Genomic DNA, 115,343 nt, shown 5'->3' with positions numbered 1-115,343 from the left:
ACGGAGCAAGAAGAATGGTAGCTGTCTCGATGGTCTCTTTGTCAACAGCACCGTCGTTCTGCTTTGCGATAGCGATCAGCTTGTTTGTGTATTCCATAAATCCGGACACTACGGTATTCAGGCTGAAGGCCTCAAGTCTGCTGGTGATATCGTATACCATCTTATGACGGGTCTTCTCCATCTCTTTGGTAGCCGGGATATCTTTCTCAATGCTGTCAAGAGCCAGATTCCAGAAACGTTTCAGGAATCTGGATACACCATCGATTCCTCTGTCATCCCATTCTGCATCCAGTTCCGGCGGTCCTACGAACAGCTCATACATACGTAAGGAATCACATCCGTAATCATTTACAAGATCATCCGGTGAAATAACATTTCCTTTGGATTTACTCATCTTGATTCCGTTTTTACCTGTAATCATACCCTGGTTGAACAGCTTGACAAACGGCTCATCGAAATCAATCGCTCCGATATCATACAGGAACTTGGTGTAGAATCTGGAGTACAGAAGGTGAAGAACCGCATGCTCTACACCACCGATATACATATCTACCGGCAGATATTTGTCCGCTTTCTCTTTGGAAACCAGTTCTTTATTATTCTTATTATCTACATAACGGAGGAAATACCAGGAAGATCCTGCCCACTGAGGCATGGTGTTTGTCTCACGTTTTGCAGGAGCACCACAGCATGGGCATGTGGTATTCACCCACTCGTCAATAGCTGCAAGAGGTGACTCTCCGGTTCCTGTAGGCTGATAGCTCTCTACCTCCGGAAGTCTTAACGGAAGCTGATCCTCCGGTACCGGTACCGCACCGCATTTCGGGCAGTGTACGATCGGGATCGGCTCACCCCAATAACGCTGACGGGAGAATACCCAGTCTCTCAGTTTGTAATTGACAGTCTTACGTCCGATACCCAGCTTCTCGATGATATGCGGTGCTTCCTTCTTCAGTACGGAAGATTCCATTCCGTTCCACTCACCGGAGTTGATCATGGTTCCGGCAGCCTCTGTGTAAGCTTCTGTCATATCCTGGATTTCTTTACCGTCTTTTGCGATAACCTGGATGATCGGAATATCGAATTTCTTTGCGAACTCAAAGTCACGGTCATCATGAGCAGGTACACACATGATAGCACCTGTACCATAATCAGCAAGTACATAGTCAGAAAGCCAGATTGGAAGCTTCTCGCCGTTCAGCGGATTGATCGCATAAGTACCTGTGAACACACCGGTCTTCTCTTTATCCTGAAGACGGTCTACATTGGATTTCATGGAAGCATCAAAGATATATTTCTCTACAGCCTCTCTTGTCTCGTCTGTTGCAAGAGATTTCGCAAGAGCATGCTCCGGTGCAAGTACCATGAATGTTGCTCCGTGAAGAGTATCCGGTCTTGTTGTATAGACGGTGATCTTCTCATCTCTTCCTTCAACCGGGAAATCTACCTCTGCACCGTAGGATTTACCGATCCAGTCTGTCTGCATCTTCTTAACTTTTTCCGGCCAGTCCAGTTTGTCCAGGTCATTTAAAAGTCTGTCTGCATATTTTGTGATGCGGAGCATCCACTGACGAAGGTTCTTCTTGGTAACCGGTGTACCGCAACGCTCACAGCATCCGTTTACAACCTCTTCGTTTGCAAGACCTGTTTTACAGGAAGGACACCAGTTGATTGGGAACTCCTTCTCATATGCAAGGCCTTCTTTGAACATTTTTACAAAGATCCACTGTGTCCATTTATAGAAATCAGGGTCTGTTGTATTTACTTCCATATCCCAGTCATAGATTGCTGCGATATCGTTGATCTGACGTTTGATGTTCTTGATGTTTGCTGCTGTGGATACTGCCGGATGAACGCCCATCTTGATGGCATAGTTCTCAGCCGGAAGTCCAAAAGCGTCCCATCCCATCGGATGGATCAGGTAATAACCCTGAAGCATTTTATAACGGCTCCATACATCAGAGATAACATAACCTCTCCAGTGTCCTACGTGAAGACCGTTTCCGGACGGATACGGGAACATATCCAGGCAGTAATATTTCGGTTTCTTGCCGTCATTGACATTTACCGGCTTCTTTTCCCAGTTTGTGCGCCATTTCGCTTCGATGGCTCTATGGTTATAAGGTGCAGCCATTTTTTTATTCCTCCTGACAAATTACTCAGTATTAATACTTTAATGCTTTCACACACTGCTTTTAATTTTAACTACTTATGATGTATTTGTCAAACAGAAATCCAAAAACAGCTCTTTTCCATCAAAATACGCATAATCCGGCAGATTTGGCCCTGTTTTGTTGACGCTTCTTTTTCCACATGATATAATTTTTTTCATGTATTTTCCTATATTATACATACCACACATATTTTAGGAGGGAACACGTAAATGAAATCTTTTTATTCCTGGTACCGGAAGCATATTACCGGTGCGATCTTCACAGGACTGATTCTGGGTATCCTCACAGGACTTTTCCTGGCCGGACGGTTTGAACCCGTCCTCACTGTAACCAGCCTGATCGGAAGTATCTACATGAACGCCCTGAACATGATGATCTTTCCGATGGTCTTCTGCTCCATTGTCATTGGAATCTGTTCCATCGGAAATGCACATACTACCGGTAAGATCACAGCTGCATCCATGATCTATTTCCTCTGCACAACGGCACTTGCCAGCCTGTGTGGACTGATCATCCCTCGCCTTATTCACCTCGGTGAAGGCGTAAAATTCGAGATGGCAACCTCAGATATCCAGGCTACTAAGATGAGCAGCATCCTGGACACACTGAAAAACCTGATCCCGTCCAACCCCATCGCTGCATTTGCCAACGGAAACATGCCTTCAGGTTCTGGTGTTTGCCCTAATCATTGGTTTCACACTGATCGCAGTCGGTGAAAAAGGAACTCCATTCCTGAATCTGATCGATTCCGTTAATGAAGTATGTCTGAAAATCATCACAACCATCATGTACTTTACACCCATCGGTGTTTTCTGTACCATCGTACCAGTTGTGGAAGCCAACGGAACTGAAACGATCATTTCCCTTGCAACACAGCTTGCTCATTCTGTATGTGGCATTCTTTGGCTTCGCTATTGTAGTGTACCGGTCTCTCTGTAAAGCTGATCGGCAAACAAAGCCCGCTGAAATTCCTGAAAGCGATCCTGCCAGCAGCACTGAACGCCTTCGGAACCTGCTCAAGCTCCGCAACCATTCCATTAAGCAAGCAGTGTATGGAAGAAGAAATGGGCGTATCCAACCAGATCACCAGCATCGCCATTCCTCTTGGTGCTACCGTTAATATGGATGCTGTATCTATCCTGATGTCCTTTATGATCATGTTCTTTGCAAACGCCTGCGGAATCCATGTAAGTATTCCTCTTATGATCATTATCCTTCTTGCAAACGTACTGCTTTCCGTTGGTACTCCAGGTGTTCCCGGTGGTGCTATCGCATCTTTCGCAGCACTGGCAACTATGGCCGGACTTCCTGCCGGAGTTCTTGGTGTTTATATCAGCATCAATACCCTCTGTGATATGGGCGCCACCTGTGTCAATGTTATCGGTGACATGGCATGTTGCTCTGCACTGAAAAATGTTATCAAGATTGAGGAAGAAGCATAAACAAATCTTTCTGAAGTGTTATTTAAACAGAATGCAAATTACTTTACATAAAATATTTTATGTAAAGTAGCAGTAGCAAAAGCCGTAAGATATATGTTTAAGAAACTTTTACATATACTTACGGCTTTTCTGCTTATCAACTGTTCACATCCTGTATTCTTTATACTGTTTAACGTAAATGATGTAACACAGAAATTTATATTTCATTTTGCTGACTTTATTTTTTCAGAACACGATAATTTTCTTCTCTGTCGTAATCCTTATGGACCCCATCGTCCTCATATAAGGTATACTCCGCACCTTCATATCCGAGAAGCTGCATATTTTTTGTATCCAGAGCTGCCACACATTCCGCTGCTTCTGCAACCGGAATACATTTTCCCTTCCGGATAAACAACGGAATCTCATTCAGTGCCACCTCTACATAATGAATACCCTTTTCAAGGATCTCCTCTGCAATGGTTCCGCCCGGAAGGAATTTCACAAACTTCATCTCCTCCGGAAGATATACATAACGGCCCCTTGCGTTCTGTTCATAAACCGGAGCGATCATGATCTCATTTCCAAGAAGCAGCTGGTCTTCCACATGTACAGCAATCTTATCCTCCGGATAAACAAAGCCCAACGGCCGGAAATACATATCGTCGTTCAGAGCCGCCTTCATATATTCACTGTAAAGATATGGAATAAGACGATATCTTACACCGATCACATGACGGAAATCTTCCACATTTTCAAACTGGTAGCATTCCTGCTCTCTGGTACCGATTGCTGTATGATCACGCATCAGCGGTGTGAATACTCCAAGTGCCAGGAAACGAAGCAGCAGTTCTCTTGTTGTATCAGCGCTAAATCCACCCAGATCTGCTCCTGCATACAGGAAACCACACATATTCAGAGATGGCATCATCTTCAGGTTCAAAAGGATATGAGCCCACCAGGATTTATTATCGCCGGTCCAGATCCCACCATAACGATGCATACCAATATAGGATGATCTGGAGAACATCAGAAAACGTTTTTCCGGATCGATCCGTTCAAAAGCCTCACCTGCTGCTCTGGTCATATTGTAGCCAAACAGGTTATGGACTTTGTCATGGCGGATCTTTCTGCCATCCACATTATGGTAAAATCTCCGATAATCTTCCGGATTGTTTGCAACATTGCGAAGTGCACTCTGCATCTTCCAGATATGGATCTTTCCCTCCGTATCTTTTGCAAATTCCCCGGCAAGCTCTTTAACCTCTTTCATTCCCTCTGTGGAATAGAAGATCGCCGGCTCGTTCATATCATTCCAGAAACCATCGATTCCTTTTTCGATCAGGAAACGGTATTTATCACCGAACCACTTTCTGGCATCTTTGTTCAGCACATCCGGAAAATGGGTATCTCCCGGCCATACAGCAGCCACAAAATCACTGCCGTCCTCTCTCTGGCAGAAATAACGGTTTTTAACACCCTCCTCATAAACATCGTATCCCGGCTCTACCTTGACACCGGCATCAATGATAGGAATCAGACGGATATCCTGATCCTTCAGTTCCTTCACAAACTCCGGAAAATCCTGAAAATTCTCTTCGTTTAATGTAAAGTCCTTATAAGACTGCATATAATCGATATCCATATAGATCATATCAATAGGAATATGATTTTCACGATACCCGGCTGCAACCTTCCTGAAATCTTCTTTTGTAGTATAGCCCCATCTGCTCTGTCCAAAGCCAAAGGCAAATTTCGGCGGGATATAGCTTCTTCCGATCACATGACGGAACTGCTTTACAATATCATAGGGACTCTCTCCCTCGATCACATAAAGCTTCAGGTCTGCATTTTCGCAGGTTACCTTCATGGTATCCATTCTGGTATAGCCAATGTCAAAGGTGATCGCTGCCGGATAGTCAAAAAACATTCCAAAGGTTTCTTTTCCGGACACAATGATAAGATTATGTGCACCGTACAGGGAATGTTTATCCTCTGTATGCTCCGGATCATCGGTACAGTTACTGGTGTAAATGAATCCTCTCTTATTGATACCGCGGTTGGATTCTCCCAATCCGTAGACGATATCCTCTTCATCCATGATATAAGTAAAAGAAAATCCATCTTCTGCACAGATTTCTCCATATCCTGGCTTTCCTTCTGCTGTCTCAATGTTTTCTGTCAGTGCCTCAGTCTCAAAGGGCTCTCCATATACATATTTTTTTATCATTTTTCCCTCTCCTGTTACAGATTTTTGTAAAGAACAAATGCCTCATAAGGTTTCAGGACCACTTTCTTCCCAAAATCCTTTCTTCCAAGATTGGTGATCAGGCATTCTGCATTTTTCTGAAATTCTTCCGGGATTTCCATTTCTGCCACATGCTCACTGAAATTGCAGACTGTAAGAAGCTTCTCTCCCTCAAGGGTTCTGGTATATGCAAAAATCTGATCATGATCTCTATAAAGTGCCTCAAATGCACCGTAAACGATCACCGGTTTTTCTTTTCTTAAACGGATCAGCTTCTGATAATAATGGAAAATGGAATCCGGATCCGAAAGCTGCTGCTTCGCATTGATCTCCTTATAATTGGAGTTTACCCTGATCCATGGCGTTCCCTCCGTAAAGCCGGCCTGATGAGAATCCTCCCACTGCATTGGTGTTCTGGCATTGTCACGTCCTCTCAGCATCAGGCACTTCATCATATATTCCGGTGTATAAATACCTGCTTCTGTATATTCATGGAAATACTGAATACTCTCGATATCACGATAATCCTTAAGCTCTGTAAAATAAGCATTGGTCATTCCAAGCTCTTCTCCCTGATAAACATAAGGAGTTCCCTGCATCATATGAAGACAGGTTGCCAGCATCTTGGCTGAAGTTTCCCTGTATGCAGGATTATCATTTCCAAATCTGGAAACACTTCTTGGCTGGTCATGATTTCCAAGAAACAGACTGTTCCATGCTTTTCCCGCAAGCTCTTCCTGCCATTTGATCATAACCTTTTTAAATTCCTGGAAATTGTATTTCTCGGTAGTCCATTTACCATGGTCTGATCCCTGATCCTCTACATGCTCAAACTGAAACACCATGTTCAGCTCATTTCTGTCCTCACCTGCATATTTCTGTGCCTCTTCGATAGTCACACCGGAGGTTTCTCCAACTGTCATCACATCGTATCGGGATAAAACCTCTCTGTTCATTTCCTGAAGAAACTCATGGATCCTCGGACCATGGACGCAGTAAGGACCAAAATCACCGTATAATCCTCCATTCATTTCTCCATCCGGATATGACTGATCCTTGGAGATCATGCTGATCACGTCCATTCGGAAACCGTCGATTCCTTTTTCACACCAGAAATTCATCATATCGTAAACTTCCTGACGAACCTTTTCATTTTCCCAGTTCAGATCCGGCTGCTTTCTGGAAAACAGGTGAAGATAATACATCTCTGTCTGAGGATCATATTCCCATGCAGGGCCTCCGAACGCACTTCCCCAGTTATTCGGTTCTTTTCCATTCACCGGCTCTCTCCAGATATAGTAATCCCTGTAAGGATTATCTTTGGATTTCCTACTTTCAATAAACCAGTTGTGTTCATCGGAAGTATGGTTTACGACCAGATCCATGAGGATCTTAATGCCCCGTTTATGCGCTTCTTCAAGAAGCTTTTCATAATCCTCCATGGTTCCATATTCTTTATAGATCCTGCGGTAATCGGAAATATCATAGCCATTGTCATCCTGCGGGGATTCCAGCATGGGTGAGATCCAGAGAACATTTACTCCCAGCTCCTTCAGATAGTTCAGTTTTTCTATAATTCCGGGAATATCACCAATTCCGTCTCCGTTGCTGTCCTTAAAACTTCTCGGATAAATCTGATATACCACGCTTTCTTTCCACCAGTTTTTTTTCATGGTAAATTGCCTCCTTTTTCTGTTGATTCTGAAATCAGCATATCCTATCCACCCTTTAAAATCAACAAGTTTCTCGTGAAACTTAAATTACTGCCAAACTTTTCTGTTTTTTTTATGCAGTTTTAACAATAAAGCACTACTGGCCCCTAAAAATAATTTCCAACCGTATTTCGATGATGTGCCAGGAAAAGTCATCACAACATAAAAAAAGAGATCCTGCTACTCTTTTACAGAATCTCTCTTTACAAGCCAGACAGGGCTTTTTACATTTTTTTTGGCAGGTTCCTTTCCCTCTGCCATAAGAAGCAGCTTCCGTAAGGCAAGAACTGCTTTCTGATGAACATCCTGATGAATGGTGGTCAGCTTTGGCCTGACGATCTGCGCATAAAAATTATCATCAAAGCCGGTAATGGAAATCTGATCCGGAATCCGGATTCCCCTGTCTGTAAAAAAATTGATGGCCTCCACAGCTGTGTAATCCGAAGAAAATGCCAGAGCCTTTGTCTCCAGAAAATGAGGCAGTAGCTCTTCATATTTTTTCAGTCTGCGCCGGGGTTCCTGGGGAACCACCACATAGCGGGAGCGGCTGCAGAAGCCGCCATTTTTTTCCATAGCCTGTTTGAATCCAAGCCATCTGGCATAATCACTGTCCTGCTCTGTTTCCGCAACAAAAAGTGCCCGGTGGTATCCACAGGAATGCAGATATTCCCCGATCTGATATCCGCCGGAATAATCATCCACTCCTACATTCTGAAAGCTATATCCACCCTTCGGATAGGCATCGATCAATACCATTTTTTTATTCAGCTTTCTGGAAAGCTGATGATACTGTTCTTCATTATACCCTATAATGATAAGACCCTCTACATTCCAACGGGATGCCATATCTACCACATTATCGATCCGTTCACCGCCAATGAGCATAATATAATAGCCTCTGTTTTCTGCTTCGACCTGCAGCGTTCCGGTGATCTCTCCCACAAAAGAATCCTGCAGAGACTGCATACCATGAATGAAGGAAAAACCAAGAACCACTCCAATGATCCTTGAGCCGTGTCCGGATAGCATCACAGATCCCATGTGGGGAACATAATTCTGCTCCTTCAGGATCGCCGTGATCCGGTCAATGGTGCTCTGTGAAACCCGTTTTGTATTTCCATTGATCACATTGGATACGGTTGTACGACTGACACCTGCCATATCCGCGATATCCTGCAGCCTTATCATTTCATTGAATACTGCATCAGCTCATAATGAAGCTCACAGCCCTCATAGATTTCTGCCGGAAGTAATGCTCTGGCAACTACTTTCAGTTCCTCCTCCGGCTGATCCACACGCTTCAAATGTGCATAATCTCCGTCAATCTGTTCCACAATATAATCACATACTAACATTTTTTGTCCTCTCTCTTTTCTTTTTTGCTCATACTTCAATAACCTGTATAAGCGCAATTCGTTTCTCTGACTGCTTATTCACGAACGCATCTAAAAACAGGCTACAGCAAATGCTGCAGCCTGTCAACTCTTTATTCTGCCCTCAAAAAATATCTCTGTTTATTCGTCAGCACCGTCAACCTTGCTTGCGCGTGCCGCGATCTCTTTCTCCTGGATATCATTAGGAGCCTGCTCATAGCGTGCAAATTCATAGGAGAAATCTCCGCTTCCACCGGTCATGGAACGAAGGACAGTGGAATAACCATAGATTTCAAGAAGCGGAACATCTGCCTCAATGATGGTATTTCCTTCGTGGTCCGGATTCATTCCGAGAACACGACCACGTCTCTTGTTCAGATCTCCCATAACATCACCGGTATATTTATCCGGAACTGTAACCTTCATGGAGATGATCGGCTCAAGAAGTACAGGAGAAGCCTCCATAAAGCCCTTCTTGAAGGCAAGGATCGTTGCCATCTTAAATGCCATCTCAGAAGAATCTACCGGATGATAAGATCCATCATAAAGGGTTGCTTTCACACCAACTACCGGATATGCAGCCAGAGGGCCTTTCAGAACGCATTCCTGAAGACCTTTTTCAACTGCAGGGAAGTAGTTCTTCGGAACTGCACCACCTACAACTACCTGCTCAAATACATAAGGTGTCTCCAGATCGCCAGATGGCTCAAAGCGCATCTTAACGTGGCCATACTGTCCGTGTCCGCCGGACTGTTTCTTATGTTTGCCTTCTACATCTGAATTCTTACGGAGTGTTTCACGGAACGGAACCTTCGGTTTGGAAAGCTCCACATCCACTTTATAGCGCTCCTTCAGCTTGCTGACAACGATATCAAGATGCTGATCACCCATACCGTAGATCAGGCTCTGACGGTTTGCACTGTCATTGACAACCTTCAGTGTTCTGTCCTCTGTCATCATCTTGGCAAGGGACTGTGCGATCTTATCCTCGTCGCCCTTTTTCACTGCCTTAAATCTCTTATATGTATATGGTGTGGAAAGTATAGCCTTTGGATAAAGGATCGGATTCGCCTTGGTTGCAAGGCTGTCACCGGTCTGTACACTGCCAAGCTTGGCAATGGCACCGATATCCCCTGCAAAAAGCTCCGGAACTTCAATCGGTTTGGAACCTTCCATGACATAAAGCTTGTTTACACGCTCCTCTGTTCCTTTCTCTACATTAAGAAGTGTATCATCGGATTTCAGCACACCGGAGCATACCTTGATCAGAGAATATTTACCAAGGAACGGATCCGCGATGGTCTTAAATACATAGGCGGATTTTGCCTTGGCAAAGTCATAATTGGCCTCAAAGATCTCGTTAGTCTTCTGTGCGATACCATTGCAGGAACGTCCGCTTGGGCTTGGGAAGTAACCGCAGATATCATCCAGAAGGTTAGATACACCGCGAAGGTTCACCGGTGATCCCATGCATACCGGAACAATACTTCCATCCTGTACATTGGTTGCAATAGCGGCTGAAACCTCTGCTACGGAGAAGGTATCTCCCTCAAAATAACGGTCCATAAACTCTTCACTTGTCTCTGCAACAGACTCCATCAGAGTTTCATGATATTTCTCAAGATATTCGGTCAGATAGTCCGGAACCGGGCATTCTTCTTTACCGGCCTTGTCAATGTATCTTCTTCCGGCCTGTTTCACAACATTGACATAACCTACAAACTTACCGTCTTCACGGATCGGGAAATGAAGAGGAGCGATCCTCTTGCCATACAGCTCTGTCAGCTCTTCCACGACCTCACGATAGCTGACATCATCCACGTCCATATCGGTAACAAAGATCATTCGCGGAAGTTTATATTTCTCGCAGAGATTCCATGCCTTCTGTGTTCCAACCTGAACACCGGCCTTACCGGAAACAACGATGATCGCTGCATCTGCTGCACTGACGGCTTCCTCAACTTCTCCCACAAAATCGAAATATCCGGGAGTATCCAGTACATTTACCTTCATCTTATCCCATGGTACCGGAATCAAAGAAGTTGTGATGGAAAAATGTCTCTTTATTTCTTCCTTGTCATAATCGCTGACAGTATTGCCATCCTCAACACGTCCGAGTCTGTTTGTCATACCTGCCAGATAAGCCATTGCCTCAGCCAGTGTTGTTTTACCTGCGCCACCATGACCTAATAGGACTACATTTCTGATTCGGTCTGTTCTGAAAACGTCCATATGTAATACCTCCCTGTTTGTCTTACTTAATATGTTCACATTTTACTAAATTTCCATGCAAATTTCAAGTATTTTATTCAATTTTGACAACTTTTTTTCAGAAAGTTTTTAGTTATACCGTCAATTCGTTGTAGTACATGGCGAAAGTATCTGATTTTTACATAAAAAAATCCCGAAAGAATCCGGATATGTTTTCTCAGCATTTTGCAAAATCAGGTATTCTTTCAGGATTTTTTCTATTTTTCTGTATCTTCTATATCTTTTAAGAGAAAAGCCTGTACATTCTGTCCCCCCTGTCAGAATGTACGGTTTACATATTTTTTCACGGCATCCACGGAACGGTTCAGTACCAGATCTTCCGGAAAATCCAGTTTTGTCAGAAGGGCTCTGGCAAGGTCAAATTCTCCGATCAGAAGATCAAAATGGGCATCGCTGTCCATAACCACAGGTACCTGATATTTTTTGCAGTAATTCAGCATAATGGTATCGTTCTCTACCGCATTCTCACGGGTACAGTCCGGGTCCATGGAGTGATTATTAAGCTCCAGAACTTTACCATATTCTTTTGCCCCCTGTACAAGCGCCTCATAGTCGATATCGTATCTTCCGTCATCCGGATGTCCGATGATATTGACATACGGATTTTTCATAACATTAAGATAGGCTTCTGTATTCTCCTGTCTGCTGCCCGGTTTGATACATGGCACATGAAGGCTTGCAATGACCACGTCCAGCTTTTCCAGGGTTTTCTGAGCCAGATCCACCGTTCCTGCAGCATCCAGGATATTTACCTCTGATCCCAGAAGCAGCTGGATTCCGTACATTTCACGGGGCACTACTTTTATATTCTGAAAATAGAACTTGTGGCAGGTTCCGGGCATCTTCGGTGCATGTTCTGTGATTCCCAGAAGCTCAAGCCCCTTATCGGAAGCTGCTTTCGCCATCTCGCGAAGCGTACAGTATGCATGTCCGCTGGCTACAGTATGTGTGTGCAGATCCATTACTGACTGATATTTCATAATAAATTCTCCTCTGTACCCTACATTATTTTTTCTTATTATACGTCCGAAATCCCTGATTTCTCAAGTCTTTTTATATTACTGTCCAATTATTTTTACTGTTCATTGGTAATATTCCCGTTTCGGGCTACGACAACCGAATTCGGGCAAAATATACCGCAAAATGGAACGTGCAGATTGTGGGAATGCTTTTTCAAACACGTTCTAACATTTGTTGACATTTTTCGTACTTTCTTTTACAATATAGTCGTGATTTACACTATTAAAGAATAAAAGTAAAATGTAACCGGAAAGGACTCTGAAGTACTATGAAAACCATAGGTTTTATCGGCCTTGGGCTGATCGGCGGCTCCATTGCCAGAACCATACGAAAATTTCACCCGGATTATCGCCTGCTTGCCTTTGACAAAGACAGAGACGCTCTGGCAGAGGCAGTCAGTTTAAATGTGATCGACGGGATCTGCGATATTGAAGATGAGCGATTATACAACTGCGATTATCTTTTTCTCTGTGCCCCTGTAGAATTCAATGTGGAGTACATGGAAAAGATCAAGGATTCTCTTGGAGAAAACTGCATTCTCACCGATGTGGGAAGTGTAAAAAGTATCATCCACGAAAAGGTAACCGAACTTGGACTCGAGGGAAAATTTATCGGCGGCCATCCAATGGCAGGCTCCGAGCGCAGCGGTTTTTCCAATTCCAGTGATCATCTCCTGGAAAATGCTTACTATATCGTTACTCCCGGAGGAGAAGTTGCTCTGGATCGGATTTCCGATTTTACGGAACTGGTTTCCTCTCTTGGTGCGATCCCTCTTGTTCTCACTGCGGAAGAACATGATTTCATCACGGCAGGAGTCAGCCACCTCCCTCATATCGTGGCTTCCGCTCTTGTCAATCTTGTAAACCTTCTAGACAACGATGCCCAGTATATGAAAATGATCGCAGCCGGTGGTTTCCGTGATATCACACGTATCGCTTCTTCTTCACCAGTTATGTGGGAGCAAATCTGCCTGGAAAACCAGAAAAATATTTCCACAGTTCTGGACGAATTTATCCGTATGCTGATCCAGATCCGCTGTTCCATTGATAACAGAGAAGCCGACAATATTTTTGACATGTTCGCAAGTTCCAAGGATTACCGTGATTCCATTGACATTGTAGATAACAGCCTGATCCCCCGCTCCTATGTTCTTTACATTGATGTGGCAGATGAGGCCGGTGCCATTGCAACTATCGCAACCATTCTTGCAACAGAAAAGGTCAGCATCAAAAATATCGGCATCATCCACAACCGTGAATTTGAAGATGGCGTTCTGAAGATCGAATTTTATACAGATGCAGCCCTGGAGCAGGCCAAAGTGCTTCTTACCAAACGTAATTACAAAATCTGTGAACGCTGATATATATAAATGAGGTATTTATTATGGAAATCAAAAAAGCAAAAAAATTATCCGGTTCTCTTTCTATTCCCGGAGATAAATCCATTTCTCACAGAGCTGTTATGTTCGGCTCTCTCGCAGAAGGCACTACCAGGATCTCAAACTTTCTGGAAGGTGCCGACTGCCTCTCCACCATTTCCTGTTTCCGGAAAATGGGCATTAACATAGAAAATACCAAAGGCGAGATCCTGGTTCACGGAAAAGGCCTCCACGGTCTCAGCACTCCAGCAGAGACTCTTGATGTAGGCAACAGCGGTACTACCACCCGCCTCATCTCCGGAATCTTGGCAGGACAGGATTTTGTATCAGAGCTTACCGGCGATGCTTCCATCCAGAAACGCCCCATGAAACGGATCATGACTCCGCTTTCCCAGATGGGGGCAGATATCATCAGCCTTGGCGGAAACGGATGTGCACCGCTTAAGATCTCCGGAAAAAAACTCCATGCCATCCACTACAATTCTCCGGTAGCGTCTGCCCAGGTAAAATCCTGTGTACTCCTTGCCGGAATGTATTCGGACGGCATTACCTGTGTAACAGAGCCGGTTCTCTCCAGAAATCACACGGAGATCATGCTGAATTACTTTGGCGCTGATGTAACATCAGAAGGAACAACTGCATTCATCAAGCCAGATCCTTCTCTTTACGGACGTGAGATCCTGGTTCCGGGCGATATCTCTTCCGCTGCTTATTTTATCGCAGCTGGCCTTCTTGTTCCCAACAGCGAGATCCTTCTGAAAAATGTGGGGATCAACCCGACCCGTGACGGTATCCTCCGTGTATGCAAAGCCATGGGGGCAGATATCACCCTTCTCAACGAAACCACAGAAGGTGAGCCTACTGCTGATCTTCTGATCCGCTCCTCCGCTCTTCACGGAACCACAGTAGAAGGTGCCATCATTCCTACTCTGATCGATGAACTTCCGATGATCGCTGTTATGGCAGCTTTTGCAGAAGGAACCACTGTTATCCGGGATGCACAGGAACTCCGTGTCAAAGAATCCGACCGTATTCAGGTTATGACCGAAAATCTCCGGAAAATGGGCGCAGATATCCAGGCAACGGAAGACGGCATGATCATCCATGGCGGAAAACCTCTCCACGGTGCAGAGATCGATTCTCATCTGGATCACCGTGTAGCCATGTCCTTCGCAGTAGCAGGCCTTCTCTCAGAAGGAACACTTTCCATCAAAAATGGTGAATGTGTCAACATCTCCTATCCGGAATTCTATTCCGATCTTTACAGTCTGGCAGAATAATTATCAGATATACAGACAGAGAGCATTTTTATGCATAATTCATTGCATCTGTTCTATCAGATAGCAGTGCATGAAAATGCTCTCTGTTTTTTTGTATTTTTTTATATTTCGTATATTTTTTATTTATTAGTGGTATCATAATTCCAAAATAAAATCATTTTTTTGATAAACTTTATCTATTTTCCCACTTTCCAAATTCCTACTATTATGGTATTATTTATTCGGAAAATAAAATATTTCCAGAGAGGAGCAACGATTATGAAAATTTTGTTTTATGACACTAAGAGCTACGATAGAGAATTTTTTGAGAAGCTGCTTCCGTCCTATCCAGGTATTGAGATTAAATTCATTGAAGCAAATATCCATGAGGAAACTGCAGCTCTTGCCCACGGCTACGACGCTATCTGTGCATTTGTAAATGCAGATCTTGGCGCACCGGTCATCGAAGAACTTCACCGACAAGGTGTAAAACTGATCCTAATGCGCTGTGCAGGATACAACAACGTTGATCTGGAAACTGCTGCCAGATACGAAATCCAGGTGGCACGTGTTCCAGGTTATTCTCCGGAAGCAGTTGCCGAACACGCCATGGCACTTGCCCTTACCGCCAACCGCCACACCCATAAAGCATATATCAAATGCCGTGAAAACAACTTTGCACTGAACGGTCTCATGGGCGTAAACTTTTATCAGAAAACTGCCGGTATCATCGGTACCGGAAAAATCGGCCAGGCAATGGCAAAAATCTGCCGTGGCTTCGGTATGAAAGTAATCGCTTATGATCTTTTCCCAAATAAAAATCTTGACTTTCTGGAATATGTTTCACTGGACGAACTTCTTGCCACCAGCGATCTGATCAGTCTGCACTGCCCGATGACTCCGGAAACAGAGCATCTGATCAACTCCGAAACCATCGCCAAAATGAAAGATGGCGTGATCCTTGTAAATACTTCCAGAGGTGGACTGATCAAAACGGACGACCTGATCGCAGGTATCCGTGATCATAAATTCTTTGCCGTTGGTCTGGATGTTTATGAAGAAGAATCCGCCTATGTATATGAAGATATGTCAAGCAGCATTCTTCCTACTTCCACGATCCAACGTCTTCTGTCCTTCCCGAATGTTACAATGACTTCCCATCAGGGATTTTTCACAGTAGAAGCACTGACAAATATTGCTGAAACAACCCTGGAAAATGCAAAAGCGTTTATGGATGGGGATGAAATGAAAAATCTGGTTCACTGATTTCCAGAACCTTTATAGAAAAAATGTCCCGGACCATTGCACTTAACGATGATCCGGGACATTTTTGTCAACTCTTAAATGTACACCTGTATTTCCTAATAAATTTCCTCAAAAGATTTTCCATCATCTTCTGTATAATATACACGCTTTCCATCCTGTGTATAGATTAATTTCTGTTTTCCCTCAGGATCCAGACTGCACTGCTGGTAAGTAACACCTTCTTCTACCGGAAGCATACTATCTGCATTCTCATAATTCTCGGGAGTTAAATTCGACGGCGCATGGCCATACTCATAAATATACTGGGCAACATCATTTTTGTCCGTATACGTTCCTTTTTCATCCATTTTGTTTTCTGCAGCGTGATCTGTACTTTCTGTGCTGTCTTTCTCTGAAGAATCCTGCGCCTGCTCCATCTCCTCTTCATCCATCGCAGTCATTTCATCATCACTGTCCTCATCCATGGCTTTTAATTCATCGTCTGTCAACGGCTCCATATCATTCTCAAAAGCAGCTTCATCATACGTCTGCTTCTCCTTACAGCCACCCAGCATCAGAATCGCAGCACCAGTCAGTGCCAAAAGAAATAATTTAAACTTTCTCATGAATCAATCTCCTTTCATGGCATATCGTTCTCTCAAAAGTGTAATTTCTCTTTTCCATCCCTCATCATCATTTGGCGTCTCCAGTATAAAAGGAACTCCCTTAAGTGCCGGATGACACACCACCTCTACAAGCGCATCCAGACCGATTTCTCCTTCGCCGATCTTTGCGTGACGGTCTTTATGACTTCCCAGTCCATTCATGCTGTCATTAAGATGAACCGCTTTCAGTCTGGTAAGTCCGATCACCTGGTCAAATTCTGTCAGTACTCCATCCAGATCATGTACAATGTCATAGCCTCCATCCCAGATGTGACAGGTATCCAGGCAGACCCCCAGTTTGTCTTTTCTCTCCACGCGGTCAATGATCTCTTTCAGTTCCTGAAACGTTGATCCCACTTCTGATCCCTTGCCGGACATAGTTTCCAGAAGAACTGTGGTACTTTGTTCTTCTGTAAGAACATCATTGAGAATTTCTGCAATTTTTGCAATTCCAGCTTCTATTCCCTGCCCTACATGGCTTCCGGGATGAAAATTATAATAATTCCCCGGTGTATACTCCATGCGTTTCAGATCATCTGCCATAATCTCTCTGGCAAAATCCCTCAGATTTTCTTTTGCCGCACAGGCATTCATTGTATATGGCGCATGAGCTACGATCTTACCGAAATGATGCTCTCTGGCAAGTTCCAGAAACTTTTCCACATCTGCCGGATCAATCTCTTTCGCCTTACCGCCTCTTGGATTTCTGGTAAAAAATGCGAACGTATTTCCTCCGTTTTTTACCATCTGACGTCCCATGGCTGCATAGCCTTTGGATGAACTTGTATGATTTCCGATATATAATACCATTTTTTTCTGATCTCCCTGTATTTTTTATTTACAGCAGCTTAAAGCCACAATTGTGTTGCCTTGTCCATTATAGCAAAAACTCTTTTTTCTGCAAAGTCCGGTATTCATTCTTTACATTACTTCCAATTCTTCCTATAATAAATGTATCTTTACATATGAAGGAGAAAAAGTATGGCAAATGATAATCGAAAGCCGCCGCACAGACATGATCCGGAACTGGCACGAAAAGAAGCACTCCAGGCCAGACAGACACATACACATCGTTCCGGTCAGAAAGAAAGCGGCCATCGCCAAACCACTTCGCGGGTAAACAAACGTCCGTCCACACACAGTTCTGCCACATCCCGCAGAAAAAACATCAAAAAAAATTCCAGATATCAGCAGGTACGACGTCAGAAAATGATGCTTGCGGGAGGAGGATTTCTGATCTTGCTTCTTGTAATTATCTTCTCTGCCCGCTCCTGTATTTCTTCCAGAAAAGCCGCCGAAGCTGCTGCCATCCAAAAAGCACAGGAAGCCGCCCAGGCGAAAAAATCCGAAGAAACCGCAAAAGCAGCTCAGAAAGATCCTGTTTCACTGACCATCAGTGTTGTAGGCGACTGCACCCTTGGTACAGACGAAACCTTTGATTATGACACAAGTCTGAACGCCTATTATGACAGCAACGGAAAAGATTACTTTTTCCAGAATGTAAAAAGTATTTTTTCAGCTGATGATCTGACCATCGCCAATTTTGAGGGAACACTTACGGATTCGGATACCCGTGAAGATAAAACATTTGCATTTAAAGCACCTGCCGAATATGCACAGATCCTAACCAGTGGTTCCATAGAAGCCGTAAATACTGCCAACAATCACAGTCATGATTACGGAGAGCAGAGTTACACGGACACACTGACTGCTCTGGATAACGCAGGGATCATCCATTTTGGCTATGATGATACTGCAGTTATGGACATCAAGGGCGTTAAAGTCGGACTTGTGGGAATTTATGAACTGAAAGACCATCTTGGCCGTGAACAACAGCTGAAAGATAATATTGCCAAAGTCAAAGCAGACGGCGCAGAGCTTGTTATTGTAATCTTCCACTGGGGCAATGAGAGCGAAACTGTTCCGGATACCAATCAGATGACTCTCGGACGTCTGGCCATTGATGAAGGTGCGGACCTGGTATGCGGGCATCATCCACATGTACTTCAGGGAATTGAAACTTACAAGGGCAAAAATATCGTTTACAGTCTTGGAAATTTCTGCTTTGGCGGAAACAGCTCGCCAAGCGATATGGATACCATGATTTTTCAGCAGACCTTTACCATCACCTCCGACGGTGTACAGGCAGATAATGTAACAAATATCATTCCCTGCTCCATTTCTTCTGCAGACGGTTATAACAACTATCAGCCAACCCCTGCTACCGGCGATGAAGCCACCAGAATCAAATCCAAGATTGATGAACGCAGCGCAGCGATTCCAACAGCAGATTCTACAGCCAAATCCTCTGGCGATACAGGCAGTTCTGATACTGTTTCTGCAGATGACGCATCCGGAAGCACTGATACTTCCGATGAATCTGAATCGGATACAGACTCTGATTTTTCAGATGAATCGGATGGTTCGGATTACGATACTTCAGAAGATTATGATACCTCGGACGAAGAAGATTACAGTTCCGATGAAGAGGCAGATTTTTCAGATAACAGCGATGAATAGATAAAATAAAATCCTGACAGATATTGCATGATCCATGCAAAAATCTGTCAGGATTTTTATATGAAAGATAATTGTAATCTTGTTACTCGATCATCATGGCATCACCAAAACTGAAGAAACGGTATCTCTCCTTCACCGCCTCCTCATAGGCAGCCATAATATGCTCTTTTCCTGCAAGGGCAGAAACCAGCATCAGCAGCGTGGACTCCGGAAGATGGAAATTGGTGATCAGTCCATCGATTGCTTTGAATTTATAGCCTGGATAGATAAAGATCTCTGTCCAGCCACTTCCGGCTTTTACGATTCCGTCTTCTCCGGTTGCGGATTCCAGAGTACGACAGCTGGTAGTTCCCACGGAAATCACTCTTCCACCGTTTTTCTTTGTATCATTGATCAGTTTTGCCTGATCTTCTTCCACAATGTAAAATTCCGAATGCATATGATGTTTCTCCACATCATCCACTTTTACCGGTCGGAACGTTCCAAGGCCTACATGTAAAGTTACATGGGCAATATTCACACCCATTTCTTTTACCTTCTCAAGAAGTTCCGGTGTGAAATGCAGTCCTGCAGTCGGTGCGGCAGCAGATCCTTCATTTTTGGCATACACGGTCTGATAACGGTTTTTGTCTTTCAGCTTGTGGGTAATATATGGCGGCAGCGGCATTTCTCCCAGCTGATCCAGAATTTCCTCAAAAATTCCCTCATAATGGAACTGGATCAGGCGGTTTCCCTCATCTACAATATCGATGATCTCACCTTTTAAAATGCCATCGCCAAAAGTAATTTTGGCACCCGGACGTGCCTTTTTGCCGGGCTTTACAAGACACTCCCAGATATCATTCTCACGGCGTTTCAGAAGCAGGATCTCGATCAGTGCTCCTGTCTCCTCCTTATGTCCGTAAAGACGTGCCGGAATAACTTTGGTGTCATTGATCACAAGGCAGTCTCCCTTATGCAGGTAATCCAGTATATCGGTAAAATGACGATGCTCGATACTTCCGTCTTTCAGGGACAGATGCATCAGTCTGGAAGAACTTCTGTCCTCCAGCGGGTCCTGAGCAATCAGTTCCTGCGGCAGGTCATAATAAAAATCTGATGTTTTCATAATTATTTTTCCACTTCCTCTTTCCATTGTTTGCGAAGCCTGCGGACCTCGTTCCACTCTTTGTTTGTAAGATCGGCCTTTGGCAGCAGATCCGGTCTCCATTTGGCAGTACGGATAATAGACTGCTCTCTTCTCCATTTATCCACATTTGCATGATGTCCGGAAAGCAACACCTCCGGAACTTTTTTTCCATGCCATTCTTCCGGTCGGCTGTACTGGGGATATTCCAGAAGATTTCCGGAAAAAGATTCCGTCTCTCCGGATTCCTGATTATTCAGAACTCCTGGTACCATTCTGGAAATGGAATCCATCATAACCATAGCCGGAAGTTCCCCACCAGTAAGTACATAATCACCGATAGAAACATAATCCGTCACAATTTCTTCCAGAACACGCTCATCAATTCCCTCATAATGACCGCAGAGAAAAACCAGGTCTTCTTCCAGTGCGAACTCTTTCGCCATATTCTGGTTGAAAGTTTTTCCCTGAGGAGTAAGAAAGATCACACGTGGTTTTCTTCCGATGCGCTCTACAATGGATTCATAGGACAGATATACCGGTTCTGCCTGCATCAGCATTCCGGCACCGCCGCCATATGGATAATCATCTACCTTCTGGTGCTTGTTGAAGGCAAAATCCCGGATATTGATCGCTTCCAGTGATAACAGTCCCTTTGTAATCGCACGGCCTGTAATACTTGTGTTCATTCCGTTCTCGATCATTTCCGGAAACAGTGTAAGTACATGATAATTCATTTAAACAAGCCCTTTCATCAAATGCACAGTCATGGTATTTTTTTCCACGTCTACATCAAGAACACAGTCATGGATCGCCGGAAGCAGAACTTCCTCTCCATCCACACGATCTACGATATAAACATCATTGGCACCAGTCTCCATCACATCGCGGAGTACTCCGAATTTCTCCCCATTCTCCAGAAGTACATCCATTCCGATCAGATCTGCCACATAATATTCATCCTCGCCAAGCTCCTGTGCTTCCTCACGCGGAATCCAGAGATCACGGCCTTTATACATTTCAATATCATTGATATTATCAACGCCTTCAAACTTCAGGATCGCAAGATTCTTAAAGAATTTTACATTCTGAATATTCAGTCTGCGAAGTTCTTTTCCTGTATCCAGAAGCACATATTCAATATCAAGAAAACGCTCTGCATCATCCGTTGTTGGAAAAACCTTTACTTCACCACGGACACCATGCGTTGTTGTGATAACTCCTACTTTTAATAAATCTTCCATTTTTGCTCCCTTTCAGAGTAAAAACAGGAGCCATGGAATCCACAGCTCCTGTCTCATTTTTCATTGCAGAATATCTACAATCACTTTTTTGCTGCTTTTTGAAGAAGCCGCTTTCACAACAGTACGGATTGCCTTGGCAATTCTTCCCTGTCTTCCAATGACCTTACCCATATCGGCCGGTCCGACTTTCAGTTCAACAACAATCGCGTCGTCTTTCTCAGTCTCAGTAACGACTACCTCATCCGGATTTTCAACAAGAGATTTTGCAATTACTTCTACAAGTTGTTTCATTACATACCTCCTTGCTCTGCCCTTACGGGGCCCACAGATCTTAAATCTGTCAGGTATTATTTCTCGATTCCGGCAAGTTTAAGAAGCTTAGCAACTACTTCTGTAGGCTGAGCACCAGCTGCAAGCCATTTCTTAGCTGCCTCTTCGTCGATTTTGTATACGCTTGGGCCAAGGTTCGGATCATATGTTCCGATCTCTGCGATACATCTTCCGTCACGTTTGCAGCGGGAATCTGCTACTACGATTCTATAGAAAGGTGCTTTCTTCTGTCCCATTCTTCTTAATCTGATCTTAACTGCCATTTTTGTTTTCCTCCAATTATCTTTCTAAAAATTTATTGTTGTTTATTAAAAGGGAAGCTTAAAGCCGCCTCTTTTTCCCATATTCATCTTGCCGCCTGTTAAGCCCGGCATCTGTTTCATCATCTTCTTGCTCTGCTCAAACTGCTTCACAAGACGGTTTACTTCTGTGACATCCACGCCTGCACCTCTGGCGATGCGGTTCTTACGGGATATGTTCAGAATGTTCGGATTGCTTCTCTCCTGAGGTGTCATGGAAAGGATGATGGACTTGGTGCGATCCATAGCTTTCTCATCGATCATGCCCTCGATATCTTTCATCTTGCCGCCCATTCCAGGAAGCATGTTCAGGATACTGGAAATACCACCCATTTTGTTCATCTGTTCCATGCTGGTAAGATAGTCATTAAAGTCGAAGTCCATTTTCTTCAGCTTCTTCTGCATCTCCTGGGCCTGTTCCTGATCCACAGATGCTTCCACCTTCTCGATCAGGCTCATCACATCGCCCATACCAAGGATTCTGGAAGCCATACGTTCCGGATAAAACTGTTCCAGGTCCGAAAGCTTCTCTCCCATACCAACATAGAAGATCGGTTTGCCGGTTACGGCTTTAATGGAAAGTGCAGCTCCACCTCGTGTATCACCGTCCATCTTGGTCAGGATCACGCCGTCAATGCCGACTTTATCAGAAAAGTTCTGCGCTACATTCACCGCATCCTGTCCTGTCATGGCATCAACTACAAGCACTGTCGCATCCACATTCACATTTGCCTTGATATTCTCAAGCTCCTGCATCATATCTTCATCAATATGAAGACGTCCTGCGGTATCGATCAGTACAACATTCTGCTGATTGGATTTCGCATGCTCGATAGCTGCTTTTGCAATGTCCACGGGATTCTGCTTGTCTCCCATGGAAAAGACCTCGACGCCCTGCTTCTCACCATTCACCTGCAGCTGTGTGATCGCTGCGGGACGGTAAACATCACAGGCCACAAGCAGTGGTCTCTTTCCTTTGGATTTCAGTTTGCCTGCCAGCTTGGCAACCGTTGTTGTCTTACCTGCACCCTGGAGGCCGACCATCATAAGAACGGTAAGATCCATTCCCGGTTTGATCGGAAGTTCTGTTGTCTCACTTCCCATCAGATTGACCAGCTCGTCATTTACGATCTTGATCACCATCTGTCCCGGATTCAGACCATTCATAACATCCTGTCCGATAGCCTTTTCCTGAACAGATTTCGTAAACTGCTTAACGACCTTAAAGTTAACATCCGCTTCCAGAAGTGCCATCTTAACTTCTTTCAGCGCAACCTTGACATCAGCCTCTGTAAGACGGCCTTTGCCTTTCAGCTTTTTAAATACATTCTGCAGTTTATCTGTTAAACTCTCAAATGCCATTGATCATAACTCCTCTAATATCACATTGGAAATCGCCGCAATATCTTCGGCGTGGTACTTGTCAGCCAGTTCATGGATCTTCATAACCTGACTGCGGATGTTCAGGAATTTCTCGACCAGATGGAGTTTCTCTTCGTATTCTTCCAACGTCCGATTGCACCGTCTGATCATATCATGTACACCCTGTCTGCTGATGCCAAGTTCCTCAGCAACTTCACTTAAGGAATAATCCTCAAATACCACACTGGTGTACACCTGCCGCTGCCTCTCTGTCAGAAGCTCTCCATAAAAATCAAATAAAAAAGTCTGCTCTACAAATTTCTCCATCTGTAATCACCTTGGCTATCATACACGATTCCGGCATGCCTGTCAAGGGTTTTTGCTTTACAAATTTATTTTTTCCAAAATTTCACAGAAAAAAGGCCGGGAAAGCGCTTTTCTGCTGAGTTTTGCAGGCTTTTCCGACCTTTATTTATTTTATTTTCTTCCTATTATATAGTTATATAGGCCAATCTGAATTCGATCAAAACATTTCTTTCGTCATTTTATCGATTTCCTGATCTACTGCCTCATAAACACCTGGGATGCAGGAAAAATTCAGGCCATGGGTGGTACATGGAATAAAATGAAGTTTACCACAGTCTCTGCAAAGCTGATCGGTTGCTTCTTCAATCATTTCCTGATTCCAGTCAAAACGATCTACTTTACCATTATCGATACCGCCCATAAATGTGATATCTTTTCCATATTCTTTGATCAGTTTTGGAAGATCATTGACTGACATACATCCCTGCCATACATCAATTCCCATCTCGATCATTGTTGGAACCAGTGTTGCACTGTAACTGTCATTGTGATGAATGATCAGTTCTACCCCGTGATCATGGTAATAGCCATAAATACGTTTGTAGGAATCCATAAAGAATTCACGGAACATGTCCACACTGATAAATGTAGATTTCTGTGTTCCCCAGTCATCATGATGGAATACAACATCCGGTTTCATATAGGTACAGATCTGCTCTGCCCATTTCAGTTCCCACTCTGTAATATATTCGATCAGTTCATGCATGGCTTCCGGTTCTTCGTAAAAATTCATCATAGTATTCTGAATTTCACAGAGATAATGGCACATCTCAAAAACTCCCGGTGCGATCAGTGTGGCAACCATTGTTTCATTCCTATCAATTCCGGCAATGGTCTCCTGGCATGCTTTCCAGTCTTCTGCTGTGTAATTGATATCCGGTGCTTTTACATATTTTTTCCATTCTGTGATATCCGGGCATACCAGATGTTCGGGATCATGAAGTGGAAACGCTCCTGGCGTTCCTGCCGGCCAGGAATTATAATATCCCCAGCCACATTTTACTGTTGGTGCACCAGGTCCTTCCGGCATCATCGGATACTGCTGCTGATAGGGAGTATTCAGAACAAAGGTCAGTCCCTCATACTGTTTTACAAAACGATCCGGATTTCCTCCACGGATTACTTCCATCATATTCTGTCTTTTTGTTAACATAAAAACACCTCCGCTACGTTATTATGCAGGAAAGCCTTTTTTCCGCACTTGTTTTGCTACACCCCAATATAAAAGGCTTATTTCTGCACTTGTTTTTTCTTTATGATTCTATTATACTGAAAATCAGAAGAATCACAATTCCACATAATATGGTGATTATTTCTATTTTTTCCTATAAAATATAGGAAGGAGGATTTTCTTTGAAACTCAGTGCAAAAATCATCTGTTATCACTTACAGAAATCATTTTCCATACATACATCCAGGCTGGATACATTTCCCACGCTTTCCTGCCCTTCCTGTTTTGAAAAAAGCATGCCTCTTCAGGATGGACGTGTTTACCTCATCACAGATCCGGATTTTCAGCCAACTTTTCATCATCCCAAAAATATCCTGTTCCTGATGATCGGAAAAGCTTATCAGAATTACGAATTATCCCAGCCAAATATGTGTATCATCCCTGAAGACCTTCCTGTTAACACTGTTTTTAATAAACTTCAGGATATTTTTATCCTTTATGACCAGTGGAATCAGTCTCTGATGGATTCCCGTCTTCGAAACGCTTCTATTCAGGAGCTTCTGGATCTTACCACTTCCATCATTCCAAATCCAATGATGCTGATCGGCATGGATTTTACCATCATTGCTTCCAGAGGCTGGGACCTGGGTGATCTCTCCAATTCCGTTCTGGGTTCCAGCGAAAATACCTGGGATATTGTGGACAGTCTGAAGCAGGACCCTCATTACGAGGAAGCATTTTATAAAACTGGTTATTTTTATTATCCGGGAAATGGCCTTACGGTTCCTTCTCTCTGTGTAAACATTTCCAACAATGACAAGGCCGTATACAGACTGATGTTTTCCGGAGGTGAAGTTCCTCTGGATGACACCTTTGGTTTCGTCCTGGAGTACCTTTCCCAAATGGTATCTCATGCACTTTCCACAGGTATCATGCACAACCGGGATAAAGCTTTTCCTCTGCATCAGATTTTTATATCCATCCTGACAGACCCTGGAGCTGATTATGTAAAAGTCAGCCAGCAGCTGACAAATGTGGGGTGGCTTTCTTCCCATATGTATCAATGCATCCTGATCCAGACCGGGCTGATCGATCAGAAAAATCTGACCCTCAATGCCATCTGCAATTATCTGGAAAATACGATCCCGGCAAGCTGCGCTACCGAATATAAAGGGAATGCTGTGCTTTTTATCAATCTGGATCTCTGTACTATGACCGTCCAAGAAATTTCCGATAAGATTGAAGGCTTTATCAAAAGTAGCATGCTGAAGCGCCGGATACAGCAGGAAGATGCTCGGGCATTTCAATTTCCACCGTCAATACACACAGGCTTCTGTCACTTTACAGGTTGGCAAACGCAAAAACCCCGCAGAAAGTATCCACTATTTTAACTCCATCGCTCTGCCCTACATCCTGGAACAGGCTACCAGAAAACTTCCTGCTTACATGATCTGCCACGAAAAGCTTCTGTCACTAAAATACAAAGATGAGGCAAAACAATCTCATCTCTATGACACACTGCGTTGTTTTCTGGAACACAACCAGAACATTGCCCATACTGCCAGCGCTTTATTTATCCACAGAACTACTCTTCTTTACCGTCTGGATAAGATCAAAGCATTTCTGGATTCGGATCTTACAGACAGAGATGAAATCCTTTATCTGCTGCTTTCTTTTCATCTGATGGATATGGAAGAAGAAAATCAGAACACAAACGCATAAAAAAAACGGGAAATCTCATGCATACCATAATATGCTTCCTGATTTCCCGTTTTTTCTATGTAAAGCGGATATTCTCTTTTATAATTCTTCCTTTTTTTCTTCGTTCAGAATTGAAGTACAGTGTGGGCATCTTGTAGCCTCGATGTCGATCTCACTTCTGCAGAACGGACATACCTTCGTAGTTGGTGCAGGCTCTTCCTCTTTTTTTGCTCCGATGGAAGTGATCTTGTTTACCGCCTTCAGAAGACAGAAAAGAATAAATGCCATGATCACACCAATAGCCATGTCCATGACATTTCCCCGCAATGCAAAGGCTTTGAATTCCTCCAGAAACTTTTTCATTTGTGATTCCTCCCTCTTTTTTCGGAAATCCTCTGATTCTTATCTGTTTTGGATTTTCCGCTGTTTTTCAGGAAAATTATAGCACCGGCATTTTTTAATTTCCATAGATATTCCAGACAAAATCTCACATCTTATAAAAGAATACGTTCTTCCTGTCCGGCACATTTTTTTTAATGTTTCCCCAATTGCCAGAATGCCACCGCACTGGCTGCAGCCACATTCAATGAATCTACTCCATGGGCCATGGGAATGCATACCGTATAGTCACAGTCCGCAATGGTCTCTGAGGCAAGTCCATCTCCTTCCGTCCCAAGAACAACCGCCAGTTTTTCTTCCGCCATCAGATGGGGATCGTCAATATCAAAAGAATCCTCCTTCAGTGCCATGGCTGCGGTCTTAAATCCCATTGCCTTCAGCAGCCGGATGCCTTCGGTCTTCCACTCTGTCTTTTCATCAAAAAACGTCCATGGAATCTGAAATACAGTTCCCATGCTGACACGGATCGCACGGCGGTACAGGGGATTGCTGCATCCTGGCGTTAACAGCACCGCATCCATTCCAAGAGCCGCCGCAGAACGAAAAATCGCGCCGATATTAGTAGGATTTACCACATTTTCCAGAACCGCGATCCTGCGGGCATTTTTGCAGATCTCATCAATCCCCGGAAGTGCCGGCCGGTGCATGGCACAGAGCATTCCTCTTGTCAGCTTAAAACCGGTCAGCTGTGTCAGAACATCAAATTCTGCTGTATAAACCGGAATGTCTCCACATCGCCGGATCAGCTCCTTTGCTTCTCCCTCAATATTTTTATGTTCCACCAGAAAAGAAATCGGCTTACATCCGGAATCCAACGCCCGCTCAATAACTTTCGGGCTCTCCGCGATAAAGATTCCCTTCTCAGGCTCTGCCCGGTTCAAAAGCTGTATCTCGGAGATCCTGGCATATACATCCAACTCCGGTGCGTTAAAATCTGTGATTTCTATGATATTTGACATGATTGTTTTCTCCTGTTCTGTCTTCCTGTTTCTATCTGTTTATTGTAGCAGAATATCTTTACAAAAGAAAGCCAGGTGTTATTTAACTCCACCTGGCTTTGCTATTACATATAAAACAGTTTGTTTCTTTTTCAGATCCGTACTTCCATCCACCGGATCATATCCCCGATCACTTCGTCTTTACAGTATTCATTCAAAATCTCATGGAAAAGTCCGCCGTAGATCTTCATCTGTTTATCTTTTGATCCTGCTTCTTTAAAGAAATCATAGGTATCCTGTACACTTACCAGACCGTCTTTCTCACCGTGTGTCATAAGAACCGGATAATGAAACTCTGCTTTTTTCTCCTTGAACCAGTCAAGTCCGTCACAGATCGCATAGCATAAGCCTGCTGTAAAAGACTGTTTATTATATGGATCTTTTCCGTACCAGTCTACCACTTCCTGTACAGAGCATACACCGGAGCCCAGCTGATTGGTAAGACGTGTATGTACATCCATTCCTCCCGGCACTCCACGGATCAGATTTCCGTTATCTGCAGTCAGTGCACCGCTGGTAATGATTCCCCGGAGCTTTTTGTCCGGATATTTGGCTCCATACAGAGAAACGGTAAATCCTCCCATGCTGTGTCCGAGAAGGAACACCGGAATATCCGGATTTTCTTCAATGGCCATATCCACCACTACATTGGTATCATCCAGAAGTTCATTAAAATCCGAATAAAAAGTCTCCTCACCTTCGGATCGTCCATGTCCTCTGTGATCAAAACGGTAGGTACCGATTCCTACTTCATGAAGCTTCTCCGCAAAATAATCGTACCTGCCCTGATGCTCACAGAGACCGTGAACGATCACGATCACAGCCTTATTATCTGCTGCCGTTTCCTTTTTCAGATACAGTTTCGTTCCGTCAAACGATGTGATCATACTCTCACCCATAGTAAAAACCTCCTTTTTCCTGCTGTAAGATACGCATCCCCATTATACGTCTCACGCTGTCTTATAGATTTATCATACCATGAAATCTGTATTTTGATAACCCCTGATTCCAATTATCAGCAATTATATATTTTTTATGGTAAATAGTAATAAATAAAGCATTGACACATTCTGTTCTCTGAACTATAATTGTTTTGTACAGCGAGGTACCTTTTTAAGGCATCTCGTTTTTTTGTTATATACAATTATTTATTTAAGGAGGAATCTATTATGACACCAATGAATAACGCTGATTATCTTACCCGGCTGGAACATGCTGACGAACTGGAAGCTTTAAAAGCAGCAAAAAAAGCTTCCGGGCTGACTTACGAACAATTAGCCGAACTCATAGGAGTCAATAAAGTATGGCTCGCTTCTGTATTTGAAGGACAGCAGTATGTTCCGGAAGAATATACCCTGAAACTTGCAGAAGCGCTTAAAATCAGTCCATCCGCTACTGCATTTCTCAACAGCCATCCGTATAAAGGAAATACTGATCCGATTCTTTACCGGCTTCATGAAGTCATTGATACTTACGGTCCCGCTATCAAAGATATCATTCATGAACAGGGCGGAAACGCCATCATGAGTGCCATTGATTTCGGTCTGGATGTAGATGTGACCGAAGACGCGGAAGGAAATCACCGTGTTATCATTAAATTCGATGGTAAACTTCTTCCTTATGCTAAAAAGGGAAAATATCCGTGGTAGGAACAAAAACGCCAGTTTCGAGTTAATTTGAAACTGGCGTTTTTTTGCAAATCTTTATTCTACTTCTTCCGGCTCCATGCTGAGCACATGACCTTCCTGATTTTCGATATCGTATTTCTGTCCGTACTCCTTGAAGTACTGATAATATTCCACACTGTTGGTCGGATAAATCTTGGAATCATGGATATGAAGATCCGAACCGGTTTCTCCACTCTTCATAAGCGCAACCATAGCACTTGCACAGTGCGTTGCGATACGGCCAAAACTGTTCAGGATATCACTGAACACCGTTCCTTCTTCCAGTCCGCATTTGCCCTGACTCAGGCGCTCTGCGTGGCGCATTTTCAGCATATCACAAAGTCCTGTGATCACAGCTCCCAGAGGTGCTACTCTCTGTGCCATTTCCTTATCATCTTTCATAAAAGCATTGCAGGTTATGTTGATATCCTCACGGACCGCTTCCATAACAACATTCAGCTCATCCCAGGCTTCCTGAGAAAAATTCGTGTGATTATCATGCATCTCGCTGGACATATGTGCAATATAAGAAGCATGATCACCAATACGCTCAAAGTCATTGATCGTATGCAGATACAGAGAAGTCTGTCTTGTCTGTGCAGAATTCATCTCTCTCTTGGTCAGCTGGATCAGATATTCTCCAAGACGACTTTCATACTTGTCGATCAGATCCTCTTTTCGCTGAACCTTATCGTATTTATCCTGCTGATAGTCATTCAGAAGATTCATAGCTCTGTTGACATTTTTGCGGAGTTTCTTGGACATTCCGTTCATTACACGGTGGCACTGTGCGATGGCAAGGGCCGGGTAATTCAGAAGACGCTCCTCCAGAAGATCAAAGTCCGCCTCATCTTCCAAGTCCTCTTTGTTATCCTTCACAAGCCAGCATACCAGCTTCTCGATCTTTGGAATGAACGGGAACAGCACGATAACTGTTGCCAGACGGAAGACTGTGTTCAGAAGGGCGATCGCTACCGGTGTCATCGTCATATCCATAAATGTAAAATGTACAAATGCATTCACTGTGTAGAAGATCACAGACCACATGATAAGACCAAACAGATCATTGATCAGATACACAAGAGCAGTTCTCTTACCGTTCTTATTTGCACCAATCGCAGAAATAAGGACCGGACATGCAGCACCGACACCAATACCAAGAACGATTGGAAACGCACTTGCAAATGTCAGGATTCCGGTTACAGACAGCGCCTGAAGTACACCGACTGTTGCAGATGCGCTCTGCAGTACCGCGGTAAATGCAATACCAACCAGGATACCTGCGATCGGATTGGAAAACATAGTCAGCATCTTGATAAATACCGGGCTCTCACGCAGTGGGGATACCGCACCACTCATCATCTGCATACCTGTCATCAGGATTGCAAAACCAAGCATGATATTTCCTACATTCTTATGTAAGGTTCGCTTACAGAACATGCGGAAAATAATGCCAACAACTGCCACAACAGCTGAAATTGTTGCTGTGGAAAGAATACTTGCGATACCATTGGATCCTTCGATATAAGAAAGACATAAGATCCAGCCGGTGATACTGGTTCCGATATTCGCTCCCATGATGATACCGATCGCCTGTTTCAGCTTCATCATACCGGAGTTTACAAAACCGATTACCATAACTGTCGTCGCGGAAGACGACTGGATCACACTGGTAACACCAGTGCCAAGTGCGACACCCTTCAGTGGAGTATTGGTCATCTTATAGAGAAACGCTTCGAGCTTATTTCCAGCTGCCAGCTTCAGACCATCGCCCATTAAGGACATTCCAAACAAAAATAATGATACTCCACACAACAAAGATAAGATCATTGAAAAAATTGCCATAATTTTCTCCTTTGTCATACTCGCTTCCTGTCAGCATCTGCCAGGAGCCGTGTTATCCCGAAAATGTAATTTTACATTTCCTTAATCTGGATTTTTCTTATTTTTAACATTTTCCCATTTATTATGCCACATCGCTTCCCATATTACAACAACTGATTTATTTCAAAAATAAAAAAAATTTGAAGACTGTCCTTTGATTTTCAAAAGTCAGCCTTCAATCTGAGTATTTTTGAGTAATTATTCACAAAATTTATGCCATATAGAAAAAACAGCTCCACGATATTTGTTCCATATCGCAAAGCTGTTTTTATTATTTTTGAGAATTATTTTGTTGTGTCTGCTTTCGCATCGGCAATAACTGAGAAGTAGCAAAGATCATCTAATGCAACTTTGAGTGTTTTATTCTCTTTATCAACACTGATCGGATCTACAACTGACCACTCATTTTTCTCTGCGTTATAGCATAACAACTGAATGTTCTCCATGTCATCTGTGATGCTTGGGATAGAAATTTCAACCTCATATTTGCCATCTGCATTCTTTTCAGCTCTGGTAGCATCAAGAACTTTAAACTGTGTAAAGCCTGTAACGAAATCTTTTCCGTCAAGTTTCTCGATTACTTCCTCAAGTTTTGCTTTCAGAGTTTCATCTTTCTCATCTGTTGCAAGAGCCTTCAGAACATCGATGAATTCAGGCATATCCATTTTGCCTTCTCCAACTTTCTGGAATGCTTCTGCAATTGTCGGATACTTCTGCTGAAGATCCTTAACTCCTTCTGTATCTTCGATCTTCTGAATGATCTCATAGATCTGAGACTGCTCCTGGCTTACCGTAACATCCTTAGTACGACTTCCGTCTGCGCTGACACAAAAAGCACATCCTACACTGAGAACTGCTGCTAACGCAAGTGCCATGAATTTCTTTGCAATTTTCATAATGCACCTCTCCTTTTGAGTGAAATATTTAGATAATAGCACTTTCTGTACTATCAATCTCTTAGATATAATAATAAATCAAACTGAAAAAAATATCAATCATTTTTCTCATAAAACATGGAAATAATCATTTCTGTCAATGCATCTTCATCAATATGATATTCATCAAAATTCTCTCCTTCAGTTCCCTGTCCCGGAACTGTCTGAGTATCGGAAATACCATTCTGTGAAGCAACGAGAAGTTTTGCAAAAACATCATTTCCCATACTGGTTACTGTATAATCTTTAATACTGCTGTAAAGATCAGCAACGAATCCGGCATTTTGACTCGCCTCATCCTGGCATTTTTTCAACAGAGCCTGAATATAAGTTTTCTGACGTTCCTGTCTTACAAGTGCACTCTGACTCTTTTTTGTATCACGATAGTGTACAAACTGCTCTGCATTTTCACCTGTCAATGTTACGGTTGAACCTTCTTTAAAATCCGGATTCACATCCTCAAGACTGCTATCTGGTACTGTAATCTCCACACCACCTACAAAATCTGTCAGAGCCGCAATTCCGTCCATATTCATAGAACAGTATCCCTGGATCGGGACACCATCCAGCATATTGGAAACTGCTGTTTTCATAAGCTCACAGCTTTTCTGTTTTCCATCGCCATACGCATACTGGATATTAATATGATCGGTAGTCATACCAAGACTTTTTCCACTTGGATTGAATACTTCAATTTTTGTCATGGAATCTCTTGGAATAAACAGAACTTTCAGTTGCTCTGTTGCTCTGTCCATGGAAACCAGAAAAATGGAATCCGCCTGACCGGCATCTTTCTGAGATTCATATGTATCAACATTTTCTCTGGTATCAATTCCCATAAACAGGTAGTTACTCAAATGGTCATTATATTTGTAAGTGCTTCCCTGATACTCTATGGTATCTGCGTCATTCTGTGTCTGACTTCGTTCTGCCTGACCGGAAACTTTCATTTCGGATTCTGTTTTTGTCTGTTTCCAAAGATAATATACGCCGACAAAAACAGCTGCCAGAATAATTATTATGATCAGCACAGTCAGATATATTTTTCTCTGATGTGCAGTGTTTCTTCCTGAATTCTTCATTTCCTATCCTTCAGTCTTATTCCATGGATATCCATAAAACAAATTCTTCGCCTGTATCTTAATTTTTGCTGATATAATTTAATTCTTCCAGTTTTTGGAGGATTGCCTCAGCCATTGCCTGCTGTGCTTCCTTTGTGGATGCAGGCTGTGGTGTCACAGATGCCAGGCTGATATAATGTTCTCCCCATTTCTGACTGAGCACCTGATCCAAAGCATCTGATGTCACAGTGCCATCCATTGGTCTGGTTCCCACTACAAGGAATTCTTCCTTATCCTGGAATGTATTCAAAATATTCTCCTGCTGCTCTGCAAGTTCGGCCGGGTCATGATTCCAGCCACCATAATATCCCATAAAAATAACCGGGATACAGTCCAAATCATTTCTGGTTGTCTCTTCTTCTGTCAGGTCACGGATTCCAGTTTCTGTTACATTCAGCTGTGCACCATTAGCAGCCTGCTGATGTTTGGTGATATATCCCTGGATCGTATCGTCACTTACTCCCGCCATTTTCATCATGGAAAGAGTTCCACCACCCTGAAGCGTTTTATTGATCACGGTAAGGTTGCTGTATCCATTCTCTGTGAGAAGTTTCTGAAGTACTGCCATATAGGAATAGGTATTTGATTCCTCTCCATTGATCAGATCATCTCCCCAGCACACAATACCTGAAATTTCTTTTTTTGTGTCTGCGGTATCAGCTGCTGTTTCATCCGTGCTGTCTGTACTATCCGCAGATTCTGTTGTATCAGAATCAGTTGCTGCATTTGCTTTTTTGTCATCTGCCTTATCGCTGCTGTCTGCTGAATCCGCATCGGACTTAGCATCTACACTGTCAGAAGACTTTGAACTATCATCTGCCGCCCCGTCTTCTTTCTCCAGCTGTGAAGCGTGTTCTTTTACAGCCTCATAATCTTCAATGCCCTTCTGCTCACTTCCGGCAAGCTTTTCCAGACGATGTGCTTCCGCTTTTTCAGATTCACGGCTCATCATAAAAATAGAGCCAAGAACTCCGATCAGCAAAATACAGATGATTGCCAACAGTATATTAAGTTTTTTACTGTTTCTTTTATTTCCGTTCACTTTTTCCCAGCTTTCTTTTTTATTTATTCTCTTCTTCCGCCCGACGGTAATATTCTCCATAATGTTTGTAATAGGAGGAATAATATTTATCCGCTTTCGTGTCGATCTTATTCATAACTGCACCAAGAATCTGACAGCCGCTTCTTTCAAGCTGTGAAAGTGCTCTCTGTGCATCTTTATATCTGACATTTCCCGGCTCGATCAGGAAAACAGCACCATCACAATATCTTCCGATCACTGCCGCATCAACAACAGTTCCAATTGGCGGAGTGTCGATCAATATGTAACTGTAATATTCACGGACCTTCTTCAGAAAAACCTGAAAGACATTTTCACTGAGTAAGCCTGACGGGTTCGGTGCAGAAGGACCACCAAAAATGATATCCATATTCTCAAAATTGGTTTCATAAATAATATCATTGATATTTGCCTGTCCACTTAAGAACTGAGAAAGACCCCGTACCTCTTCTTCAACCCCGAGACGGCCTACATAAGCGGTTTTACGGATATCCGCATCCAGAAGAAGTACCTTCTTTCCGATACTTCCAAGTTCCTGTGCAAGACTTAAAACAACATCACTCTTTCCCTCATTTGGAAAACAGCTTGTGATCAGAATTGTCTTTATGCTCTGGCCGGACAGCTGAATATTCGTACGCAGCGTTTTGATCGCTTCGTTATAGTAATAATTATTTTTACGTTTATCTGTTAACGTGATTTTCTTCATTGTTCAGATTCCTCCATTTGCTTTAGCGATGACTTTTTTTCTTATTCTTTTTACTTTTTACATTTACAAAGTCTTTTCTGTCAGGAACCTTTGCAAGTACGGAAATTCCCAGATATTTCTCAATATCCTCTTCTGTCTTGATCGTATCATCCATTATCGTAAGAACTACAACAATCGCCGCACATGCTACAAATCCGAGAAGGAAACCGATTTCTGCATTTTTCTTCACGCTTGGTGATGTTCTGATCGTAGCAATCTTACCAACCTCGATGATCTTAGGCGGAACAACTTCCATTTTGTCTCCGATAAAGGAAGATGAAACATTGGCAACTTCATCTACGATTTCCTTTGCAAGAGCGGAATCCGCATTATTTACTGTGATCTCCAGAATACGAGTATCTGTTGGATTGTTAATGGAAATCGTCTTTCTCAGATCTTCTGCTGTCATATCCAGTTTCAGATTCTCGATAACCTGTTCCAGAACCGGTGTACTGGTAATCAGTACCGTATAATCGCTGGTCAGGCTAGCTCCCAGCTGCAGATCCGCCAGAGAAGTCAATGTAGTTTCCTTGGAAAGTACCAACATACTGGATGTGGAACTATAAATTGGTGTCATCATAAACTGCGTATATGCTCCGGCACCACATCCACCGATCAACGCTACCATCAGAATCAGCAGGATTTTTCTCTTCAGAGCCTGAAGAATCTCTCTTAAATCAATTTCCACTTCATCATCATTGACATCTGATGCAACTACCGCAGGTATTTTACTGTTTTCTAATTTACCGTCCAAATTGTTCACCATTGTAATTTCCTTTTCCTTCTTTAATAATGTAATACTTCGTTACTGACAATTCTTCACAGTAACATATTTTTTGATAAACCGAATATATTCTACCGTAGGATGCCCCAAAAGTCAATTGCATGATCCGATTTTCACGTCAGATTTTCGTGTTTGAAAGAAATTCGATCAGACGGGACTAATAAAATATTCCATAAAATATAAAGCTCTATGAATATGTTCAAACACCATGGTCTGTTGTCTGAAATTCATTTTATCAAAGCATAAATTGCGTTTATTTATCACAAATAAAAAATATTACCCCGAAATTGTATGTGATTAGTCAAGCGGATATTCGCAATCCGCTTCGCTACTTGCTCATAACCAAATAACTGCTCCGCAGTTTATCAGGAAGAGCTTGTACTCCTCCTGATACAAGCAAGTCCCCACCCACTGCTTATTGCTTTTCGCAACCCCGCAGGGGACTTACTTGATTTGGTTAAAGTTTTCTGTCGTCTTTTTCCTTGTGGATACTTCTGACAAATTCTTTAATTTTTCTGAGCCAGCCCGGTGTCCTCTCAGGATTCTTACTTCTATTGTTCATCTCCTCTTTATGGATATACTCCATAAATGCCTCAAGATCATTGACATACCTGCCATTATGATTTCTTGAAGTTAATAGTACTGCCGGCGTGCATTCTGTTCCAGGTACTAATTGTTCTATTTCATCAAATAATTCTTTAAAACGATCACCGGGAACCATAAATATGTAATTGAATTTTGTTTGGTCAGAATATACAATATCAAATTCTATTCCTCCGATATCCGTACAAAATTCATTTTCCTGCTTTTCTATAACAGCAGATATCATTCCAGCTATACGCTCATACTGGGCTTTAAAAAACGGTTTATCTATTTTATAACTCCATTTTATTTTTGGATTGAACCTGGTTTCAATTTCCGGATTGTATTCATATGAAATTGAATCTTCTGTAAGGATCAGTTTATCAGTAAAAGCATCCTGCACAGGTCCAAAACCAGATGAACTTTCTATTATAATCTGAATAATATCTTTCATAATTCCTCCAGTTGATTATTGTTATACAACTCAAGTCCAGCGGATATTCGCGATTGAAGCAAGGAGACTTCCCTGATTCGGTTGACTACTTCTGATATAAATATTATCTATGATCAGATTTTTATTTCAAATCCTCGTGTTTTGAAGGAATTTCAATCAAACCGAACTGATAAAACATTCCATAAAGATAGGAAACTCCACGAATATCCCCCAACGCCTTAGGCCGTGGCACCATCGGTTTACCCGCTGTCTTTTCAAACGCTTTCATCACAGAACTCCACGCCAGGCTTTTACTGTTTTTTCGCCTGTCAATCCATAATTCTTTCGTCAGCTCGCCATTTCTCCCCTTCTTCAACTGATAGGTAAACGGGAGCCCGGAAACTGTCTGAAATTCATATCCCTGAAAAGCAAGAATACACTCCCAGAGATGTTCCGGGTCGTGGTATTTCTGTAAGTCTTTTATTGCCTGTTGCTGTTGCTGATATTGTTGTAAGTCTGTGTATTGCATAAATGTTATTGTCCTTTGAGTTGGTATAATGTTGTTTTCTACTAATTATAGCAAATCTCTTAAATAATTCAATCTCTTTACAACGGTGATAAAATATAGTGCAAGAGCTGATAAAATGCTATACCATAAAACATTAACTTTGTTATACACCCTGTGTCAGAATAAACATATTATCTAGTAGCTTTTTTTACGATATTTATTTTTTCCTCCCAAGACTGCAATGTCCGTAAAGACGTCATATTTCATAAGATCGTCTTGCGTTACTATTATTTCCCTTAGACAGTCTTCGAGACAATCTTTCATGCACGGCTCAGACACAATCGCCTCATATAATTTACCAATCGTTAAATTAAAATACCAATATGTCCACTCATTTTTATTATTTATCAACTGTGCTTCTGGTTTCAATTTCACTGCATTTATTACATTAACCTCTCTTAAAATTCTTCGTTCTTTATTTCGATTATAATCTCCTACCCACATTACCTTACCTGCAATACAATCCTGATAAAATCCTGTTCTCCTAACATAAATAAGGTAATATCTATCCGTACTATCAATAATATTTTTCGGTACAGTTCCGCTTTCGGCTAAAATTCTATTAAAGTTATCATCAAAATTCTTATCTGTTTTATAAAAATAATCCTGGTATTCTATCTTATACAGATCACATAATTTTTTCGCCGTTTCCTCTGTGACAATTGCATTTTCTTTTTCTATCCTTTCTAAATTTCTTACTGAATAGCCTATTTCATTTGCTACGTATTCCTTGGATAATTTAAAGCATTCTCTCAAAATCCTAAGATCTGATTTACATTGAAATCTGATTTTATATTTCATTTTTAATTACATTCCTTCAATTGTCTTTCATCCAGCGCTAAATGTTAACTGTATTATAACAATTTTCATATTATTCCTCAACGACACGTTTCCATTAGTCTCAAGAGCCTTGAACCCCTTATATTTACTGTATTTTTGGACATTTCAAATTTCTCACCGTGTGACCATTTTTTATCATTTCTTTCGGTAAGTGCTTCAAAACATGGCGTAGTGCAACATAACAGTTTTTCTGTTATGATATCTACATCATTGTTTGAGGCACTTACACACGTTTCTCGATCACTTTCATTTCCCCGCCACAGATATCGCACTTTTCTTCTGGAGGAATGATGTATTCCTCAATCTCTTCCGGAAAGCCTGCCAGCATCTCTGCACGTACACCCGGCTGACGTGCTGTACGTTTATACAATCTTACTGCAATCTTTGCCTTCGACAGGTTTAGCGTAAGCGCAAAATATTGCTACGTTACTCATGAATTACGCTTGCACCAAAATGATAGATGCAATCCTTATAACATTCCTTTATTTTTGTAATAATCATACAAACAACCCGATCATTCTTATTGCAACCTACACAATGATTTAGTCATCTCTTATGATGTCTACACAATGGAATATTAGCAGTTTTCGACCGTTACTCAACGACACGCAGATAAATGCAGTTATCAGTATTAACGCCCTACTGCACAAAACATGATTTTCACAGTAAAATGCAGCGCATATTTATGCAAAAAGGCGTATATTTGTATGTATATTCAACTCCACCATAGGCCATCAGACCACGACTGATTTTGCCCCGTAGACATTTTTAGGGGACAGTAATTACAATAAAATTGCAATCCACATTCGGAATATCAAACTTCATTTCTATAACTTCGAATACACCCCATCCACCCCCAAAGGAGGCCACATGGTTCTCTGGCGACGCCTGCGGGGGCCGCCGGGCGGTATTCAACCCGAAGAGGTTGCGTCACTGGCGCTTCCTCTTTTGCTGATTTCTCAGCATCTATATAAGAGGCATTTCTGCCGCTTATTAACTTTTTGATCCAGATCTTTTCTGAAAGCTTTGCTGGCATTTGCAGGCCAGGTTTCTGGAGCCGTTCAGAAAGCGGTTGATCTGGTGGCCGTTCTGGCAGATGAACAATTTGCTCTGTTTTTTTCCGGGTGAACCGCAGATTGAGCAGTATTTTTCTGTTCCATCGGCGCGTAGTTCCAAAACAAGAATTCCTTCTGCCCAGGCTTTATATTTCAGATAATTTCGTATCTTTGTGCTCAGATGAAGCGGGGAATCATTGCCGCTTCTGTACATGGTCATACGGGAAAAATCCTCATCATATTCCGGAAGCACAATAATTCCTGCCTGGTTCTCTTTGCAAAAATCCAGAATTTCTCTGCTTACCTGATGTGCATAATGCTCGTTCAGGTGTTTATAACGCATGTAATATTTTTTATTTGGCTGATCCACGTTGTCTTTATCCGTAAAAACTTTGGATGCTTCTATTTTTTTCAGCAATGTTTTGCAGTGATAACGATATGCATTTCCTCCGTGACAGTTTTTCACACTGACTGGTCTGGACCGTTCATCCAGCACACTGCATACCGCAAAACTATCCGTATTTGTAAAACGCACACCACATACTCTGCAGCCTTCTTTCATCCGTTCTTTTGCAGTCCTGGCATCCGAATTTTCCTGCTTCACAGGAACATGCAACATCAGCCATTTTCCCTCGTGAACCAGAGTCGGTGAAAGTAACGCCGAATTTGCCGGAAAAGAGCGTCCTGTAAGTCCGCATTCCGTCCAGATCCATTTCTTTCCATTCCAGAGTTTCAAAACTACAGAAGTGGATGTAAGATCTCTGTACATTCCTTTAAAAAAAGTAATATTCGCTTCAATCTTCTGTGTAAAACATCCGGAAGCAGCCGCTGTTTTTACTGCCATAGCCGCCTTATTCATTGCGGACCGTCGAAAGTAAACCGGAAGTTTTCCCCCTGGTGGAAGATATTCAGGAACTCTTCCATCTTTTCCAGGAACCGTTAATTTCTCCAGCTGTCCCTGGATCGTAAGAAGATTTTCTGTCCAGAGTTCATTTCTGTCCTTTAAAAGCTCATAATAAAAAGCAACTGCCTCACAATATAACTTCTCTGTTTCCGCAAGTATCTGCTTTTCAGAACAGAAAAGCCGCATGCGCCATGTCCTGATACTGTATCCTGTCTTCATGGAATCACTTTCTGCTGTTATTGTTCGCTTAATATTTTCATAAGCGAAAAAGCAGCGAAATCTCTTATATTAAGCGGCTTTTCCAGTTATGTCAGTTCTATATCTGACCACTTATTGACTACTTTAAAAAAATAGAAAATACGTAGAAACATTGATTTTACAAGGATTTGAGTAAAAGAAAAGTGACCACTATTCGTGACCACTAATAAGATTTTGGATGTATGATCAAAGATTTTTTTGGCATAAATTGTTGAAAATAGTTGTAGAAATCGTCATTTTTAGCTCATAAAGCGTCATTTGCACGCCTTGACAAAGGAAAATGACGATGGTATCATTACAAAAGGCTGTAGAAATATGTCTTTTTAGTCTGTGACTTATGAAGATATTTTACGACACCATTTCTCCCGGGCAGTATCTAAACTCCCTGCTGCATCCGTCTGGTAAATTATTCTTTCAAATGTTATACTGTTAACACAGTGTTATTTCCACTATAATAAACATCAAAAAATCCACCCCAAAAAAGGAAACACATATGCAGAGAATTATTACCTATACCATCTTATCCGGAGATTCCGAAACTTCCGTTCTTTCTTTTCTCAGAAAAAATGGTTTTTCCAAACATATATTGACAACTATGAAGCGTGCAGAGCATGCGATCCTGCTGAACGGGCATCCAGCTTTTGGCAGGACGGTTCTGAAAGAGGGGGATGTTCTTCGGATCCTTGTCCCGGAAGAAAACGGAGCAGCTGATAACGGATCGGCTGCTTCCATCATCCCGGTGCAGCTGCCGCTGGATATCCTGTATGAGGATGAAGATATCCTTGTCCTGAACAAACCTGCTGATATGCCTGTGCATCCTTCTGCCGGGAACTACGAGAATACTCTTGCCAACGGAGTGGCCTGGTATTATAAACAGCAGGGGGAAAATTTTGTCTACCGCTGTATCAACCGGTTGGACCGGGATACTACCGGAGTTCTTGTCCTGGCAAAAAATCCCTTAAGTGGCGCACTTCTGTCTGCTCAGATGAAACAGCGCCAGATCCGCCGCACTTACCTGGCTCTTACAGATGGAATTCCACCGGAAAGAGGAACCGTTTCCGCGCCCATTGCACGAATGGATGACTCCGTTATCACCAGAGAAGTAAACTGGGAGCATGGAGAAACTGCGGTAACTCATTATGAACGCCTTGCTGTCAGTAACGGCTATTCTCTTGTGGAACTTCATCTGGACACGGGACGTACACATCAGATCCGTGTCCATATGAAATACATCGGCTGTCCTCTCCCCGGAGATTTCCTTTATCATCCGGTTTTTGACCGGATCAGCCGGCAGGCGCTCCACTCTTTTCAGTTGGAATTCTGCCACCCCATCACAAAAAAAACTCTACGTTTTCTGGCCCCTGTACCGGAAGATTTCCAGAAAGCATTTGCAGAAAAAAGCCTGTAAAAATAAACAAACACAAAAAAACAGCTGCCTTATGTGCATTACATTCCCTGCACACAGACAGCTGTTTCGCCATTTCTGTTAATTATTTATTTTTCTCATAAATCACAAGCAGTCCTTTAAGCAGAAGATCCTCATCCAGGATAATCTCTTTTTTACAGTGAGAAACGATCTTCTTTGCAAGGCCGCCAGTTGCGATCACGGTTGCCTTTTCTCCCAGTTCCTCTTCCACACGGTCAACAATTCCGTCAATAGCCGCCGCATTGCTGTAGAGTACACCGCTCTTCATGCACTCGATGGTATTTTTTCCAAGTACATGTTTCGGTGCGTCAATACTGATCCCGCTGAGCTGGGATGCTCTGGCTGTCAGTGCGTCCAGAGATACACCTACGCCTGGCATGATCATACCACCGATATACTGTTTCTTATCATTGACAACGGAGACGGTGGTTGCAGTTCCCATATCGATCACAATAAAAGGGACCGGATACTCGTTCAGACCAGCTACCGCATTTGCCACAAGGTCCGCTCCAAGCTGTCCCGGATTATCCATCATGATATTCAGGCCTGTTTTTACTCCAGGTCCCAGTACCATAACCTCTTTTTTCAGGATTTTTTCTGCCGCCAGCTTGGCAATATTGGTGATCTGCGGAACAACGGATGAAATAATACAACCTTCAATATCTGTTTTTTTGATGTGATAAATATCCAGCACTGTCTTGAGATCAACGGCATATTCCAGTTCTGTCTTGGTCCGCACAGTGGAAAGCCGCTCAATAAAGTATGTTTTTTTGTCATCAATACATCCGACAACAATGTTTGTGTTTCCAATATCAATTGCTAAAATCATAATTTTCTTTTCCCGTCTTTTTATAAAATAATGAAACGTTTTATGCCTTTGCTTTCTCACGGCTAATCTGTGTGGAAGGGATCAGATGTGCTTTGGAAAGAGCGGCTCCTACTGCACCGGTGATCACGGTGGAGGAAACCATCTCACATACAGCATTGATTCCTACCATCAGGCAGCAGCCGATGATAATGTTATGGCCACCCATCAGATTTTTAACATATTCAGTATTTCCGAACAGTCCTACAAGTGCTGCCATAAAGAACAGCGTATTCAGAAATGCGGAAAAAAATCCGGTCACAGCACAGGCTACATAAGTATTGCTGACTTTACGCATACCTCTGAAGATGTATCCCAGGCAGATACCATCGAGAAGTCGTGGTACAAATCGCTGGATAAAAGCAAATACCGGATTGATACCAAAAAGCACAACTCCCATCGCACTGGAGCCCCCCACTCCGATACACTGCAGAAAGCTGGTGAGGCCGAAGATCGCACCTGCTACGGCTCCTCCTACAGGACCGAGAACTACTGCACTGATCGCTACCGGGATCACGTTAAAGGAAATAGCCAGTGGTCCGATATTCAGATATCCCAGTGGTGTGTAAGCCATAAGCAGTAAAATTGCTGCCATCAGGCCAAGTAACGTAAGCTGCGCTGTTGTAAATCTGTTGTTGTTTTTCATTTTTTCTTCCTCCTTGTTACCGTTCCGTCTCAGAAATCTTCCGGGACACAGCATATCCCGGTATTTTCTTTACGGATACAATACGGTGATGGAAAGCGGTCCGGATTTTTCTCTCCTTCAGAATCCGCTTTACTCATTTAAAAACCTGATCATCTGAATTTTTGATCTGGTTATTTCGTGGTATTCCTGCACGTAATAAGTGCAAGAATTTTATCCAGGATTTTAAGGGCTGCATCCTCCTTACTCATAAGAGGGAGTGACACTTCCTCATCCTGTGTAATCAGGGTCAGAACATTGGTATCGCCCTGGAATCCGGCACCTTCAACCTTTAAGTTGTTCGCTGCTACCATATCCAGATTTTTCTTTTCAAGTTTTGCCCTGGAATTACCAATCATATCTTTTGTTTCCATGGAAAAGCCGCAGAGGAACTGTCCGGTTCTCTTGTGCAGGCCCAGATATTTCAGAATGTCATCTGTCCTCTCAAGCTCTATGGAAATCTGATCATCTTTCTTTTTGACTTTATCTTCACAGACCTGCTTCGGACGGTAATCCGCCACTGCTGCTGCTTTTATGATAATGTCCTGCTGATCACTTAAGTCTGTTACTGCCTCAAACATATCTCTGGCCGTTGTCACAGGAATCACATTTACAAAGAGTGGTGGCTGGATGGCAGTAGGTCCACTTACCAGCGTGACCTCCGCTCCCCGGAGCATAGCCATCTTTGCAATTGCGTATCCCATCTTTCCGGAAGAATGATTGGTAAGGCAACGGACCGGATCGATCGCTTCCTGTGTCGGTCCTGCTGTTACCAGAACTTTTTTCCCGGCGAGATCTTTTTCAAAAGCGACTTCTTTCAGAATGTATTCCAGAAGTGTCTCCGGCTCAGGCATTTTCCCTGCACCTGTATCTCCGCAGGCCAGATATCCACTTGCCGGTGTCAGCACTTCATAACCATAGGATAACAGCTTCTTAATATTGTCCTGCACAATAGGGTTCTCATACATGGCAGTATTCATGGCCGGTGCAAAAATTTTCTGGCATCGACAGGCCATAACTGTTGTTGTAAGCATATCATCGGCAAGGCCATTGGCAATCTTGCCGATCACATTGGCACTGGCCGGTGCGATCATTACGACATCTGCTTTCTTTGCAATGGAAACATGTTCTACCTGGAACTGAAAATTCCGGTCAAAAGTATCCACCAGACATTTATTTCCGGTCAGTGTCTCAAACGTGATCGGATTGATAAAATTCGTGGCATTCTCCGTCATCAGCACATGGACATCTGCATGAAGCTTCTTAAGCGCACTTGCCAGATATGCGATCTTATATGCGGCAATACTTCCTGTGATCCCAAGAAGTACAGTTTTCCCTTTCAGCATCCCTCTTCCTCCTGTCAGTCAACCATGCGGATACTTTCGATCACCGGCTGCTGATCCTTGGCAATCGTTCCATTGCCATCAGATGGCTTGGCATCCTTACAGATCTTGTCAACAATATCCATTCCGGATGTTACATGGCCAAATGCAGCATAATCTCCATCCAGATATGTAGAATCAGACTGCACGATAAAGAACTGAGAGCTTGCGCTGTCCGGGTCTGTGCTGCGGGCCATGGAGATGGTTCCACGTACATGGGAAATATCGTTCTTCACACCATTATTGGAAAATTCTCCTTTGATCTCCTCATCTGCTCCGCCGGTTCCGTCGCCCTTCGGATCGCCACCCTGGATCATAAATCCATCGATGATCCTGTGGAAAGTAAGCCCGTCATAAAAGTTATCCTGTACCAATTTAACAAAGTTGGTTACAGTGATCGGGGCTGTATCCGCATCCAGTTCCACATCGATCTCTCCGTAGTTCTTCACTGTGATCGCTGCATGGTAGGTACCAGTAAGCTGCTGGCTGGTATCGATCACTGTAGTTCCTGCTGCGGAAGCTTTATCTGAACCATCATCAAATTCCGTTTCCGTACTGTCTTCTGCATTCTCTTCCACGGATTTTGTATCTTCAGCAGAATCTTCCGCGGATTCATTTTCAGCTGTGTCTTTTGAATCTCCTGACTCCTCTTCCCCGCTGTCTTCCAGTGAATCGGTAAATCCTGCCTGCTCAGCTTCCTCCTCGGAAACTGCTTTCGCTGCGGTTTCATCATCTACAGCAGTCTGTCCCTCTGTGCTCTCTTCCTCAAGAGTCATCTCCTGCTTCTGTGAAGCTGTATCCGAACTTCCGCAGCCCGCCAGCATTCCTGCTGTAAAAACTGTTGCAAATAATACTGATAAAACTTTATGTTTCACTTTATAAATCCTCCTTATCAGATCCCGGAAACTCTGTTATATTTTCTGTTTTTTGTTTTCCGGATGAGCTTTCCCGCTCTCCCCCTGTAAGCTTTTCTCAGTTTAACATTATCCTTTCACAAAGTCAACTTTACACAATCCCTCACTTGTATCTGTTTCCGTTCTCTGCTAAAATAACTGTTATGGTATCTTATATCATATAAGTTTTATTTCAGAAAGCGAGGAATCATCATGGAAAAAATCACAAGTTTTACCATAGACCACATCAAGCTTCAGCCTGGTGTATATGTTTCACGGAAAGATCCTGTAGGCGATCAGGTGATCACAACCTTTGACATCCGTATGACCTCTCCCAATGAGGAGCCTGTTATGAATACAGCCGAACTTCACGCTATGGAACATCTGGCTGCTACATTTCTCCGTAATCATAAAGAATTCGGACCGAAAGTAATATACTGGGGACCTATGGGATGCCGTACCGGAAATTATCTTCTTCTTAACGGAGATTATGAATCCAAAGATATCGTTCCTCTTATGATCGAAATGTTTGAGTTTATCCGCGATTTTGAAGGTGAGATTCCTGGTGCTTCCGCAAAAGACTGCGGTAACTACCTTGACATGAACCTGGGTATGGCCAAATATCTTGCAAAGAAGTATCTGAATGAAGTCCTTTATGATATCAAGCCGGACCGTCTTGTATATCCGGAATAGATCCCGGAAGATTTTACGAAAATAAAACAGACATTTACATTCTGTAAACATAAAAAACCCGGCATCTGCACTGGTTATTTACCAGAATACAGTTACCGGGGTTTTCTTTTCTGTGTCCTTTACTGTGCTGCCGCTGCAGTATCTGTCGTCGCTGCTGCCGCACCTGCCGGCGGTGTCGTGCTGACATAATCACCGGATGCATAACAAGTCTGTCCGTTATAGTCTACACGGATCCATCCATTGTCACAGATTCCTGTGCATTTCAGAGATTCTCCGGAAAGTACACCTGCCACGAACTCTGCGTCTGCGCTGGCATCGGAACGTAAATTCACACCTTCTACTGCATAATAGGTTGCATCCTGAGCCTGTACATTAATTCCGCTTGGTGTCTGTTCGGTTGCTGCTGCCTGGGCAGTAGGATCAGCTGCTGCTGTGGAATCGGCTTCCGCAGTTGCCTCCGGTGTCGGAGTAGCGGTTTCTTCCGGTGCTTCTGTGGGTTCCGGAGTTGGAGTAGAATCCACAACAGTCACAACAGCATCGGTACCTTCCGTAAATCCACATCCCTGTGCCATAAAAGCAGCACCTAGGATCAGCGCCAAAATACATTTTTTCTTCATTATTTATAGTCCTCCCTTATACGCCGGTATGAAATCAACTTCCCACCCGGCATCTTCGTCCAATCACATTACCATCAAATATACATGATTTTGGCATATTATGCAAGTCCTGCCCCATTCTTTCACACATTTACAGGCTCAAAAAGCACTTTTACAGTTCCTCCGCAGATCATTCCCAGATCTCCCACGCCCTGTCCAAGTTCATAAACTCTGTTTTCTGTTGTATGCACATTCACTGCATGTTTTCCGGCTTCGAATTCTACTTTTCCGCCGCCAATGCTTCCTGCTGTTCTTCCATCCCGGAACACGAACATCTTACTTCCTGTTCCTCTTGGCGAAGATCCTTTCTTCTCGATAATGGTAACCATAGTCCCTGAAACTCCACAGAGCACAGCCGCTTCTACATCCTCATCACAGTATGTACGAAAATGTCTGTTTTTTTCCTGCACGATTTCTGCCATGATACTTACCGCGATCTCCGCCGGCATCTGTCCCCCAATAGGAAGGCCAATAGGGGCATGGATGCTGTTCACCTGTTCTTCCGTGAATCCCTCCTCAAGAAGTTTCTCTCTGGTGATCCGTACTTTTGTCTTACTTCCGATCATCCCGAAATAGGCAAATGGTCTCTTAAGGATCTGTCTTGCACAGGCGGAATCTCCCAGATGCCCTCTCGTCACAACCACATACCAGGCATTTTCGTAAGGAGGGATTTTTTCTGATAAGGTTTCAAAATCGCCTGTGATCCGTTCATCCACCTGAGGGAAACGCTCCTGCGTCACAAAATCTTCCCTGTCATCCATTACCGTTACATGAAATCCCAGAAGTTTTCCAATCTCAGCCACAGGAAGTGATACATGGCCGCCTCCGAGAATGATCAGCCTTGGATTCTTCTCATAAATCTCTACAAAGATCTCCTGGTTCTTTACTTTCACTACGCCTGTCTCCACCGCGGCAGTTACTGTTTCTTTCAGAAAATCTTCGGCTGCTTTTTCTCCTGTTTTATTATCCGGATAAAAGAAGCAGTCTTCTTCCGCAAGATATTTAAATCCTGCATATTCTCCGCCAAGGATGATCCCTGTTCTTGTACGTCCTCTTTTTTCTACCACATCATATATTTTCTGATACATAACCTCAGTCCCTTCTTCTCAGTCCTCAATCTCTGATGCAAGTTTCCTCACTGCCATGGCAGCCATATCGATCTCTTCTTCTGTGTTAAAATAAGAAAAGCTGAATCGCACTGCGCCTGTTTTTTCTGTTCCCAGAGCTTTATGCATAAGCGGTGCACAATGTCCGCCGGACCGAACACTGATCCCGTATTCTTCTCCAAGTGCCATTCCAACTTCCCCGGAACCTTCATCTCCAATGTTCAGTGTCACCACAGGAGATCGGTCTTTCTGGGAAAAATCTCCGTACACCGTAACTCCCGGAATTTTTTTTACCTGGTCATAAAAACGCCACATCAGCATCTGTTCTTTTTCCCGGATCTGGTTCACTCCTGTTTCCTGGATCCATTCAAGAGCTGCCCGTAATCCGGCAATTCCGTGACTGTTCAGTGTCCCGGCTTCCAGTGCTTCCGGCATATCTCCCGGGTGTTCTTTCTGAAAAGTCAGGATTCCGCTTCCGCCCACTTTCAGGGGTTCTACATGAACCCCTGGGCGAACACAGATCGCTCCTGTTCCCTGTGGTCCCATAAGACCTTTGTGCCCCGAAAAACATAAAATGTCAATATGATCTTTTTTCATGGAAATCGGAAAGACTCCTGCCGTCTGTGCAGCATCCAAAACAAAAAGTTTTTTATGTTTTTTTGCGATCTCACCGATCGCACGGATATCATTCCTGTTTCCGGTAAGATTTGATGCATGGGTGCATATGATTGCTCTCGTCTCCGGCCGGATAGAACTTTCCAGTTCAGTAAGAGAAATCATTCCTTTTCGATCCGCCGGAAGAATGGTCAGATCCAGTCCTTCTTTTTCCAGCAGATAAAGGGGACGCAGCACACTGTTATGATCCATCTCCGTACAGATCGCATGGACTTTTTCTCTTTCCGGATGCAGGATCCCAAACAATGCTGTATTTAAAGCTTCTGTTGCGTTTGCGGTAAATGCCACACATTCCGGTCCTTCTGCATCAAACATCTGAGCGATCCTGCATCTTGTATCAAAAATAAGCCTTGAGGCTTCCATTGCTTCTCCACTGCTTCCTCTTCCACTGTTTCCGGCCTGCTGCATGGCTTCCACCACTGCTCTGGCAACACAGTCCGGTTTGTGAAAACTTGTAGAAGCGTTATCCAGATAAATCATGTCAAATCTCCTTGTGCTTTTTATAAAATAATCATATAATTGGTTTTGGCTTTATTTTATACTATCAGAGGAGGTTTTCCAATGAAAAAAGGATCTTTTTTCAAAAGTCTGCCTTTTAAACTCCTTGTGGCTGTAATCCTGGGTATCCTCTCCGGGCTTGTTCTGAACCGGTACAGCACGAAACGGAATTTCCATGGCAGTTCTTAATATTGTTGTTACAGTCAAGTACATTCTGGGCCAGATTATCACCTTCTGTGTTCCGCTGATCGTTCTTGGTTTTATCGCTCCATCCATCACCAAGCTTGGCAAAAATGCTTCTGTAATGCTGGGCGTTGCCGTTGTCCTTGCCTACGGTTCTTCCATAGGTGCGGCACTTTTTTCCACAGCATCCGGATTTTTTATTATTCCACATCTATCCATTCATTCCTATGCAGCAGGGCTGAAACAGCTGCCTGAAGTAATCTTCGAACTGGAGATTCCTCAGATCATGTCGGTTATGAGCGCTCTTGTTTTTTCGGTTATGATCGGTCTGGCTGCCACCTGGACAAAAGCGAAACTGGTCACCGGTCTTCTGGATGAGTTCCAGAAAATCGTTCTGGCTCTGGTATCAAGGATCATCATTCCCATTCTTCCGCTGTTTATCGGCTCTACTTTCTGCGGACTTGCCTATGAAGGTACGATTACCAGACAGCTGCCGGTTTTCCTGGAGATCATCGTGCTGGTTCTGGCCGGACATTTCATCTGGATGGCTTTTCTGTACATACTGGCCGGAATCTACTCCGGTGAAAATCCTCTGGAGGTTGTACGCCATTACGCACCTGCTTACCTGACTGCGGTAGGAACCATGTCTTCTGCCGCAACACTGGCTGTAGCACTTCAGTGTGCATCCCGGGCCAAACCGCTTCGCAAAGATCTTGTAAATTTCGGAATCCCTCTGTTTGCAAATATTCATCTCTGCGGTTCCGTTCTTACAGAAGTTTTCTTCTGTATGGCTGTTTCCAAGATCCTGTACGGCTCTGTTCCGACGCCAGGAACTATGGTTCTGTTTTGTCTGCTTCTCGGTGTATTCGCCATCGGCGCTCCCGGTGTCCCCGGCGGAACTGTTATGGCATCCCTTGGCATCATTACCGGTGTGCTGAAATTCGACAGTTCCGGTACTGCACTGATGCTTACTATTTTTGCCTTGCAGGACAGCTTCGGAACTGCATGCAATGTAACCGGAGATGGTGCCCTGACACTGATGCTTACCGGTTATGCAAAACGTCATAACATTGAAGAACAGAATATTGATATTGAATTATAAAAGTTTCAAAAATGCCGCAGAATCCAAAAAATCTGCGGCATTTCCATATCATAAAGCGGACATTCCTGTTTCGCTTTGCTATCTTCCAGTAAACGACATCCTTTTATCCATTTTATGGGCGGATCACTTTACCTGCTTTTGTAAGTTTCTCTGCAATGGCATACATATTTGTTACAGTTCCCACTGCCGGTTCCTTCAGTCCATAAAAATTCACACAGGTTCCCACATGTCAGGATCTCACATCCCTGCTCCTGCAGAGTTTTCAGATCTTCAATGCATGGGGAATCCGAAGCAGTAAGCTTCGCCCCTCCATTATAAAAAAGCATTACAGACGGCGGCGTCTCAAGCTGTGTCAGGGCATACACAAAGCCTTTGATAAGGATTGCTCCAAGCTCCGGATCTCCGTCTCCCATCTTATCGGAAGTGATGGCCACTGTATAATCCCCCTGTGGTACGGCTGGTGTGCAGACAATTTCCGGTTCTGCAGCAGTTCTGGCCTGCACGTCGGATTTCACTACCATATGGATCTCATAACCGTCCTCCGTCTTTCTGGAGACAAAACTGCATCCGGTACTTCCGGCAAGTCTGCTTAAGTTGTTTACCGCAGTCTCATTATCTACAAGAACCTGGATCTCATCCCCCTGTTCCGCTTTATCCAGGATCTTCTTGGTCATTACTACAGGAATCGGGCACTGTTTGCCCATTGCATCTACTGTATGTTTCATATTTCTTTCCTCCTATTTATATTGTTTGATCGGCAGGTTTCTTATTTCTGTTCCTGTCCATATCTTTTATTTCTGCTCCAGTTCATGTGCCTGTCTGAAAATCTCACAGGCTCCTGTATTCACACATCGTTCATGTGCACAGTCCATAAAAGTCAGCTCTCTGCTTCCGTCTTCTCTCCGTGTATACTCGCAGCATACCGTCTCTCCACTGTTCATAGTGCGGCAGAATCCGGAAATAAACTCTTCTTCAATTTCCATTTCTATCCCTCAGTCGGAGATTCCACAACTTCGGAAGGTGCAATCTCCTCCAGCATTCCTGTTTCGTTATATGCTTCAAACTGTTCCTCGATTTTTCTCAGGATATCTGCATACTGACAAAATGCCTCTGCCAGCTCTTCCCTGTGTTCCGGAAGTTTCTTATAACAGACCCGGTGCTCCATACTTGCCCACAGATCCATGGTCATAGTACGCAACTGTATCTCTACCGGAAAATATTCCATCGTATCCAGATAATAGACAGGTACGGCAATGATCACATGATAACTCCTGTACCCGTTAGGTTTCGGATTCTGTATGTAATCCTTCTCCCGGATAAAAATCAGTTCACTCTGTCTTTTCAGAGCATTTACAAGGTTATAAATATCATCTATAAAATAGCAGATCACACGGATCCCCGCAATATCCCGGAGATAATCCTTGGCGTTCTGCACACTGTCCGAATGCCCCAGCTTTTCAAGCTTCTTCTCGAATGCTTTTTTTGGCTTTGATCCGCTCCTGGATATTATGGATCGGAGATACGGACGACTTCTGGTACAGACTTCCATTGAGCACCTCGAGCTTAGCCCGCATGATCTGACATGCATTCTGATATGGCTGGATACAATCGTAATACTGTTCGTTTGTCATGAAAACCCCTCTTTCTCATTTGCTCACCATAGTTTATATCTTATAAAATAAATGTGAGCAATCTGTAGTGATTTCCTAAGATTTTCCTGACGAGTTTATTAAAATTTTATAAAAAAGCAATCATCAGTCTGAAAGTTTATGGATAAAAAGACCACTTCGAAGCTTTGGCTCAAACCATGTACTCTTAGGCGGCATCAGTTTCCCTTCATCCGCAATATTCATCAGTTCTTCCATGGAAGTCGGATACATGGCAAAAGCAGCGCCGCCAATTTCATCCGCAACCGCAGCCAGATCCTTCAGTCTGTGATTTCCTCCCATAAAACAGATTCTCTCATCTGTACGCGGATCTTCAATTCCAAGTACCGGTCCCAGAACCTTATCCTGAAGAATGGATACATCCAGCTGTCCTACACTGTCTTTCTTCGCATAAATATCCGGATACGCTTTCAGATGAAACCATTCCCCATCTACATAGAGACCAAAGCAATGTTTTTCCACCGGTTTACATGGAAATCCCGGCATTGCCATCAGTTCAAAATTAAACTTCATACTTCCGATAAAAGCTTTCGGTTCCATGCCTTTAAGATCTTTCACAATCCTGTGATAGGGAAGGATCGTCAGCTGATCATAAGGAAATACTACAGACAGGAAAAAGTTAAACTCTTCTTTTCCTGTATAATCCGGATGTTCTTTTCTTCGTTTCTGTCCTACTTTTACGGCAGACGCTGCTCTGTGATGTCCGTCTGCAATATAGATGGAAGAAATTTCACCAAAAAGGCGATTGATTTTCTGAATCTTTTCCTCTTCATCCACGATCCATACCCGATGTGTAATTTCATCTTCCGAAGTAAAATCATATACCGGTTCATGGCTGTTTTTCCAGTTTTCCATCAGTACAAGAAGTTCTTCCGGATATCTGCAGGTAAGAAAGATCGGACCTGTATTGGCATCGCAGATATCCACATGGTGGATTCTGTCCTGCTCTTTATCCTCTCTTGTCAGTTCATGCTTCTTGATCACGCCATTCATGTAATCATCGATAGAGCTGACGCCCACGATTCCTGTCTGGGATTTTCCCTTCCGGATCAGTTCATACAGATAATAATTCGGTTTTTCATCCTGTATCAGAGTTCCCTCTGCCTGAAAGCGATCCAAGTTTTCCTTTGCTTTCCGATAGACTTTTGCATCATAAAGATCGATCCCTGGATCCAGATCCATTTCCGCTCTGTCTACATGGAGAAAAGAGTACGGATTTTTTTCTCCAATTTCACGCGCTTCCTCTCTGCTCACTACGTCATAGGGAAGTGCTGCCACTTTCTCTGCTTTTCCCTCAGCGGGTCTTACTGCCCGAAATGCCTGAAATAAAGCCATTGTGTTTCTCCTCTCGTTCCTGCCCGTTTACTTCGGACAGTCATAAAATCATCCTGTTTATTCTAGCACATACAAAAAAACTCTGCACTTTTAATTCTGCAGACAGATTTTTTCGCCCTGAAGAACCGGATATCTCACAGGCACAGTCCCATCCAGATCTTCATGGTGCATATGAACTGCAGAAATCTGATGATTTTCGTAAGTTGTATAATAATAAATTCCCTTATCACAGTTACAGCAGGAGGTATAAAGAGTGATCTCATATTTTCCTGGTTCTACCTCACAGCAGCCTCTCTGCTGGTCAACAGACCCCAGGATATGAAAGAACTGGCTGACGCTTTCTTCCTCGGAATCTCCAGAAAAAGAATGGTCTTTCACAAACGCTACTCTTGCAAACCTGGATGCGGAGGAAAGATCTCCCGGAAGTCCCAGTGCTCCCATACCACGGCTGTAGGTTTTTAATCCCAGAGATTCAGAAAAATGATTTTCCGGCTGTCTGGGAGAAAGATGCATATAATTGTTCAACATAAACATCTGCTGGTCAAAAGGCGGATTATTCGTAAGAACGCCTGCCGGATTATCCCAGACATGAAGGCCGTCTGCCATGGATTCCACTGTGATTGCTTCTTCTTTATCCGCTATGATCCAGTGAAGCTGTGCACAGGGAAGCATTTCACTGAACGGAGTTTTTACAAGATTGATCTTTTTCAGGCACTCTTTTGCCTCCTGCACAGTAGCGCATTTGCCAAGGATCCATGGAATGAATTCAAACTGCGCCACATTTTCTTTTCCATTTTCCACCTCATTATATACAGCGTTTCCAACAAAATTAAGTCCTGCCATTCCAAGACCTTTTTCATTGACAGCATCGTAATAAAGAGGATAATCTCCCGCTACGTGAGCCATACCTATGATTGCATAATGACTGGAAAGTTTCTCCATATGCCGAAACTCAAATATATAATTTCTCGGTGTGATGGTGATCTCATCTCCATAAGAGAATTCATAATCCAGTGTTCTTCCGAAGTAAAAGTCCTTTGTCTTATAAGTTGCTGCTGTACACATAAACTGTTCTCCTTTTTATTATTTTATTTGTTCTGTCTGCTAAAGTTTATTTGTTCCCGGTTCCTGGTCTTTCATTCAGTTCCGGCAGAACCGTTGCCAGCATGGTAAAAAAACATGCACATCCTCCTACCAGATTGGAAATCGGCTCTGCCCAGAATACACCGTCTGTTCCCAGGCCTTTCACATAGGGGAGCAGGATCGTCAGTGGAACTACTATGATCGCTTTTCGAAGCAGTGAAAAAAAAGTGGCTTTTTTTGCTTTTCCAAGTGCCACAAATACACTCTGGCCGGTAAACTGCAAAGCCATAAAACAGAACCCGAAAAAATAAATATGAAGTGCCGGAACGCCCTTTTCAAGAAGTTCTGGATCACTGTTGAATATACGGATAAAAAATTCCGGCATCAGTTTCAGGATTCCCCAGCCTGCCAGTGTATAGATAACACAGACTGCTGTGATAAATTTAATTGCTTTTTTTACCCTGTCATAGGCTTTTTCTCCATAATTAAAACTCATAACCGGAGAAGCACCTGTGGTCAGCCCGTGAACCGGCATGGTAAAAATATCACGGACAGAGTTCAAAACGGTCATCACTCCCACATAAATATCTCCACCCCAGGTCTGAAGTGTCGCATTACAGACTACCTGCACCAGGCTGTTGGTAAAAGCCATAAAAAATCCGGACATTCCAAGACTTACGATGTCCCTCACACGTTTCCAGGAAATTTTGAAGGCACTTTTTTTCAGGTTCAGAACTGCTTTTTTCCCACATAAAAAACGTAACACCCATACTGTGGAACAAAACTGGGAAATGATTGTCGCCACAGCTGCCCCTCTGACTCCCATATGAAATCCAAAAATAAAAAGCGGGTCCAGGATAATATTTAACACTGCTCCGATCAGGATTGTAAACATTCCTGTGTTTCCAAATCCCTGGCTGTTGATAAACGGATTCATTCCCAGTGTGATCATTACAAACAGTGTCCCCAGAAGATAGATCTTTATGTAGCTGGCAGCATAGGGAAATGTGACATCACTGGCCCCGAATGCATAAAGAATAGGCCTGTAAAAAGCAAGCCCCGTAACAGTAAGAACTGCCCCAGCCCAGATCAGCATGACAAATGTATTTCCCATCAGCATCTCCGCTTCTTTTTCATTGCCTCTTCCCCGTTCCATGGAACAGAGTGGGGAGCCGCCATTTCCAAACAGATAGGTAAATGCGGTAATCAATGTAATAATCGGAAAACAAAGTCCCACTCCCGTCAGTGCGGTAGCTCCAATCTCCGGAATTCTTCCGATATAGATTCTGTCTACAATATTATACAGAAGATTCAGAATCTGCGCGATGATCATCGGTACAGCAACCTCCATAATATTCCGGTAGACATTTCCATTTGAAAAATCTGTCTGATGCGTCTGCATTTTTTCACCTTCCTGATATTTCTGAAATTCACAGATTCCTGGGTCAAGCGGATATTCGCAATCCGCTTCGCTACGTAGCTCTACACCAAATAACTGCTCCGCAGTTTATCAGGAGGCGCTTGCACTCCTCCTGATACAAGCAAGTCCCCACCCACTGCTTATTGCTTTTCGCAACCCCGCAGGGGACTTACTTGATTTGGTTAAATTCCGGAATCTCTTTTTTTAAACATAACTATACTATATATTTCTTGCCATTTCCACAAAAAACGTATATAATAAAACCATAAAAACGGTAATGATTCCAGGCGAAATCGGTCAAAAAACCACACAACAGAGAATCAGCCCGGATGGAGGTATATTTTATGGATAACATTTACAGCGGCATGGCCGTAGGTGTCTTTGAACTGGATAACCTGGTTGCCTGTTTTGTTGCTCTTGATGCTGCTTCCAAGGCAGCTAATGTTAAAATTCAGAGTGTTGAACGTAACCGTCTGAAAAGCGGTGCCTGTGTAAAGATGCGTGGTTCTGTCTCTGATGTGAATGCAGCTATGGAGGTCGCTCTGGAAGCAGCCAGACCTCTTGGCAAGGTCGTTTCTCATACTGTGATCGCTTCTCCTTCTGAGGATACAGAGATTGCGCTGAAAATGACGATCAACAAGTAAAGGGGGAGACTGATTTATGAATTATGGTGCTTTTGGTTTGGTTGAGGTTGTCGGCAGTAGCAATGCGATTCTTGTGATCGATCAGATGCTGAAGACTTCTGATGTTTCTTTTCTTACATGGCAGACGAAATGTGGCGGCCACGCGACTGTTTTTTTGACTGGTGATGTTTCTGCTGTGACTGCTGCTGTAAACAGTGTGAAGGGGAATCCTCCCTGTGAGATCGTGGCTTCTGCTGTGATTTCCAATCCTTCTGAGGAGACAGTGCGGCTGGCTGAGGAGGAAGCGGTTAGGAATCATTTTATGTAAGTATAATAGTATAATATAAACGTACGCAGGGAACCGCCCTGGCGTATCGGGAAAGGCTTCGTCGTCCGCTGAATTCTAAGGCGCTGCGGCTTCTGCTAAAACCATTCCCAAAAGTTCTGAACTCGCGTCAAGCCGCTCAGACAGCAGAACTTTTGGGAATAACGCAGAAACCACACCACCTAAGAATCAGCAGGACTCCTGCAGAACATCCCGATACGCCAGGGCGGTTCCCTGCTGGCTTTCTTTTTTCCGATAATACATCTAGCCGGCTATTTATGTACTTGTACATATAAAAAGCGTAAGTTATAGCCAAAAGCCTCTCGCTGCCACTACTAAATTCCAGGTGCCGCACGCCAGACGGTACCTCACCGGCGTCCGTCCGCCACATCCACATCCATTACTTCCCTCCCATCCACCACCCTCATTACAGCCACATCCTTCCGATTCCGCACAACCACTCTCTTCCCTCCAACATCCCCCTCAAGTCCCATCAACTCTCCATAATACCTCTCCGAAAAAACACAGGGATTTCCAAGTTTCTCATCATACTCCACACAAGCAATCCCTTTCCCCTCTTTCAAAAACACCTCCAAAAGCGCAAGGATCGTCTCTCCCCGAAGCCATGGCTGATCAGAGACTGTAAAAAGGCAGGCATCCATCTCTCGATTTCTACTGAGTCCGATTTTCAGAGAAGAAGAAATCCCCTCATCCGGATGTAAATTATAAAGCACCTGCGCTCCACATTTTTCCGCTTCTGCCGCTATCTCCTCATACTGAGTTACCACCGTAATTTCACAGGTATGCTTCTGCTCTTTCAGCGCTTTTCTCACCCTCATAAGTTCCGAAAGAATATGCCGGTACATCGGTTCTCCTTCAATGGTATACAAAAGCTTATTACTCCCAAACCGTCTGCTGTTTCCCGCTGCCAGCATGATCAGTCCCAGCTTCATCTCTCATTTCCTCCTTATTCCATGAAACTTCCGGCATATTTCCTGCCGTTCCATTATCTTTTTCAGGCTTCCACACACTGCTTCTATGCCTGCTTCCCGACACTTCTTAATGATATTTTCAACCATACCTGGAGATTCCAGTACATCTGCCTTATTAAAATATACCAGAAAACTTTTTTCACCCACATTTTTACGCAATCCATTTTCCGATGACGCAATCTTTACAACATCTTCCCACATCACTGGCTCATCTGTCTTTTTCCGTAGAAATTCCGCTACATCCTCCGGACGATGTGCAATATCACAGATCTTTTTTCCAATGCAATCCAGCCCTGTCACACCCACTACAATATCTGCAAATTCCGGAATTACCGGTTCGTGCACAGCAGGAACTTTCAAAGGTAATCTCCTCGCACCATCTGCTTCTACAAGAAGAAGATCACGAAAACCGGACAACCTTTTCAGGGTTTCCGGTTCAGGACCGGAAATTTTCGGCTGTCCGGCTTTATGTTTCGCCGCGATCACATATCCATATTGTTCTATAAGCCTGCAAAGTTCCTCTGTATCCTCTGCATCTGCAAAAGGACGGTCCTCTTCCCATGCCATGTGGGTGGTCGTTGTCACGATCACACGTTTTCCCTGTCTGGAAAATTTTTCTACCAGATAAAAAATCAGGCTGGTTTTTCCTCCACCTCCTGTAAAAGCAGCTGTCAGGGTCCCTTTCTCTTTTCTGTTCATGACATACTCCACATATTTTTAGTTTTCTTCTGTTTTAACATCAGGAAGTATCCCGCAGGAAAGCAATACTTCCAGTACCCCTCCGGCAATGCATCTTGCTTTATCCGAAATAGTAAAACAGTTTTTTTTCTGTTCCGCTCTCGGATCGATATCTGCAATTTTCATCCCTTTAAAAACAGGATATCCGTCACGGATCAGCCCCCGGATCACGCCGGATATCGTTGCTTTCACAGGAACGTTCCCAACCATGGCAATGATCTGGTCTTTTTCTACGATATCTGCGATCCTGCTGATATTCTTCATTTCACCGGCTGCCGGTGAATGGATCACTCTTTCTTTTCCGATTCCCGCGATCAGACCAGGCACACCTGTATTTGGAAGCGCACTGCCTTCTTTTATGATCCTTCCCAGATTGTGGCCCCGCATGGTTTCGATCACATAATCCACATCTTCTCCTGCGGTAAACCCAGGTCCAAGACCTACTGTCACTGGTGCCATATCTCTGTTTGTCCCGAGATTTTTTTTGGCGAGGATCGCATCGATCACTGCTGCCGGCGAAAGTTCCCGGATATGTTTTCCCTCCGTATCTGTCAGAAGGGGAATTTCTCCTTTTTCCCAGCAGCTTTTGCACTGTGCCGGAATTTCCATTTCCGGGATCCTTCTGCACACAACGCCTTCCACTTCCGAAGTTCCGTCATAAACGGCTTCACAGAAAGCTACATGACGGCGGATGGCGCTTGGCCGGTCGCATTCCAGGATCAGAATGTGATAGCCGCTCTGATGAAGTTTATGGATCACGCCGGTAGCAAGATCGCCGCCGCCACGTACAAGGATCATTCTGTCAGTTATAATAGTAGTTTCCATTTCCATACACCCGCTGTCCGTTATTTCCCGGCATCCCTGCTGCCAGAGCATCGTAAAGTTCCGCATAGGTCGCATCCTGATATGGAGATACATAGAACAGACCTACCAGTCCAAAGGTGATCGTGGAAAGGATATTCCATGGAATAAAGGAAAGATCCAGAACAAACGTATTCCACTTCTGTCCATACATCATATCACGGCTTCTTGCAAAAACTTCTTTTCTGTCCATATCCGGATATTCCGCAAGAAGATACGGAACCATCTTATATTCATAAGACTTTATGATTCCCGGGATAATAAACAGTAAAGACCAGAGAAATGTAAACAGATCCCGGAAAAACATGGTTTTTACCACATTTCCATAATATCCGGAACGAAATGCGCTGAGCAGTTTGCCGACACCTGGAACTGCGTACAGATTTTCAATATAAAAACTGCGACCTCCTACTTCAAATACATTGCACACAAAAATCTTAAGTAATGTCCCGATCAGTGCCGCGGCAACCACTACCCCGGCTCCTACCAGCGCAAAGATCAGTGCCCACGGAGAATACGATCCGCCAAACATATGACCTGCATAGGAACTGAAACCATTGGAATTATAGGTATTAACCTGATAACTATAATCCGAATTCATTACATTGCTGGCGCCACTTTGAACTGCGCCTTTTCCACCGGATGCCAGCACAATGGCAAGCACCAGACTGACCAGAACTGCTGACCAGTAATTTTTACGAAAAGCCTGTTTTGCACGCCATTTCAGATCACTGCGTGTCCAGCTGATCATCTGTCCATTCATTTTTTAACCCTCCATATATGCTTCACAGACTGTAAACTCCCTGCGTCCTTTTTGCCAGAGATCCTGGTCCAGTTCAACCAGATAACCGCCCCGCCGTTTTTTACACCCATTCATAAAACGGTCTGTGTCTGTCCGCATATTCTTCCATAATATTCATAATGGTTCCACCATGGATCACCAGCGCCGCTGTATCCACATTTTTACGGATACACTGTGTCACGGCTTTCTGAAATCCTGTCAGGCTGCGATATTTAAAGCCTTCTCTGCTCTCTCCGCCCGGAAATGGCATTGTTCCATTGCTGTCGATCCATTTCTGATAATTTTCATTTCCGGCAAGCTCTTTGTAATTTTTATTCTCAAACTCTCCAAAATCACATTCCGAAAGTTCTTCTATAATGTGGAGCTGCTTTCCCGGAAAAAAAATTTCTGCCGTTTCCACACAGCGGAGAAGTGGACTTACAAACAACTCCTCCGGCATGGGATAGGAAAGTTTTTTCAGAAATTCCCGGCCTTCATCGCTCAACGGCTCATCCGTTGTACCGATATAACGCGAAAGCTTGTTTCCCGGAGTTTGACCATGACGTATCAGATATAATTTAAGCATTTTTCAGCACCATCCCGATCCCACATACAACTCTTGTAACCCTGCTGCTCTTTCCCGCAAGTTCCGTACAAACACGGCCTACAGCCTCCCGATACTGCCGTTCAAAAGCATCGGCCGGAACGATCCCGTATCCGACTTCCTCACTGACCAGGATTACACCCGGATTTTTCTCCGCAAGTTTTTCTGCAAGACCGGACAGATCCTCACCTGATTTCAGGCACTTTCTTATGTACTGATGAAACCCAAGAACCCCTTCTGCTTCCAGAAGTTCCTCTTCTGTAAGCTCTGCACCACATTTCCATTTTACATCGGGAAACTGTTTTTCTGCATAACTGCTTTTTCCCTGATAAGCACCGCCGATTATCATTTCCATATCTTTTTACCTCATTCCATCTTCATTTCACAGAATAACAATGCCACTTATCCCAAGTACCAGAGCCATCACAACCTCACAGATACAAAGGAAAAAACCTGAAAGATCTCCAGTCGTTCCTCCAAAATATTTCATAGCCATGTGATGATACCACCAGAATACCAGCAGTGCCGTTACTGCCGCAAGCGCACCTTTTACCGGATTGATCCATATCATCAGTACTGCCAGTGCTGCAAGCATTACGATCAGAACATTTCGTGCCACAATCTCCGATGCATTCCTGGAAAACTCTGCTACGGTTCCATCAGTCCTTGCTTTTGGAAATATGATCACGCCAATTCCGGAAAGGCATCTGGACATCATAAATCCAATACTCATGATACAGATTCCATCGTGATCACCAAGTAGCTGACTCCAGGCACCCAGCCACAGGATAAAATAAACGCAGGCTGTGATAATGGCAAATGCTCCTGCATGCGAATCTTTCAGAATCTCCAGCCTTCTTGTACGCTCCTGCCAGGAACTTAACGCATCCGAAGTGTCCAGAAGTCCGTCCACATGGATCCCACCTGTAACAAAGACCGGGATCACCGTAAGGATCACTGCAAGAAAAAACGGTTCCATCTGTGCATGACTTCCCAGCACACATCCCACAAGCCAGATCAGAATACCAATGGCTGTTCCCACAAAAGGAAAGAAACACATCATATACTTCATGTTTTCTTTATTCCAGTCTACCATAGGTGTGGGAATCTTGGAAAACATGGCAAATGCCGCTTTAAAACTGTTCCATACACTTTTCATGCTTTCTCACCGCCTTTATGCCAGACCGGGATTCCGTAGACCACTTCTACAACAGCATCCGCCATTTCAGCCAGATTGCAGTTGATCTGTCCCAGCTGTTCCTTATACTTTTCGGATTCTCCTTCATAGAGAATTCCATCGGAAAAAATTTCGTTGGTAACGATCACCACGTGTTCTGCCTGTGAAAGAAGATTTCTTACTCCTTCTGTGATCTTTTCGGAAACCTCCGGATGAAATCCATCTTCCCGGAACATTTCATTTGCCACCAGATTGGACATACATTCAAGAAGCACTACACAATTCTTTGGAAGTATCAACTCATCCAGCTCTGTGTATCTCTCAATTGTCTCAAATCCTTTTCCTGACCGCATCCGGCGATGTCTTCGAATGCGGCGGTGACTTTCTTCATCAAAAGCCTGCATGGTGGCAATATAGATCCTTCTCGACTCTCCAAAAGAAAGGACTCTGTCCTCCGCAAAAGCAGACTTTCCGCTTCCGCTGCCTCCTGTTACAACAACCAGCATCTTATTTCAGCTCCTCATACTGTTCTACATTGATATCTCCAAAAGTACTCATGGAATTATATACTGCACAGGAAAGATCCATCAGTGGAAATAAGGCAACCGCTCCGGTACCTTCTCCAAGGCACATTCCCGCATGGATGATCGCTTCTTTATCCAGTTCTTTCAGGATCAGGTGTGCTGCCGGTTCTTTGGATACATGAGAAGCAATGATATAATCACTGACCTGAGGGCAGATTTTTACTGCGATCAGGGCAGATACACAGGAAATAAATCCATCCATCACAACCGGCATACCTAATGCCGCTCCACCGATAAACACACCGGTCATTCCTGCGATATCCAGTCCACCAACCTTTGCCAGCACATCGATCACATCTGCGCGGTCCGGATTGTTCAGGGCAATGGCCTTTTTGATCGCGTTGATCTTTCGCACAAGCCCCTCACCGGAAAGTCCGGCTCCTCTTCCTGTCATATCTTCTACCGGTTTCCCGAGAAGTACAGATGCCACAGCACTGCTGGTGGTCGTATTTCCAATTCCCATTTCACCGGTGGCAAGAACCTGGTATCCTTTTCCCTTCAGTTCCTCGGCCATGGCAATTCCCGCTTCAATGCCCTGGATCGCCTGTTCTCTCGTCATGGCAGGTTCTTTCGTCATGTTCCTGGTTCCGTAGGCAACCTTAAGATCTGTACGGACTTTTGTATCCGTTACCATTCCAACATCCACAGGGAAAAGTTCCGCACCACACTGCCGGCACATCACACAGCAGGTTGTGGTTCCCGCCAGGAAATTTTCGGCTACAATTGCGGTAACTTCCTGTCCTGTCTGAGTCACGCCTTCCTCTACAACACCATTATCTGCACACATGGCAACTACTGCTTTTTTTTCCACACGGACATCCGGTGTTCCTGTGATCCCGGCAATCTGTGTCAGCATATTTTCAAGTTCGCCCAGGGAATGCAGAGGTTTTGCAATACTGTCCCAACGCTGTTTTGCCCCTTCCATGGCCTTTTCATCCAGCGGACGGACTTTTTTTACTGCTTCTTTTAAAGTCATCATTTGCTACCTCCCGTTTTTTTACCTGTGGTAAAGATTATAAATTTACTAAATATATAATTCAGCACCAGCACAATAAACTGGGTGCAGAATTTTGCAACCATATCGTGAAATCCCAGCACAACTGCCAGCAGCCAAACACCTCCAACTTCAATCACCATTGTCACAAGACGCGCACTTACAAACTTCAGGAAAGGCCGGATATGATCCGCAAGAGTTGCACACTGATCATGAAATACAAATCTGGAATTCACAACATATGCAAACAGGATCGCCAGGATGATCGATACTACATTCGCCGCCATCAGAATAATGCCAAGCTCTCTCATAATATAAAAGCTTACCAGATTTACCAGCGTTGTACAACCACCCCAGAAAATATAACGGATCACATCATTTTCATATAATTTAAGAATCCGTTTTTTCATTTTCATGACCTCCTTGTATGATTCTGGATACAATATATCTTGGCCGGCGCTTCACTTCTTCATAGATCCTTGCAATATAATATCCGATAATTCCAAGGCTCATCATCACCGCACTGCCGATAAACAGCATCACGATCAGCAAAGTCGTGTAACCCTCTACTGCATGTCCGGTAAAATATCTCACCAGTGAATAGATCAGCAAGAGCAGAGAACATATGAAACAGCCACCGGCTCCTATCGTTACAAACTGCAGCGGAAGCGTTGTAAAAGCCACGATATTGCGAAATGCATAACGGATCAGGCTTCCGGTAGACCATTTAGACTCTCCTGCTTCCCGCTCCTGCACCTCAAAAAGCACAGATGTACTTTTAAATCCAACCCAGGATGAGGTTGCCCGAAAAAACATGCTCCGCTCTGGCATAGAAAGAACGCTTTCCACAGCTTTCCGATCCAGAAGTTTAAAGTCTGAAGCATTCTCCATATTAAATCCGGTTGCCCTGGACATGATCCTGTAAAAAAATCCTGCACTTTTTCTGTGAAACACAGTTTCTGTTCCACGGCTCTTTTTTATCCCTTCTACAACTTCATAGCCCTGTTCCCATAACCGATACATTTTTACAAGAACTTCCGGCGGATGCTGCAGGTCACAGTCCATAACAGCCACTGCGTTTCCTGACGCCTGAGCCAGTCCTGCGACAATTGCAGCTTCTTTTCCAAAATTTCTGGAAAAATGTACACCAGTCACATTTCTATCTTTTTCTGCAGTTTCCTCAATTATTTTCCATGTCTGGTCCGTAGAACCATCATCTACAATAACCAGTTCGTAATTGATTTCGGCTAAATCCAGGATTTTTTTCAGCGTCCGGCAGGTTTTTGCCAGCATCTGTTCTTCATTATACGCAGGCAAAACCACCGATAATCTGCTCATTTTTCCTGATTTCCCCTTTCTCTTTGTTTCTTTGGCCTCCGGTAAAAGATTCCGATCATCAAAAACAGAAACAGCCCTGATACACTCAGGTACATTCCCGGTATCACATATGGTGTACAGTAGGTAAGCTCAATGCTGTGTTTTCCTTTTTTCAGCTCAACCCCCATATACATACTGTTCGCCTGAACCAGTTTTGCTTTCTTTCCGTCCACATATGCTGTAAATCCTGCATTATATGGGATTGAAAACACGAGGAACTTATCTGAAGATACTTCAATATCTCCGGTAAGTTTATTAGTTTCGGTCTTTATATTATGAAGACTTTCTTCTCCAAGCCGGTCTGTCTGTTTTTCCACAGAATCCATAGGCTGGCATACCAGATAAAGATCATCAAATGTATATTCCCCAGGAGTAGAAAATGTCAGCGTTATAGTTCCTGCGCTGTAATTTTTATACCCCATATTCAGAAGAAAATTATGGCGGCCACTGTATCCGTTATATTTGTCTGTAAAAATCCGGATGGTTTTGTCCACCGCTCCCAGAGAAACCTCTACTGCGGATTCTTTACTTTCTTTCCAGTAGCGCCAGTTGTCATCTTCGTGAAGTACCGTATTCTTCTCATATTCTGTAAGAGAATCCCACTTTCTGTCACTGATCCGGGCACGCGGTGAATATGCGTTGAAATCCAGATTTTTCGCCACAAGATAGACTTCTGCATCCGGTTCTCCCTGATATCCTATAGAAACCTTGGCATTTTTCTTTGTTACAATGATCTTTCCATCTTTGATCTTACAGCCTTTTCCTGCTTCCAGTGTAAAATCTGCTTTCTTGTCATCAAAGGTAAGGTCTGTTTCCGGAAGGCTGCTGCTTTCAATGACAGCTCCCTGAAGAAGAGCCTGCTGTTTTTCTGTTACAGAAAGTTTTTCATATTTTTCCCTTGGGATCCAGGTATCATACGTATAGCCCAGAGGAAGCGCATCCTCATCTTCGTAGATCCTGTACTTCTTTGTAGTAACAGCTTCCTGATCATATCCATAAGGAACGTAGCCATATCCGTTCTTTTTGATGGCAAAATATTTCACAGCAGCTAAACGGTCCAAAATGGTCCTTCCGTCCAGATTATTGTAATGATAATCCCATGGTGTATTCAGGTACATTTCATCGAAGAAACGACTGATATTTCCATTGGCCACACTGAAATAATAAGAAGTACTGTTAGTTCCCATATACATGGCAGTATTTACGTAAGAGCCCGTTTTGTACTGATCATAACGGCTGACTGAAGAATCTTCCAGCTTCTGGATCGCTTTATCCGGCCCGGACTGCAGTGCCTCCAGTGCTCCGCCCTTTTCTTCAAACTCTGACAGATAATCTTTTTCATAAGAATACTGATATGACACATTCAAAAGAATACTTGCTATCAGTACAGTAACGATCATTCCACAGAGATATTTTCCCTGCACAAAAATATTTCCATAGGAAACTACTGTAAACACAGCCAGAACCAGCAACATTACAGCCATGATATTCCGCTCTGTACGGGCTGTTTCCGAAAAAAGTGCAAGCACACAATATCCCAGCAGCATAATAAAAATCCGTCTTTTTTCCTGTATCTGTAAGGCAAACAGTTCCGGATATGCCTGCACCAGAATATAGGCGATCAGCATTCCATATGCCCAGATCCAGCGGTTGGATACATAGGAAAATCCATTGAGCACATGTCCTGCAAAAGGAATCAGCAGGAACAGATTTAAAAGTACAAATCCCAGTTTCAGTCCTGTATATTTTTTTCTTTTGGAAAAAATCACAAACACGCCTGCCATGGCAACTGCGGAATATCCAGCAACTCCCCACTGGATCATATTCTCACCAATCAGACAGCCGAGATATTTTTCGTAGTAAATGCGGTCATAAAATAACGGGACATAATTCTGTGCCTGAAAACGTTCTGTTCCAAACAAAGTCATCACCACAGGCAAAAAAATCGTCGCAGCGATCATCAGTGCCACCAGATAGAAACCTGTAAATTTCAGGAACCACTGAAATACATCTTTCACGGAACGTTTCCGGAATAAACCGAAATACCGAAATGCCGCATACAGCACCATGAAGATACTGATCATATAAAAGAAATAAAAACTTGACATTGCCGCTACAGCCGTCGCACAGATAAAAAGGTGCGGCTTCTCTTTTTTATAAACTTTTTCAATTCCCATAAGAACCAGCGGCAGGTAGATCATAGGATTGGAAAAGTAAGGATGTTTCATAGACGCATAGATCGTCCATCCCGCAAAAATATAAACAAGACTTCCGATAAATGTGGCCTGTTTCGGATTCTTGCGGTAAAAACAATAAATACTGAATGTGATTCCCGCAAGATAGATTCGAAGAAAGATCAGAATCTCATACAAAATCTCCGTATTTTTTTCCGGTACAAATACAGAAAGTAATGTCAGGGGATCACCGATCACATAATAATGAAGTGTTGTCAGAATATCAGATCCGAAACCAATATGCATATCCCACATAGGGAAGAAAATTTTATGATCTATTACCAGTGTTTTCAGTACATTCCGCAGATATTTCCCATAATAGGCAAGTGCATTAATATGCTGCGGAACACCGTCATGGCTCCAGATCAGTGATTTTCCGTTGAAATAAAAACAGCCATAAATAAACAGTGAGATCACTGCAAAAACTATCGTATACAGAATATAAAAATCTGCTTTTTTCTCTTTTCTGGATTTCTCCTTCGAAAAAAATCTTCTCATGTTGTATATCTCTCCTGTATATGAAAAAGGCCTGCGGTGCGCTAAACACCGCAGGCCTGTCACCTAATGCTTAATCAGCAAGCACACTGTATAAACAGTAACTATTGATCAGTAATTAGTCTTCTTTCTTATCTGCTCCGTAAAGAGTGATAAGTTTCTGCAGATACTCATATCTAGCCTGAGCCTCAGACTCGTTCTTAGCGAACAGTCTAGCAGCTTTCTCAGGATTCTGACGCTGCAGAGAGTTGTAACGAACCTCACCGTTCAGGAAGTCCATATAGTTCTCCATATCCGGTGTCTTGGAATCAAGGCTGAACTTGTTCTCAGCAGCCGGGTTGAATCTGAAGTTGTGCCAGTATCCGCACTTAACTGCCAGCTCTTCCTCTGTCTGAGCTTTGCTCATACCTTTCTTGATACCATGGTTGATACATGGAGCATAAGCAATGATCAGGGATGGTCCCGGATATGCCTCTGCCTCTGCAATTGCTTTTACAGTCTGGTTGAAGTCAGCACCCATGGAGATCTGTGCTACGTATACATAGCCATAGCTCATTGCGATAGATGCCATATCTTTCTTCTTAGTCTCTTTTCCGCCTGCTGCGAACTGAGCGATCGCACCTGTCGGTGTAGACTTGGAAGACTGTCCGCCTGTGTTGGAGTAAACCTCTGTATCGAATACCATAACGTTGATGTCGCGTCCGCTTGCGAGAACGTGGTCAACACCGCCGAATCCGATATCGTAAGCCCATCCGTCACCACCGAAGATCCACTGGGATTTCTTGGAGAGAAAGTCTTTCTGTGCAAGGATCTCTTTAGCCTTGTCACATCCACAAGCCTCAAGAGCTGCAACGAGTTTCTCTGTAGCTGCACCATTTGTTGCGCCTACAGCGTAAGTATCCAGCCATTCCTGACCAGCTGCTTTAACGTCCTCGTTTGTTCCGTTAGCTACAAGGTCTTCAATCTTTTCTTTCAGACCGCCACGGATCGCACGCTGTGCAAGAAGCATACCATAACCAAACTCTGCGTTATCCTCGAACAGAGAGTTGGACCATGCAGGACCCTGTCCCTTAGCGTTTGTTGTGTATGGTGTAGATGGTGAAGAGTTACCCCAGATAGAGGAGCATCCTGTAGCATTTGCAATGTACATTCTGTCACCAAAGAGCTGTGTGATCAGCTTAGCGTATGGTGTCTCACCACAACCTGCACAAGCGCCGGAGAACTCAAGGAGTGGCTGTTTGAACTGGCTGCCTTTTACAGTTGTCTCTTTATATTTAGCGATAACGTCTTCCTTCTGAGGAAGTGTTACACCGTAATCGAAGTATTTCTGCTCTCCTGCGTTAGCTTCAAGTGGAGCCATCTCAAGAGCTTTGTTGCCTTTCTTTCCTGGGCAGACATTTGCACAGGAACCACATCCTGTACAGTCAAGAGCGGATACAGTCATTGTGAATGTATAGTCTTTCATTCCTGTAAGCGGAAGTGTCTTGATTCCCTCTGGAGCGTTAGCTGTCTCATCTGCTGTCATGGCAACCGGACGGATTGCAGCATGCGGGCAGACATATGCACAACGGTTACACTGGATACAGTTGTCCGGAACCCATACAGGAACGTTAACTGCGATACCACGTTTCTCATATGCAGCTGTTCCGGATGGTGTTGTACCATCTACATAATCCTTGAATGCAGATACCGGGAGGCTGTTACCTTCCTGAGCATTGATCTTGCACTGGATGTTGTTTACGAAGTCCTGAGCTTCCTGAGCACCGTGGGATGCGTGAGACATGAAGAGTCCCTCGTCCTCAGCGTTCTTCCAGCTCTCCGGAACCTGAACCTCTACGACCTGTTTAGCACCGGCATCGATAGCTGCCCAGTTCTTCTTAACAACGTCATCACCCTTACGTCCGTAAGTAGCCTTAGCAGCGGCTTTCATAAGCTCGATAGCCTGCTCCTCAGGAATGATTCCTGTAAGTTTGAAGAATGCGGACTGAAGGATTGTGTTGATACGTGTTGGTCCCATGCCAGTCTCAATACCGATCTTAACACCGTCGATGGTGTAGAATTTGATATTGTGGTTAGCGATGAAAGCTTTAACCTGTCCTGGAAGATGTTTCTCAAGTCCTTCCATATCCCAAGCACAGTTCAGAAGGAATGTACCTCCGTCAACAAGCTCCTGTACCATGTTATATTTGTTAACATAGGACGGATTATGACATGCAACGAAGTTTGCTTTGTGGATCAGGTATGTGGATTTGATCGGTTTCTTACCGAAACGAAGGTGAGACATTGTAACACCGCCGGACTTCTTGGAGTCATAATCGAAGTAAGCCTGAGCGTACATGTCTGTGTTATCACCGATGATCTTGATAGAGTTCTTGTTAGCACCTACAGTACCATCAGCTCCAAGTCCCCAGAACTTGCAGTTTGTTGTTCCCTCTGGTGTTGTAACAAGTGGTGCACCTGTCTCAAGAGAAAGGTTTGTAACATCATCAACGATACCGATTGTGAATTTCTCTTTCTCAGTGTTCTCATATACTGCTACGATCTGTGCAGGTGTTGTATCTTTGGAACCAAGTCCGTAACGTCCTGTAAAGATCTTAACATCGCTGAACTTGCTGTCGCGAAGAGCTGCAACAACATCAAGATACAGAGGCTCGCCAAGAGCTCCTGGCTCTTTTGTTCTGTCAAGAACAGAGATCTGCTTAACTGTATCCGGGATTGCATCGATAAGAGCCTGTGCACAGAATGGTCTGTAAAGACGAACTTTAACAACACCGACTTTCTTACCAGCTGCCATAAGGTAATCGATTGTCTCCTCGATGGTATCGTTTACGGAACCCATAGCTACGATGATGTGCTCAGCGTCAGCAGCTCCGTAGTAGTTGAACAGTTTGTAGTCTGTTCCGATCTTCTCGTTAACTTTGTCCATATACTCCTGAACAACTGCCGGAAGAGCGTCATAATATGGGTTACATACCTCTCTTGCCTGGAAGAAGATATCCGGGTTCTGTGCAGAACCTCTCTGACATGGATGGTTCGGGTTCAGAGCGCGGTTACGGAACTCTGCGATAGCATCCATATCTGCCATATCTTTCAGATCTTCATAGTCCCATGTCTCGATCTTCTGGATCTCATGAGATGTACGGAATCCGTCGAAGAAGTTGATGAACGGAACTTTTCCTTTGATTGCTGCAAGATGAGCAACCGGTGTAAGGTCCATAACCTCCTGTACAGAAGACTCACAAAGCATTGCACATCCAGTCTGACGACAGGCCATAACGTCGGAATGGTCACCGAAAATACAAAGTGCGTGGGAAGCAAGTGCACGGGCAGATACGTTGATAACTCCCGGAAGCTGCTCACCAGCAATCTTGTAAAGGTTCGGGATCATAAGCAGAAGACCCTGGGAAGCTGTGTAGGTTGTAGTCAGGGCACCTGCTGCCAGAGAACCGTGAACAGCACCTGCTGCACCAGCCTCAGACTGCATCTCTGTAACCTGTACTTCCTGTCCAAAGATGTTCTTTCTTCCCTGAGTTGCCCACTCGTCTGTTGCCTCAGCCATTACAGATGAAGGGGTAATCGGGTAAATAGCAGCTACATCAGAAAAAGCATATGATGCATGAGCGGCTGCATGGTTACCATCCATGGTTTTCATCTTTCTTGCCATTTGTTTATTCCTCCTTAAAGGTTTGTTGAAAATATATTTTTAGGCTGTCAAGGGCCTAAAATTCCATTGGTTATTATAGCATAGATTCCCAGTTATGTCCATTTTCTTTCGCTGTTTTTTGTATATTATCATGTACAAACGTTGTTATCTTTTTGACAAGAAAAAAGAGCCGGTCAGAAACTTTTTCATTGCTCCCTCCCCGCTCTTCTTATTATCTTATCATACGCTTATTTCCGCCTGTCACAGCAGTTTACTGCTCCTCTTTCTCAAAAAGATCTTTCATGGATTTCCGCCGGAGCATCGCCCACAGCTGTCCCTGAATCTCTTTCAGTTCGTCATGAGCATAACATGGCACACCGTCCTGGCCGTTTCTTGAACATTCACATTTTCCATTCAGGCACTCAATGATCGACATGTCGGAATCAATCGCACTATATATATCATATAATGTCAGATCCGCAGGATCTCTCTTCAGGGCATATCCGCCATGAACTCCGCGATATCCTTCCACAATTCCCGCATTCTGAAGTTTCTTCAGTATTTTGTAGGCAAAAGGTGCTGTAATCGCCTCCCTCTCGCAGATCTCACTGACGCTTAAACGCGTCTCCCCCATCAATGCGCGGACAACCCGCATCGCATAATCGCTTTCTCTGGTGATAAACATCTCTAACCTCTCTTCTGTTCAACTAAGCTGCTGATTTATGATAATTTCCGCCCCTGTCTGTACCGACACGTTCCCGGGTGTTTCATTCGTGTCAGGATACATCCTTGATTTCGGGCTGCTCTGTTTATCATATACGTCAGTATAACGCATTTTTTTCAATAATAAAAGGTTATTATTTTCCTGTAATCCATTGTAAACCCGCTGTTTTCCCTCTATTTATGTAAAAAAGAAAAATACAGCTTGCAAATTTTTCAGTTTACGGTACAATAGGAAACGATTGTAATGTTATACTATGTAATTGAAACGATTTTTATTAATGAAAAAAGAGGTATGATATGATTTCAGCAAACAACATCACACTGCGTGTTGGAAAAAAAGCACTTTTTGAAGACGTTAACATCAAATTTACAGAAGGCAACTGCTATGGATTGATCGGCGCCAACGGCGCAGGAAAATCTACATTCCTCAAGATCCTCTCAGGCCAGCTCGAACCAACGAAAGGTGATATCGTAATCACACCTGGACAGAGACTTTCTTTCCTGCAGCAGGATCATTTCAAATATGATGCCTACCCTGTTCTGGATACCGTTATCATGGGTAACGAAAGGCTTTATCAGATCATGAAAGAAAAAGAAGCCATCTACGCAAAAGAGGATTTCACAGACGAAGATGGTATCCGTGCCAGCGAACTTGAGGGTGAATTTGCAGAGATGAACGGATGGGAAGCAGAATCCGACGCCGCCACTCTTCTCAACGGTCTCGGTGTCGACACAGAGTTCCACTACACACAGATGGCAGATCTTACCGGTAGTATGAAAGTCAAGGTCCTGCTTGCACAGGCTCTTTTCGGAAATCCGGATATCCTTCTTCTGGATGAGCCTACCAACCATCTGGATCTTCCTGCTATTGAATGGCTGGAAGAATTCCTGATCAACTTTGACAATACCGTCATCGTAGTATCCCATGACCGTTATTTTCTGAATAAAGTCTGCACACATACTGCTGATATTGACTATGGAAAGATTCAGCTCTATGCCGGAAACTATGATTTCTGGTTTGAGTCCAGCCAGCTTCTGATCAAACAGATGAAAGAAGCCAATAAGAAAAAAGAGGAAAAGATCAAAGAACTTCAGGAATTCATCTCCCGTTTCAGCGCCAATGCTTCCAAATCCAAGCAGGCAACTTCCAGAAAACGTGCTCTGGAAAAAATCCAGCTGGATGACATGCGTCCTTCCAGCCGTAAATATCCATATATCGACTTCCGTCCAAACCGTGAGATCGGAAATGAAGTTCTTATGGTTGAAAATCTTTCCAAGACAATTGATGGTGTCAAAGTTCTGGATAACATTTCCTTCACACTGGGTCGCGAGGATAAAGTTGCTTTCGTAGGTGCCAACGAGCAGGCGATCACAACTTTCTTTAAGATCCTCACAGGTGAGATGGAGCCGGATGAAGGTAATTATAAATGGGGTGTCACTACTTCCCAGGCATATTTTCCGAAGGACAACACTCAGGAATTTGATAATGACCTCACGATTACAGACTGGCTGACACAGTATTCCGAGATTAAGGACGCAACTTATGTCCGTGGATTCCTTGGTCGTATGCTTTTCCCGGGTGAAGACGGTGTAAAACGTGTCCGTGTTCTTTCCGGTGGTGAAAAAGTTCGCTGCCTTCTTTCCAAGATGATGATCTCCGGAGCCAATATTCTGATCCTGGATGAGCCTACCAACCATCTGGATATGGAATCCATTACTGCACTTAACAACGGACTGATCAAATTTCCGGGTGTAATCCTTTTCACATCTCATGATCATCAGTTTGTACAGACAACCGCAAACCGTATTATGGAAATTCTTCCTAACGGCAAACTGGTTGATAAAATCACAACTTATGATGAATATCTTGCCAGCGATGAAATGGCCAAGAAGCGTCACGTCTTCCAGGTTAATGAAGAAGACGCTCAGGATAACTAAATCTTTCATAACCAATTTTGATGTATGCACTTCCCCTGCCTGCTTATGCAAAAGCAGATGCAGGGGATTTTTATCCGTAAAAAAACTCCTGCCGCAAGTTTTCCTGCGGCAGAAGCTTTTTTAGTATTTCTTTTTAGCAATCCTTTACTCCATTGTGATCGGAGCAAGTTTCCCCTGAGTCACATCCAGAAGGTCTTTAAGCGGAACTTTCAGAGTGAGTCCGACTCTTCCGCCGCTCACATAAATTTCCTCAAAATTCTCCGCTGACTGATCAAACACAACTGGATAATTCTTTTTCATTCCAAGCGGACTGCACCCGCCTCGAATATAACCTGTGATCTTCGTAAGATCTTTTACGTGGATCATGTCTACTGTCTTTTCTCCAACAGATTTCGCTGCCGCTTTACGATCTACTTCTTTCTCAATCGGTACCACAAATACATAATAGCCGCCGCTCTTTCCTTCCATGACCAGTGTTTTAAAAGACTGGTCATGAGGCGCACCGGTAAGATCCGCGCAATGGATCCCATCTATAAATTCTCCACAGTCATATGTGATCGCCTCATATTTTACTTTTTTCCGGTCAAGCATTCTCATCGCATTGGTCTTTGCTTCTTTTCCCATTTCTGTCACTCCTCAGGTTTTCTCTTACTTATCTTCCCATTCGTCATAATCTTCCGGATCCAGATCTGCCATATTTTCTATGTCCATCTGCCGTCTTCTTTGCTGCTGTTTTTCAAATTCAGCATATGTATTTGGATTTTGTGCCTCTTCCCTGTCCGGAATATCATATGGATCATAGTCTTCATTCATATCGATTTCTTCATAACCGGACTCTCTGTTATACCTTCGGCTCCTGGCACTATAAGAATTGCGACCTCTTCCAGGATCAGGTGAATAACTTTTTGAAGAGGTACCTGCCCTCCTGCGTTCTGAAGACGTAGTTCTGTCAGAAGCAGATCTCCTTCCACTGTAGGAACTGTTTCTGGAATTTCCACCTCTTCGGCTGTCAGAAGAACTGTTTGGATTTTCTCTTCTGCCTCCTGCCTTTCTGCCGGCAGGGGTTCTGCTGTCTTCGCCTCTGTTCCTTCTTCGCTCATCCGCAGAATCTCTACGTTCTGAACGATCCCCGTATCTTCCATCCCGACCGGAAGTTTTTCGGGAATGCCTTACCTCTGTGTCTGAATTACCCGTCCGGTCATCCCGATATCCACCTGCGGACTTTCTTCCACGATCATCCGGTGCATATCCGAAATCGTGGTTTCTGTTTTCCGATATGTTCTTTCTTTTTCTGCTCCTCTCCTCTTCGTAGGGTTCGTCCTCGTCTTCGCTCTCCTCCTCTTCATCTCTGTCCTTATTAATGGCAAACTGGATCAGCATACCAAGAAGTGCAATTCCCACAGCCATACCAATTCCATAAGGAAACTGTGCAAGGCCTCCCATCTGAGCGATGGATAAACCAGCTAGAACTCCGCCAAGAACACTGGTTCCAATAATGATCACACCTTTTGCATAACGCATGGCAAGTGCACCAAGTCCTACACCGATCAGAATGCAGAGAAAAAAGGAAAAAGAACTGGTTGGATGGATCAGGTAAATACTCAAAGATATTCCGATACCAAATCCCAGTACAAAAATACCTGCTCTGTAGACCAGGAATGAAACTATCGCCAGTACAATGCCAAATCCGGCCATGGCCCCTGCAATTATCATTTTATCCTGCACACCTGATATATATGTTGCGGCAAAACCGGCACCTGCACCAATGAGGAAGCCAAAGATCATCATCCAGAAACGTAAGATACGGTACCCGAGAATACAGTTCAAAAGTCCAAACACACAGAGCACTCCATATACGATCATCATAAGCTGTCCAATCTGTTCCATACCTCCTGTCCTCTGTATAATGTCAAACACCCTCGATAACATATCCATATTCATTCGCTTACTCCTCTCTTCCTGAATTCATTATTCTGCCTGAAAATCTGCCGATCACTTCATGATCTTTATTCAGAAAATCAGATATATGGTATAAAAATTATCCAGCACGCCGTAATGGTATTCCACCTGCCCAAGGCCATTCTGCTTCATATAATACTGAGCTACATTCTGCACTTCCCCATTATCCAGAAGTTCATTGCAGACTGCAGCAAATGCCTCCTGATTGCTGAATTTAAATCGAACTACCGCAGCGCCATTATCCAAACGCATTTTGCAGTAATCATAAATAGTCTCCCAGTCATATCCGTCAAAACATCCCTGATTCAGAACATAGAAGTTCATGTCTTTTGCAGTACAGTCCGGAACAGTAAGTTCCTCCGATCTTATATATTTTTTTTCGTATTCTTCTGGAAAAGGGCAAAGATAATCATAAATAATCGTCTTATGTTCTTCCAGCTGTGCAGCATTCCCATTAAGAAAATCCGGCTGGTCGCCATTAGTAGCATCTACATAATAATACTCTCCATCCAGTTTTACAATATTCCATGCATGCCCTTCTGTACTTCCCTGCGTGCTTCCATCTACATAAATGCACGGAACGCCTATTCTTTCCAGAAGATATTGAACTGCACCTGCATATCCCGCACAAACTGCCTCTTTTTTCCAGAAGACACCTGCAATACTCTGATCGTCATCACTTGCCTGATATTGGGTATTATCAATCACATAAGTATAAACAATGCGGACTTTTTCATAATCACTGGCATCTGCCGGAATCAGACTGCTTACTTCCTGAAATCCAGCCTCCATGGCATTCTGAATCTCACTGATCTCACTTTCTGTATAAATATATCCCGGGGTAAAAGTGCAGTAATCACTGTCTGAATAAGTTGTTTTATAAATTTTTTCGTGGTTATGCACCCAGAATATCTCCGGATGATCCTTCAGAACCGCATGATAGCATCTGTCAATACTGTCATCCTGGGAAAGGGTCAGATAAAAGTCCTTTTCCCGTGCGCGAATGCCCTTCAGGAGTTCTCTGTAAACTCTCTGTTCTTCTTCATTTAACTGTTTAAAATAATATTCCTGATGTCCTTCCTCACTCTGTGCCACTTCCATCTGACGTAATTCTTCTACCTCTTCCGGTTCTCCCGACAAAACGCTCTTCGCAATAGAACGGATCTGATCCAATGTTCCGGCCCGAACGTAAAAAGGCTGCAACATAACAGATAATACGGTCAAAATTACCACCAGCCGGCAAAAAAATCCCTTTTTCATTTTTTATCCTCTTAATATCCTAATACCGATTGTCAGAAAGGGCAGCCTCCCGCAGGAGACTGCCCTTATTTATCTGCTGTCTCTTAATTCTCCAATTCCAATGCTTCTGCGTCATCAAAAGTCTCTACCGCATCATCGATAGATTCCGGATCCAGAGTCAGATCTTCAATCTCATCTTCATCCTCATCTTCCTGCAGAGAATTGTTTTTAAAGTCCTCAAGAAGATTATCAGAAAGAGTATCATTGGATGAAAGTGCGTCTTTCAGTGCTGTTGACTTCACAACATCTGTAAGAATATTATTCGTGCCATCTTCTGTCGTAGTGTTTTCTGCATTTTCACTGCCAGACTCAGTTACTGCTGTATCAGAATAGAACGCCGGCTGTCTGATATAACGGAAGCTTGCGCTGTATGCCTCACCTACTGTTACTCCATTTTTACTGGAAGAACAATGTACCGCGATCCAGTCTCCGGAATCCGTTTTGCCACACAAAATTCCAACATGGTTGTCACTGCCCGCTTCAGGTCCTCTCTGAAATACAAGATCTCCCGGCTGTGCATCTGCCTCGCTGACAACATTCGCTTTCTCCCACTGATCGGAAGTTCCGTCACCAACTGCCGCCTGCATTCCCTGATCCTGATAACCGTTGATCACTGCCCAGGTAACAAAACCACTACAGTCAAGACCATACGCCCGCAAAGTTCCTGAACTCTTGCTTCCATCTGCTGAGACTTTCTCAACGGTTCCCCAGCTCGGATCCTCTCCAAGGACAGTAGACTTACCACCCCAGAAATATCCAACTTTACCTACCAGAGAATAAGCAGCCGCAATAACATCTACACGGTCCTCGGACACGTTATCGCCAACGCTCTCGCGGACAAAACCTTTCGATGCAGTAACAACCGCACAAAGAAGTTTACAGTCTGTCTCTACATATTTCTTAAGAACGGTTCTATCCTGCTTCGCAATGTTGTTCTTCTTAATATAATAGTTGATTTTACGGTTTCCATAAGATACCTTGGTGATATCCTGTTTATCTCTGACGATCGGATTCATTTCCTCAAAGATCTTGGACAAATCTGCTTTACAGGATGAGTCCATTGTAAAAGATGTCTTACCGCTTTTACTTTGCTGATAAATATAAACAGCCAGGATATCTTGCCAGTTACATACCAGAAGTGTATCATCGGTCAGTTTATTTTTTTCTTTATATTCTTTCTCGATTTCATCCATAACAGATGCAAAATCATCAGAAAATGTCAGATTATAATTATTCTTAAGGCTGTCCAGATAAAAATCTTTACCTGCGTGAAGGTTGGAGACCATGTTTGTCACATAAACCGGATCTCCGATCTGAGTAGCCGTAGCATTATTTCCATCTGTAATATCTGTAGTTCCATTATTGGAATTATTCTTATTATCCTTATCCTGTAATATCGCTGCAAGCTTCTGCTCTGCATCAGTCAGTACAGAATAATTCGTAACCTTAGCTTTTTCTGCATCAGTCAGTGCATCATAAGCAGCTCGTGCAGCTTCAATCTCATCTTTTGTATCAGCTGTGATCATCTTTCCTGCCAGTGCATTGATCATATCTATAACTGTCTGTACCCTGGTATCATCCTGCGGTGCCTCTGTTGGCTGTGGTGTCGCTGTCGGTTCCGGTGTCGCTGTTGGCTCCGGTGTTGCTGTTGGTTCCGGCGTTGACGTCGGCTGTGGTGTTGCTGTTGGCTCCGGCGTTGCTGTTGGCTGCGGATCTGGTGTTTCCGTTGGCTGTGGTGTTTCCGTCGGTTCCGGATCTGGTGTTTCTGTTGGTTCCGGATCCGTAGGAATTTCCGGTTCTGTCACTTCCTCACTGCCCTCAGAACTCCCCTCATCAGCCGCAACAGTTTCTGCCATGTCAGCAGCTCTGACCCCGGCTGGGCCTGCCAGTACCATAGCTGATATCATCGTGATGCATAAAAACTTATTAAGGTACTTGTTTTTCATATTTATTAAGATGCTCCCTTCTTTCCTTGAACATCCCTTTACTTCCCCTATAATAAAGGTCTGCCTTAAACCATTTTAGATAACCTAAAGTTTAACTCCACTTATTTTAGCATAGGAATTTTATGAAATCAACCGTTCTGCCGGGATATCCTTGTCAATTTATTTATTTTTCACTTTTTATTCACATTTTTATAAGAACATTTTCGTACTGCAAAAAAGCTGCAACGCTTTCGCGCAGCAGCTTTTTGTCGTATACTGTCAGATTGCCGTTACCGGCCGGCCTTCCATATGGAACTGTCTTCTGAGACAGAGCTGAAAAATCCCCTGTATTACCTGATAACACACTCGAAGAATAAAGCGGATATCATCTGCAATACAACGAGGGCTCTCCAGATAGCACGCATGCCTCTCGCGGATATATCCCACAAGTTCCTCAAAACTGTCAAAATGCTTCGCCTCTTCCAGCTGGCTGTCCGCATTTCCACTTAAGATACACTCCTTCAGACAATTCTTCAGTTCCGCTTCATAGGAATTATGTTCTGCAAGACTTCCTTTATATGTTCTGTTATGAGGAAAAGTAAAGTAATCTGCCATATAATGCATGACCTCTCCGAATCTGCGCCAGTAAACTCTGGCATTATCTTCTTCCGGATTTCGCTCAATCAATTCCCGCATCTTTTCCTGAAGCTGACTGAATGTTCCAAAAAACTCATGTCTGGTAGTAAGAAACGACGGTCTCAGATCCGGCATAATATTGCCCAGGCAAAACGCTTTTCTGTGTTGCTGGAGGCTATACACCTCGGACATCTGGTCTGCCAGGTATCTGCCTAACAGTATATGTGATTTTTTACGCAATTTTTCCCTCTTCCTTCTTTCATGATTCAGAATATGGCCGAATCCATCAGTAAAGTAGTCCTGCCGGCCATCGACTGAAATCTGTAAACAATACGTTTGTCAGGACCAACTTTACTATAGCACCATTTTTCTAAATAAGCAAATAAAGTTTGCGTAAAGTTTCTGTTTTTTCACTCAGCTCAACCATGCGGGTTTCAGCCCTCTTACAGTTCCTTAAAATCCGGTGTGCCATACAGGTCGTATGGGGTGCTCTGGTATACATAATAATTCAGCCAGTTTGTATACAGATTGTTGGCATGTGCTCTCCAGGTAAGCAATGGCTTGTTATTTGGATCATCGTCCTGGTAATAATTTTTGGGAATGTCGATCGGGAGTCCCTTGGCAAGATCACGTTTGTATTCTCCATCCAGAGTTACACGATCATATTCCGGATGTCCCATGACAAAAATCTTACGTCCACCTTCTGCCATTGCCAGAAACAACCCCGCCTCATCGCTCTCTGCCAGTACCGTTAGATCTTTGCATGCATGGATATCAGCAATAGGAACTTCCGTATGTCTGGAATGAGGTGCAAGAAACACATCATCAAAGCCACGCACCAGCGGAATCTTTCGATTTAATACTTTATGCCAGAAAAGGCCAAACATTTTTTTATCCAGAGGTTTTTTCTCAAGACCATAAAAATAATACAGGCTCGCCTGGGCCGCCCAGCAGAGAAAAATGGTAGAAGTTACATGCTTCTCTGTCCAGCCCATGATTTCCGTCAGTTCCTTCCAGTAGTCTACTTCTTCAAACGGCATCTGTTCAACTGGTGCTCCGGTAATGATCATTCCATCAAATTTACGTTTCTTTATGTCTGTAAATGTTTCATAAAATTTATTAAGATGACTGAGGGAAGTATTCTTCGCCTCATGGCTCTCCACAGCCATAAAAGTCACATCAACCTGCAGTGGTGTGTTGGAAAGAGAACGCAGAAGCTGCAGTTCTGTCTCCTCTTTCAGAGGCATCAGATTCAGGATCAGAATCTGGATTGGACGGATATCCTGATGCATGGCACGTTTTTCATCCATCACAAATATATTTTCTCTCTCAAGGATCTCCTTTACTGGCAGATCCCCCTGTGTTTTGATCGGCATTGTTAGCCCTCCTTTATATATGTAAAGCGGTCTTTCTTATTTTTTATATAGAAACCGCTCTGCTGTTTTTACCGTAATGTAGATATCTTTAATCCGCATTTCCCGCAGTTTTTATCATAATCACTGCTTTCCCACAAGATTCAGAAAATCTTCTTCTGAAAGGATCGGGATTCCCAGTTCCCTGGCTTTTTTGTTCTTGGATGAACTGGACTGAATATCATTGTTGATCAGATAATTTGTCTTCTTGGTCACAGACCCCGTCACTTTGCCACCCAGAGACTCGATGAGTTCTTTGGCTTCACTTCGATTTCCGAAATGTACCAGGCTTCCCGTGATCACAAAATTCATTCCCGCAAAAATCTGTTCCTGCTTCGGTCCTTCATCCTGAATATGCAAAAAGCTCATAAGATGATCCAGACGACGGTTATTCTCTTCATCCTGGAAATAGGAAACCAGATTTCCGGCGATCACAGGTCCGATCGTATCAATTTCACTGATCTCTTCCAGGCTGGCATGACGGATCTTTTCAAGATCATTATTAAAATAGCGGCAGATCACTTTTGCATTGGCAAGTCCAATATTTGCGATTCCAAGGCTGTAGATCACTCTCGGAAGCGTTGTTTCTTTCGCCCGTTCAAGGCTTTCTATAAGATTATCATAGGATTTCTGTCCAAATCCTTCCATCTCTACAATTTCATCCCGGTATCGGCTGATCTCAAAAATATCACCAAAATCGTGAATAAAACCACGGGCGATAAATTTCTCCAGTGTCGCTTCTGAAAGTCCGTCGATATTCATTGCATCTCTGCTGGTAAAAAGGCCAAAAGACTTGATTTTTTTGGCTGGGCACCCCGGATTAACGCAAAAAAGACATTCCACATCATTTTCTTTCTTCACAACAGTTTCCTGTCCACACGCCGGACAGATATGCGGAACCGGTGCATTACTACTTCCTGTCAGATTCTCCGCGATCTGTGGAATGATCATATTCGCCTTGTATACACGGATCGTATCCCCGATTCCAAGTTTCAGCTCTTTCATAATGCTGATATTATGCACACTGGCCCTGCTTACCGTCGTGCCTTCCAGTTCTACCGGTTCAAAAACAGCTACCGGATTGATCAGGCCTGTTCTGGACGGGCTCCACTCAATTTCCAGAAGTTTCGTATCACGCATCTCATCTGCCCATTTAAATGCCATGGCATTTCTGGGAAATTTAGCTGTAGTTCCAAGAGATTCTCCATAGGCAATATTGTCATACAGAGCCACCAGTCCATCTGATGGAAAATCATTCTTCGTAACTGCTTCCGCAAAATAATCCATAACTTCATCCAGAGTATCTGCTGTAACTTTACGGTACTCTACCACATCAAATCCCTGGGCATTCAGCCACTGAAACTGCACTTCTCTGGAATTCTGGAAATCCACACCCTCTGCACTCACCAGAGAGAATGCATAAAACCGTACATTCCTCTTTGCCGTAATCTCATTATTCAGCTGACGCACGGAACCACTGCAGAGATTTCTGGGATTTTTGTATTTGGCATCTGCATCACCGATCGTTTCATTGATCTTCTCAAAATCGGAATACGTAATGATCGCTTCTCCGCGAAGTACCAATCTTCCTCTGAACGAAATCTTAAGCGGAATATTTTTGAAAACTCTTGCATTGTTGGTAATGACCTCTCCCACAATACCATTTCCTCTGGTAACTGCCTTTACCAGCTCTCCGTTTTCGTAGGTGAGCACTATCGTAAGTCCATCCAGTTTCCACGAAAGAAGCGTTGGATGTTCTCCGACAAACTCCCGCAGTGCTTCCCGATCCTTTGTTTTATCCAGAGAAAGCATTCGGTCTCTCATGTTCTTCCTTGGGAAGCTGATCTACCGCTTCATAGCCGACATTAACGGTCGGACTGTCTGCCAGAACGATTCCTGTCTCTTCTTCCAGTGCGCTCAGTTCGTCGTACAGAGCATCGTACTCCACGTTTGGCATGATCTCCCTGTCTTCCTGATAGTACGCCCTGGACGCTTCCCGGAGCTTTTTTCCCAGCTCTTTCATTCTTTTTATGGATGTTTCGTTCATGGCCTTCCTCCGTCTTTCTTTCTGTTTTTGCGGAGGAAAGCATTTCCTCCAGCTGTTTTCTCTCTTCCGGCCTGATCTCACGGTATTTCCCCGCTTCCAGCCCGTCAATATGCAGGTTCATGATCCGAACTCTTTTTAATGTTGTGACTTTATATCCAAAATATTCACACATACGTCGGATCTGACGGTTCAGTCCCTGCGTAAGAATAATCCTGAAGCTGTTCTTTCCGGTTTTTATGACTTTACAGGGACGTGTAACTGTGCCCAGGATCGGCACTCCACTGCTCATTCCCTGTATAAACGCTTCTGTTACCGGTTTATTCACTGTTACACAATATTCTTTCTCGTGATAATTTCCCGCTTTCATGATACGGTTCACGAGATCTCCCTGATTGGTCAGAAGAAGCAAGCCTTCTGACTCTTTATCCAGACGTCCTACAGGATAGATCCTCACCGGATAGTTCAGATATTCTGTCACTGTCATTTCATTGCGCTGCTGTTTGGTACTGCAGACGATCCCTCTTGGTTTATGAAAAAGAAGCAGAATCTTTTTTTCCTGTTTCTTTATTGGTTTCCCGTCAATGCAGATCTCCTCATCCGGAAAAATCTTTTCTCCTGTGGAAACGACTGTTCCACGAACAGTTACCCGTCCAGCCTCCGTCAGTCTGTCTGCCTCTCTTCTTGAACAGACACCTGCATCACTTAAATATTTATTAATTCTGATTTTTTCGTCCATTATTCTATTATATATTTTTTCCCTGGTATTCGCAACCGGTTATTTTCCTTGTATTTTTCTGACAGGTATTGTATGATAAACAAAAATGTAACAGTCAGGAGGAAAATCATGTCAGACCGTACACCTCATCTGAACCGACTGCTGATCTTTATTATTATTATTTTGTGTCTGATCTGTGGACTTCTTTTTACCCAGTCATCTGCTGGACCGTTCGGAAACAGCCATACTTCTGTAATCGCAGAAAATACAGGCGATATTGCTGTTCTTTCTTCCGACAAAGACCAGAACATTAAGCTGAATATATCTGGTACCGACATCTCTGTTTCACCTTCTGCCACTCCATCTCCAACCCCTGTCAAAGAACAGGATGCAGAAAATGTTTCTCCTGAAGCGGAAAGTGGAACCTGGACAGCAGATGGAACAAACTGGAAATTTATGGTAAATGGAAAGGCCTATACAGGCTGGCTTACAGATACCGATGGCCACAGATATTATTTCAACAAAAAAGGGATCATGCAGACCGGCTGGCTTGAGACAGGCAAAAAGCGCTATTATCTGGACGAAGACGGAATCATGCAGACCGGCACCATTACGATAGACGGTCAAAAGTACACATTCGCTTCAGATGGTTCTCTGAAAAAATAAGATCAGCATGGCAAAAAAAATGCAGGCTCTTCAAAAGAACCTGCATTTTTATTACATTTCTACTCCAACAGACTGCTGTGTACATATCCGGTCTGTCCATCATAATCGACCTGTATCCAGTCACCTTCCTGCCCCTTCTTTTCAACTTCCGTTCCTGCAGAAAAGCCACCGATAACTTCACCCTCTGGATCTGCGGAAGCACGAACATTACAATCTTCTGTGACTGTAAGCATTGTTCCTGCATCTGCAGAAGCACTGGCATCATCACCCAGGCCCTGAAGAAATTCTGCCAGAGAGGAATCTCCTGCCTGTGCTGCTTCATAATCAGCCTTCACTTTCGCAATAAGATCCTGAACATCTTTCTCTGACTCCAGTTTCTTCACATATGCACTGATATCTGCGTCTTCATCAGCTCCACCCTTGATCTTCAGATTTCCGTCACTGTCAGTTTCCACATAAAACTGGCTCAGTGCCGGAACCGGAGTCTCAATTCCTGTACAGATATAGTTAAAAACCACATAGACGACATACGAACCGTCCGTTAGTCCCTTCTTTGCGTAAACATCCTGTACTTCATACCCGTCAATATAATCCCTTGAATTAATCTGTGACTCATCGGCCGGTGTAAATCCGTCCTCAATTGTCTTAAGTGTTGCAATGTCTTTTTCCCCAAAAGCTTTATAATAGCTTTGAATCAGCTCGGTTACTTCCGTGCTGGCTTTTTCCATGGTTGTCTCCGCATTCGTATCTGTCGCGGGACTGGCGTCTTTCTTCTCGTCTGTCTCCCCATCATTTGCCGGAGAAGAAGGATCATTTTCCTGGTTACTTTGGGCTGTTTTCTGATCTTCATTGGAATTCCCCTTCTTACCTCCAACACAGGCGCGGACGCCAAAGATCAGAACAAGCACGATCACCAGAATTGCTCCGCCTAACATAAAATAGCGAAGGTTATCTGATAACCATTCTCTGAAATCATCCAAGTTCTTGTCCTCCTTATCATAACAACACGCCGGAACAATTCCCACTGTTCCGGGTAGCACACCTGAAGGGAATCGAACCCCCGCACATGGTACCGGAAACCACTGCTCTATCCACTGAGCTACAGGTGCATAATGAAAAACATAACTTCTAAATCAGGTATGAAATTATCAAAGTTGGCTTACACTGTCTTTGATTGTAGCACATAAACATAAAATTGTAAAGATTTTTTTAAACAGTGTACATTCATCACACATTTCATATTATTTCCGGTACAGATTCTGAAGTAAACTGTACCAGAAACATATTCATTTATATTTATCACACGAAAATATATAATACGGACTTACCGTATCCAGAACCTGGTAGCCGCCGGCCACCATATCCAGAACAAAATTTTCATCCGGAGGTACCATCACCACATATGTACAGTGAACGGCATCTGCCAGGCTGGAAGTCTTTTTTCCATCGGGGACTTCCGAAGTGATCTGTTTATACAGAACTCTTGCCTTCTTACCTACAGCACCATCCCCTCTGCGTCCGTAGGCCATTTTCAGGGAAGGATCATACACCCGGATATAGGATGCCGTATATTCATCTGCGGCGATCCGCACTTTCTTTCCTTCTCTGTCCTCATTGATCCGGTTACAGATCATTGCGATCTGATCCGGTACCTGCTGGCGGTTATAAACTCTTTCGAAATTTCCTGCTTTTATCATTCCGGTCCCAGAAGCAGCAATAACTCCTGTCAAAACCAGCACCAGGATCACCTGCACGATCCGGTTGCGACTTCTTCGGACAAGCTCTGTAAAACCGCCTGCGATCAGCGGAACCGTAGGTAAAAGCCACAAAACACGCCAGTACACGATTTTTCCTATACATTTCATAATCACCCGTCCGGAAAACGGACAGAAAAACAATACCAGAAGAAAAACGGAATATAAAACCAGACTGAGACTGTTTTTTTTCTTTTTCCCAAAAATCAGTGCACATGCTCCGCCAAGAGCCAGAAGATACGGTATCCAGCCATTTCCCCAGTACATCCTCCACACATTAACTGTCCATGCAATTATTTCTTTCATTATTTTCTCCTATCGGATCATAATATACACAAGTCCAAGAAGCAGCGACGGCAGACAGCACAAAGCCGTACATGCTGCTTTCTGCAGACTGTGAAACCGTACCAGTCCCATGATCAGAAGGATCACCAGCATCATACAGGCCAGAATAATTCCCATGGAAGAAAGGAGGCAGCAAGAAATATCTGCCAGTAAAAGCAGCAGCCATGAATATTCCTGTTCTTTTTCCAGAATGATACCTATGCCAAGATATAGAAGCAGAGGTAGAAAAACCGATGCCAGGCATGCTTTTCCCTGCCAGATACGGATCATCTGAAAATTCTCAGAATTATAAACGGAATATGCCGAAAACCAGATCAGTACCGCACAAAAGATCATAAAGATCCCCCTCGCATGTTCATCCTCCGGAAACCACCGTTTCGCATACTGATACAGAACCAGATATGCCATAAAAATAAAGACTACAGGAAATATCACATGCGCCACAATTGCCGGATGAAGTCCTACAAGAGAACTGATCACTGCAAGAAATATCGGAAACGGCGACAGAACATACCTGCTTGGTAATCGTGTATAGGAATATCCGGTATACGGATTAATGGAAAAAACGGTATCCGTATGGACAGATGTTGTAGCTGTTGCCACATAAAAAGCGTCATCCGCATCCATATGAGCCAAAAATGAAGCAGCCACAAGCTGGAGTAAGATCAGTATTGCAGCTACAACAAAATAAAAAGACATTTTGCCCGTCTTCTCACCATTTCCCGTAAAACCATTCCGTTTTACCAGTGCCAGGACAATCCCCAAAACAGCAGCTGATGCCATTACAGCGGCAAGACTGTATTTCAGGACATGCAATGGCAGTTTAGCCCAGATTGCCGCCAGCGCCAAAATCTCTGCAAAGGAAAACATCATAAGATATCCTGCAAGAAGGTTCATTCCCATCGAACTTTTTTTACTTTTACAGAGGACTACCCCTCCGGCCGCCCACGGAACTGCCAGCAGCCATAAAGCTGCCAGCAGACATTTGATCACCATATTCATTTCTTCTCTCCGGCTTCCTGCTCAAGAATTCCCATCGCAACTTTTTCCGGAGTGATCGGGAGTTCACGGACACGGACACCGGTTGCATTGTAAACGGCATTGGCAATCGCAGGGCAAGGTGTATCGATTACAAGCTCACCGATGGATTTTGCACCGAATGGGCCGGTCTTTTCGTAACTGCTCTCAAACTCGATCCGTACTTTCGGGATATCCATACGGTTGGGGATCTTATACTGCATGAACGAATTGTTCCGGATCTTTCCCTTGTCTGTATACTGCACATCCTCATACAGGACCATTCCGATACCCTGACCGATACCGCCTTCTGCCTGCACTCTGGCAAGGTTCGGATTGATCGGGGTTCCACAGTCGATCACACCTACATAGTCAATAACGTCAATCTGTCCGGTCTCTTTGTCGATCTCCACCTCGGCAGCTCCTGCCATAAACGGTGGCGGAGAGATCGGAGAAGAATATTCTTTTACAACCTGAAGCTCACTGCAGACTCCACAGGTCGCTTTTCCTGCGATCTGCTGCAGCGTTACCTCTTTTCCATCTTCTGTGCGGACTTTTTCTCCGTCAAAATCAGATTCTTCCGCAGATACCCCCAGCATCTGTGCACCAAAAGCATGAATTCTCTTTCTGAGTTCTCCGCAGGCCTGGATCACCGCGTTTCCGGTGGCATAAGTTGTGGAAGATGCATAAGAACCGGAATCATAAGGAGAAATATCCGTATCTACACTGAACACCACGATATTTTTCATATCGGTATCCAGACAGTCTGCTGCCATCTGAGCAAGAATGGTATCACAGCCGGTTCCCATATCAGAACAGCCAAGTGCCAGGGTGTAAGACCCGTCTTCATTTAATTTAATGTCTGCTCCGCCGACATCGATCCCTGCAATAGATGAGCCCTGCATGGCCATAGCGATGCCGACACCCCGTACTTTGCCGTTACCCATATCACGGAATGGATATTTCTCATCCCATCCGATCATTTCCTTTGCACGGGCAAGGCATTTATCCATGGTACAGCTGCCGTTGATTGGTACATCCGGATATCCAGGAAGCGCCTCTCCCTCCATAGGCATGTTCAGCTCACGGAATTTTACCGGATCCATACCCATCTTATGAGCCAGCTCATCTGCTGCGGACTCCACAGCAAAAATACCCTGTGTGGCACCATAGCCACGATAAGCGCCTGCCGCCTGCATATTGGTATAAACCACATCATAAGCAAAACGGTACGCTTCTGTGTGACGGTACAGCGCAATAGATTTATGTCCGGAAAGTCCGACCGTTGTGGGTCCATGTTCTCCATAGGCGCCGGTATTGGAAAGGGTATAAAGATCGATGGCCTTTACGATACCATTTTCGTCCGCACCCATACGGATATGGATCTCCATCTCATGACGCGGAGAAGATGCGATCATGGATTCCTTTCTGGAAAAAACGATCTTGGACGGACGTCCGGTAACCCAGGTTACCAGTGCCGGAAAAACCTCACTGACAGAGGACTGTTTTGCACCAAAGCCCCCTCCGATACGCGGCTTGATCACACGGACTTTGGAAGACGGAATATTCAGCGCATTTCCTACGATCCTTCGGATATGGAACGGGATCTGTGTGGAAGAAACCACCGTCAGTCTCTGAAAATGATCCATATAACAGTAGGTACGGAAGGTCTCCATCATGGTCTGCTGATTTGCCTTTGTGTGGTAAACCTGGTCTACTGTATACGCACATTTTTCCAGCATGGCGTCCACATCACCCACTTCTTCTACATTGGAGGAGCAGAGATTCCGTTTATTATCTCCGCCGGCCGGGATCGGCATATACCAGTCATCCTCCGGGTGCACCAGGATCGGATTATCCTTGGCTGTGTGGATATCCAGAACTGCTTCCTCCACACGATATTTTACCTTAATGCGCTTCAGGGCTTTATCTACTGCTTCTTCTGTCTCACCGGCTACGATGGCAACCGGATCCCCCACAAAACGCACATGCTTATCTATGATATAACGATCCCAGGGACTGATCTCCGGTGCTGTCTGTCCGGCCAGGGTAAATCTTTTGTGTGAAACATCCTCATAGGTGAGAACACAGGCGATCCCCTCGATCTTCTTTGCAGCATCTGTTTTGATCTCTTCCACCCATGCATTGGCATGAGGGCTTCTTAAAATCTTGACGATCAGGCAGTCAGAAGGTGCAAGATCATCGGTATAGACCGGTTTTCCGGTTACCAGCGACATGGCATCTGTTTTTGGTACCGGCTTGTTTACGTATTTCATTTTCCTTCCTCCTGTCCTTTTTTATAGTCGAGAAATTTCAAGATACTTCTGGTCTGTCCCACAAATCCCGAACAACGGCACAGATTTCCGGAAAGATACTCCAGGATATCCTCTTCTGTAGGATCATCCAGTTCCTTTAACATGGCAAACACATTCATGATAAATCCCGGATTGCAGAAGCCGCACTGCTCTGCTCCCTCATTGGCCATAAAAGCTCCGAATTCCTTTGCTTCCTCCTGCATTCCCTCCAGAGTCACGATCCGTTTCCCATCTGCGCGGGCAGCCAGCATGGAGCAGGACAGTACCGGACGTTCATCCATCAGCACAGTACAGAGACCACAGTTTGCAGTCTCACAGCCACGTTTTACGCTGTAACAGCTGTTTTTCCGCAGGAAATCCAGAAGCAGTTCATCCGGACGTACCTCTGCCTGCCGTTTTACACCATTCAGCCAGAAAGTGATATTCATTCTGCTCTACCTCCGATCTCTTCCCAGGCTCTTCTCGTAAGGACTTTCACAAGAAGGCTTCTGTATTCCTTTGAAGCACGCATGTTCTTGTCTGTAGGAACATGTTCCACCGCATATGCGGCAAAAGAAGCTGCTGCCTCCTTTTTCTGCTGTGCATCCATCTGTGCAAAATCTTTTAAGATCCCCTCTTCATCTTCTACGATCATTGCTTTTCCGGGTCTGGCGCCAATGACAGTTCTTGCTTCTCCGTCAATCAGAGATGCCGCACAGGTGATTACCGGAAAATCTGTGGAATTGTTCCGCTGGCTTAAGTACACCGTGTTCAGCGGCTGTTTTTTCACAATGATATTTACCAGGATATCGTTATCTTTTTCCATGGATGCAAACTGTGCCAGCGGAATGGTTCCGCCATTGTACAGCTCCACCCAGGTATCCAGTGCCAGAAACATGGTCAGCACATCGGAAAATCCGAATCTTCCGAAAATACTCCCCCCCACTGTGGCACAGTTTCGAAACTGCACGCCTACAATGTGCCGCACGCTTTCCCGGATGGCACCGTTCGTATAGGCATTCAGCTCTTTATGGGTTTCCAGTGCATGAAGCGGTGTCATGCAGCCGATCACAAACGCTTCTTCCGTTTCCATAATGGTATCCAGCCCAAGATCTGACAGGTCAATGGCTGTCATGATGTTACGGTTTCCCATTTTCAGCCAAACCATACCGCCCAGCACACAGGCTGTTCTTTTCTGGTTCAGTTCATATGCCTGTTCAAGGCTTTCTGCCTTTACGTAATTCTTTATCTTCAGCATACTTTATTCCCTTCTGAATTCTCATTCTCTTTCATCGCGGCTGTTTTTTCAGCCAGACATTTATTTTAACAGACCGTCAGCTAAATAGCTATTGTTTTTTCTCTGCTGCTGTTCTGACGCCGTATCAGTCAGCGATCTCCAGAACGATAAACTGATACGGTTTCAAAATGATCTCTTTTCCTGTGATCTCCGCTGTTTCCTGATTATTCAGAAGCACCTTCTTCATTTCTCCGGAAAGAGATACCTTCTGAGACTGTGCCTGCATATTTCCCAGGATCAGCAGATCCTTCTCACCGTTTCTTGTATAGGCGATCAGATTCTTCCGTTCTTCCTGATATGGAGTGAAGGTTCCGTATACAAGGGTTTCTTTATATTCCGGAGCTTTTCTCAGTGCAGTCAGCTTTTTGTAGAAAGAAAGGAGGGAGTCACTGTCCGTTAACTGGGTCTCTACATTGATTTCCTTATAATTGGGATTGACACCAAGCCACGGCTCTCCTTCTGTAAATCCTGCATTTTTCTCTGCGCTCCACTGTACCGGAGTTCTGGCATTGTCTCTGGAAAATGCAGAAGCAGCATCAAGAGCTTCTTTTTCACTGCATCCGGCACGGAGTGCTACCTGGTATTCATCGATGGTACTGATGTCATCGATCTGGTCCATAGAAGTAAACTCCATATTCTCCATACCGATCTCCTGACCCTGATAAATAAACGGAATTCCCTTCAGCAGGAAATAAATACCTGCCAGAAGCTTTTTGGAATCCGGGCAGCGGTCTTCCGGAGAAATATAGTGACAGACACCTCTTGGCTCATCATGATTCTCAATAATGTTGGAGATCATACCGGTATCCCCGATCTTTTTCTGAGTATGGAAAATACACTTCTTATACTCTTCCGGACTCAGGTACGGTTTGGATGCATACCAGCCATTCGCGCTCTTTCCATAACAGGTTTCCTCAAAATCAAACATGGATGAAAAATATCCGTTTTCTCCAATGAAGTCTTTGATCTCATCTTCCTTTTCATTGAAGACCTCTCCTACAGTAAAAGCATCATAGGGATGAAAGCACTTCTCAGCCATCTCTCCCAGGAATTCTCCGATTCCCTCTGCCTCCTCCAGCATCCTCTCGATATTGCAGAGCCCGTCTGCACGATCGGCAGGATAATCGGAAAACGGAAGCTTCTTCTTGATATTGATAATGGCATCAATACGGAATCCGCCAAGCCCCTTTTCCATCCACCAGCGGATGTTTTTGTAGACTTCCTCTCTTACCTCCGGATTCTCCCAGTTGAGATCCGGCTGCTTCTTGTGGAATACATGGAGATACTGTTTATCCAGATGTCCCGGAAGCTCTTCCCATACCGGACCACCGAAATAGCTCCTCCAGTTGCAGGGAGCCTTGTCATCCTTTTTGTCCCGGATATAAAAGAAATTTCCATACTTTCCGTCCGGATCCTTAATGGCCTGCTGAAACCACTCATGCTCATCGGAGCAGTGATTTACCACCAGATCCATAAGGATGTACATCTCTCTTTTTTTCGCTTCTGCGATCAGCCGGTCCATATCCTCCATGGTCCCAAACCGCGGATCAATCGCATAATAATCTGCAATGTCATATCCCTGGTCTGCAAGTGGAGATTTATAGATCGGGGAAAGCCAGAGGATATCTGCTCCCAGTTCCTTCAGATAATCAAGCTTGCTGATGATTCCCGGGATATCCCCGATCCCATCTCCGTTGGAATCATAAAAGCTTTTGGGGTATATCTGATATACCACCTTGTCATGCCACCATTTTCGTTCCATTTTAATTCCTCCTTATGCCTGTTTGATCATGCAGTACTGCTTTAGATCAAATCCTTTTTTCTGTACAATTCCGTATAATTTAAATCCGAATTTCTCATACATGGAAACATTTGCCGGATTATGAGTTTCCAGAGAGATCATCAGCTTATGCCTGTCCGCATAATCGATCACCTCATCCATCAGCTTCTCAGCAAGACCATGATGCTGCATCTTCGGCGCCACAGCCAGATAGATCACATGAAGTCTTTCTGCTGTATGAAGCTGGGAAGTCCAGCTGGAATTCAGATAATCTTTTCCCTGGATGAATTTCCGCAGGGTCGCAAGACTTGGATCCTCTTTTATCAGATAGCCATCTGTTTTCAGAAGGGCAAAAAAATCCACCATCAGATTATGTAAGGCTGCTTCATGCTCCGTTCCGTCGGATACTACCAGGATGCTGTTCAGCTCACTGCTGTCTGCATAGATCTCACAGGTCTCAAAAAACTCCGTAAGATCACAGGTAAAAAGCTCCGGCATCAGACGTTCTCTGGTATCCCTGTCCGGGATCAGTGCATGATACAGAGGATCCTCCGAAAAACATACGGTCAATATCCGGATCAACCTGTCCAGATCTTCTTCTTTCACTCGGTATAAATTATGGCTTTCCATTCTTTCCTCCAGGTATGGTTTTATTCTGTTCCTTTTTCAAACATATCGCTGACCTCGCAGATCAGATCTGTAAGCTTTTCCGCTGTGCGGATCAGATATCCGATATCATCCACATAATATTGCTTCTGCCTCTCCCAGGCTTCCCTCAGGCTTTGTTTTTCTGCCTCCAGGCTGTCACCCGGTTTCTTTTCTTTCAGGCTTTCCACAAGGTCATAAAGGTTCTCATGATGGATGATCCGGCCTTTTCCCCACATCAGACGATCCGGGGACTGCTTCATGATATATTCTGTAAAATGATAAAAAACTTCCCGTTCAAACTGAAATGCATAACAATTATTATCAATACTGTAAAAGGATTCCAGCGCAGGCGCAATCTCTCCTTTTTCCAGATATTCCATGGCTTCTTTCAGTGCATAAAGATTGTTCTGGACGGCCTGCTGGGGAAAGATCACATTGTCATCCCAGTCCAGACGCACCAGATAATCCTGGGATTTCCGAAATACACCGAGAAGCTTTTCGGTGATGGCATCGGCTTTTTTCCAGTCACGTTTTTCTTCCGGAATGCTGTTGAAGCGGCGCACCTGCTCTGAAAGAATGGCAGCTGCTTTTTTCGCTTCTTCTGTTTTTTCCAGAAGGAGAACACCGTTGGCGCCGGTCTGCATACACAGATCCAGATCCAAGCTCTCAATACTACCGGCCAGTGCCCGTCCGAAATCCATCGGCGGCAGTGCAAGACTGTCAATAGCAAGAAGGAGCCTCAGATAAAATTCGTGGTGGAATTTATATACTTCTTCCTCATAAACATCCTGGTTATCATACTGGGAATGATAATAATTTTCCATAAACGGACCACCGCTGAAATCATTGACCATGGACGGGATCCCGGAAATAGCCATGGTAAAATCATCAGACCAGGTTTCAATGGGATACAACGTGGTCATGCCCTCCGGATAAATCCCCTCCGGCATCTGCACAACATCCACGAAGCTGCGCACAAAATCCGCATACTCATAGGTACATCGTACTGCATCTCTGGTACTGTGTGCATGAGCCGGAAGCTCAAAATTCAGATCTGCGATCACGTGCCCCTGCCACTCCGGTCTCGCCTCAAATACCTGGCGGTAAGCACCTGTGGACCAGTCATATTTTGTGTCGGAAATCCCCCATTCTTCTGCTGCAAGAGCACATACCATAATGGTATGGCGAGGTCTGTATCCACCGTGGATCAGAGCCCGGGCAATTCCGATGATCATTGCTACGGCCGCATTATCATCCTGAAATCCTTCAAAATAGGAATCATAATGGGCACTTAAAAGGATCATGGAATCGGAACTGGTTCCCGGGATTTTTCCTACAATATTATAGGTATACTGGTCTTTAATCACCTCTGTGTCCGCGTCAAATTCCACGGAAATCTTTGGAATCTTCTTTCCGTCCTCATTTTTTTCTTCCATCAGACGGCGGATCTTAAGAAAATCTGCTCTGGACATGGAAAAAGCCGGAGCACTGGAAGGTCCTGCAATGTCCTGTGCATTCAAAGCCGTATCGTCGATCTGTGCGTACCCTCTGCTCTGTACGGCAATGAGAGCTGCCGCGCCTTTTAAGTGAGCCTGATACACCGGATAATTGATCCACCACTCTTCTCTCTGGTTGATCTCGATAAGAACCAGCTTTCCTTTTACATCGATATTTTTATATTCGTCAGCAGTACCTTTTCCAAGATATACAAGGTCAAATTTCTGAAAGCCATCGGTCTTAAAATCCGTCTGGTATGCACCAAGCTGGATCTCATGCACGGTTCCCTCCTGGTCACGGTAGCGCATCACCGCTTTTTTAAATTCCCATGCATCCACACGGATCTTGTCTTTCTCTACCTCGGTGAGGCCTGCTTCTTTCATTTCTTTTAAAAGCATATCTCCGGTTTTCCGTTCTGCCAGGGAACCTGCGGTGCGGTATCCCAGAACCGGATTTGTTTTTTCCTGTTCCATGCGCTTGGCCAGATCATAGGATTCTTTTACATCCAGGCATGAAACACATTTCTCCACGATGTTCAAATTTACTGTCATCCCTTTCTTGGTAGTTCCCTGGTCAGCAGTTCTGTCCACTCCCGGCAGGAACACGCTCTTAACTGCTATAGATTATACCTTATCAATGTGCGGATTTCCAGATAAAAAAACATGATTTGTTCTGACAGGAAAAATCCCGTTCGTACAAATCACGTTTTTATCATATCTCTTCTTGCCCGGGCAGGCTGTTGACGACAGTCTTAATCTGGCAAAATTTTTATTAACCGGAATACCGGAGCGTATCGATCGGTTTCTTGGATGCTGCCTTGTTGGCCGGATACAGACCAAAAAGCACACCGATCAGGACAGAAAATGCCACAGACAGCCAGACCACTTTCATATCCATGGTAAAACTCATGGAATTCTTCATCACCACAGCTGCCACTTTCAGGATCACCCAGGAAAGACCGATTCCCGCAAGGCATCCCATCAAACTTACCAGAAGCGCCTCGATCAGAAACTGCAGCATGATGGTTTCTCTTCCTGCACCGATGGCTTTTCGGATACCGATCTCCCTGGTCCTCTCTGTCACAGATACCAGCATGATGTTCATGATTCCAATTCCACCAACCAGCAGCGAGATAGCCGCGATCCCTCCGATCATCAGTGACATAGTATTGGTGACACTGGACATGGCTTCCATGATCTCCGACTGGTCCACAATGGAAAAAGCATCCTCGTCCTCTCCAAAACGTTCCATAAGAAGTTCCGTAAGAGCATTTTCCGCCGGTTCCAGACTGTCCTCATCGGTTCCGGATGCGTAAAACATAGTCACATCCAGAACATTATCCGCAAGTCTGGTCATGGTAGAAAACGGGATATATCCCTCCAGCTGTACCGAAGAGGAGGAGCTGTCAGAATCGTCCGAATCCGAAGAGCCGGTCACTGCCGCACCCTGAGTCAGTGAGGTGCTGTCGGAGAGCACTCCTACGACCAGAAAACTTTTCCCATTTAATTTGATGCTCTCCCCTACGGCATCTACACGTCCAAGAAGTTCCGTTGCCGTATCTTTTGTGATCACAACTACATAAGAATTGTTATCAATATCCGTCTGTTTGAGAAAACGTCCGCTGAAAAGTTCCAGTCCCTGGATATCCGCATAACTTCCTGTTGTACCGGTCAGTGTCATGGTTCCGTTGGAATAACTTGTTTTTGCGGTAACGCTGGTCCAGGAAACCGGAGCCACTTCATCCACTTCCTCCGGTTCACAAAAATCCGACAGTTCCTTAAGGCGCAGCGGATTTCCCTTATCATCGGTAATGGTCACCGTCAGATAGCTGGAACCCATGCTGGAGATCTGATCCGTCACAGAAGATGTCGCTCCGTTGGCAATGGATACCAGTACGATCAGTGCCACCACCCCGATGATGATGCCAAGCATGGTGAGAAAAGAACGCAGTTTGTTGGACACCACTGCGTGCCACGCCATTTTCATACTCTGAAAGATCATAAGCTCACCTCGCTGACTTTTCCATCACGGATAAAAATTTTCCGCTCTGCCTCATCTGCCACTCCGTTGTCATGAGTGATCAGTACGATGGTGTTTCCATTGGCGTGAAGTTCGTGAAACAGTTTCATGATCTCTTCTCCTGTAGAAGAATCCAGGTTTCCTGTGGGCTCATCTGCCAGGAACAGAGAGGGCCTGGTCACAAGTGCTCTTGCAATAGCCACCCTCTGCTGCTGGCCGCCGGAAAGCTCTGTAGGCCGATGTCCCATTCTGTGAGAAAGTTCTACTTTTTCCAGAGCTTCTTTCACGCGACGTTTCCTCTCACTCTTGGGAATTTTCTGATAGATCAGCGGCAGTTCCACATTTTCCTCTGCTGTCAGTTTGGGGAGCAGGTTAAAACTCTGAAAAATAAATCCGATCTTATGATTCCGGATCTTTGCCAGCTCCCGCTCTGTATAATCTTCAATGGAAATCCCATCCAGGATATAAGTCCCTTCATCTGCGGTATCCAGACAGCCAATAATATTCATCATAGTGGATTTTCCACTTCCGGAAGGTCCGATGATGCTGACAAATTCCCCTTCCCGTATCACCATATTTGCATGATCCAGAGCATGAACTGTATCTCCTCCGATGCAGTAAGTTTTGCATACATCTTTTAATGTTATCATTCCGTCCATTGTTTCACCGCCTTACATATTCGGAGGCGTGCCGCCACCGTTACCGCCGGAACTTCCGCTTCCACCCGGACCTCCGCCGTTTCCTCCTGGGCCTCCGCTGTTTCCGGAGTCGGAATTCCCGCCAGGACCGCCGCTCATATCACCAAAATCGCCCATACCATCAGGCATACTAGAATCATTGCCGCTTCCACTATCCGTATTTCCTGATTTGTTATAATATACGGTATCTCCTTCAGAAAGTCCTTCTGTGATCTCCACGGTAGTTCCATCGGAAAGTCCTGTGGTTACTTCTGTCTCGCCGGAAAGGTTTCCATCCTCGTCTTTCTCTGTATAGACAAAAACTTTATTTCCTTTTTCCTGCAGTGCATTGACTGGAATGGTGATTACATTTTCACGATTTTCAATGGTGATCGTGGCCGAGGCATTCATTCCCTGCTTCATCTCTTCATCTTTTGGTACAGAAACAGATACCGTATATTTTGCCACGCCGCCATTGACCAATGCAGTATTTCCTATCTCTGTAACTTCACCGGTAAATTCCTTGTCTTCAATAGCATCAAAGGTAACTGCTGCTTCCTGTCCAATCTCCACAGAATTGATATCCAGTTCATCCACGCTGACTTCCAGAGTCATGGTGTCATCTGGCGAAATGGTAAAAAGCGCAACATCTGTGCTGTATTCCGATGTGGAAAGTTCTGTACCGGATGTGGATGCGGAAGAATCTGTCTCCTGGGTATCTTCCGTCTGAGATGCACCGGAAGAAGATCCCGAAATATTGTTCGCGGATGTACCGGCACCGTTTCCTGACTGATCGTTTCCGCTCTGTGTGGAATTTCCATTCGTTTCGCTGGTACTGTTTGTTCCATTATCTGAGGAATCCTTTCCATTGGAAGAAGTGGAACCTGTGCCATTCTGGCCGGAATTATTCCCTGTCTGACCCGCTGCTCTATCCGTGATCTGATCTGCGTCATTATCTTTGTTATCATCGGCGTTCTTTCCGTTATCTGTGGAATCCGAAGTCTTTCCGTCACCGGAATCATCTTTTTTTATATCCTCTGTCTCTGCCGCAGTCTCCGGAAATGTAATCTGGAAAGACATACTTTTTCCATCCTGGGAAACACAGATGCCGGAAACGGTTCCCAAAGTAATTCCGGAAACACTTCCAGCCTGGAAAACATAGCCATCCCCTGCAGTAAGAGTAACCACTGCCTGATACACTGTTTTTTCCTGGAAACTGTCATCTCCCGGATTCCATGCCACCGTACCTGTATAACTTCCATCTGTCGCACTTACTGACGTAACAGGCGTCTGCCCGGTTACCGGAGCAGCGATCACAAGCGAGGATGCTGTGCTGGTGCCTTCTGTGGCAATGGCAAACTGCAGAGTTGTGGATGTTTCAGATGTATTTTCGCCGGAAGAATCCCCTTCTCCGCCAACATCTGAAGAAAAGTCTGTATCGGATGGCGCCAGAGCAACAGCCTCTGCCTGCTGTTCTGTATCTGTCTGAAGGCTGATGATCTCTTCTGTCTCTCCGGTTTCCTGACTGTTCAGATTGCTATCAGCTATATTTGTCACACTGTCTGAGGAAACAGCTGCACCTGTATCACTGCATCGAACCACGCTTGCGTTTACATTTGCTTCTATCGCTGCAATGCTTGTAGTGCTGCCCAGTGAAATCAGCTGTACGGCGTTTCCCGCAGTTGTATCACTTCCAGATACTACATACGACATCTGCGAAACCGTCTTTCCGCTTCCGGAGCTTCCGGAAGAACTGCTGCCGGAAGAACTTCCGCTGCTGCTATCCGTTGTTGTACTGCTTCCTGCGGAAACATTCACACTCTGAACTGTTCCGGAAATTTCCGCTTTGATCTCCGGATCTGCTTTCAGCTGGATCAGTTTTTTCAGGGTTGCTGTCCTTGCCTCCCGTTTTGCAAGAAGTTCCTGATATTGTGTCTCATTGGCACTTCCTTCCAGAGTCAGCAGGGTTGTTCCCTCGGAAACACTTGCATTTTCGGAAACATTCACTGCGGAAACGGTACCGGAAGTCCCTGTGATTTCCAGTGGTTCGTGGATCGTAAGCTCCCCGCTTCCAAGCTCCTGTCCGCTGCTGTCTGTAACGATAACTGTATCACCATATGTTGTTCCGTTATCAGTAAGAGTAACCACGCAGTCTTCTCCACTGGCAGAATCCACAGTTCCTGTCACCTGCGTGCCAGAAGACAATGTTACTGTTACAGAATCTCCTGCAGATACCCCGGATACTCCGCTGAGAGAAACTGCCATTTTTCCATCCAGAGAAAGCACCATCAACGCACCGTCACTGACCATGATGTCCGAAAGATCAGAACCGGCAGATACATTGATCTTCTTTACACGACCGCTGACTGAAGATTCGATCACATTCTCCTCGTCACTGTCCTGGTATTCCTGAATGCTCTCATCCAGCTGGGAAATCTCATCCTGCACCTGCCACGCAGATAACTGCCGCCGGGATGATCAACATAATCTTTTTACGCCGTCGTTTCATTCCTTCAACCTCCAAATATGCCATGTATGTTCTCTCTGTTTTAAAAATATCTTAATGGAAAAATATGTAGAGACTTTGTGTGATCTGTGAAAACCCGGTGAAAAAGGTAAAGTATTTTTCATACGCAAATACAGTTAATTGAATATAGTTTTCTGTCTGTTTTTATATTATTTTGTGTATTTTAAATATTATTTTAAATAATTTACATTATTTTCTGGTATTTTTTACGGAAATATGTTATAAAAGAAATAAGAAAAAACGCCGGAAAACAGACCTTCCTGCTTCCGGCCTGAGATAAAGGAGGTATTCATTATGGCAAAACGTATTATCACTATCAATCGTATGTTTGGAAGCAACGGGCGCCTCATCGGCAAGACTCTGGCAGAAAACCTGGACATCGGTTTTTATGATAAAGAACTGATCGACATGGCTGCCAAGAAAAACAATATTCCCTTCGACACCCTGGCAAAAGTAGATGAGAAAAAAGCCAGCCAGTGGGTATTCCCCGTTGACAGCGAGCTGCAGTTCACAGATAATTTCTCCTTTGTACCAATGAACGATGTACTCTATGATCTCCAGCGAAAGATCATTCTTTCCCTTCCTCAGAAAGAGGACTGCGTGATCGTCGGCCGCTGCGCAACCAATATCCTGAAGGATAAATCACTTAAGATTTTTATCCATGCACCTTTTGAAGAAAGAGTACAGAATGTGATCCGCCGCACCGGCAGAGAAGAAGCCAGTGCAAGGAAACTTGTCAAAAAAATGGATAAAGAAAGAAAAGCTTATTATGAATACTTTACAGATAGTAAATGGCTGGATATGACACAGTATGATCTTTGTATTGACAGCAGTCGGTTTTCTATGGAGCAGATTGTAGAAATTGTAAAGAGATGTCTTTAATTTTTGAAAAATGTTTTTACGTTTTGGAAACGCTAGGAAAACCGCAGGGGAGGGGAAGCACTCGTAGTTGCGAAAGGCCGTTTCCCCTCCCCTGCACCCCTTCCCTCTGGCCCCGCTATAAAACGTACGTTATGACTATGTTACGTTTTTGACGGGGCGATGGATTCTGCGTTTGTTTATGACGACAGGCTGTGCCGATTGCGCCGATTGCGGACGCTCAACTCACCAAAACGTACGGACAGGCGCCTAGCGTCCGCTCCCGCCCCTCGGGTGAACCATCAGCCTGGGAAGTGACAGTCTTCCGGGTTGCTGCGGAGGAGGGATGATGATGGTTTTAGCCGTCTCCCGCAACCTTAGTAGCATCCCCCGACGGAGCCCTGCCCGGAGGACTGTCACTTTCCGGGCGTCCGTTCATTCACATACCCCCTCAGAAATTCATAAATCTCCCCCTCCAGCGGCGGACATCCCTCCACAAAATTCTGAAACTTACAGGTACAGTGCCCCACACCAAGCACTCCCGTCTTGCCGCGATACCCCTGTCCGATGCAGATCTTCTCATCCAGCTTCTCAAAAAGCCCTTCTTTCTTCAACATCTCCAGAGCCGGGATCAGATACCCGTAACATGCACTGCAGGACTCCACTTCCTCCACGGCATCGGCGAGCTCCACAACCTTCCTGGACACCGGCATCACCTGATCCGCCCCGTCCTCCAGAAACTGCACATCCGCTTTCGAAACATCCGAACATCCCACACCAAGCTCACCCGCAAGCTTCACATAAGGAACATCTTCCACCGCATAATGCATCATCTGACACACATAGGCATCCACAAGAACCGGATCACAGGCACCCATCACACGGTTCATCACAACCGGATTTCCACCATCCTCAAAATCCAGATCCCCGCAGATATTATCCACAACAATAAAATCCTGCCTTATCCCCATGTTCAGATGGGCGATGGGCTTATGAAGTCCCAGAGAATGGAATCTCCTCTTCTCCTTATTCGGGATCAGCCCTTTCATATTCTTGAGCGCACAGGTGATCTTTGTCTGACAATGTCCTTTCAGAACCGGCACATTGATCAGAAAATCAATCTCTTTCACACGCTCACAGATATTCAGCTCCATACCGCCGCAGTCCACCGAAACCCCTTTATCCTTCTGCATATCCCAGAACGGCACCTGATACTCCTCTTCCAGCCGGTCAAATCCACAGGTCTCAAAAGCTTCTCTGGTCTTATCCCCAACCCAGGACCCCTCCAGCATCACCAGATCCCGGAATCCGTGCTCCTTCAGATACTCAATAATTCCCGAAACCACCTCCGGATGCGTAGTCGCACCCCAGGAAGCCTCCGACGGGGAAACCAGATTCGGCTTGATCCCGATCTTTTTCTTTCTGTCCCCGATATGGGACTGAAGATCCGCCTTTTCCAGAAGCTCCTTCGTCATTTTTTTATATTCTGTACCACTGGTAATAAAAATCTGATTTTTATCCATATTTATCAGAATTCCTTTCTCTCCATAATATGGATGCTGATCCGGCAGGAAATATAAGAAGTAAGCCCAAGAAATACTACAATGATCAGGGTGATCATTCCAATCCCCAGATTCTGTACCTCATACAGCAGCTGATCCAGATCCACGCCAAAATTCTGCATAACTTTTGCCGTCAGATAAGCCAGACCAAAACTTCCACCAAATACTGCAGCCATTACAATTCTACCATTATCCACACCAAACTTCAATTGAACCGGTATCAGCAAAATCAGAATCAAAGCTACGATCAGGATTCCTGTCTCGCAGGTCAGCATCCATTCTCCCTGCTCCATAGCCACACCATGAAAATGGTTTGCAATTGCGGAAACCACAAATCCTGTCAAAAGAAGCAAAAAACTCACACCATAACCCAGGATATATTTTTCTATGGCGTAGGTCTTTCTGGTCGCCGGAAGCGTCATAAGAAATCCCATTCCGCGGTCTGCCTCATCATAGGAAATCGTAGAAATTGAAAGAAAACCTCCCATCATCCCAAGATAGATAATAACAAACGCATCATTTCTTATACAAACGAAAAAAATAACCATTACTATCACAAGCCCGAGAAAAGACCGGTTCTGTTTCAAAAGTTCTATATCTTTCTGCAAAAATCCTCTCATAACTTTTCTCCTTTCGAGATCATGGAGATGATCTCATCCACTGATCCTCGCTCCACAACAAGTCCCGGATAATTTTCCAGATAAAACTGCTTCTCATTGGTCAGACAGCTATAGCCCCAGGATTCTTCTGCCACCCGGAAAATTCCTCTTTTATCCAGATCCGAAAAATCTTTCTTCTCCACTTTCAGAAGTCCGTACTGATCCAGAAGCACATCCATGTCCTCATGAAGAACAATTTTCCCCTCATGAATCATATACAGATCATCACAGAGCCCTTCCAGATCCGAAGAAATGTGAGAACTTATAAGGATTCCTCTTCCTTCCTGCTCCATATATACCCGCAGAAGATCCAGGATCTGATCCCTTGCCACCACATCGAGACCGGCAGTCGGCTCATCCAGGATCAGCATCTTTGCCTCATGACTCAGTGCCAGAAGAACTTTCAGTTTTGCCCGCATTCCTGTGGAAAATTCTTTCAGGCTTTTATTAAGAGGAATGGACAGCTTCCGGCATTTTTCCAGAAAATCTTCTCTGTCAAATCTGTGATACATTTTTTCCATGATATATGAAATCTGCTTTACAGTCAGATATCCGCTGAAAGTACTGTCGGAAAGCACGACCCCGATTTCCTCTTTCTGTGCAGGCGTAAGTCCGGTACTGTACTGTCCCATAATCCGGACTGTCCCATCATCCACATGGATCAGTCCCAGAATCGCTTTAAACGCGGTACTCTTTCCTGCACCGTTTTTGCCGATCAGTCCTGTGATCCTTCCTTCTTCCAGCTGCATGGTACAGTTCAGCTGAAAATTCCCATACTGTTTTCTGACCTCTGTAAGTTCTGCTAACATATCTGAACCTCCCTCTTCATTTCAGATCCTCCAAAATACAAAGAAACATTTCCCGGAGCTCATCATCAGAAAGGCCTCCTGACCGTCCTTTCTGGATCGCATTCTCCAGATCCGCCTCCACTTCTTTCTGCCGTTCTTCCCGAAGCAGATTCCGGTTGGCTTCCGCCACAAAACTGCCCTTTCCATGAACGGTAACGATCATTCCTTCCTCATCCAGAAAATCATAGGCCTTTTTTACTGTAAGCGCACTGATCTTCAGCTCTCTTGACAGTGTCCGGACGGATGGAAGTGGTTCTTTCTCTTTCAGTGAACCATCTATGATCTTCGCACGGATCTGTCTGACGATCTGTTCATAGATGGGTTCCATAGATGTATGACTGATAATAATATTCATCGTTGTCCTCCTATTAATAAACAGTATATAACAGTGTATAACTGTTGTCAAGTGTTATATACTGTTTATTCAAAATCAGGGAGATATTGTCAAGCCATATCCGTGCACATATAAAAAAATACCCTCTCTACCAGTTTCCCGGTAAAAAGGATATTTTATCTGACGCAGCTGCAACATATTATTCAGTGATAATCCAGAAATGTCACAGAAAAAACCGCTTTTCCTTTTCCATTATTTCGATATGTATGAATCTGATCCGTTTCAAAGCGAAGCACATCTTCCGCTGTTACCAGATGCGAAACACCCTCAGCTTCCACCGTTACCTCCCCCTGCAGCACAGAAATATATTCTCTTGTTTTTTCTCCATGGCCACCGCTGATATAAGATTGTCCGGCTTCAATCTCGATCCGGTAGATCTCCACCAGCTGATTATCTTCATAGGGAAAACAGGTCCAGACTTTATACCGGCCTTCTACCTCTTTGGTAGGAACCATCTCCTGCACATGCACCAGGCAGGAATCCAGAGGCGGTGCCTGGATCAGTTCCTGAAAACGGATCCGAAGACCACTGGTGATTTTCCCAAGAACTCCAAGAGAAGGATTGGCAGTTCCCTTTTCAATCTGTGCAAGCATACTTTTGCTGACTCCGGTCTGCTCAGATACCACATCCAGGCTCATTCCTTTGGATTTCCGGATTCTTTTTAGATTTACCGATACATTATGGGTTAAGTAGTCCATCCCGGTTAATTCTCATCTCCATTCCTCTTCTCTCTTCGGCCGGTCTTCCCGCCTGCTGCAAGTCTCATCTTATCGGTCGATCTTTGCGCCGCCCCACCATGGAAATTCCCGGTTCAGCCATTTTCCGGCAAGTTCACTCCATGGTTCACAGGCTCTTACAATTCCTCTGCCATTTTCGTTGGCAGTCAGCTCATTTGCCAGACCAAGCCCGTGAGGTCCCTGTGGAAAAACATGATACTCCACCGGAATCCCCTTTTTATAAAGTGCCTGAACAAAGAGAAGCGTATTATCCAACAGCACTGTCTGATCCTCAAAAGTATGCCAGATAAAGGTTTTGGGTGTATCTTCCGTAACCTGGAATTCCAGGGACATCTGATCTTTCAGTTCTTCATAACGATCTCCCAGAAGATTGCGGAAACTTTCTTCATGGCCAAATTCTCCGGAGGTAATTACCGGGTAATTCAGGATCATGCCGTCCGGCCGGATCATCTGGTTATCCATTTCCGTAATCTTCGCAAGTTCCTCTGTATTCCAGAATACTCCCAGGGAAGCAGCCAGATGGCCACCTGCGGAAAAGCCGGATACAATGATTTTATCTTTTTCAATATGCCACTTTTCACTGTTTTTTCGAAGAAGCGCTACGGTTTTTGCCAGCTGTCGGAGAGCCACCGGATATCTGGCAGGTGCTACACTGTAACGAAGTACCACTGCATGATATCCCATTCCCATAAAACGCACGGCAATCGCCTCCGCTTCCCTATCTGAAGTCATACCATAGGCTCCACCCGGACAGATCACGATCGCAGGTCGCTTCTGTCCCAGATAAAGTTCTTCTGACTCCTGCCAGAAATAAGTTTCAATATAAGCTTCATTATAATCAGCCGTTTTATCCTCAATTACAATTTTTTCATTTATCATATCAGTTATCCTTTCTTTATCCGATATCTGTTCTACCGTGCGTAAAAATAACGCAGTCTCAGTTTTCCCGGGAAGTGCTGTTTCTTATACAGACACTGCCGGAACCGCTCTGTCATTCCACGGAGCACCCGCAGTTCATGAGGCATAAGCTCCATTCCACCAAAACGATATTTCTGGATCAGGCCTCCTGAACGGAAATATTCCTCCTCGCGGATTCCCGGAAAGCACACTTTCACTTCTTCAAAGAGCGCTGTCGGATCTGTCAGATCACCCTTTACACCACCGATGGCAAAAAGATTCTCTATTTCATCTACATACCATTCTACCAGCTGCCCTTTCGCAGCATATTTCTTTTTCAGATTTTTCCGCATTTTTATTCTGGCCGCTCTCTGCAGTTCCAGAATAAGATACAGAAGAAACAGCCCATATAAAACCAGGACGATCACACCCGGAACTGTTTTCCAGGTATGCTTCTCGATTACCTTGGTTTCAGACTTTCCTGTTCCGTTTCCGGTACCCTGATCTGTTGTATCCGCACCGTTTTCATCACGGACTGTGTTGACACGATAAGAAGGCTTCCCTTCAACCAGCTGATCTGTATAAGTCTCTGTGTACAGTCCCGGCACAACTTCTACCGGCATCCAGCCAAGACCTGCAATATAAACCTCTGCCCAGGCATGTGCATTCTTTGTGGTAAGTATGACCTCCTTTTCGCCTGCATCGGAAGCTGCCTGTGCATCCATATCAGACAAGTGATAACCCTCTGTGTATCTGGCCGGATACCCGGCTGCCCTGTAGGCCATAACTGCTGCCGTAGCAAAGGCAACGGCGTTTCCCTCTTTCTGACCATCCAGAATCCAGTTTACCATATCTTCGTTTTCCGGCATATCCTGTGGAATATCTGTATATCGTATATGATTTCTCAGAGCCTGACGGATCTGCGTTGTCAGTTCGTCGAAATCCATCTCTTCCGGATCCTGATCCTCTGCAAAAAATTCCGCCAGGATCCTTTCTTTCAGCTCATCACTGATATCTGTATAAGAATCCAGGACAAATGAATGATAAACATTTTCTGCTTTTACGTAACTTTCCTGTCTGCTGTCAGACGGATTTTCAAGCCAGTTTCCGGGAATCATACTATCTGCAGTTGCCTCTCCTTCTGATACCTGGAACTGATATCTGCGTGCACCAAAAAAGCTTCTGGATTCCACATTCCAGTCTTTGTGCTCCACACCGTTCTCCCACGCTTCTGCTACAGCCGGCAGATATACATATTTCCGGTATGCGCCTGTATTTTCGACGGACACCTGCATATAACCGGAGTTATTTCCGGAAGCCTGAGCATTCAGTTTATCGTAGACCGCAAACTGGCTCAGCGGCGAAAAACTGTTCTGCTTCAGCCAGCGCAGCATACCCTCATATTCTCCTTCGTATGAAGAGTACGGAATCCCATTCCACTGCATGCCATCATAAGAACCTCCTACGAATCCACGAAGATACAACTCCTGTGGCTGGTTCATTGTAAGCTTCAGTGTTTCTTCCTCCCGGTCAAGAAGTTCCGCTTCTTTTCTCAGATCTCCCTGCGGAAGTGAATCTTCACCATAACGGAATTTCTCAACATCTGCGGAGATTTTCTGCTTCCACTGTTCCAGCTTTACGGATTTCTGATATCCTCCTGTAAGAAAACTTACAACGCCCACAACTACAGCGATCAATGCGATCGCAGAAATTCCCCTCAGGCCAAAATTCCGTCCTCTGGTACTGTATACAATAAAAACGCCAAAAAATCCTGCCAGCGATAAAAGAACCGCCAGCCACATACTGCTGCTTCCAAGAATCAGGCCACATGCAGCAGATGGTATCATAAAAATCATAATTCCATAGATGTTATTCTTTTTAACCTGGGAAAACAGAAACGAAACTACTGCTTCCGCAAACAAAGCCCACAGGATCACGGAGCCAATCCCTGCATTGCTTCCCACCGCAAACAGCGTTGCCTCCGTTCCGAAACGGGAATTCCACATTCCCAGAAAACAGTCTGCAAGATAAAAGATTCCCTGCGTAGTGACCGTAATTGTTACCAGAAAAAGTGCGATCCCGGAAACATATAATATTGTCTTCATTCTCCCTGCCGCTTTTTCCGATCTTTCAGTGATACAGTACAGTACTGTCACCACTGCACCAACAAAAAAAGCAACAGCCAGACACCACACAGAATAACTGAAATCCCTCAGAAAAAGCAGGATTCCTGCCAGCACAAGAAAAATCAGTACCGGTTCCGATATTCTGTTTTTTTTCTCTTCTGTCTCATTGAGAACAAAAATCTCATTTTTTTTCATGCTCATCTTCTCTTCCCCGGCTATATTACAATGTTATATGCTTTTTTCTGGTAAGTTTCTGCATCCACAGGGATGACGGAATATCCCTCTGTTGCCATATATTCTTTTCCGTCGCCCTGGTTTACCTGAATGATCGTAAGATCCAGTTCTCTGGAAAGCTGTCGTGCTGCGCTTTCTTCATATTCCGGTGTAATATAAATGATCTTGGTATATTTGCGCCGGATATCTGTCTGAAGAAAACGATACAGAGAGTCCCTGCCATTCTTCTCATGAACAGGACGGCACAGAAGATTCAGCACCATCTGTTCACAGGTTGCCAGAGAATAAACCGGAAAATCCTGCAGTTCTCCGGCCGCACAGCCAACATTATGCTCCAGATTCCGCTCTACCATACTCCGGCTCAGAGCAGACGTAAAAGCAAGGACTGCATCATTGCGCTGATTGGAAATTTCGTTTTCCCTGAAAATTGCCATTACATTATATAAGACCAGAATATTATAATTGGCCGGATAGCCAAACTCCCGCACAACCAGAGTATCGATCTTGGAAGACAGTTTCCAGTGAATGCTTCCCAGCGAATCACCTTTTTCATATTCCCGGAGCCCTGACACTTCGCTTACATCCTGCCCTTTTCGGTTCTGGTCATAAAGCTCTCCGGATATGATCGTTTCAGGCCGCCGCAGAAGCTGTGTATTTAACTGCAGCTGCGCCGGATACACCAGCACTTCCTTCTGTGATGCGCCTGGTCTGGTCCAGCAGAAGATCCCCAGGTGATCATAGCATTTCACATGTAACACCGTGATCCTGACACATCCACAGTTTTCCATTTTGATCAGGTGCTGAAACTGCGCGTTTTTCTTTTCGGAAGCACATAGGATCACTGTCTGCGTTTTTTCTTCTCCATACATCGTGTTTTTAATCTGAATTTTCAGCTGGATCCTTCCAAGAGGGCCCCTGTTTTTTTTGCTTATCCGGATTTCCAGGGGAATCTCCTGTCCAACATGACAGGAAGATTTTACACTATATTCCATTTTAAATCCATTTAAGCTTACCAGTTCGATCACAAAAGAGAGGACCGGCACAACAACCAGACACAGAAGAACCGTAAGTGCTTCACTTCGGTTGGATATGATATAAATTAGCAGGGCAGCCACCATTGCCGCCCCGTACCAGATTCGATATCTACGCATATTATTTCTGCTTCCTTCCAAATGCAGGACCTGGAACCTCTTTAAGAACCTGGCTCAGTACATCATGTGCTGTGATGCCCTCGATCTTTGCCTGCGGTTTCATAACCAGACGATGTGCACATACATCCTCAAAAATCTCACGTACATCATCCGGAACAACATAATCTCTCTCCCGCAGCACAGCACGGGCACGGGCCAGCTGCGCCAGTGCTGCCGCGCCTCGTGGACTGACACCAAGCTCTACCATGGAATGCTCTCTTGTTGCAGCACAGAGATCAGAAATATAATAAAGGATTTCATCTACGATCCGAATAGAATACAAGTATCCCTGGATTTCCTTTACATCATCCAGATTCATTCTCGTTTTCACCAGATCCATATCGCCACTGCCTCTTCTGCTTTTCAGAATCTGTACCTGACTGTCTCTCTCCGGATAACCAATGCTTAAACGCACCATGAAACGGTCCATCTGAGATTCCGGCAGTGCCTGAGTTCCGGCAGTTCCGTAGTGATTCTGTGTGGCAATACAGATAAATGGCTTCGGAAGCACATGGGTAATACCATCTACAGTAACACTGCCTTCCTCCATGACCTCAAGAAGGGCTGCCTGGGTTTTCGGAGAAGTACGGTTGATCTCATCACCAAGAAGCAGATGACAGTCTGCAGCTCCTGGTTTATATTCCAGTTCACCGGTGTTTTTATTGTATACACTGAATCCGGTAATATCGGAAGGCATGGTATCCGGTGTAAACTGGATACGTTTGTAAGAAAGCCCAAGTGCTCTTGAAAAAGCAAGGGCAAGGGTTGTCTTTCCTACTCCCGGCGCATCTTCAAGAAGGATATGACCACCTGCGTAAATAGCCATCAGTACCTTTTCTATGATCTCATCCTTTCCGATAAATACCTTTTTGATTTCTTTCATTACCTGCTCTGACTGTTCTATGATCATGATTCCCTCTCCTTGGCTTCTTCTGTTAATTTTCCGCTTTCTGCCTGCTGTACCGCAGTGATGCTTTCTTCCGTCTGTTCACTTTGTTCTGTCTGTTCCTGAGATGTTTTCTCCGATGATCCATCAGAAATATTTTCATCGGTTGATGGCTCCGGCTCCTCTGGTTTTTCCGGTTCTTCTTCCGGTATTTCTTCCGGCTGTGGATTTTCCGGAACTTCCTCGATCACTCCCGGTGTCTCCTGTTCCTCTGTTGTTCCTGCTGCTTCCACTGTATCAGCACTTCCATCCCCGGGCACCGTGATCTCGATCTCGGAAATAGCTGCTGCCTGACGTGCTTTTGCACCATCAGAAAAGGAGTCCAGGATCCGGTATGCTTCATCTTTTCCGAGGATTCCGGTAAGTGTTTCCAGATATGTCTTATAAATGCTGTCACCGTCTTCCTGGCTGTCAGGCACAAGGATCTGATAATCTTCCGCCATACTGCTGGTGGAAAAAGCTCCAAATACCGGCGGCTGTGTTGCCTGAAGCCAGAGTTTATGCATCGCAGTGCATCCGTCAAAAGCAGACGCTCCGATCTGATTCAGACTGCCTGTCAGTATGACATTCTGCACAAAATTACCTTTCGCATCCAATACCTGGTCAGACATCGCACTGCATCCGTAAAAAGCCCTGTCTCCAATCTGTTCCAGATTGGCATATCTTCCCAGATTCCAGCTTGTAGAGGTGCTTAAAGATGCACAGCCTGCATACGCCTCCTCACCGATCCGCTTCAGACCGTTAAACGCAGCAGCCGTACCACCTGTACGGATCAGTTTCGTACAGTCTTTGAAACAATATTTCGGATATTCTTCGATAGCTCCATAAAAACTTACATACTGGATATTATCACAGTCCATGAAGCAGCCCTCTCCCACATGGGTCACTTTTGCGGGAACTGCCGGCTGTTTCAGGGTATCGCAGTTGGCAAAGGCATAAGCCCCGATATAAGTCAGAGAACTTATCTGAGAGGTCAGAAGTGCCTTCAGGCTGACACAGTCACGGAAAGCACCATCTTCGATCACCTGCAGGGAACCTCTCGCAACAACTGTATATGCAACCGCAGCAAGAGAAGTACAGCCTGCGAAACATTCCTCACCATAGACATTTATCGCTGCACGGATCTCAATCTGCGACTCCCTGGCCAGTGACGTACAGTTTTTAAATGCGCGGGTACCGATACGTGGGATCTGAGCGCCTGTATTGCCAAGGCTTAACGTCACAAGGCTGGTACAGTCCATAAAGGTCTCATCGCCCCATTCTGTAATATTTCCAAGAAGTCTCACCAGCTGCAGACCGGTACAGCCCTTGAAGCAACGGTCACCCAGCGCAACATTGGTTCCCTCTGCAGTATAAAATGCTGTTATTTTATCGCATCCTTCAAACGCATCCTCCGCAATACCCACGGTATCTTCCGGAAGCACATATTCTCCACTTAATTCTGTGGATGCTTTTTTCAGGACATGGCCTTCTTCTGTATTTTCAAAAAGTACTCCCCTGATGATCTCCTGTTTCTCATTGATCTCACCCAGAACCTGAGCAGTTGTACCCTCGCCGTAAACCGGATCAATCACTGGCTGATATGCATTCAGATAAGTTTCCACCATCTCCGGTTTTACCCAGATATGAAGAAATTTCGGCAGTTCTTCCCGCTCTCCGAATATATTTTCACCCAGAGCGGTTACATGGTCTGCTTTGGTCTGCAGGATGGAAAGGTTCTCACAGCCTTCAAAGCAATAATCCGGGATCTGTTCCAGGTTTTCCGGAAGCCTTACGGTTGTCAGACTTATACAGTTCTCAAAAGTACTTGCTCCCATAACTTCCAGGGTAGTCTGTTCACTGAAATCCATTGTTTCAAGGCTTGTGCACATACCGAAAGCACGCACGCCAATTCCCTGCAGTGTTCCACTCCTTGTCATGGAATCCTGGAATACGACATCCGTCAGTGTACGACAGCCATAAAAACAGTACCGGCTGATTCCCTGAAGCGTTCCGTCCAGCACCACCCTTTTTAACATGGTGCAGTTCTCGAAACAGCTTTCTCCCATGCTGCTTAAAATTTCCGGAAGAACCACCTCTGTAAGGCCGGAACAGCCGTAAAAAGCACTGTTACCTATCACTTCTACAGATGAAAAAATATCTGTCTTCATCATACTTCCACATCCGTAAAAAGCTTCATCTCCGATCTCCACAACACCTGGCGCAGTAACTGACTCCAGAGCAGTACAGTTATAAAAGGCACCCTTTCCAATCTTTTTCACACTATTTTCCACAATGATCTTCGGTGCATTGACACAGTTACGAAATGCATAGTCTCCGATTTCTGTAAGATTAAGACAGCCGGTAAAGTCATAATAGAACTCTCCTTTGCAGTTTTCAAAACAGGAATCTCCGATTTTCTGAAGTGCCATATCATCCTGTATATGAAATCCGTTGGGAAAATCACAGTCCTTCATTGCATTCTTATAAAGAACAGTCGTATTCATCCATATTTTTACATGTTCTGTATAATCTGTCGGCACATTGAGAAGTGTCCATCCATCTGCAGTACTTCCATACAGGATTCCGTCATCCCATCCAAAACCTGTAAATTCATCTCCAGCTGTCAGGATCTCCACATCGGATGACGCACCGTAGGTTTCCTTCTTAAAAAGTGTTTTATTTTCAGATGCAACCATTTCCAGGCTGTTAAGATTCCCAAGGAAATCCTCTCCTGCCGTTTCTACGGATTCCGGGATCAGAAGAATTTCCAGATCATCGCATCCATAAAGGGCGCCTGATGCAATTTCCACCGTTCCCTCCTTGATCCGAAATGCGGTCCTGTCGGTCTGATAAACCCGCACCAGACGATAGGCGATATTTCCCTCTGTAAAAATCTGCTGATACTTCGCTCCATCCTCATAGATATAGCTGCTGTTCTCTGTATATAACAGTGCCCTGGCAGTTCCCTCTCCGTAAATAGGATCAAGAATGTTGCCCCAGGATTCCAGCATACGTTCATAATCCTCCCCCGGCACATAAATCTTCAGATCCAGATTTACTTTATCAGTACCGGAAGTACCGAAAATATGGTCTGTGATCTTCAGATCCGGATTCTGCACGGTAACCGAAACCACACGGCCTGAAAGCACCATACTGTTTTCTTTCAGTTCTTCAACATTTTCTCCCAGAATGATATCCGTAAGGAAACCACAGTCCGCAAAAGCTCCTGCTCCGACTGATCTCACATTTTCCGGTACTGTATATTCTCCATGTGTCTTCTGCGGAATAGCTGCCAGAACCCCATCTCCGTTCTTTTCAAGCAAAATTGAATGTTCACTGTCATATGTATAAAGATCCTTCTGTCCGTTTTCTGTTTCAAACACAAGATTGCCGCATTCTTTTCCAAAAGCGAACATATAATTCTTGCAGATCAGATCGTACCGGGAATCCGCAACCTTTATGGTTCCTGAAAAACCGGTTTCCCCCTTCAGCACAGGTGGATTTTCGCCTTTAAATGTGACAA

General features: G+C 44.2%; 104 protein-coding genes, 1 tRNA gene and 3 pseudogenes (2 of these 108 cut by a window edge). 18 read left to right on the top strand and 90 right to left on the bottom strand.

From position 1 onward, the window contains the following. A protein-coding gene (gene leuS, locus AC04Q6_RS03120) for a leucine--tRNA ligase (RefSeq protein ID WP_118070077.1) crosses the window boundary here: on the bottom strand, nucleotides 1-2,134 show its 5' portion. Its footprint begins 284 nt before the window's first position; 2,134 of the gene's 2,418 nt are visible here — the first part of the coding sequence; the start codon lies at nucleotides 2,132-2,134; its stop codon lies off the left edge, out of view. 249 nt (nucleotides 2,135-2,383) lie between these two features. On the opposite strand from leuS, the gene AC04Q6_RS03115 reads away from it, so the two are divergent. Genes AC04Q6_RS03115 through AC04Q6_RS03105 form a run of 3 tightly spaced genes read left to right on the top strand, consistent with a single transcriptional unit; the run spans nucleotide 2,384 to nucleotide 3,616 of the window. Further along, nucleotides 2,384-2,890 carry a cation:dicarboxylate symporter family transporter gene (locus tag AC04Q6_RS03115; RefSeq protein WP_476389518.1) on the top strand — a complete coding sequence of 169 codons (507 nt, stop codon included), beginning with the start codon at nucleotides 2,384-2,386 and terminating at the stop codon, nucleotides 2,888-2,890. Continuing rightward, nucleotides 2,847-3,113, top strand: coding sequence for a cation:dicarboxylate symporter family transporter (locus tag AC04Q6_RS03110; protein ID WP_476389517.1), 267 nt, complete (start codon nucleotides 2,847-2,849; stop codon nucleotides 3,111-3,113). The genes AC04Q6_RS03115 and AC04Q6_RS03110 overlap by 44 nt, the downstream gene beginning before the upstream one ends. A gap of 2 nt (nucleotides 3,114-3,115) precedes the next feature. Beyond that, the gene (locus AC04Q6_RS03105; RefSeq protein ID WP_476389528.1) at nucleotides 3,116-3,616 is read left to right on the top strand and encodes a cation:dicarboxylate symporter family transporter; all 501 of its coding nucleotides are present in this window, start codon (nucleotides 3,116-3,118) and stop codon (nucleotides 3,614-3,616) included. A 217-nt stretch (nucleotides 3,617-3,833) separates the two neighbouring features. On the opposite strand, the gene AC04Q6_RS03100 is transcribed toward AC04Q6_RS03105, so the two are convergent. The 7 genes from AC04Q6_RS03100 to AC04Q6_RS03070 form a co-directional block, all read right to left on the bottom strand. Beyond that, entirely contained in the window at nucleotides 3,834-5,825 is a 1,992-nt protein-coding gene (locus tag AC04Q6_RS03100) for a glycoside hydrolase family 31 protein (RefSeq protein ID WP_118070081.1), read from the bottom strand. Nucleotides 5,826-5,839: 14 nt separating this feature from the next. Beyond that, nucleotides 5,840-7,516: a glycoside hydrolase family 13 protein gene (locus tag AC04Q6_RS03095; RefSeq protein WP_118070083.1), complete on the bottom strand. Its 1,677-nt coding sequence runs from the start codon at nucleotides 7,514-7,516 to the stop codon at nucleotides 5,840-5,842. A gap of 219 nt (nucleotides 7,517-7,735) precedes the next feature. Next, on the bottom strand, nucleotides 7,736-8,743 hold the full coding sequence (locus tag AC04Q6_RS03090; protein WP_118070085.1) for a LacI family DNA-binding transcriptional regulator: 1,008 nt from the start codon (nucleotides 8,741-8,743) through the stop codon (nucleotides 7,736-7,738). Next, the gene (locus AC04Q6_RS03085; protein ID WP_015525206.1) at nucleotides 8,740-8,910 is read right to left on the bottom strand and encodes a hypothetical protein; all 171 of its coding nucleotides are present in this window, start codon (nucleotides 8,908-8,910) and stop codon (nucleotides 8,740-8,742) included. The genes AC04Q6_RS03090 and AC04Q6_RS03085 overlap by 4 nt, the downstream gene beginning before the upstream one ends. A 159-nt stretch (nucleotides 8,911-9,069) precedes the next feature. After that, nucleotides 9,070-11,160 carry an elongation factor G gene (locus tag AC04Q6_RS03080; RefSeq protein ID WP_118070087.1) on the bottom strand — a complete coding sequence of 697 codons (2,091 nt, stop codon included), beginning with the start codon at nucleotides 11,158-11,160 and terminating at the stop codon, nucleotides 9,070-9,072. Nucleotides 11,161-11,456: 296 nt separating this feature from the next. Next, entirely contained in the window at nucleotides 11,457-12,179 is a 723-nt protein-coding gene (locus AC04Q6_RS03075) for a phosphatase (protein ID WP_021978086.1), read from the bottom strand. 95 nt (nucleotides 12,180-12,274) lie between these two features. Next, on the bottom strand, nucleotides 12,275-12,400 hold the full coding sequence (locus AC04Q6_RS03070; RefSeq protein ID WP_417029149.1) for a DUF6783 domain-containing protein: 126 nt from the start codon (nucleotides 12,398-12,400) through the stop codon (nucleotides 12,275-12,277). Nucleotides 12,401-12,487: 87 nt separating this feature from the next. Between AC04Q6_RS03070 and AC04Q6_RS03065 the strand changes: the two genes are divergently transcribed. The 3 genes from AC04Q6_RS03065 (at nucleotide 12,488) to AC04Q6_RS03055 (ending at nucleotide 16,122) form a co-directional block, all read left to right on the top strand. Next, on the top strand, nucleotides 12,488-13,579 hold the full coding sequence (locus AC04Q6_RS03065; RefSeq protein WP_119247943.1) for a prephenate dehydrogenase: 1,092 nt from the start codon (nucleotides 12,488-12,490) through the stop codon (nucleotides 13,577-13,579). 23 nt (nucleotides 13,580-13,602) lie between these two features. Next, a complete protein-coding gene (gene aroA, locus AC04Q6_RS03060; protein WP_118070091.1) occupies nucleotides 13,603-14,877 on the top strand; it encodes a 3-phosphoshikimate 1-carboxyvinyltransferase in 1,275 nt (424 codons plus the stop codon). Nucleotides 14,878-15,135: 258 nt separating this feature from the next. Continuing rightward, nucleotides 15,136-16,122, top strand: a complete 987-nt coding sequence (locus tag AC04Q6_RS03055) for a 2-hydroxyacid dehydrogenase (RefSeq protein WP_118070093.1) — start codon at nucleotides 15,136-15,138, stop codon at nucleotides 16,120-16,122. Between the two features lie 95 nt (nucleotides 16,123-16,217). On the opposite strand, the gene AC04Q6_RS03050 is transcribed toward AC04Q6_RS03055, so the two are convergent. Together AC04Q6_RS03050 and AC04Q6_RS03045 are read right to left on the bottom strand one after the other, a co-directional pair. Continuing rightward, on the bottom strand, nucleotides 16,218-16,727 hold the full coding sequence (locus AC04Q6_RS03050) for a ribonuclease domain-containing protein (RefSeq protein ID WP_021978090.1): 510 nt from the start codon (nucleotides 16,725-16,727) through the stop codon (nucleotides 16,218-16,220). Nucleotides 16,728-16,730: 3 nt separating this feature from the next. After that, the gene (locus tag AC04Q6_RS03045) at nucleotides 16,731-17,576 is read right to left on the bottom strand and encodes a deoxyribonuclease IV (RefSeq protein ID WP_118064494.1); all 846 of its coding nucleotides are present in this window, start codon (nucleotides 17,574-17,576) and stop codon (nucleotides 16,731-16,733) included. Between the two features lie 171 nt (nucleotides 17,577-17,747). On the opposite strand from AC04Q6_RS03045, the gene AC04Q6_RS03040 reads away from it, so the two are divergent. Next, nucleotides 17,748-19,286 (top strand): CapA family protein, encoded by a 1,539-nt coding sequence (locus AC04Q6_RS03040; RefSeq protein ID WP_118070095.1) that lies wholly within the window; start codon nucleotides 17,748-17,750, stop codon nucleotides 19,284-19,286. A gap of 82 nt (nucleotides 19,287-19,368) precedes the next feature. Here AC04Q6_RS03040 and queA read toward each other — a convergent pair whose 3' ends face one another. The 8 genes from queA to AC04Q6_RS03000 all read right to left on the bottom strand — a co-directional run bounded on the left by queA (nucleotide 19,369) and on the right by AC04Q6_RS03000 (nucleotide 25,166). After that, nucleotides 19,369-20,394: a tRNA preQ1(34) S-adenosylmethionine ribosyltransferase-isomerase QueA gene (gene queA, locus AC04Q6_RS03035; protein WP_021978093.1), complete on the bottom strand. Its 1,026-nt coding sequence runs from the start codon at nucleotides 20,392-20,394 to the stop codon at nucleotides 19,369-19,371. A gap of 2 nt (nucleotides 20,395-20,396) precedes the next feature. Next, nucleotides 20,397-21,149, bottom strand: coding sequence for a tRNA (guanosine(37)-N1)-methyltransferase TrmD (gene trmD, locus AC04Q6_RS03030; RefSeq protein WP_021978094.1), 753 nt, complete (start codon nucleotides 21,147-21,149; stop codon nucleotides 20,397-20,399). Then, the gene (gene rimM, locus AC04Q6_RS03025) at nucleotides 21,150-21,656 is read right to left on the bottom strand and encodes a ribosome maturation factor RimM (protein ID WP_021978095.1); all 507 of its coding nucleotides are present in this window, start codon (nucleotides 21,654-21,656) and stop codon (nucleotides 21,150-21,152) included. 60 nt (nucleotides 21,657-21,716) lie between these two features. Beyond that, nucleotides 21,717-21,947, bottom strand: coding sequence for a KH domain-containing protein (locus tag AC04Q6_RS03020; RefSeq protein ID WP_015525219.1), 231 nt, complete (start codon nucleotides 21,945-21,947; stop codon nucleotides 21,717-21,719). 56 nt (nucleotides 21,948-22,003) lie between these two features. Beyond that, nucleotides 22,004-22,249 carry a 30S ribosomal protein S16 gene (gene rpsP / locus AC04Q6_RS03015; RefSeq protein ID WP_119248307.1) on the bottom strand — a complete coding sequence of 82 codons (246 nt, stop codon included), beginning with the start codon at nucleotides 22,247-22,249 and terminating at the stop codon, nucleotides 22,004-22,006. Between the two features lie 45 nt (nucleotides 22,250-22,294). Beyond that, nucleotides 22,295-23,647 (bottom strand): signal recognition particle protein, encoded by a 1,353-nt coding sequence (ffh, locus tag AC04Q6_RS03010; RefSeq protein WP_021978096.1) that lies wholly within the window; start codon nucleotides 23,645-23,647, stop codon nucleotides 22,295-22,297. Nucleotides 23,648-23,650: 3 nt separating this feature from the next. Beyond that, the gene (gene ylxM, locus AC04Q6_RS03005) at nucleotides 23,651-23,974 is read right to left on the bottom strand and encodes a YlxM family DNA-binding protein (protein ID WP_021978097.1); all 324 of its coding nucleotides are present in this window, start codon (nucleotides 23,972-23,974) and stop codon (nucleotides 23,651-23,653) included. Nucleotides 23,975-24,170: 196 nt separating this feature from the next. Further along, complete coding sequence (locus AC04Q6_RS03000; protein ID WP_021978098.1) at nucleotides 24,171-25,166, bottom strand: uroporphyrinogen decarboxylase family protein; 996 nt, start codon at nucleotides 25,164-25,166, stop codon at nucleotides 24,171-24,173. A 200-nt stretch (nucleotides 25,167-25,366) separates the two neighbouring features. On the opposite strand from AC04Q6_RS03000, the gene AC04Q6_RS02995 reads away from it, so the two are divergent. Together AC04Q6_RS02995 and AC04Q6_RS02990 are read left to right on the top strand one after the other, a co-directional pair. Further along, nucleotides 25,367-26,575, top strand: a complete 1,209-nt coding sequence (locus tag AC04Q6_RS02995) for a hypothetical protein (protein WP_476389516.1) — start codon at nucleotides 25,367-25,369, stop codon at nucleotides 26,573-26,575. A 55-nt stretch (nucleotides 26,576-26,630) separates the two neighbouring features. After that, nucleotides 26,631-26,906, top strand: coding sequence for a helix-turn-helix domain-containing protein (locus AC04Q6_RS02990; RefSeq protein WP_476389515.1), 276 nt, complete (start codon nucleotides 26,631-26,633; stop codon nucleotides 26,904-26,906). A gap of 78 nt (nucleotides 26,907-26,984) precedes the next feature. Here the strand turns inward: AC04Q6_RS02990 and AC04Q6_RS02985 are convergent, their stop codons facing one another. The 3 genes from AC04Q6_RS02985 to AC04Q6_RS02975 all read right to left on the bottom strand — a co-directional run bounded on the left by AC04Q6_RS02985 (nucleotide 26,985) and on the right by AC04Q6_RS02975 (nucleotide 29,181). After that, nucleotides 26,985-27,248, bottom strand: a complete 264-nt coding sequence (locus tag AC04Q6_RS02985) for an MscL family protein (protein WP_118070099.1) — start codon at nucleotides 27,246-27,248, stop codon at nucleotides 26,985-26,987. Between the two features lie 170 nt (nucleotides 27,249-27,418). Then, nucleotides 27,419-28,243, bottom strand: a complete 825-nt coding sequence (locus AC04Q6_RS02980) for a TrmH family RNA methyltransferase (protein ID WP_118070101.1) — start codon at nucleotides 28,241-28,243, stop codon at nucleotides 27,419-27,421. A 131-nt stretch (nucleotides 28,244-28,374) separates the two neighbouring features. Continuing rightward, nucleotides 28,375-29,181, bottom strand: a complete 807-nt coding sequence (locus tag AC04Q6_RS02975; protein WP_021978102.1) for an alpha/beta hydrolase — start codon at nucleotides 29,179-29,181, stop codon at nucleotides 28,375-28,377. Nucleotides 29,182-29,451: 270 nt separating this feature from the next. Between AC04Q6_RS02975 and AC04Q6_RS02970 the strand changes: the two genes are divergently transcribed. Next, a complete protein-coding gene (locus AC04Q6_RS02970) occupies nucleotides 29,452-29,931 on the top strand; it encodes a cyanase (protein WP_021978103.1) in 480 nt (159 codons plus the stop codon). 54 nt (nucleotides 29,932-29,985) lie between these two features. Here the strand turns inward: AC04Q6_RS02970 and AC04Q6_RS02965 are convergent, their stop codons facing one another. The 11 genes from AC04Q6_RS02965 to AC04Q6_RS02915 form a co-directional block, all read right to left on the bottom strand. Continuing rightward, nucleotides 29,986-31,794, bottom strand: coding sequence for a Na/Pi cotransporter family protein (locus AC04Q6_RS02965; protein WP_021978104.1), 1,809 nt, complete (start codon nucleotides 31,792-31,794; stop codon nucleotides 29,986-29,988). Nucleotides 31,795-32,117: 323 nt separating this feature from the next. Continuing rightward, nucleotides 32,118-32,729, bottom strand: coding sequence for a hypothetical protein (locus AC04Q6_RS02960; protein ID WP_021978105.1), 612 nt, complete (start codon nucleotides 32,727-32,729; stop codon nucleotides 32,118-32,120). Nucleotides 32,730-32,824: 95 nt separating this feature from the next. After that, nucleotides 32,825-33,850: an LCP family protein gene (locus AC04Q6_RS02955; RefSeq protein ID WP_118064506.1), complete on the bottom strand. Its 1,026-nt coding sequence runs from the start codon at nucleotides 33,848-33,850 to the stop codon at nucleotides 32,825-32,827. Nucleotides 33,851-33,908: 58 nt separating this feature from the next. Next, entirely contained in the window at nucleotides 33,909-34,931 is a 1,023-nt protein-coding gene (locus AC04Q6_RS02950; protein WP_242997111.1) for a hypothetical protein, read from the bottom strand. Between the two features lie 19 nt (nucleotides 34,932-34,950). Beyond that, complete coding sequence (locus AC04Q6_RS02945; protein WP_118064510.1) at nucleotides 34,951-35,655, bottom strand: CpsD/CapB family tyrosine-protein kinase; 705 nt, start codon at nucleotides 35,653-35,655, stop codon at nucleotides 34,951-34,953. A 22-nt stretch (nucleotides 35,656-35,677) separates the two neighbouring features. Then, nucleotides 35,678-36,460 carry a YveK family protein gene (locus tag AC04Q6_RS02940; RefSeq protein WP_021978109.1) on the bottom strand — a complete coding sequence of 261 codons (783 nt, stop codon included), beginning with the start codon at nucleotides 36,458-36,460 and terminating at the stop codon, nucleotides 35,678-35,680. Between the two features lie 475 nt (nucleotides 36,461-36,935). Then, nucleotides 36,936-37,514 (bottom strand): hypothetical protein, encoded by a 579-nt coding sequence (locus AC04Q6_RS02935; protein WP_118070105.1) that lies wholly within the window; start codon nucleotides 37,512-37,514, stop codon nucleotides 36,936-36,938. A gap of 121 nt (nucleotides 37,515-37,635) precedes the next feature. Next, nucleotides 37,636-38,022, bottom strand: coding sequence for a hypothetical protein (locus AC04Q6_RS02930; protein WP_021978111.1), 387 nt, complete (start codon nucleotides 38,020-38,022; stop codon nucleotides 37,636-37,638). Nucleotides 38,023-38,196: 174 nt separating this feature from the next. Continuing rightward, nucleotides 38,197-38,862 (bottom strand): helix-turn-helix transcriptional regulator, encoded by a 666-nt coding sequence (locus AC04Q6_RS02925; RefSeq protein WP_118070106.1) that lies wholly within the window; start codon nucleotides 38,860-38,862, stop codon nucleotides 38,197-38,199. Nucleotides 38,863-39,124: 262 nt separating this feature from the next. Next, a complete protein-coding gene (locus tag AC04Q6_RS02920; protein ID WP_178087457.1) occupies nucleotides 39,125-39,271 on the bottom strand; it encodes a hypothetical protein in 147 nt (48 codons plus the stop codon). A gap of 623 nt (nucleotides 39,272-39,894) precedes the next feature. Then, nucleotides 39,895-41,079 (bottom strand): zinc ribbon domain-containing protein, encoded by a 1,185-nt coding sequence (locus tag AC04Q6_RS02915; protein ID WP_118070108.1) that lies wholly within the window; start codon nucleotides 41,077-41,079, stop codon nucleotides 39,895-39,897. 532 nt (nucleotides 41,080-41,611) lie between these two features. Between AC04Q6_RS02915 and AC04Q6_RS02910 the strand changes: the two genes are divergently transcribed. After that, nucleotides 41,612-42,526: an RluA family pseudouridine synthase gene (locus AC04Q6_RS02910; RefSeq protein WP_119247903.1), complete on the top strand. Its 915-nt coding sequence runs from the start codon at nucleotides 41,612-41,614 to the stop codon at nucleotides 42,524-42,526. A gap of 82 nt (nucleotides 42,527-42,608) precedes the next feature. Here the strand turns inward: AC04Q6_RS02910 and AC04Q6_RS02905 are convergent, their stop codons facing one another. The 4 genes from AC04Q6_RS02905 to AC04Q6_RS02890 form a co-directional block, all read right to left on the bottom strand. Then, a complete protein-coding gene (locus AC04Q6_RS02905) occupies nucleotides 42,609-43,373 on the bottom strand; it encodes a type III pantothenate kinase (protein ID WP_021978116.1) in 765 nt (254 codons plus the stop codon). Nucleotides 43,374-43,413: 40 nt separating this feature from the next. Then, nucleotides 43,414-44,055 (bottom strand): ECF transporter S component, encoded by a 642-nt coding sequence (locus AC04Q6_RS02900; protein ID WP_021978117.1) that lies wholly within the window; start codon nucleotides 44,053-44,055, stop codon nucleotides 43,414-43,416. 170 nt (nucleotides 44,056-44,225) lie between these two features. Beyond that, on the bottom strand, nucleotides 44,226-45,437 hold the full coding sequence (gene coaBC / locus AC04Q6_RS02895) for a bifunctional phosphopantothenoylcysteine decarboxylase/phosphopantothenate--cysteine ligase CoaBC (protein WP_119247904.1): 1,212 nt from the start codon (nucleotides 45,435-45,437) through the stop codon (nucleotides 44,226-44,228). A gap of 14 nt (nucleotides 45,438-45,451) precedes the next feature. Continuing rightward, complete coding sequence (locus AC04Q6_RS02890; RefSeq protein ID WP_118064474.1) at nucleotides 45,452-46,051, bottom strand: peptidylprolyl isomerase; 600 nt, start codon at nucleotides 46,049-46,051, stop codon at nucleotides 45,452-45,454. A gap of 528 nt (nucleotides 46,052-46,579) precedes the next feature. Here AC04Q6_RS02890 and AC04Q6_RS02885 point away from each other — a divergent pair. Further along, the gene (locus AC04Q6_RS02885; protein ID WP_021978120.1) at nucleotides 46,580-47,059 is read left to right on the top strand and encodes an S-ribosylhomocysteine lyase; all 480 of its coding nucleotides are present in this window, start codon (nucleotides 46,580-46,582) and stop codon (nucleotides 47,057-47,059) included. Between the two features lie 119 nt (nucleotides 47,060-47,178). Here the strand turns inward: AC04Q6_RS02885 and AC04Q6_RS02880 are convergent, their stop codons facing one another. From AC04Q6_RS02880 to AC04Q6_RS02870, 3 genes are all read right to left on the bottom strand, one after another. Further along, on the bottom strand, nucleotides 47,179-47,676 hold the full coding sequence (locus tag AC04Q6_RS02880) for an SH3 domain-containing protein (RefSeq protein WP_021978121.1): 498 nt from the start codon (nucleotides 47,674-47,676) through the stop codon (nucleotides 47,179-47,181). 122 nt (nucleotides 47,677-47,798) lie between these two features. Further along, nucleotides 47,799-48,803, bottom strand: coding sequence for an XdhC family protein (locus AC04Q6_RS02875; protein ID WP_118070112.1), 1,005 nt, complete (start codon nucleotides 48,801-48,803; stop codon nucleotides 47,799-47,801). An 18-nt stretch (nucleotides 48,804-48,821) separates the two neighbouring features. Then, nucleotides 48,822-49,976: an aminotransferase class V-fold PLP-dependent enzyme gene (locus AC04Q6_RS02870; protein ID WP_021978123.1), complete on the bottom strand. Its 1,155-nt coding sequence runs from the start codon at nucleotides 49,974-49,976 to the stop codon at nucleotides 48,822-48,824. Between the two features lie 81 nt (nucleotides 49,977-50,057). Here AC04Q6_RS02870 and AC04Q6_RS02865 point away from each other — a divergent pair. Further along, nucleotides 50,058-51,279, top strand: a pseudogene (locus AC04Q6_RS02865) (dicarboxylate/amino acid:cation symporter). 128 nt (nucleotides 51,280-51,407) lie between these two features. Here AC04Q6_RS02865 and yedF read toward each other — a convergent pair. From yedF to AC04Q6_RS02835, 6 genes and pseudogenes are all read right to left on the bottom strand, one after another. Then, nucleotides 51,408-52,004 (bottom strand): sulfurtransferase-like selenium metabolism protein YedF, encoded by a 597-nt coding sequence (gene yedF, locus AC04Q6_RS02860; protein ID WP_476389514.1) that lies wholly within the window; start codon nucleotides 52,002-52,004, stop codon nucleotides 51,408-51,410. 66 nt (nucleotides 52,005-52,070) lie between these two features. Further along, entirely contained in the window at nucleotides 52,071-52,262 is a 192-nt protein-coding gene (locus tag AC04Q6_RS02855) for a hypothetical protein (RefSeq protein ID WP_021978126.1), read from the bottom strand. Nucleotides 52,263-52,264: 2 nt separating this feature from the next. After that, nucleotides 52,265-52,910: pseudogene (locus tag AC04Q6_RS02850) on the bottom strand (GTP pyrophosphokinase). Between the two features lie 123 nt (nucleotides 52,911-53,033). Beyond that, a complete protein-coding gene (locus AC04Q6_RS02845) occupies nucleotides 53,034-54,281 on the bottom strand; it encodes a DUF1015 domain-containing protein (RefSeq protein ID WP_118070113.1) in 1,248 nt (415 codons plus the stop codon). Nucleotides 54,282-54,371: 90 nt separating this feature from the next. Next, on the bottom strand, nucleotides 54,372-55,346 hold the full coding sequence (bsh, locus tag AC04Q6_RS02840) for a choloylglycine hydrolase (protein WP_118064449.1): 975 nt from the start codon (nucleotides 55,344-55,346) through the stop codon (nucleotides 54,372-54,374). A 46-nt stretch (nucleotides 55,347-55,392) separates the two neighbouring features. Next, nucleotides 55,393-56,766, bottom strand: a complete 1,374-nt coding sequence (locus tag AC04Q6_RS02835; protein ID WP_021978130.1) for an MATE family efflux transporter — start codon at nucleotides 56,764-56,766, stop codon at nucleotides 55,393-55,395. Nucleotides 56,767-57,128: 362 nt separating this feature from the next. Between AC04Q6_RS02835 and AC04Q6_RS02830 the strand changes: the two genes are divergently transcribed. Then, nucleotides 57,129-57,428 carry a BMC domain-containing protein gene (locus tag AC04Q6_RS02830; RefSeq protein ID WP_021978140.1) on the top strand — a complete coding sequence of 100 codons (300 nt, stop codon included), beginning with the start codon at nucleotides 57,129-57,131 and terminating at the stop codon, nucleotides 57,426-57,428. A gap of 16 nt (nucleotides 57,429-57,444) precedes the next feature. After that, on the top strand, nucleotides 57,445-57,735 hold the full coding sequence (locus tag AC04Q6_RS02825; protein ID WP_118070115.1) for a BMC domain-containing protein: 291 nt from the start codon (nucleotides 57,445-57,447) through the stop codon (nucleotides 57,733-57,735). A gap of 365 nt (nucleotides 57,736-58,100) precedes the next feature. On the opposite strand, the gene AC04Q6_RS02820 is transcribed toward AC04Q6_RS02825, so the two are convergent. The 14 genes from AC04Q6_RS02820 to AC04Q6_RS02755 form a co-directional block, all read right to left on the bottom strand. Further along, the gene (locus AC04Q6_RS02820; protein WP_118070117.1) at nucleotides 58,101-58,685 is read right to left on the bottom strand and encodes a nucleotidyltransferase family protein; all 585 of its coding nucleotides are present in this window, start codon (nucleotides 58,683-58,685) and stop codon (nucleotides 58,101-58,103) included. Between the two features lie 3 nt (nucleotides 58,686-58,688). After that, nucleotides 58,689-59,423, bottom strand: a complete 735-nt coding sequence (gene yqeC, locus AC04Q6_RS02815) for a selenium cofactor biosynthesis protein YqeC (protein ID WP_476389513.1) — start codon at nucleotides 59,421-59,423, stop codon at nucleotides 58,689-58,691. Nucleotides 59,424-59,441: 18 nt separating this feature from the next. Next, nucleotides 59,442-60,293, bottom strand: coding sequence for a selenium-dependent molybdenum cofactor biosynthesis protein YqeB (gene yqeB, locus AC04Q6_RS02810; protein ID WP_476389527.1), 852 nt, complete (start codon nucleotides 60,291-60,293; stop codon nucleotides 59,442-59,444). Continuing rightward, a complete protein-coding gene (locus AC04Q6_RS02805) occupies nucleotides 60,265-61,086 on the bottom strand; it encodes a DUF975 family protein (protein WP_242996970.1) in 822 nt (273 codons plus the stop codon). Before AC04Q6_RS02805 ends, yqeB begins: the two co-directional genes overlap by 29 nt. Nucleotides 61,087-61,186: 100 nt before the next feature. After that, a complete protein-coding gene (locus AC04Q6_RS02800; RefSeq protein WP_476389512.1) occupies nucleotides 61,187-61,690 on the bottom strand; it encodes a histidine phosphatase family protein in 504 nt (167 codons plus the stop codon). Beyond that, nucleotides 61,683-62,063, bottom strand: a complete 381-nt coding sequence (locus tag AC04Q6_RS02795) for a bifunctional adenosylcobinamide kinase/adenosylcobinamide-phosphate guanylyltransferase (RefSeq protein ID WP_021978147.1) — start codon at nucleotides 62,061-62,063, stop codon at nucleotides 61,683-61,685. Before AC04Q6_RS02795 ends, AC04Q6_RS02800 begins: the two co-directional genes overlap by 8 nt. A gap of 27 nt (nucleotides 62,064-62,090) precedes the next feature. Continuing rightward, nucleotides 62,091-62,867 carry an adenosylcobinamide-GDP ribazoletransferase gene (cobS, locus tag AC04Q6_RS02790; protein WP_118064439.1) on the bottom strand — a complete coding sequence of 259 codons (777 nt, stop codon included), beginning with the start codon at nucleotides 62,865-62,867 and terminating at the stop codon, nucleotides 62,091-62,093. Continuing rightward, a complete protein-coding gene (locus tag AC04Q6_RS02785) occupies nucleotides 62,864-63,391 on the bottom strand; it encodes a bifunctional adenosylcobinamide kinase/adenosylcobinamide-phosphate guanylyltransferase (RefSeq protein WP_118064437.1) in 528 nt (175 codons plus the stop codon). Before AC04Q6_RS02785 ends, cobS begins: the two co-directional genes overlap by 4 nt. Before the next feature lies 1 nt (nucleotide 63,392). Next, complete coding sequence (gene cobT, locus AC04Q6_RS02780) at nucleotides 63,393-64,445, bottom strand: nicotinate-nucleotide--dimethylbenzimidazole phosphoribosyltransferase (protein ID WP_118064468.1); 1,053 nt, start codon at nucleotides 64,443-64,445, stop codon at nucleotides 63,393-63,395. Beyond that, nucleotides 64,445-64,873 (bottom strand): GtrA family protein, encoded by a 429-nt coding sequence (locus tag AC04Q6_RS02775; protein WP_021978151.1) that lies wholly within the window; start codon nucleotides 64,871-64,873, stop codon nucleotides 64,445-64,447. Before AC04Q6_RS02775 ends, cobT begins: the two co-directional genes overlap by 1 nt. Continuing rightward, nucleotides 64,854-65,801, bottom strand: a complete 948-nt coding sequence (locus AC04Q6_RS02770) for a glycosyltransferase family 2 protein (protein WP_118070121.1) — start codon at nucleotides 65,799-65,801, stop codon at nucleotides 64,854-64,856. Before AC04Q6_RS02770 ends, AC04Q6_RS02775 begins: the two co-directional genes overlap by 20 nt. Continuing rightward, nucleotides 65,798-68,572, bottom strand: a complete 2,775-nt coding sequence (locus AC04Q6_RS02765) for a YfhO family protein (RefSeq protein WP_021978153.1) — start codon at nucleotides 68,570-68,572, stop codon at nucleotides 65,798-65,800. The genes AC04Q6_RS02770 and AC04Q6_RS02765 overlap by 4 nt, the downstream gene beginning before the upstream one ends. Before the next feature lie 115 nt (nucleotides 68,573-68,687). Further along, nucleotides 68,688-72,233: a pyruvate:ferredoxin (flavodoxin) oxidoreductase gene (gene nifJ, locus AC04Q6_RS02760; protein ID WP_476389510.1), complete on the bottom strand. Its 3,546-nt coding sequence runs from the start codon at nucleotides 72,231-72,233 to the stop codon at nucleotides 68,688-68,690. 250 nt (nucleotides 72,234-72,483) lie between these two features. Then, nucleotides 72,484-72,897, bottom strand: a complete 414-nt coding sequence (locus AC04Q6_RS02755) for an RrF2 family transcriptional regulator (RefSeq protein WP_021978155.1) — start codon at nucleotides 72,895-72,897, stop codon at nucleotides 72,484-72,486. Nucleotides 72,898-73,232: 335 nt separating this feature from the next. Here AC04Q6_RS02755 and AC04Q6_RS02750 point away from each other — a divergent pair, with 335 nt between their 5' ends. Further along, nucleotides 73,233-74,873 (top strand): ABC-F family ATP-binding cassette domain-containing protein, encoded by a 1,641-nt coding sequence (locus tag AC04Q6_RS02750; protein ID WP_021650411.1) that lies wholly within the window; start codon nucleotides 73,233-73,235, stop codon nucleotides 74,871-74,873. Nucleotides 74,874-75,017: 144 nt separating this feature from the next. Here AC04Q6_RS02750 and ybaK read toward each other — a convergent pair whose 3' ends face one another. From ybaK to AC04Q6_RS02710, 8 genes and pseudogenes are all read right to left on the bottom strand, one after another. Next, nucleotides 75,018-75,497: a Cys-tRNA(Pro) deacylase gene (ybaK, locus tag AC04Q6_RS02745; RefSeq protein ID WP_021978157.1), complete on the bottom strand. Its 480-nt coding sequence runs from the start codon at nucleotides 75,495-75,497 to the stop codon at nucleotides 75,018-75,020. Between the two features lie 24 nt (nucleotides 75,498-75,521). After that, complete coding sequence (locus AC04Q6_RS02740) at nucleotides 75,522-76,760, bottom strand: TM7S3/TM198-like domain-containing protein (RefSeq protein ID WP_178087458.1); 1,239 nt, start codon at nucleotides 76,758-76,760, stop codon at nucleotides 75,522-75,524. 123 nt (nucleotides 76,761-76,883) lie between these two features. Next, nucleotides 76,884-78,092 carry a transglutaminase domain-containing protein gene (locus tag AC04Q6_RS02735; protein WP_242996971.1) on the bottom strand — a complete coding sequence of 403 codons (1,209 nt, stop codon included), beginning with the start codon at nucleotides 78,090-78,092 and terminating at the stop codon, nucleotides 76,884-76,886. Between the two features lie 83 nt (nucleotides 78,093-78,175). Then, entirely contained in the window at nucleotides 78,176-80,077 is a 1,902-nt protein-coding gene (locus AC04Q6_RS02730) for an NlpC/P60 family protein (RefSeq protein ID WP_118070127.1), read from the bottom strand. Nucleotides 80,078-80,335: 258 nt separating this feature from the next. Further along, on the bottom strand, nucleotides 80,336-80,932 hold the full coding sequence (locus AC04Q6_RS02725) for a zinc dependent phospholipase C family protein (protein ID WP_118064427.1): 597 nt from the start codon (nucleotides 80,930-80,932) through the stop codon (nucleotides 80,336-80,338). A 203-nt stretch (nucleotides 80,933-81,135) separates the two neighbouring features. Continuing rightward, a complete protein-coding gene (gene metA, locus AC04Q6_RS02720) occupies nucleotides 81,136-82,068 on the bottom strand; it encodes a homoserine O-acetyltransferase MetA (protein ID WP_021978174.1) in 933 nt (310 codons plus the stop codon). A gap of 120 nt (nucleotides 82,069-82,188) precedes the next feature. Then, nucleotides 82,189-84,061 (bottom strand): annotated as a pseudogene (gene ligA / locus AC04Q6_RS02715) (NAD-dependent DNA ligase LigA). Continuing rightward, the gene (locus AC04Q6_RS02710) at nucleotides 83,970-84,887 is read right to left on the bottom strand and encodes a pseudouridine synthase (protein WP_476389509.1); all 918 of its coding nucleotides are present in this window, start codon (nucleotides 84,885-84,887) and stop codon (nucleotides 83,970-83,972) included. The pseudogene ligA and the gene AC04Q6_RS02710 overlap by 92 nt, the downstream one beginning before the upstream one ends. 108 nt (nucleotides 84,888-84,995) lie before the next feature. On the opposite strand from AC04Q6_RS02710, the gene AC04Q6_RS02705 reads away from it, so the two are divergent. Next, nucleotides 84,996-85,532 (top strand): N-acetylmuramoyl-L-alanine amidase family protein, encoded by a 537-nt coding sequence (locus AC04Q6_RS02705; protein ID WP_021978176.1) that lies wholly within the window; start codon nucleotides 84,996-84,998, stop codon nucleotides 85,530-85,532. Between the two features lie 59 nt (nucleotides 85,533-85,591). Here AC04Q6_RS02705 and AC04Q6_RS02700 read toward each other — a convergent pair whose 3' ends face one another. The 13 genes from AC04Q6_RS02700 to AC04Q6_RS02640 form a co-directional block, all read right to left on the bottom strand. After that, nucleotides 85,592-86,512: an SH3 domain-containing protein gene (locus AC04Q6_RS02700; RefSeq protein ID WP_021978177.1), complete on the bottom strand. Its 921-nt coding sequence runs from the start codon at nucleotides 86,510-86,512 to the stop codon at nucleotides 85,592-85,594. Nucleotides 86,513-86,569: 57 nt separating this feature from the next. Further along, nucleotides 86,570-86,641: transfer RNA gene (locus tag AC04Q6_RS02695), tRNA-Arg, on the bottom strand. Between the two features lie 177 nt (nucleotides 86,642-86,818). After that, on the bottom strand, nucleotides 86,819-87,592 hold the full coding sequence (locus AC04Q6_RS02690; RefSeq protein ID WP_244832545.1) for a hypothetical protein: 774 nt from the start codon (nucleotides 87,590-87,592) through the stop codon (nucleotides 86,819-86,821). Between the two features lie 9 nt (nucleotides 87,593-87,601). Further along, nucleotides 87,602-88,633, bottom strand: a complete 1,032-nt coding sequence (locus AC04Q6_RS02685; RefSeq protein ID WP_021978179.1) for a DUF6077 domain-containing protein — start codon at nucleotides 88,631-88,633, stop codon at nucleotides 87,602-87,604. Beyond that, entirely contained in the window at nucleotides 88,630-90,924 is a 2,295-nt protein-coding gene (locus AC04Q6_RS02680) for a xanthine dehydrogenase family protein molybdopterin-binding subunit (RefSeq protein WP_244832544.1), read from the bottom strand. Before AC04Q6_RS02680 ends, AC04Q6_RS02685 begins: the two co-directional genes overlap by 4 nt. Continuing rightward, nucleotides 90,921-91,391, bottom strand: coding sequence for a (2Fe-2S)-binding protein (locus tag AC04Q6_RS02675; protein ID WP_118070494.1), 471 nt, complete (start codon nucleotides 91,389-91,391; stop codon nucleotides 90,921-90,923). Before AC04Q6_RS02675 ends, AC04Q6_RS02680 begins: the two co-directional genes overlap by 4 nt. Beyond that, a complete protein-coding gene (locus AC04Q6_RS02670) occupies nucleotides 91,388-92,200 on the bottom strand; it encodes an FAD binding domain-containing protein (protein WP_021978182.1) in 813 nt (270 codons plus the stop codon). Before AC04Q6_RS02670 ends, AC04Q6_RS02675 begins: the two co-directional genes overlap by 4 nt. Before the next feature lie 124 nt (nucleotides 92,201-92,324). Beyond that, nucleotides 92,325-94,001, bottom strand: coding sequence for a glycoside hydrolase family 13 protein (locus AC04Q6_RS02665; protein WP_119247908.1), 1,677 nt, complete (start codon nucleotides 93,999-94,001; stop codon nucleotides 92,325-92,327). 12 nt (nucleotides 94,002-94,013) lie between these two features. Next, the gene (locus AC04Q6_RS02660) at nucleotides 94,014-94,649 is read right to left on the bottom strand and encodes a GNAT family N-acetyltransferase (RefSeq protein WP_118070498.1); all 636 of its coding nucleotides are present in this window, start codon (nucleotides 94,647-94,649) and stop codon (nucleotides 94,014-94,016) included. Between the two features lie 20 nt (nucleotides 94,650-94,669). Next, nucleotides 94,670-96,769, bottom strand: coding sequence for a M28 family peptidase (locus AC04Q6_RS02655; RefSeq protein ID WP_330636736.1), 2,100 nt, complete (start codon nucleotides 96,767-96,769; stop codon nucleotides 94,670-94,672). 166 nt (nucleotides 96,770-96,935) lie between these two features. After that, the gene (locus tag AC04Q6_RS02650; RefSeq protein WP_187306432.1) at nucleotides 96,936-98,165 is read right to left on the bottom strand and encodes an ABC transporter permease; all 1,230 of its coding nucleotides are present in this window, start codon (nucleotides 98,163-98,165) and stop codon (nucleotides 96,936-96,938) included. After that, nucleotides 98,162-98,833 carry an ABC transporter ATP-binding protein gene (locus AC04Q6_RS02645; RefSeq protein ID WP_118064163.1) on the bottom strand — a complete coding sequence of 224 codons (672 nt, stop codon included), beginning with the start codon at nucleotides 98,831-98,833 and terminating at the stop codon, nucleotides 98,162-98,164. Before AC04Q6_RS02645 ends, AC04Q6_RS02650 begins: the two co-directional genes overlap by 4 nt. 21 nt (nucleotides 98,834-98,854) lie before the next feature. Continuing rightward, a complete protein-coding gene (locus tag AC04Q6_RS02640; protein ID WP_119247909.1) occupies nucleotides 98,855-101,308 on the bottom strand; it encodes a beta-barrel domain-containing protein in 2,454 nt (817 codons plus the stop codon). Nucleotides 101,309-101,681: 373 nt separating this feature from the next. Here AC04Q6_RS02640 and AC04Q6_RS02635 point away from each other — a divergent pair, with 373 nt between their 5' ends. After that, complete coding sequence (locus AC04Q6_RS02635; protein WP_021978189.1) at nucleotides 101,682-102,269, top strand: cytidylate kinase-like family protein; 588 nt, start codon at nucleotides 101,682-101,684, stop codon at nucleotides 102,267-102,269. Nucleotides 102,270-102,661: 392 nt separating this feature from the next. Here AC04Q6_RS02635 and AC04Q6_RS02630 read toward each other — a convergent pair whose 3' ends face one another. The 10 genes from AC04Q6_RS02630 to AC04Q6_RS02585 form a co-directional block, all read right to left on the bottom strand. Next, nucleotides 102,662-103,768 carry a DUF362 domain-containing protein gene (locus AC04Q6_RS02630; protein ID WP_021978190.1) on the bottom strand — a complete coding sequence of 369 codons (1,107 nt, stop codon included), beginning with the start codon at nucleotides 103,766-103,768 and terminating at the stop codon, nucleotides 102,662-102,664. A gap of 5 nt (nucleotides 103,769-103,773) precedes the next feature. Next, on the bottom strand, nucleotides 103,774-104,427 hold the full coding sequence (locus AC04Q6_RS02625; protein WP_021978191.1) for an ABC-2 transporter permease: 654 nt from the start codon (nucleotides 104,425-104,427) through the stop codon (nucleotides 103,774-103,776). After that, nucleotides 104,424-105,275 (bottom strand): ABC transporter ATP-binding protein, encoded by an 852-nt coding sequence (locus AC04Q6_RS02620; RefSeq protein ID WP_119247911.1) that lies wholly within the window; start codon nucleotides 105,273-105,275, stop codon nucleotides 104,424-104,426. Before AC04Q6_RS02620 ends, AC04Q6_RS02625 begins: the two co-directional genes overlap by 4 nt. Before the next feature lie 16 nt (nucleotides 105,276-105,291). Beyond that, nucleotides 105,292-105,669 carry a GntR family transcriptional regulator gene (locus tag AC04Q6_RS02615; protein WP_021978193.1) on the bottom strand — a complete coding sequence of 126 codons (378 nt, stop codon included), beginning with the start codon at nucleotides 105,667-105,669 and terminating at the stop codon, nucleotides 105,292-105,294. Nucleotides 105,670-105,851: 182 nt separating this feature from the next. Then, the gene (locus tag AC04Q6_RS02610) at nucleotides 105,852-106,406 is read right to left on the bottom strand and encodes a helix-turn-helix domain-containing protein (protein WP_021978194.1); all 555 of its coding nucleotides are present in this window, start codon (nucleotides 106,404-106,406) and stop codon (nucleotides 105,852-105,854) included. A gap of 69 nt (nucleotides 106,407-106,475) precedes the next feature. Then, entirely contained in the window at nucleotides 106,476-107,324 is an 849-nt protein-coding gene (locus AC04Q6_RS02605) for an alpha/beta hydrolase (RefSeq protein ID WP_021978195.1), read from the bottom strand. A gap of 32 nt (nucleotides 107,325-107,356) precedes the next feature. Continuing rightward, nucleotides 107,357-109,663: a transglutaminaseTgpA domain-containing protein gene (locus AC04Q6_RS02600; RefSeq protein ID WP_476389508.1), complete on the bottom strand. Its 2,307-nt coding sequence runs from the start codon at nucleotides 109,661-109,663 to the stop codon at nucleotides 107,357-107,359. 20 nt (nucleotides 109,664-109,683) lie between these two features. Beyond that, nucleotides 109,684-110,853 carry a DUF58 domain-containing protein gene (locus AC04Q6_RS02595; protein ID WP_118168563.1) on the bottom strand — a complete coding sequence of 390 codons (1,170 nt, stop codon included), beginning with the start codon at nucleotides 110,851-110,853 and terminating at the stop codon, nucleotides 109,684-109,686. A gap of 1 nt (nucleotide 110,854) precedes the next feature. Then, nucleotides 110,855-111,802: an AAA family ATPase gene (locus AC04Q6_RS02590; RefSeq protein ID WP_021978198.1), complete on the bottom strand. Its 948-nt coding sequence runs from the start codon at nucleotides 111,800-111,802 to the stop codon at nucleotides 110,855-110,857. Further along, nucleotides 111,799-115,343, bottom strand: the 3' portion of a protein-coding gene (locus AC04Q6_RS02585) for a leucine-rich repeat domain-containing protein (RefSeq protein ID WP_147343298.1). 1,900 nt of this gene lie beyond the right edge of the window; the window shows 3,545 of its 5,445 coding nt (coding positions 1,901-5,445); the start codon falls outside the window, past its right edge; its stop codon occupies nucleotides 111,799-111,801. The genes AC04Q6_RS02590 and AC04Q6_RS02585 overlap by 4 nt, the downstream gene beginning before the upstream one ends.

This window comes from Blautia sp. HA9023 (genome assembly GCF_056504095.1).
Note: the sequence above shows the minus strand (reverse complement) of the source record. Positions and strands in the feature narration are given on the sequence as shown.

Excerpts from the sequence above, each read along its gene's own strand:
- AC04Q6_RS02885 (WP_021978120.1), top strand. The coding sequence starts at position 46,580 with ATGGAAAAAATCACAAGTTTTACCATAGACCACATCAAGCTTCAGCCT.
- AC04Q6_RS02630 (WP_021978190.1), bottom strand. The coding sequence starts at position 103,768 with ATGGATAAAAATCAGATTTTTATTACCAGTGGTACAGAATATAAAAAA.
- rimM (WP_021978095.1), bottom strand. The coding sequence starts at position 21,656 with ATGGAAGATTTATTAAAAGTAGGAGTTATCACAACAACGCATGGTGTC.
- ffh (WP_021978096.1), bottom strand. The coding sequence starts at position 23,647 with ATGGCATTTGAGAGTTTAACAGATAAACTGCAGAATGTATTTAAAAAG.
- AC04Q6_RS02615 (WP_021978193.1), bottom strand. The coding sequence starts at position 105,669 with ATGAATATTATTATCAGTCATACATCTATGGAACCCATCTATGAACAG.
- AC04Q6_RS02635 (WP_021978189.1), top strand. The coding sequence starts at position 101,682 with ATGGCAAAACGTATTATCACTATCAATCGTATGTTTGGAAGCAACGGG.
- AC04Q6_RS02880 (WP_021978121.1), bottom strand. The coding sequence starts at position 47,676 with ATGAAGAAAAAATGTATTTTGGCGCTGATCCTAGGTGCTGCTTTTATG.
- AC04Q6_RS02875 (WP_118070112.1), bottom strand. The coding sequence starts at position 48,803 with ATGTATCAGAAAATATATGATGTGGTAGAAAAAAGAGGACGTACAAGA.
- AC04Q6_RS02985 (WP_118070099.1), bottom strand. The coding sequence starts at position 27,248 with ATGAAAAAGTTTCTGGAGGAATTCAAAGCCTTTGCATTGCGGGGAAAT.
- AC04Q6_RS02935 (WP_118070105.1), bottom strand. The coding sequence starts at position 37,514 with ATGAAAGATATTATTCAGATTATAATAGAAAGTTCATCTGGTTTTGGA.
- AC04Q6_RS02730 (WP_118070127.1), bottom strand. The coding sequence starts at position 80,077 with ATGAAAAACAAGTACCTTAATAAGTTTTTATGCATCACGATGATATCA.
- AC04Q6_RS02930 (WP_021978111.1), bottom strand. The coding sequence starts at position 38,022 with ATGCAATACACAGACTTACAACAATATCAGCAACAGCAACAGGCAATA.
- AC04Q6_RS02645 (WP_118064163.1), bottom strand. The coding sequence starts at position 98,833 with ATGATAACATTAAAAGATGTATGCAAAACTTACTGCATCGGAGGAGAT.
- AC04Q6_RS02905 (WP_021978116.1), bottom strand. The coding sequence starts at position 43,373 with ATGATTTTAGCAATTGATATTGGAAACACAAACATTGTTGTCGGATGT.
- aroA (WP_118070091.1), top strand. The coding sequence starts at position 13,603 with ATGGAAATCAAAAAAGCAAAAAAATTATCCGGTTCTCTTTCTATTCCC.
- AC04Q6_RS03020 (WP_015525219.1), bottom strand. The coding sequence starts at position 21,947 with ATGAAACAACTTGTAGAAGTAATTGCAAAATCTCTTGTTGAAAATCCG.
- AC04Q6_RS02835 (WP_021978130.1), bottom strand. The coding sequence starts at position 56,766 with ATGCAGACGCATCAGACAGATTTTTCAAATGGAAATGTCTACCGGAAT.
- AC04Q6_RS02990 (WP_476389515.1), top strand. The coding sequence starts at position 26,631 with ATGATCTGCCACGAAAAGCTTCTGTCACTAAAATACAAAGATGAGGCA.
- AC04Q6_RS02845 (WP_118070113.1), bottom strand. The coding sequence starts at position 54,281 with ATGGCTTTATTTCAGGCATTTCGGGCAGTAAGACCCGCTGAGGGAAAA.
- AC04Q6_RS02965 (WP_021978104.1), bottom strand. The coding sequence starts at position 31,794 with ATGGCAATTTTTTCAATGATCTTATCTTTGTTGTGTGGAGTATCATTA.
- AC04Q6_RS03080 (WP_118070087.1), bottom strand. The coding sequence starts at position 11,160 with ATGGACGTTTTCAGAACAGACCGAATCAGAAATGTAGTCCTATTAGGT.
- AC04Q6_RS02825 (WP_118070115.1), top strand. The coding sequence starts at position 57,445 with ATGAATTATGGTGCTTTTGGTTTGGTTGAGGTTGTCGGCAGTAGCAAT.
- AC04Q6_RS02680 (WP_244832544.1), bottom strand. The coding sequence starts at position 90,924 with ATGAAATACGTAAACAAGCCGGTACCAAAAACAGATGCCATGTCGCTG.
- AC04Q6_RS03045 (WP_118064494.1), bottom strand. The coding sequence starts at position 17,576 with ATGGTATTATATATCGGAAATCATACAAGTTCATCCAAAGGCTATGCA.
- AC04Q6_RS03055 (WP_118070093.1), top strand. The coding sequence starts at position 15,136 with ATGAAAATTTTGTTTTATGACACTAAGAGCTACGATAGAGAATTTTTT.
- cobS (WP_118064439.1), bottom strand. The coding sequence starts at position 62,867 with ATGAAAAGTGTATGGAACAGTTTTAAAGCGGCATTTGCCATGTTTTCC.
- AC04Q6_RS03115 (WP_476389518.1), top strand. The coding sequence starts at position 2,384 with ATGAAATCTTTTTATTCCTGGTACCGGAAGCATATTACCGGTGCGATC.
- nifJ (WP_476389510.1), bottom strand. The coding sequence starts at position 72,233 with ATGGCAAGAAAGATGAAAACCATGGATGGTAACCATGCAGCCGCTCAT.
- AC04Q6_RS03040 (WP_118070095.1), top strand. The coding sequence starts at position 17,748 with ATGGCAAATGATAATCGAAAGCCGCCGCACAGACATGATCCGGAACTG.
- AC04Q6_RS02830 (WP_021978140.1), top strand. The coding sequence starts at position 57,129 with ATGGATAACATTTACAGCGGCATGGCCGTAGGTGTCTTTGAACTGGAT.
- AC04Q6_RS02775 (WP_021978151.1), bottom strand. The coding sequence starts at position 64,873 with ATGAAAAAACGGATTCTTAAATTATATGAAAATGATGTGATCCGTTAT.
- AC04Q6_RS02675 (WP_118070494.1), bottom strand. The coding sequence starts at position 91,391 with ATGAATATCACTTTCTGGCTGAATGGTGTAAAACGGCAGGCAGAGGTA.
- AC04Q6_RS03100 (WP_118070081.1), bottom strand. The coding sequence starts at position 5,825 with ATGATAAAAAAATATGTATATGGAGAGCCCTTTGAGACTGAGGCACTG.
- rpsP (WP_119248307.1), bottom strand. The coding sequence starts at position 22,249 with ATGGCAGTTAAGATCAGATTAAGAAGAATGGGACAGAAGAAAGCACCT.
- yqeB (WP_476389527.1), bottom strand. The coding sequence starts at position 60,293 with ATGGAAATGGAAACTACTATTATAACTGACAGAATGATCCTTGTACGT.
- AC04Q6_RS02770 (WP_118070121.1), bottom strand. The coding sequence starts at position 65,801 with ATGAGCAGATTATCGGTGGTTTTGCCTGCGTATAATGAAGAACAGATG.
- AC04Q6_RS03065 (WP_119247943.1), top strand. The coding sequence starts at position 12,488 with ATGAAAACCATAGGTTTTATCGGCCTTGGGCTGATCGGCGGCTCCATT.
- AC04Q6_RS02625 (WP_021978191.1), bottom strand. The coding sequence starts at position 104,427 with ATGAGAGGATTTTTGCAGAAAGATATAGAACTTTTGAAACAGAACCGG.
- trmD (WP_021978094.1), bottom strand. The coding sequence starts at position 21,149 with ATGAATTATCATGTACTTACACTGTTTCCGGAAATGATCGAGAACGGA.
- AC04Q6_RS02605 (WP_021978195.1), bottom strand. The coding sequence starts at position 107,324 with ATGATAAATGAAAAAATTGTAATTGAGGATAAAACGGCTGATTATAAT.
- AC04Q6_RS03050 (WP_021978090.1), bottom strand. The coding sequence starts at position 16,727 with ATGAGAAAGTTTAAATTATTTCTTTTGGCACTGACTGGTGCTGCGATT.
- AC04Q6_RS02755 (WP_021978155.1), bottom strand. The coding sequence starts at position 72,897 with ATGTTTATCACCAGAGAAAGCGATTATGCGATGCGGGTTGTCCGCGCA.
- AC04Q6_RS02660 (WP_118070498.1), bottom strand. The coding sequence starts at position 94,649 with ATGGAAAGCCATAATTTATACCGAGTGAAAGAAGAAGATCTGGACAGG.
- AC04Q6_RS02940 (WP_021978109.1), bottom strand. The coding sequence starts at position 36,460 with ATGGTGAACAATTTGGACGGTAAATTAGAAAACAGTAAAATACCTGCG.
- AC04Q6_RS02670 (WP_021978182.1), bottom strand. The coding sequence starts at position 92,200 with ATGCTGAAGATAAAGAATTACGTAAAGGCAGAAAGCCTTGAACAGGCA.
- AC04Q6_RS03085 (WP_015525206.1), bottom strand. The coding sequence starts at position 8,910 with ATGTTAGTATGTGATTATATTGTGGAACAGATTGACGGAGATTATGCA.
- AC04Q6_RS02710 (WP_476389509.1), bottom strand. The coding sequence starts at position 84,887 with ATGGACGAAAAAATCAGAATTAATAAATATTTAAGTGATGCAGGTGTC.
- yqeC (WP_476389513.1), bottom strand. The coding sequence starts at position 59,423 with ATGAACAGAAAAGAGAAAGGGACCCTGACAGCTGCTTTTACAGGAGGT.
- AC04Q6_RS03075 (WP_021978086.1), bottom strand. The coding sequence starts at position 12,179 with ATGAAATATCAGTCAGTAATGGATCTGCACACACATACTGTAGCCAGC.
- AC04Q6_RS03090 (WP_118070085.1), bottom strand. The coding sequence starts at position 8,743 with ATGATAAGGCTGCAGGATATCGCGGATATGGCAGGTGTCAGTCGTACA.
- AC04Q6_RS02855 (WP_021978126.1), bottom strand. The coding sequence starts at position 52,262 with ATGGAAATTGAAGAAGAGTTTATTTCCGGATTCTGCCGCACTATGAAC.
- AC04Q6_RS02785 (WP_118064437.1), bottom strand. The coding sequence starts at position 63,391 with ATGCTGGTTGTTGTAACAGGAGGCAGCGGAAGCGGAAAGTCTGCTTTT.
- AC04Q6_RS02705 (WP_021978176.1), top strand. The coding sequence starts at position 84,996 with ATGTCAGACCGTACACCTCATCTGAACCGACTGCTGATCTTTATTATT.
- AC04Q6_RS03000 (WP_021978098.1), bottom strand. The coding sequence starts at position 25,166 with ATGTTAACAAAAAGACAGAATATGATGGAAGTAATCCGTGGAGGAAAT.
- AC04Q6_RS02610 (WP_021978194.1), bottom strand. The coding sequence starts at position 106,406 with ATGGACTACTTAACCCATAATGTATCGGTAAATCTAAAAAGAATCCGG.
- AC04Q6_RS02975 (WP_021978102.1), bottom strand. The coding sequence starts at position 29,181 with ATGGGTGAGAGTATGATCACATCGTTTGACGGAACGAAACTGTATCTG.
- AC04Q6_RS02650 (WP_187306432.1), bottom strand. The coding sequence starts at position 98,165 with ATGATCTTTCAGAGTATGAAAATGGCGTGGCACGCAGTGGTGTCCAAC.
- metA (WP_021978174.1), bottom strand. The coding sequence starts at position 82,068 with ATGCCGATCAAAACACAGGGGGATCTGCCAGTAAAGGAGATCCTTGAG.
- AC04Q6_RS02820 (WP_118070117.1), bottom strand. The coding sequence starts at position 58,685 with ATGAAGCTGGGACTGATCATGCTGGCAGCGGGAAACAGCAGACGGTTT.
- AC04Q6_RS02740 (WP_178087458.1), bottom strand. The coding sequence starts at position 76,760 with ATGGAACAGATTGGACAGCTTATGATGATCGTATATGGAGTGCTCTGT.
- AC04Q6_RS02735 (WP_242996971.1), bottom strand. The coding sequence starts at position 78,092 with ATGAAAAAGGGATTTTTTTGCCGGCTGGTGGTAATTTTGACCGTATTA.
- AC04Q6_RS02970 (WP_021978103.1), top strand. The coding sequence starts at position 29,452 with ATGACACCAATGAATAACGCTGATTATCTTACCCGGCTGGAACATGCT.
- AC04Q6_RS02805 (WP_242996970.1), bottom strand. The coding sequence starts at position 61,086 with ATGAATGGACAGATGATCAGCTGGACACGCAGTGATCTGAAATGGCGT.
- AC04Q6_RS02750 (WP_021650411.1), top strand. The coding sequence starts at position 73,233 with ATGATTTCAGCAAACAACATCACACTGCGTGTTGGAAAAAAAGCACTT.
- AC04Q6_RS02620 (WP_119247911.1), bottom strand. The coding sequence starts at position 105,275 with ATGTTAGCAGAACTTACAGAGGTCAGAAAACAGTATGGGAATTTTCAG.
- AC04Q6_RS02960 (WP_021978105.1), bottom strand. The coding sequence starts at position 32,729 with ATGAAAATTGCAAAGAAATTCATGGCACTTGCGTTAGCAGCAGTTCTC.
- queA (WP_021978093.1), bottom strand. The coding sequence starts at position 20,394 with ATGAAAACATCAGATTTTTATTATGACCTGCCGCAGGAACTGATTGCT.
- yedF (WP_476389514.1), bottom strand. The coding sequence starts at position 52,004 with ATGAAACATACAGTAGATGCAATGGGCAAACAGTGCCCGATTCCTGTA.
- AC04Q6_RS02690 (WP_244832545.1), bottom strand. The coding sequence starts at position 87,592 with ATGAAAGAAATAATTGCATGGACAGTTAATGTGTGGAGGATGTACTGG.
- AC04Q6_RS02910 (WP_119247903.1), top strand. The coding sequence starts at position 41,612 with ATGCAGAGAATTATTACCTATACCATCTTATCCGGAGATTCCGAAACT.
- cobT (WP_118064468.1), bottom strand. The coding sequence starts at position 64,445 with ATGACTTTAAAAGAAGCAGTAAAAAAAGTCCGTCCGCTGGATGAAAAG.
- AC04Q6_RS02595 (WP_118168563.1), bottom strand. The coding sequence starts at position 110,853 with ATGCGTAGATATCGAATCTGGTACGGGGCGGCAATGGTGGCTGCCCTG.
- AC04Q6_RS03095 (WP_118070083.1), bottom strand. The coding sequence starts at position 7,516 with ATGAAAAAAAACTGGTGGAAAGAAAGCGTGGTATATCAGATTTATCCG.
- AC04Q6_RS02665 (WP_119247908.1), bottom strand. The coding sequence starts at position 94,001 with ATGGAACGAAAATGGTGGCATGACAAGGTGGTATATCAGATATACCCC.
- AC04Q6_RS02590 (WP_021978198.1), bottom strand. The coding sequence starts at position 111,802 with ATGATCATAGAACAGTCAGAGCAGGTAATGAAAGAAATCAAAAAGGTA.
- AC04Q6_RS02685 (WP_021978179.1), bottom strand. The coding sequence starts at position 88,633 with ATGAATATGGTGATCAAATGTCTGCTGGCAGCTTTATGGCTGCTGGCA.
- AC04Q6_RS02915 (WP_118070108.1), bottom strand. The coding sequence starts at position 41,079 with ATGAAGACAGGATACAGTATCAGGACATGGCGCATGCGGCTTTTCTGT.
- AC04Q6_RS02600 (WP_476389508.1), bottom strand. The coding sequence starts at position 109,663 with ATGAAAAAAAATGAGATTTTTGTTCTCAATGAGACAGAAGAGAAAAAA.
- AC04Q6_RS02980 (WP_118070101.1), bottom strand. The coding sequence starts at position 28,243 with ATGTCAAATATCATAGAAATCACAGATTTTAACGCACCGGAGTTGGAT.
- ybaK (WP_021978157.1), bottom strand. The coding sequence starts at position 75,497 with ATGGGAAAAGAAGCAAAGACCAATGCGATGAGAATGCTTGACCGGAAA.
- AC04Q6_RS02870 (WP_021978123.1), bottom strand. The coding sequence starts at position 49,976 with ATGATTTATCTGGATAACGCTTCTACAAGTTTTCACAAACCGGACTGT.
- AC04Q6_RS02900 (WP_021978117.1), bottom strand. The coding sequence starts at position 44,055 with ATGAAAAACAACAACAGATTTACAACAGCGCAGCTTACGTTACTTGGC.
- AC04Q6_RS02800 (WP_476389512.1), bottom strand. The coding sequence starts at position 61,690 with ATGCTTAAATTATATCTGATACGTCATGGTCAAACTCCGGGAAACAAG.
- ylxM (WP_021978097.1), bottom strand. The coding sequence starts at position 23,974 with ATGGAGAAATTTGTAGAGCAGACTTTTTTATTTGATTTTTATGGAGAG.
- AC04Q6_RS02955 (WP_118064506.1), bottom strand. The coding sequence starts at position 33,850 with ATGAAGAATTCAGGAAGAAACACTGCACATCAGAGAAAAATATATCTG.
- AC04Q6_RS02925 (WP_118070106.1), bottom strand. The coding sequence starts at position 38,862 with ATGAAATATAAAATCAGATTTCAATGTAAATCAGATCTTAGGATTTTG.
- AC04Q6_RS02795 (WP_021978147.1), bottom strand. The coding sequence starts at position 62,063 with ATGGAAATGATAATCGGCGGTGCTTATCAGGGAAAAAGCAGTTATGCA.
- AC04Q6_RS03070 (WP_417029149.1), bottom strand. The coding sequence starts at position 12,400 with ATGTCAACAAATGTTAGAACGTGTTTGAAAAAGCATTCCCACAATCTG.
- coaBC (WP_119247904.1), bottom strand. The coding sequence starts at position 45,437 with ATGCTGAAAGGGAAAACTGTACTTCTTGGGATCACAGGAAGTATTGCC.
- bsh (WP_118064449.1), bottom strand. The coding sequence starts at position 55,346 with ATGTGTACAGCAGCAACTTATAAGACAAAGGACTTTTACTTCGGAAGA.
- AC04Q6_RS02765 (WP_021978153.1), bottom strand. The coding sequence starts at position 68,572 with ATGAGAAGATTTTTTTCGAAGGAGAAATCCAGAAAAGAGAAAAAAGCA.
- AC04Q6_RS02945 (WP_118064510.1), bottom strand. The coding sequence starts at position 35,655 with ATGAAGAAAATCACGTTAACAGATAAACGTAAAAATAATTATTACTAT.